The 115,343-nt window shown below is 72.4% G+C and carries 88 protein-coding genes and 1 riboswitch (1 of these 89 running past the window's edge); of the genes, 36 read left to right on the top strand and 52 right to left on the bottom strand.

The features are described from left to right. On the top strand, nucleotides 1-255 hold the 3' end of the coding sequence (locus V6U90_RS08695) for a bifunctional 3-(3-hydroxy-phenyl)propionate/3-hydroxycinnamic acid hydroxylase (RefSeq protein WP_334433085.1). 1,395 nt of this gene lie to the left of the window's left edge; the window shows 255 of its 1,650 coding nt (coding positions 1,396-1,650); its start codon lies off the left edge, out of view; it ends in the stop codon at nucleotides 253-255. Between the two features lie 44 nt (nucleotides 256-299). Here the strand turns inward: V6U90_RS08695 and V6U90_RS08690 are convergent, their stop codons facing one another. Genes V6U90_RS08690 through V6U90_RS08665 form a run of 6 tightly spaced genes read right to left on the bottom strand, consistent with a single transcriptional unit; the run spans nucleotide 300 to nucleotide 6,201 of the window. Then, nucleotides 300-1,877 (bottom strand): hypothetical protein, encoded by a 1,578-nt coding sequence (locus V6U90_RS08690; RefSeq protein WP_334433083.1) that lies wholly within the window; start codon nucleotides 1,875-1,877, stop codon nucleotides 300-302. After that, complete coding sequence (locus V6U90_RS08685) at nucleotides 1,877-2,176, bottom strand: YciI family protein (protein ID WP_334433081.1); 300 nt, start codon at nucleotides 2,174-2,176, stop codon at nucleotides 1,877-1,879. Before V6U90_RS08685 ends, V6U90_RS08690 begins: the two co-directional genes overlap by 1 nt. Beyond that, a complete protein-coding gene (locus V6U90_RS08680; RefSeq protein ID WP_334433079.1) occupies nucleotides 2,173-3,495 on the bottom strand; it encodes a hypothetical protein in 1,323 nt (440 codons plus the stop codon). Before V6U90_RS08680 ends, V6U90_RS08685 begins: the two co-directional genes overlap by 4 nt. Before the next feature lie 39 nt (nucleotides 3,496-3,534). Beyond that, complete coding sequence (locus V6U90_RS08675; protein ID WP_334433076.1) at nucleotides 3,535-4,296, bottom strand: SDR family NAD(P)-dependent oxidoreductase; 762 nt, start codon at nucleotides 4,294-4,296, stop codon at nucleotides 3,535-3,537. After that, the gene (locus V6U90_RS08670; RefSeq protein ID WP_334433074.1) at nucleotides 4,293-5,273 is read right to left on the bottom strand and encodes an alpha-ketoacid dehydrogenase subunit beta; all 981 of its coding nucleotides are present in this window, start codon (nucleotides 5,271-5,273) and stop codon (nucleotides 4,293-4,295) included. Before V6U90_RS08670 ends, V6U90_RS08675 begins: the two co-directional genes overlap by 4 nt. Beyond that, complete coding sequence (locus V6U90_RS08665) at nucleotides 5,266-6,201, bottom strand: thiamine pyrophosphate-dependent dehydrogenase E1 component subunit alpha (protein WP_334433136.1); 936 nt, start codon at nucleotides 6,199-6,201, stop codon at nucleotides 5,266-5,268. Before V6U90_RS08665 ends, V6U90_RS08670 begins: the two co-directional genes overlap by 8 nt. A gap of 130 nt (nucleotides 6,202-6,331) precedes the next feature. Here V6U90_RS08665 and V6U90_RS08660 point away from each other — a divergent pair, with 130 nt between their 5' ends. Beyond that, nucleotides 6,332-7,462 (top strand): mandelate racemase/muconate lactonizing enzyme family protein, encoded by a 1,131-nt coding sequence (locus V6U90_RS08660; RefSeq protein WP_334433072.1) that lies wholly within the window; start codon nucleotides 6,332-6,334, stop codon nucleotides 7,460-7,462. Nucleotides 7,463-7,524: 62 nt separating this feature from the next. Here V6U90_RS08660 and V6U90_RS08655 read toward each other — a convergent pair whose 3' ends face one another. Genes V6U90_RS08655 through V6U90_RS08630 form a run of 6 tightly spaced genes read right to left on the bottom strand, consistent with a single transcriptional unit; the run spans nucleotide 7,525 to nucleotide 13,277 of the window. Then, nucleotides 7,525-7,899 (bottom strand): L-rhamnose mutarotase, encoded by a 375-nt coding sequence (locus tag V6U90_RS08655; protein WP_334433070.1) that lies wholly within the window; start codon nucleotides 7,897-7,899, stop codon nucleotides 7,525-7,527. Continuing rightward, complete coding sequence (locus V6U90_RS08650) at nucleotides 7,896-8,729, bottom strand: carbohydrate ABC transporter permease (RefSeq protein WP_334433067.1); 834 nt, start codon at nucleotides 8,727-8,729, stop codon at nucleotides 7,896-7,898. Before V6U90_RS08650 ends, V6U90_RS08655 begins: the two co-directional genes overlap by 4 nt. Next, the gene (locus V6U90_RS08645; protein ID WP_334433065.1) at nucleotides 8,726-9,685 is read right to left on the bottom strand and encodes a carbohydrate ABC transporter permease; all 960 of its coding nucleotides are present in this window, start codon (nucleotides 9,683-9,685) and stop codon (nucleotides 8,726-8,728) included. The genes V6U90_RS08650 and V6U90_RS08645 overlap by 4 nt, the downstream gene beginning before the upstream one ends. A gap of 59 nt (nucleotides 9,686-9,744) precedes the next feature. Further along, entirely contained in the window at nucleotides 9,745-11,040 is a 1,296-nt protein-coding gene (locus tag V6U90_RS08640; RefSeq protein WP_334433062.1) for an ABC transporter substrate-binding protein, read from the bottom strand. 15 nt (nucleotides 11,041-11,055) lie between these two features. Next, on the bottom strand, nucleotides 11,056-12,057 hold the full coding sequence (locus tag V6U90_RS08635; protein ID WP_334433060.1) for a Gfo/Idh/MocA family protein: 1,002 nt from the start codon (nucleotides 12,055-12,057) through the stop codon (nucleotides 11,056-11,058). Continuing rightward, a complete protein-coding gene (locus V6U90_RS08630; RefSeq protein WP_334433058.1) occupies nucleotides 12,054-13,277 on the bottom strand; it encodes a M20 metallopeptidase family protein in 1,224 nt (407 codons plus the stop codon). The genes V6U90_RS08635 and V6U90_RS08630 overlap by 4 nt, the downstream gene beginning before the upstream one ends. A 111-nt stretch (nucleotides 13,278-13,388) precedes the next feature. Between V6U90_RS08630 and V6U90_RS08625 the strand changes: the two genes are divergently transcribed. The 4 genes from V6U90_RS08625 (at nucleotide 13,389) to V6U90_RS08610 (ending at nucleotide 17,107) form a co-directional block, all read left to right on the top strand. Beyond that, complete coding sequence (locus V6U90_RS08625; RefSeq protein WP_334433056.1) at nucleotides 13,389-14,261, top strand: amidohydrolase family protein; 873 nt, start codon at nucleotides 13,389-13,391, stop codon at nucleotides 14,259-14,261. Nucleotides 14,262-14,316: 55 nt separating this feature from the next. Further along, nucleotides 14,317-14,429, top strand: a riboswitch (SAM riboswitch). A 262-nt stretch (nucleotides 14,430-14,691) separates the two neighbouring features. Beyond that, entirely contained in the window at nucleotides 14,692-15,546 is an 855-nt protein-coding gene (locus tag V6U90_RS08620; protein ID WP_334433053.1) for an ABC transporter substrate-binding protein, read from the top strand. 41 nt (nucleotides 15,547-15,587) lie between these two features. Next, nucleotides 15,588-16,367 (top strand): amino acid ABC transporter permease, encoded by a 780-nt coding sequence (locus tag V6U90_RS08615; protein WP_334433051.1) that lies wholly within the window; start codon nucleotides 15,588-15,590, stop codon nucleotides 16,365-16,367. Between the two features lie 2 nt (nucleotides 16,368-16,369). Beyond that, a complete protein-coding gene (locus V6U90_RS08610) occupies nucleotides 16,370-17,107 on the top strand; it encodes an amino acid ABC transporter ATP-binding protein (RefSeq protein WP_334433134.1) in 738 nt (245 codons plus the stop codon). A gap of 18 nt (nucleotides 17,108-17,125) precedes the next feature. Here V6U90_RS08610 and V6U90_RS08605 read toward each other — a convergent pair whose 3' ends face one another. Together V6U90_RS08605 and V6U90_RS08600 are read right to left on the bottom strand one after the other, a co-directional pair. Then, nucleotides 17,126-17,566, bottom strand: a complete 441-nt coding sequence (locus V6U90_RS08605; RefSeq protein ID WP_334433049.1) for a DUF4395 domain-containing protein — start codon at nucleotides 17,564-17,566, stop codon at nucleotides 17,126-17,128. A gap of 153 nt (nucleotides 17,567-17,719) precedes the next feature. After that, on the bottom strand, nucleotides 17,720-18,181 hold the full coding sequence (locus V6U90_RS08600) for a TlpA family protein disulfide reductase (protein ID WP_334433047.1): 462 nt from the start codon (nucleotides 18,179-18,181) through the stop codon (nucleotides 17,720-17,722). Between the two features lie 318 nt (nucleotides 18,182-18,499). Between V6U90_RS08600 and V6U90_RS08595 the strand changes: the two genes are divergently transcribed. After that, complete coding sequence (locus V6U90_RS08595) at nucleotides 18,500-19,366, top strand: S1 family peptidase (RefSeq protein ID WP_334433044.1); 867 nt, start codon at nucleotides 18,500-18,502, stop codon at nucleotides 19,364-19,366. 200 nt (nucleotides 19,367-19,566) lie between these two features. Here the strand turns inward: V6U90_RS08595 and V6U90_RS08590 are convergent, their stop codons facing one another. Both V6U90_RS08590 and V6U90_RS08585 read right to left on the bottom strand, forming a co-directional pair. Next, nucleotides 19,567-20,205 (bottom strand): response regulator transcription factor, encoded by a 639-nt coding sequence (locus V6U90_RS08590; RefSeq protein WP_334433041.1) that lies wholly within the window; start codon nucleotides 20,203-20,205, stop codon nucleotides 19,567-19,569. Next, a complete protein-coding gene (locus tag V6U90_RS08585) occupies nucleotides 20,198-21,484 on the bottom strand; it encodes a sensor histidine kinase (protein WP_334433040.1) in 1,287 nt (428 codons plus the stop codon). The genes V6U90_RS08590 and V6U90_RS08585 overlap by 8 nt, the downstream gene beginning before the upstream one ends. A 223-nt stretch (nucleotides 21,485-21,707) precedes the next feature. Between V6U90_RS08585 and V6U90_RS08580 the strand changes: the two genes are divergently transcribed. The 3 genes from V6U90_RS08580 (at nucleotide 21,708) to V6U90_RS08570 (ending at nucleotide 24,476) form a co-directional block, all read left to right on the top strand. Beyond that, nucleotides 21,708-22,793, top strand: a complete 1,086-nt coding sequence (locus tag V6U90_RS08580; protein ID WP_334433038.1) for an ABC transporter permease — start codon at nucleotides 21,708-21,710, stop codon at nucleotides 22,791-22,793. Beyond that, on the top strand, nucleotides 22,790-23,470 hold the full coding sequence (locus V6U90_RS08575) for an ABC transporter ATP-binding protein (protein WP_334433036.1): 681 nt from the start codon (nucleotides 22,790-22,792) through the stop codon (nucleotides 23,468-23,470). The genes V6U90_RS08580 and V6U90_RS08575 overlap by 4 nt, the downstream gene beginning before the upstream one ends. Before the next feature lie 412 nt (nucleotides 23,471-23,882). Then, on the top strand, nucleotides 23,883-24,476 hold the full coding sequence (locus tag V6U90_RS08570; RefSeq protein ID WP_334433033.1) for a hypothetical protein: 594 nt from the start codon (nucleotides 23,883-23,885) through the stop codon (nucleotides 24,474-24,476). A 140-nt stretch (nucleotides 24,477-24,616) separates the two neighbouring features. Here the strand turns inward: V6U90_RS08570 and V6U90_RS08565 are convergent, their stop codons facing one another. The 9 genes from V6U90_RS08565 to V6U90_RS08525 all read right to left on the bottom strand — a co-directional run bounded on the left by V6U90_RS08565 (nucleotide 24,617) and on the right by V6U90_RS08525 (nucleotide 36,420). Next, nucleotides 24,617-26,140: a methionine--tRNA ligase gene (locus V6U90_RS08565; RefSeq protein WP_334433030.1), complete on the bottom strand. Its 1,524-nt coding sequence runs from the start codon at nucleotides 26,138-26,140 to the stop codon at nucleotides 24,617-24,619. Nucleotides 26,141-26,653: 513 nt separating this feature from the next. After that, a complete protein-coding gene (locus V6U90_RS08560; protein WP_334433027.1) occupies nucleotides 26,654-27,343 on the bottom strand; it encodes a hypothetical protein in 690 nt (229 codons plus the stop codon). 153 nt (nucleotides 27,344-27,496) lie between these two features. Continuing rightward, a complete protein-coding gene (locus tag V6U90_RS08555) occupies nucleotides 27,497-29,758 on the bottom strand; it encodes a glycosyl hydrolase family 95 catalytic domain-containing protein (protein WP_334433024.1) in 2,262 nt (753 codons plus the stop codon). 45 nt (nucleotides 29,759-29,803) lie between these two features. Continuing rightward, nucleotides 29,804-30,076: a hypothetical protein gene (locus tag V6U90_RS08550; RefSeq protein ID WP_334433022.1), complete on the bottom strand. Its 273-nt coding sequence runs from the start codon at nucleotides 30,074-30,076 to the stop codon at nucleotides 29,804-29,806. Between the two features lie 592 nt (nucleotides 30,077-30,668). After that, nucleotides 30,669-32,135: an aldehyde dehydrogenase family protein gene (locus V6U90_RS08545; RefSeq protein ID WP_334433020.1), complete on the bottom strand. Its 1,467-nt coding sequence runs from the start codon at nucleotides 32,133-32,135 to the stop codon at nucleotides 30,669-30,671. After that, complete coding sequence (locus tag V6U90_RS08540) at nucleotides 32,132-33,679, bottom strand: GMC family oxidoreductase (protein ID WP_334433018.1); 1,548 nt, start codon at nucleotides 33,677-33,679, stop codon at nucleotides 32,132-32,134. The genes V6U90_RS08545 and V6U90_RS08540 overlap by 4 nt, the downstream gene beginning before the upstream one ends. Before the next feature lie 91 nt (nucleotides 33,680-33,770). Beyond that, the gene (locus tag V6U90_RS08535) at nucleotides 33,771-34,985 is read right to left on the bottom strand and encodes a beta-ketoacyl-[acyl-carrier-protein] synthase family protein (RefSeq protein ID WP_334433016.1); all 1,215 of its coding nucleotides are present in this window, start codon (nucleotides 34,983-34,985) and stop codon (nucleotides 33,771-33,773) included. Then, the gene (locus tag V6U90_RS08530; RefSeq protein ID WP_334433013.1) at nucleotides 34,982-35,224 is read right to left on the bottom strand and encodes an acyl carrier protein; all 243 of its coding nucleotides are present in this window, start codon (nucleotides 35,222-35,224) and stop codon (nucleotides 34,982-34,984) included. Before V6U90_RS08530 ends, V6U90_RS08535 begins: the two co-directional genes overlap by 4 nt. A gap of 26 nt (nucleotides 35,225-35,250) precedes the next feature. Next, a complete protein-coding gene (locus V6U90_RS08525) occupies nucleotides 35,251-36,420 on the bottom strand; it encodes a beta-ketoacyl-ACP synthase III (protein WP_442933551.1) in 1,170 nt (389 codons plus the stop codon). Nucleotides 36,421-36,591: 171 nt separating this feature from the next. Here V6U90_RS08525 and V6U90_RS08520 point away from each other — a divergent pair, with 171 nt between their 5' ends. The 6 genes from V6U90_RS08520 to V6U90_RS08495 are packed head-to-tail and all read left to right on the top strand — an operon-like array spanning nucleotide 36,592 to nucleotide 54,361. After that, nucleotides 36,592-37,482, top strand: a complete 891-nt coding sequence (locus V6U90_RS08520) for a DUF5829 family protein (RefSeq protein ID WP_334433008.1) — start codon at nucleotides 36,592-36,594, stop codon at nucleotides 37,480-37,482. A gap of 17 nt (nucleotides 37,483-37,499) precedes the next feature. Then, on the top strand, nucleotides 37,500-42,653 hold the full coding sequence (locus tag V6U90_RS08515; protein ID WP_334433005.1) for an amino acid adenylation domain-containing protein: 5,154 nt from the start codon (nucleotides 37,500-37,502) through the stop codon (nucleotides 42,651-42,653). Continuing rightward, complete coding sequence (locus V6U90_RS08510) at nucleotides 42,650-47,152, top strand: MupA/Atu3671 family FMN-dependent luciferase-like monooxygenase (RefSeq protein ID WP_334433003.1); 4,503 nt, start codon at nucleotides 42,650-42,652, stop codon at nucleotides 47,150-47,152. Before V6U90_RS08515 ends, V6U90_RS08510 begins: the two co-directional genes overlap by 4 nt. A gap of 6 nt (nucleotides 47,153-47,158) precedes the next feature. Continuing rightward, complete coding sequence (locus V6U90_RS08505) at nucleotides 47,159-51,487, top strand: type I polyketide synthase (protein ID WP_334433000.1); 4,329 nt, start codon at nucleotides 47,159-47,161, stop codon at nucleotides 51,485-51,487. Beyond that, nucleotides 51,484-52,716 carry a metal-dependent hydrolase family protein gene (locus tag V6U90_RS08500; protein WP_334432998.1) on the top strand — a complete coding sequence of 411 codons (1,233 nt, stop codon included), beginning with the start codon at nucleotides 51,484-51,486 and terminating at the stop codon, nucleotides 52,714-52,716. The genes V6U90_RS08505 and V6U90_RS08500 overlap by 4 nt, the downstream gene beginning before the upstream one ends. Nucleotides 52,717-52,741: 25 nt before the next feature. Continuing rightward, nucleotides 52,742-54,361: an acyl-CoA carboxylase subunit beta gene (locus V6U90_RS08495; RefSeq protein ID WP_334432995.1), complete on the top strand. Its 1,620-nt coding sequence runs from the start codon at nucleotides 52,742-52,744 to the stop codon at nucleotides 54,359-54,361. An 89-nt stretch (nucleotides 54,362-54,450) separates the two neighbouring features. Here V6U90_RS08495 and V6U90_RS08490 read toward each other — a convergent pair whose 3' ends face one another. Further along, nucleotides 54,451-57,288, bottom strand: a complete 2,838-nt coding sequence (locus V6U90_RS08490) for a helix-turn-helix transcriptional regulator (protein WP_334432993.1) — start codon at nucleotides 57,286-57,288, stop codon at nucleotides 54,451-54,453. A 284-nt stretch (nucleotides 57,289-57,572) separates the two neighbouring features. Here V6U90_RS08490 and V6U90_RS08485 point away from each other — a divergent pair, with 284 nt between their 5' ends. The 5 genes from V6U90_RS08485 (at nucleotide 57,573) to V6U90_RS08465 (ending at nucleotide 64,740) form a co-directional block, all read left to right on the top strand. After that, nucleotides 57,573-58,655: a ferritin-like domain-containing protein gene (locus tag V6U90_RS08485; protein ID WP_334432990.1), complete on the top strand. Its 1,083-nt coding sequence runs from the start codon at nucleotides 57,573-57,575 to the stop codon at nucleotides 58,653-58,655. Between the two features lie 36 nt (nucleotides 58,656-58,691). Next, the gene (locus V6U90_RS08480; RefSeq protein WP_334432988.1) at nucleotides 58,692-60,254 is read left to right on the top strand and encodes an AMP-binding protein; all 1,563 of its coding nucleotides are present in this window, start codon (nucleotides 58,692-58,694) and stop codon (nucleotides 60,252-60,254) included. A gap of 2 nt (nucleotides 60,255-60,256) precedes the next feature. After that, the gene (locus V6U90_RS08475; RefSeq protein WP_334432986.1) at nucleotides 60,257-61,519 is read left to right on the top strand and encodes an MFS transporter; all 1,263 of its coding nucleotides are present in this window, start codon (nucleotides 60,257-60,259) and stop codon (nucleotides 61,517-61,519) included. 160 nt (nucleotides 61,520-61,679) lie between these two features. Beyond that, the gene (locus V6U90_RS08470) at nucleotides 61,680-62,636 is read left to right on the top strand and encodes a GNAT family N-acetyltransferase (RefSeq protein WP_334432983.1); all 957 of its coding nucleotides are present in this window, start codon (nucleotides 61,680-61,682) and stop codon (nucleotides 62,634-62,636) included. Between the two features lie 334 nt (nucleotides 62,637-62,970). Beyond that, on the top strand, nucleotides 62,971-64,740 hold the full coding sequence (locus V6U90_RS08465) for an AfsR/SARP family transcriptional regulator (RefSeq protein WP_334432980.1): 1,770 nt from the start codon (nucleotides 62,971-62,973) through the stop codon (nucleotides 64,738-64,740). Between the two features lie 11 nt (nucleotides 64,741-64,751). Here V6U90_RS08465 and V6U90_RS08460 read toward each other — a convergent pair whose 3' ends face one another. From V6U90_RS08460 to V6U90_RS08425, 8 genes are read right to left on the bottom strand one after another with little or no spacing between them, the layout of a single operon-like run. Further along, nucleotides 64,752-65,492: a response regulator transcription factor gene (locus tag V6U90_RS08460; RefSeq protein ID WP_334432978.1), complete on the bottom strand. Its 741-nt coding sequence runs from the start codon at nucleotides 65,490-65,492 to the stop codon at nucleotides 64,752-64,754. Nucleotide 65,493: 1 nt separating this feature from the next. Then, nucleotides 65,494-66,762, bottom strand: a complete 1,269-nt coding sequence (locus tag V6U90_RS08455) for an ATP-grasp domain-containing protein (protein WP_334432976.1) — start codon at nucleotides 66,760-66,762, stop codon at nucleotides 65,494-65,496. Then, on the bottom strand, nucleotides 66,762-68,336 hold the full coding sequence (locus tag V6U90_RS08450) for a condensation domain-containing protein (RefSeq protein WP_334432973.1): 1,575 nt from the start codon (nucleotides 68,334-68,336) through the stop codon (nucleotides 66,762-66,764). Before V6U90_RS08450 ends, V6U90_RS08455 begins: the two co-directional genes overlap by 1 nt. Beyond that, a complete protein-coding gene (locus V6U90_RS08445; protein WP_334432971.1) occupies nucleotides 68,333-69,586 on the bottom strand; it encodes a cytochrome P450 in 1,254 nt (417 codons plus the stop codon). The genes V6U90_RS08450 and V6U90_RS08445 overlap by 4 nt, the downstream gene beginning before the upstream one ends. Next, entirely contained in the window at nucleotides 69,583-71,328 is a 1,746-nt protein-coding gene (locus V6U90_RS08440; RefSeq protein ID WP_334432969.1) for a non-ribosomal peptide synthetase, read from the bottom strand. Before V6U90_RS08440 ends, V6U90_RS08445 begins: the two co-directional genes overlap by 4 nt. Continuing rightward, on the bottom strand, nucleotides 71,325-72,062 hold the full coding sequence (locus V6U90_RS08435; protein ID WP_334432967.1) for a thioesterase II family protein: 738 nt from the start codon (nucleotides 72,060-72,062) through the stop codon (nucleotides 71,325-71,327). Before V6U90_RS08435 ends, V6U90_RS08440 begins: the two co-directional genes overlap by 4 nt. Next, nucleotides 72,059-72,268, bottom strand: coding sequence for an MbtH family protein (locus tag V6U90_RS08430; protein WP_334432964.1), 210 nt, complete (start codon nucleotides 72,266-72,268; stop codon nucleotides 72,059-72,061). The genes V6U90_RS08435 and V6U90_RS08430 overlap by 4 nt, the downstream gene beginning before the upstream one ends. Then, nucleotides 72,265-73,080, bottom strand: coding sequence for a thioesterase II family protein (locus tag V6U90_RS08425; protein WP_334432961.1), 816 nt, complete (start codon nucleotides 73,078-73,080; stop codon nucleotides 72,265-72,267). The genes V6U90_RS08430 and V6U90_RS08425 overlap by 4 nt, the downstream gene beginning before the upstream one ends. A 391-nt stretch (nucleotides 73,081-73,471) precedes the next feature. Here V6U90_RS08425 and V6U90_RS08420 point away from each other — a divergent pair, with 391 nt between their 5' ends. Together V6U90_RS08420 and V6U90_RS08415 are read left to right on the top strand one after the other, a co-directional pair. Beyond that, on the top strand, nucleotides 73,472-76,672 hold the full coding sequence (locus tag V6U90_RS08420) for an amino acid adenylation domain-containing protein (protein ID WP_334432958.1): 3,201 nt from the start codon (nucleotides 73,472-73,474) through the stop codon (nucleotides 76,670-76,672). Nucleotides 76,673-76,887: 215 nt separating this feature from the next. Further along, complete coding sequence (locus V6U90_RS08415; RefSeq protein WP_334432955.1) at nucleotides 76,888-78,477, top strand: glycoside hydrolase family 64 protein; 1,590 nt, start codon at nucleotides 76,888-76,890, stop codon at nucleotides 78,475-78,477. Here the strand turns inward: V6U90_RS08415 and V6U90_RS33910 are convergent. Continuing rightward, nucleotides 78,392-78,781, bottom strand: a complete 390-nt coding sequence (locus V6U90_RS33910; RefSeq protein WP_442933550.1) for a hypothetical protein — start codon at nucleotides 78,779-78,781, stop codon at nucleotides 78,392-78,394. The two genes, V6U90_RS08415 and V6U90_RS33910, sit on opposite strands and share 86 nt — an antisense overlap. Before the next feature lie 47 nt (nucleotides 78,782-78,828). Here V6U90_RS33910 and V6U90_RS08410 point away from each other — a divergent pair, with 47 nt between their 5' ends. From V6U90_RS08410 to V6U90_RS08380, 7 genes are all read left to right on the top strand, one after another. Next, entirely contained in the window at nucleotides 78,829-79,164 is a 336-nt protein-coding gene (locus tag V6U90_RS08410; RefSeq protein WP_334432952.1) for a GntR family transcriptional regulator, read from the top strand. A 241-nt stretch (nucleotides 79,165-79,405) separates the two neighbouring features. Then, nucleotides 79,406-81,352 carry a dynamin family protein gene (locus tag V6U90_RS08405; RefSeq protein ID WP_334432950.1) on the top strand — a complete coding sequence of 649 codons (1,947 nt, stop codon included), beginning with the start codon at nucleotides 79,406-79,408 and terminating at the stop codon, nucleotides 81,350-81,352. Continuing rightward, a complete protein-coding gene (locus V6U90_RS08400) occupies nucleotides 81,349-82,092 on the top strand; it encodes a hypothetical protein (RefSeq protein WP_334432948.1) in 744 nt (247 codons plus the stop codon). Before V6U90_RS08405 ends, V6U90_RS08400 begins: the two co-directional genes overlap by 4 nt. Beyond that, complete coding sequence (locus V6U90_RS08395) at nucleotides 82,085-82,648, top strand: hypothetical protein (RefSeq protein ID WP_334432946.1); 564 nt, start codon at nucleotides 82,085-82,087, stop codon at nucleotides 82,646-82,648. Before V6U90_RS08400 ends, V6U90_RS08395 begins: the two co-directional genes overlap by 8 nt. After that, the gene (locus V6U90_RS08390; RefSeq protein WP_334432943.1) at nucleotides 82,645-84,195 is read left to right on the top strand and encodes a dynamin family protein; all 1,551 of its coding nucleotides are present in this window, start codon (nucleotides 82,645-82,647) and stop codon (nucleotides 84,193-84,195) included. The genes V6U90_RS08395 and V6U90_RS08390 overlap by 4 nt, the downstream gene beginning before the upstream one ends. Continuing rightward, nucleotides 84,192-86,510: an Hsp70 family protein gene (locus tag V6U90_RS08385; protein WP_334432941.1), complete on the top strand. Its 2,319-nt coding sequence runs from the start codon at nucleotides 84,192-84,194 to the stop codon at nucleotides 86,508-86,510. The genes V6U90_RS08390 and V6U90_RS08385 overlap by 4 nt, the downstream gene beginning before the upstream one ends. 88 nt (nucleotides 86,511-86,598) lie before the next feature. Next, nucleotides 86,599-86,952, top strand: a complete 354-nt coding sequence (locus tag V6U90_RS08380) for a hypothetical protein (protein ID WP_334432939.1) — start codon at nucleotides 86,599-86,601, stop codon at nucleotides 86,950-86,952. Between the two features lie 124 nt (nucleotides 86,953-87,076). Here V6U90_RS08380 and V6U90_RS08375 read toward each other — a convergent pair whose 3' ends face one another. The 16 genes from V6U90_RS08375 to V6U90_RS08300 all read right to left on the bottom strand — a co-directional run bounded on the left by V6U90_RS08375 (nucleotide 87,077) and on the right by V6U90_RS08300 (nucleotide 105,790). After that, complete coding sequence (locus V6U90_RS08375) at nucleotides 87,077-88,210, bottom strand: acyl-CoA dehydrogenase family protein (RefSeq protein WP_334432937.1); 1,134 nt, start codon at nucleotides 88,208-88,210, stop codon at nucleotides 87,077-87,079. A gap of 7 nt (nucleotides 88,211-88,217) precedes the next feature. After that, nucleotides 88,218-89,186 carry an amidohydrolase family protein gene (locus V6U90_RS08370; protein ID WP_334432934.1) on the bottom strand — a complete coding sequence of 323 codons (969 nt, stop codon included), beginning with the start codon at nucleotides 89,184-89,186 and terminating at the stop codon, nucleotides 88,218-88,220. An 18-nt stretch (nucleotides 89,187-89,204) separates the two neighbouring features. Next, complete coding sequence (locus V6U90_RS08365) at nucleotides 89,205-90,245, bottom strand: aldo/keto reductase (protein WP_334432932.1); 1,041 nt, start codon at nucleotides 90,243-90,245, stop codon at nucleotides 89,205-89,207. 11 nt (nucleotides 90,246-90,256) lie between these two features. After that, entirely contained in the window at nucleotides 90,257-91,492 is a 1,236-nt protein-coding gene (locus V6U90_RS08360; RefSeq protein ID WP_334432929.1) for an acyl-CoA dehydrogenase family protein, read from the bottom strand. 30 nt (nucleotides 91,493-91,522) lie between these two features. Beyond that, on the bottom strand, nucleotides 91,523-92,584 hold the full coding sequence (locus V6U90_RS08355; RefSeq protein ID WP_334432926.1) for an LLM class flavin-dependent oxidoreductase: 1,062 nt from the start codon (nucleotides 92,582-92,584) through the stop codon (nucleotides 91,523-91,525). Continuing rightward, entirely contained in the window at nucleotides 92,577-92,723 is a 147-nt protein-coding gene (locus V6U90_RS08350; RefSeq protein ID WP_334432924.1) for a hypothetical protein, read from the bottom strand. Before V6U90_RS08350 ends, V6U90_RS08355 begins: the two co-directional genes overlap by 8 nt. A 26-nt stretch (nucleotides 92,724-92,749) precedes the next feature. Continuing rightward, on the bottom strand, nucleotides 92,750-93,973 hold the full coding sequence (locus tag V6U90_RS08345) for an acyl-CoA dehydrogenase family protein (protein ID WP_334432922.1): 1,224 nt from the start codon (nucleotides 93,971-93,973) through the stop codon (nucleotides 92,750-92,752). Then, nucleotides 93,970-95,301 (bottom strand): LLM class flavin-dependent oxidoreductase, encoded by a 1,332-nt coding sequence (locus V6U90_RS08340; RefSeq protein WP_334432919.1) that lies wholly within the window; start codon nucleotides 95,299-95,301, stop codon nucleotides 93,970-93,972. The genes V6U90_RS08345 and V6U90_RS08340 overlap by 4 nt, the downstream gene beginning before the upstream one ends. Next, complete coding sequence (locus V6U90_RS08335) at nucleotides 95,298-96,551, bottom strand: hypothetical protein (protein WP_334432916.1); 1,254 nt, start codon at nucleotides 96,549-96,551, stop codon at nucleotides 95,298-95,300. Before V6U90_RS08335 ends, V6U90_RS08340 begins: the two co-directional genes overlap by 4 nt. Continuing rightward, on the bottom strand, nucleotides 96,551-98,257 hold the full coding sequence (locus V6U90_RS08330) for an ABC transporter ATP-binding protein (protein ID WP_334432913.1): 1,707 nt from the start codon (nucleotides 98,255-98,257) through the stop codon (nucleotides 96,551-96,553). The genes V6U90_RS08335 and V6U90_RS08330 overlap by 1 nt, the downstream gene beginning before the upstream one ends. Before the next feature lie 121 nt (nucleotides 98,258-98,378). Further along, a complete protein-coding gene (locus tag V6U90_RS08325) occupies nucleotides 98,379-99,311 on the bottom strand; it encodes an ABC transporter permease (RefSeq protein WP_334432910.1) in 933 nt (310 codons plus the stop codon). Next, nucleotides 99,308-100,285 carry an ABC transporter permease gene (locus V6U90_RS08320; RefSeq protein WP_334432908.1) on the bottom strand — a complete coding sequence of 326 codons (978 nt, stop codon included), beginning with the start codon at nucleotides 100,283-100,285 and terminating at the stop codon, nucleotides 99,308-99,310. The genes V6U90_RS08325 and V6U90_RS08320 overlap by 4 nt, the downstream gene beginning before the upstream one ends. A 94-nt stretch (nucleotides 100,286-100,379) precedes the next feature. After that, nucleotides 100,380-101,993: an ABC transporter substrate-binding protein gene (locus V6U90_RS08315; RefSeq protein WP_334432906.1), complete on the bottom strand. Its 1,614-nt coding sequence runs from the start codon at nucleotides 101,991-101,993 to the stop codon at nucleotides 100,380-100,382. A 92-nt stretch (nucleotides 101,994-102,085) separates the two neighbouring features. Continuing rightward, nucleotides 102,086-103,147 (bottom strand): ABC transporter substrate-binding protein, encoded by a 1,062-nt coding sequence (locus tag V6U90_RS08310; RefSeq protein WP_334432903.1) that lies wholly within the window; start codon nucleotides 103,145-103,147, stop codon nucleotides 102,086-102,088. A 699-nt stretch (nucleotides 103,148-103,846) separates the two neighbouring features. Beyond that, entirely contained in the window at nucleotides 103,847-104,377 is a 531-nt protein-coding gene (locus V6U90_RS08305; protein WP_334432901.1) for a DinB family protein, read from the bottom strand. Between the two features lie 102 nt (nucleotides 104,378-104,479). Then, nucleotides 104,480-105,790, bottom strand: coding sequence for a COG1470 family protein (locus tag V6U90_RS08300; RefSeq protein WP_334432898.1), 1,311 nt, complete (start codon nucleotides 105,788-105,790; stop codon nucleotides 104,480-104,482). A 156-nt stretch (nucleotides 105,791-105,946) separates the two neighbouring features. On the opposite strand from V6U90_RS08300, the gene V6U90_RS08295 reads away from it, so the two are divergent. The 4 genes from V6U90_RS08295 (at nucleotide 105,947) to V6U90_RS08280 (ending at nucleotide 113,051) form a co-directional block, all read left to right on the top strand. Continuing rightward, entirely contained in the window at nucleotides 105,947-106,570 is a 624-nt protein-coding gene (locus V6U90_RS08295) for a response regulator transcription factor (protein ID WP_334432895.1), read from the top strand. A 94-nt stretch (nucleotides 106,571-106,664) separates the two neighbouring features. Beyond that, nucleotides 106,665-110,384 carry a VWA domain-containing protein gene (locus V6U90_RS08290; protein ID WP_334432892.1) on the top strand — a complete coding sequence of 1,240 codons (3,720 nt, stop codon included), beginning with the start codon at nucleotides 106,665-106,667 and terminating at the stop codon, nucleotides 110,382-110,384. Nucleotides 110,385-110,388: 4 nt separating this feature from the next. Further along, nucleotides 110,389-111,018 carry a DUF4255 domain-containing protein gene (locus V6U90_RS08285; protein WP_334432889.1) on the top strand — a complete coding sequence of 210 codons (630 nt, stop codon included), beginning with the start codon at nucleotides 110,389-110,391 and terminating at the stop codon, nucleotides 111,016-111,018. 2 nt (nucleotides 111,019-111,020) lie between these two features. Beyond that, nucleotides 111,021-113,051 (top strand): ATP-binding protein, encoded by a 2,031-nt coding sequence (locus V6U90_RS08280; RefSeq protein WP_334433132.1) that lies wholly within the window; start codon nucleotides 111,021-111,023, stop codon nucleotides 113,049-113,051. 67 nt (nucleotides 113,052-113,118) lie between these two features. On the opposite strand, the gene V6U90_RS08275 is transcribed toward V6U90_RS08280, so the two are convergent. Beyond that, complete coding sequence (locus V6U90_RS08275; RefSeq protein WP_334432886.1) at nucleotides 113,119-113,478, bottom strand: hypothetical protein; 360 nt, start codon at nucleotides 113,476-113,478, stop codon at nucleotides 113,119-113,121. A 731-nt stretch (nucleotides 113,479-114,209) separates the two neighbouring features. Here V6U90_RS08275 and V6U90_RS08270 point away from each other — a divergent pair. Both V6U90_RS08270 and V6U90_RS08265 read left to right on the top strand, forming a co-directional pair. Further along, a complete protein-coding gene (locus V6U90_RS08270) occupies nucleotides 114,210-114,980 on the top strand; it encodes an eCIS core domain-containing protein (protein ID WP_334432883.1) in 771 nt (256 codons plus the stop codon). Between the two features lie 135 nt (nucleotides 114,981-115,115). Beyond that, on the top strand, nucleotides 115,116-115,343 hold a 228-nt coding region (locus tag V6U90_RS08265), incomplete at its 3' end, for a PfkB family carbohydrate kinase (RefSeq protein WP_334432880.1).

Here is a 115,343-nt window from a genome sequence, read left to right as displayed (position 1 = left end):
GTGCGGTTCGTCGGCGTCCATCCGGCCGGTACCCCGACGGAGAGCCTGCCGACGGCGACGGCAACGGGGCACGACCGGATGGAGCACGTCGACATCGTCGACGTCGACGGGGTGATCACCGCCTGGCTGCGGCGGCACCGCGTCGACCGGGTGGTCCTGCGGCCGGACCGGTTCGTGTTCGCCACCGGGCAGTCGCAGACCACGGAGCGCTTCGCCCGGGACCTCACGGCCGTCCTGCGGGGCGACCGCCCGTGAGGCGGCTGCCACCCGGCCGGGTCAGCGGAGGGGCCCGGCCGGCGTCAGGCGGCGGAGTGGGCGTGCCGGGCCGCGCGTTCGGCCAGCCACAACCACCGGCGCTGCACCTCACCGCTGGTGGCAGCGACCATGGCCAGCGCGTCCGACCGGACCGCGGCCAGCGCCGCCGCCTCCGCCGACGGGTCGTCCAGCACGGCCGCGCCGTCGCGGAACGCCTCGGCCTCGGCCGCGCCGCCGAAGCGTGGGGCCACCTCGTCGCGCCAGAAGTCCGCCCAGGCCAGTTCCGGGTTCCAGGTGAAACGCGCGTACGCCAGGTAGCTGATCTCGTTGGTCGGGTGGTACGCCGACGCCTCGGCGAAGATCGTCAGCCCGCGCATCCCCGCGCCACCGGCCCGGGTGGCCATGTCGGCGTACAGCTCGGGCACCCAGGAGTGCCGCTGCCGGTTCCACTGTGAACCGGCGTGGGTACGCAGGACGTTCGTGCTGTGCGGGAGCGCCTCGACGTGCCCGGCGGTGAGCCGGTCCCGGTTGTCGGACCAGAAACCACGGTTGACGCAGTACTGGTAGGCCACGTCGTCGGGCAGGTCGGCCAACGGCTTCTGCGCGTCCAGGTCGAAGATGTTGTCCCAGTACACCTCGACCAGGTGGCGCAGCGGTACGCCCGCCGGTCCGTTGCGCCGGGCGGTCTCCAGCAGCGTCGGGTAGACCGACCGCATGGCCTCGTACGACCACGAGGTGCGCTCGCCGCCGGTCCGGGAGGTGCACCGGGCGCACGCGCAGCTGCCGTAGTCGCCGGTCTCGAAGTTGATCCCGCCGACGGGCAGCGTGTCCAGCAGCCAGTCGATGGCGTCCCGGTGCCAGGCGAGGTTGTCCGGCTGCGAGGGGCAGGCCGCCATCATGTACTCGCTGGCCGGGAAGTGCAGGTCGCCGAACTCGTCGATGTCGAAGCCCACCTTCTGCGGCAGTTCGGCCGCCAGGTCGGGGCGGCTGCGCAGCCAGGTGGCGAGGTTGTAGCGGTGCCGGCCGTCGAAGTAGATGCCGCCGTAGGCGTTGACCCCGATGCCGGCGATGATGCGTACGCCCCGGGCGTTGGCGTACTCGCACAGCTCCCGGGCCGCCGCCACGCCGCCGTGGGCGTCGCGCAGCAGCCCGTACACCACGATGCCGCCGATCCGCTCACGACTACAGAAGTCGACCAGTCGCCGGTAGTCGGCGCCGAACGCCTCCGCCGACTTGGCGTACGGGTTGAGCGCCCCGATCTCCTGCTGACCGAGCTGGCGCAGGTCCCAGTTGGTGGAGTGGTCCCAGGTCCACAGGGTACGCAGCGGCAGGCCGGGTGATCCGGTCCGGACGCCCACCGGCAGGCCGGCCGGGGTGGCCAGGGCGAGCAGCTCCCGAGCGGCGTGGATCAGGCCGGCGAAGGGATCACCGGTGAGCCTGATTTCGCCCTGCTCGGGGATCTCGATGCGGTAGCCGCCCTCGGGCAGCGCCGGGTCGACGTCGAGGCCGACCGGTACCCCGTCGGGCGTCTCACCCCAGGCCCCACCGAGCAGTTGCGCGGCGTAGGGCGCGGACGCGGCGCCCCGCACCCGGATTCCGGTGAGCTGGCGGTACGGCGACATCATGACCTCCCGAGGGGTTGCGGGATGGCGGCCAGGTAGTCGACCACCTCGATGGCCGTCCACACCCCGTGCCGCCAGTAGGGATCCTGTTCACAGAGGGCGCGGGCGGCACCGGCGTCGGCGGCCCGCAGGACGAGGACGGATGCGGTGAGGTCGGCGCGGGCCCCGGCCAGCAGGGCGGTACCGGTGGCGAGCAGGCTCTCGACGTGGGCGAGGTGCGCCTGACGGTGGGGTCCGCGCCGGTCGGCGGCGTCGGCGGCGAAGGTGGCGGTGACCAGGAAGGTCGGCTCGAACCTCACGCGCCACCCCCGATCGCCTCGAACAACCGCTGCATCGCCACCCGGTAGACCGTCTGGGGCCGGCCCGCGCCGGTGCTGACGTGCACGCCGACCTCCTCGGCGTAGCCGGCGGCGCGCAGGGACTTGAGCAGCCGGCGCGCCGAGCGGGCCTCCACCCCGTACGCGTCGGCCAGACCCCGCGCGGTGACCTCGTTGGGGTCCATCTGGTGCAGCGCCTCCAGCAGCCGGCGGGTGGACAACGGCCCCAACCGCAGTTGCTCGGAGATCCGCAGGACCCCGGGGGCGGTCTCGCGGAGCCGTTGCTTGACCGGGCTCTCCCGGCTGGAGTAGATCTCCCCGTCGGGGAAGACCACGTGGGTGTCGCCGCTGCCGCGGCCGAGCGCCAGGGCCTTGCGGGCGTTGTCCTCGGCGGCGGCGATGGTGGTGCCGGCACCGAAGCCGACGGTGTGCTCGACGTCGACGCCGCGCATGGTGAGCAGGGAGGCGTGCCCGGCGCGGTGCCGGGCGATGGCGCTCTCCACGGTCCCCCGGGTGGTGGTGATCAGCAGCACCCGGTCGTTGATCGTGCTCAGCCGTCCCCGCATCCGTTCGGCGTGCTCCAGCAGCGCCTCCCGCAGCCGCAGCCGTTCCCGTTCCACCTGGTACGGATCGTTGCCCCGGTTGGCCGGCTCGGTCAGCTCGATCATCATCACCGCGATCTGGGTGGCCCGGGACTGCCGGATCTCGGCGGCGAGCCAGGCCCGGCGCAGGGCGTCGCGGACCGAGGCGCGGGTGTGCTCGACACGCCAGACCGGCACCCCGCTGTCCCGCAGGTCCCGGTGGACCGCGCCGAGGCAGGTCAGGCAGGCCTCGACGGCGCCGGAGGCGTACCGCTCCCGGTGGAAGGCGGTGATCTCGTCGAGTCCGGAGAAGAGCAGGCCGGAGGAGTCTGCGATGGGCAGGATCTCGGTCGGCGGGGTCAGCTCGATGTCGTGGTAGGTCTCCCGGATGACATCGGCCTCGATGGTGTCCACGCTGACCGTGGGCAGCCGCCCGCCGGTGGCCAGCAGCATCCGCGACAGGGTCCGGTAGAGGTCGATGCCGGCGTGCGGCATGTAGTCGATCTCGGCGCGCAACCCGCCGGCGGCGGACACGAAGGCGTACGGGATGCGTCCGGTGAACAGCAGCACCTGGCACAGTTCGTCGAGTTCGCGGGCCAGTTCGGGGGCCTGCTCGGGTCGGGTGTACGCACGCGCGGTGAGTTCCGCCGCGCGCCCCTCGCCCGCCGCGACCTCCTGCACGAGCCGGATCGAGTCCTCCGGACCGATGATGCCGATCACCTTGCTGCCTCCACGTCGTCGCCGCCTCGGGTGGGCTGCTCAGCCGGTGTGGACGGTGCCCACGACACCGTCACTGACCGGTGAGGCCAGCAGGACCAGCGCGGAGGCCACGTCCTCCGGACGGCCCAGCGCGGCTTCGATCTCCGCGACCCGGCCGACGTCGGTCCCGTTGGCCCGCGCCTCGTCCAGCGACCGCCGCATCAGCGGCGTGTCGATGTCGCCCGGACAGAGCGCGTGCACCCGGATCCCCTGTGGACGCAGTTGTCGGGCCAGCGTCAGCGCCAGGCCGTGCAGTCCTCCCTTACTCGCGCCGTAGGGTACCGAGCCGGATCCGGTCAGCACGCCCGCCTTCGATCCGACGAGCACGAGGACCCCCGGGCCCGGGGTGAGGTGCCGGGTGGCGTGCTTGGCGACGAGGAACGGGCCGGTCAGGTTGACGGCGATCACCTGCGCCCAGAGGTCGGCGTCGACCTCCCGGACGTCGAGTCCCTGCCCGCGCATGACACCCGCGACGTGCAGCACGGCGTCGATCCCGCCCAGGTCGACGGCGGCGCCGTCGAGGGCGGCGGCGACCTGGTCCTCGACGGTCACGTCGACCCGGTGGGCATAGGCGACCGCCCCACCGGCCCGGACCTGTTCGGCGGCCCGGGCCGCGCCGTCGCCGTCGGCGTCCAGCACGGCGACCGCCGCGCCGGCCCGGGCGGCGGCCCGGACGGTGGCCAGCCCGATGCCGGAGGCGCCGCCGACGACGACCACCCGCCGACCGGCCAGCAGACCGGCCGGCGGGATGTCGCCGGTCACCGACCGACCGTCCGGCGCACCGCCGCCACCACGTCGGCGGCCTCGGGTACCACGGCGGCCTGCAGGGCCGGGGCGGCCGGCATCGGCACGTCCGGGGCGGCCACCCGGGCGACCGGGGCGCGCAGGTCGGCGAAGCACTCGGCGGCGGCCCGGGCGGCGATCTCCGCGCCGAATCCGCCGGTCAGGTTGGCCTCGTGGGCGACGACCAGCCGGCCCGTGCGGGCCACCGAGGCGGCGACGGTGTCGAAGTCCAGCGGGTTGAGCCAGCGCAGGTCGATGACCTCGGCCGCGATGCCCTCCTCGGCGAGCTGACCGGCAGCGTCCAGGGCCGCGGAGACCATGCGCGACCAGGCGACGACGGTCACGTCGGTGCCGGGGCGGACCACGCGGGCGCCGCCGACCGGCTCGACCGGCGCGTCGGTGCGCACCGGCCCACGGGTGGGGTAGAGCATCCGGGCCTCGGCGATCAGCACCGGGTCGTCGCTGACCACGGCGCTGCGCAGCATCTGGTACGCGTCGTCGGGGGTCGCCGGCAGCCCCACCCGCAGGCCCGGGGTGTGTGCGAAGTACGCCTCGGGCGAGTGCGAGTGCTGGGCGCAGGCGCCGGGCGAGTAGCCCTGCTGCATCCGGACCACCAGCGGGGCCCGCCACCGGCCGTTGCTGGCGTACCGGATGGTGGAGATCTGGTTGACGAACTGGTCCATCGCCACGAACGAGAAGTCGGCGTACATGATCTCGGCGATCGGCCGCAGCCCGGTCATCGCCGCCCCGAGGGCCATGCCGAGGAAGCCGCTCTCGGAGATCGGGGTGTCGAAGATGCGGGTGGAGCCGAACCGCTTGTGCAGTCCCTTGGTGGCGCCGAACGGTCCGCCGGGCAGGGCGACGTCCTCACCGAAGTAGACGGTGTCCTCCCGGGTGTCCAGGGCCCAGGTGAGCGCGGCGTTGACGGCCTGGATGTAGCGCAGGGACTCAGACATGGACGTGCTCCTTGACGGTCGCCGGGTCCGGGAAGGGCACCGCGCGGGCGGCGGTGACGGCGGCCTCGACCTCGGCGGCCACCTCGGCGTCGATGGCGTCGAGTTGCTCGGCGAGCGCAGCGTCGGCGGCCCGGCGGATCCGGACCAGCGGCTCGCGCTCGCGGGCGGCGGCGATCTCCCCCGCCGGCCGGTAGTGCTGAGCGTCGCCGCTGTAGTGGCCGACCAGCCGTTCGGTCATCGCCTCCACGATGGACGGGCCGGATCCCTCGCGGGCCCGGGCGACCGCCTCGCCGACCGCCTCGGCGACGGCGTCGGGGTCGTTGCCGTCGACGACCCGACCGGGGACGCCGTAGCCGGCGGCCCGCTCGGTGAGCTGACGCACCCGCACCATGTCCTCGATGCGGGACATCTCGGAGTAGACGTTGTTCTCCACGACCAGCACCAGCGGCAGGTCGAGCACCGCGGCGAGGTTGATCGCCTCGTGGACGTTGCCCTGGTTCATCGCGCCGTCGCCGATGCTGACCACGGAGACCGCGCCGCTTCCGGTGCGCTGGGCGGTCAGTGCGGCGCCGGCGGCGACCGGTACGCCCGCGCCGACGATGGAGTTCTCGCCGACGAACCAGCGGGCCGGGTCGGACAGGTACGGCGAGGCGGCGCGACCGCCGCAGAGGGCAGAGTCACGTCCCATCATCTCGGCGAACAACCCGACCAGGTCCACGCCCCGGGAGAGCGCCCAGCCGTGGCCGCGGTAGGTCGCGGTCACGTAGTCGCCGTCGCGCAGCGCGCGGCAGGCCCCGACCGGGATCGCCTCCTGGCCGTTGCACAGGTGGATCGAACCCGGAATCTCACCGTCGTCCTTCAGGGCGGTCAACCGCTCCTCGAACCGGCGGATCCGGGCCATGAGCCGATAGTCGTCCGGCAGCCCCATCACACCCCCAGTGGTAGTTAGAGCCTTATTCCGGCTCGTTCGACAGGAAGCCTAGACCAGCGGTGGAGTGCTATGGAAGAGTGCGATAGCAAGTTTCTGGCCGTTATTAGTCTCTAATTTGGGGGCAGGTATGGAGATCACCGCCGTCGAGTCGGTGGTGCTGGGCGACGCGCACTTCGTCCAGGTGCACACATCGGACGGGCTGGTCGGCGTCGGACAGTCCGCCTGCTGGGGCTACCCCGCCGCGGTGCACGCCGTGGTCGAGGCGTTCCGTCCCCACCTGCTCGGCGCCGACCCGGACCGGATCGAGCACCACTGGCACCACCTCTACCGGATGGGCCCGTTCCGGGGCTCGGTGCTCTCCGCAGCCGTCTCCGCCGTGGACATCGCCCTGTGGGACCTGCTCGGCAAGCGCCTCGGGGTCCCGGTCTGGCAACTGCTGGGCGGCCGGGTCAGGAACCGGATCCGGTTGCACCTGCTGCTGCCCGGCACCGGAGCGGAGGCGCTGGCGTCGCAGGCCGCCGCAGCCGTCGCGGACGGCTTCACGGCGGTCAAGTTCGACCCGCTGCCGGCCGACTACGCCGACCTGTCGCTGGCCCGGCTGGTCGCCACCACCGAGGCCACCACCGCCGCGGTCCGCGACACCGTCGGACCGGACGTGGACCTGCTCCTCGAACTGCACCGCAAGCTCACCCCGTTGCAGGCCGAGGCGGTCGTACCCGCCCTGGCCCGGCACCTGCCGCTGCTGGTCGAGGACCCGATCCAGATCGACAGTGTCAGCAGCCAGTCCGAGATCGTCCGCCGGGCGCTCGGCGTACCGATGGCCAACGGGGAACGCCTGCACACCATCTGGGAATTCAAGGAACTGCTGGCCCAGGGCGGCGCCCAGTACGTCCGCCCCGACCTGGGGCTGGCCGGCGGCATCAGTCACGCCCGCAAGATCGCTGCACTGGCCGAGGCGTACCACGCCGCCGTGGTCAGCCACAACTGTCTCGGCCCGCTGCTGACCATGGCGGCGGTGCACCTGGACACGGCCATCCCCAACTTCGTGGTGCAGGAGTACTCCCCGCTGGACGACCAGCTCGCCGACGGGCCGGCGCGGGCCTGCGTGCGACGGGAGGGCGGCTTCCTGCCGGTACCCGAGGAACCCGGCCTGGGAGTCACTCTGGACCTCACCGACGCCCGGCCCCTGGACCTGACCGGGCGTCCGCTGACCCGCATTCCGCTGCGCGCGGACGGTTCGGTCGCCTACGCGGTCTAGGCCGGCAGCCCGGTGGCCCGGCGGGTGTTCCCGCCGGGCCACCGTCGTATCGGCCGGCACGGTCAGTCCCCGGGCGGCCGGCCGGGGTGGTGGAAGACCGGGTACGCCCACAGTGGTTCGCCGTCGGCGTCGGCGATCTCGGCGAACAGGTGGGTCAGCGACCGGGTCCAGCGGGCCTGCACGGCTGAGCCGCCGGTGACCCGGCGGGCGTGCGGGTAGCCGGCGCGGGTGCGCAGCACGCAGATCAGCAGCAGACCGTGCCGGTAGATGTGGTAGTCGTAGATCCCCGCCTCGTCGAGCAACGCCGACATCTCGGGCCAGATCGCGGCGTGCCGCCGCTCGTACTCCTCCTCGGCGCCGGGGTGCAGCCGGTACAGGTGACACAGCTGCACCCCGGGCCCGGCCGCGCCGGGGTCGGTATCCGTCCGCGCGCTCACTTGCCGGAACCGGCCAGCGCACCGGAGACGAGCTGGCGCTGGAACACCAGGTAGATGATCAGCACCGGCAGCAGGGCGACGATCAGGCCGGCGCTGACCAGCGGCACCGACACGTCGTACTGGCCGCTGAGCAGGGAGACCCCGACCATCAGCGTCTTGCTGTCCGAACCGCCCATGATGACCAGGGGCAGCAGCAGGTCGTTCCACATCCAGACGAAGTTGAAGATGGCCAGCGCCGCCAGTGCCGGGGAGGCGATCGGGACCAGCAGTCGGAACAGGATGGTGAAGTGGCCCGCGCCGTCGACCCGGGCCGCCTCGATCAGCTCGTCCGGCACCTGCTGGAAGTAGCCAGCCAGCTGGTAGGTGCCCAGCGGCAGGCCGAACGCCGCGTACGCCAGGATCAGCCCCTGGTACTCCCCGGACATGCCCAGGTCCAGCACCGTCTGGTACAGCGGGTAGATGATCGCCTGGCTGGGAATGGTCAGCGTGACGATGATCAGCAGGAAGACCAGTTTGCCGCCACGGAACCGCAGCTTGGTCACCGCGTAGGCGACCAGCAGCGCGGCCAGCACCGACAGCACCAGCCCGCCCACGGTGGTGATCAGGGAGTTCAGCAGCAGGCGGGGCATGTTCATCCGGCGGAACGCCTCAAGGTAGTTGTCCAGGGTGACCCCACCGGGCAGGCCCAGCGGGTCCTGCGCGAAGCCCGCCTGCGTCTTCAGCGAGCTGACCACGGTGAACAGCAACGGGTAGACCGCCGCGACCGCGACGACGACCAGCGCGAAGGTCAACAGGTAACGCCCGAGCTGGGCGGTGGCACGCTGGTTCATCGCGGCTTCCGGGTCCCCTCTGTGAACATGTGCCGCACGCTGAAGATCGACAGCACGGCGACGAAGACGAACAGGGCGATGCCGATGGCCGAGCCGTACCCCCGGTCCAGGAACTGGAAGGTGGTCAGGAAGACCAGGTACTCGGGCAGCATGGTGGCGTCCCCCGGGCCGCCCTGCGTCAGCGCGTAGATCAGCGGGAACAGCCAGATCAGTACGCCCGAGGCGCACAGCACGCTCCAGTAGGCGACGGTCGGCCGCAGCATCGGCACGACCACCGAGAACAGCCGCCGCCAGAAGCCCGCCCCGTCGAGGTAGGCCGCCTCCAGGGTCTCCTCGGGGATGGTGGCCAGACCCGCGAGGTAGGTCATCACGCCCAGGCCGAAGAAGCTCCACAGGGCGACCGCCACGAGCGAGAACAGGGCGGTGTACCGGCCGTTGAGCCACTCGATCGCCAGCGGTTCCAGCCCGACCGTGCGCAGCAGGGCGTTGATCGGCCCGTCCGGGGCGAGGATCTGCCGGAACATGATGCCGACGACGATCGGCGCGACGGTGTACGGGATGAAGTAGACGGCCCGGAAGAACTTCCAGCCGGGGGCACGCTGGTGGATGAGCACGGCCAGCACCAGGGGCAGCACCACCCAGACCGGCAGGGTCGCCACCACCAGCAGTGCGTTACGGAAACTGGCGAGCACCACCGGGTCGTCGAGCATCCGGACGTAGTTGTCCGCGCCGGCGAACGTGCTGCCGCCGAACCCGCTGGACGATTCGAGGCTGGTGGCCACGCCCCGGCCCAGCGGTACCAGCTTGAACGCTACGGCCAGGGCGAGCGCCGGCAGCACCAGCGCGGCACCCAGCCACCACTCCCGGCTCCGCCCGGGCCGGGACGGACGGCGTACGGGCTCAGGTGGGCGGTCCGCGACCACCGGCTCCGGTACCGGCGTGGTGGAGATCGTCATCGGGGGGTCCTCTCCAGGGGCTGGCCGGGTGGGGCGGCGGACCGCCCCACCCGGTGCGACTACTTGTTCTGCTTCTTCGTCGGGCTGCGCTCCAGCGCCTGCTGCATCTGGTCGGCCCACTTGTCGACGGTGAGCTGGCCGAGGGTCACCTGCTGCCAGCCACGGGCCAGGGCGTCGGCCTCCGGACCGGAGAGCATCACCCCGGCGTGCAGGGTCGGCTCCGCCACCAACTGCTGGATCTTCTGGAAGGCCGGCGAGGAGGGCAGCAGCGCCTTGTCGACGTTCTTGTTCAGCGGCTGGCCCTTGGCGTGCTTGACCCACAGCTCACCGTTCTCCTTGCCGGCGAGCCAGCTGATGAAGGTCAGGCCGGCGTCCTTCTTCTCGCTCCACTGGGTCACCCCGTAGACCGCGCCCTCGATGCCGGAGAACTTCTGCGCCAGCGGAGCACCCGGGTTGGCCGCCGGCCAGCGGGTCACGCCGAGCTTGTCGTCGCCGAGGGCCTTGCCGAACGCCTCCCAGTTCACCGCGTCGGAGATGATCGTCCCGGCGAAGGCGGCGTCGCCGCGCTGGAAGATGTCCGCGCCGTCGGGCAGCATGGTGATCGACGGGGCGTTCTTGTTCGCCCAGCCCTTGGTGGTGATCTCGGCCAGCTTCTCCAGCACCGCCACCAGCTTCGGGTCCTTCCAGGACAGCGTGCCCGCCAGCAGGCCCCGGATGTCGTCCTCGCTGAGGTAGCTGCGGGCGATCTCGGGGAAGTCCCAGTAGGCCGGGAAGGTGCCGGACAGGCCCAGGGCCAGACAGGTCTTGCCGGTCTTGCCGACCGCGTCGCAGGCCGCGCCGAACTCCTCCCAGGTCGTCGGGGGCCGCTCCGGGTCCAGCCCGGCGGCGGTCAGCACGGCCTTGTTGTAGTAGAGGACGTTGCCCTGGTAGGAGAAGGGCACGCCGTAGCAGGGCTTGCTGGTGTCGAACCCTTCGCAGGCGCCGCTGTAGGTGACCAGGTCCTTGTTGATCTCCGCTGCCCGCTCGCCCAACGGCACGTACGCGCTGCGCCGGTCGAACAGCTCCAGCCCGGCGTTGTTCGCCATCACGTCCGGACCGGACTGGGAGGTGATGTACGGGCCCTGCACCTCGGGGTACTTGTCGAACGGCACGGACTGCAGGTCCAGCTTGATGTCCGGGTGGCTGCCCTCGAAGCTGGTCTTGACCTGCTTCCAGTACTCGGCGCCACCCGGCTCCCAGGTCAGCACCTTCAGGGTGACCGGGCCGCCTGCGTCGTCGTCACCTCCGCACCCGGTCAGCAGCGCGGCGGCGGCCACACCGGCGGCGAAGAGGCCGGCCAATCTACGTCGGTTCATCGGCAGAAGCTCCTGTCAGCAAGGGGGATCGGGGATTCGGCGTACGGCACCGTCGGCGGTGGCGCTGTCGGCCATGGCGGCGGCGACCCGGACCACGTGCAGTCCGTCGGCGAGCGGGACGACCGGGGACGACTCGGTGCCGTCCACCATGCGGAGGAAGTGCCGGAGTTCGGCGGCGAGCGCGCCACCGCCGTCCGGCGGGGAGAGCAGCCAGTCCGGTGCCTCGGTCCGCTCGGCCTGGACGAGCAGGGTGGGGTACCCGAGGTCGACGTGGCCGACACCGTCGGTGCCGTACACCTCGACCAGGTCCGAGGTGTGGTTGGGGGTGTGTTCGGGCAGGAGGTAGCTGTTGCGGATCGACGACACGACATCGTTGGCGTGCCGAAGCTCCGCCCACACCAGGACCGGTGTCACCGATCCCGGTCGGGTCCGGGCCGCCGCGCGTACCTCGACCACGGGCGACTGCGCGTACCACAGCGCCAGGTCGATGTCGTGCACCGCGGTCAGCAGGGCGGGATGTTCGTCGGGGAAGAGCCGGGTCAGGGTCCGGGGGCGGTCCCGTCGTGAGGAGACCGCCAGCACCTGCCCCAGGTGGCCGTCCCGGACCGCGTCGTACAACGCCCGGTGGGCGGGGCTGTGCCGCAGGATGTGCCCCGGGTGGCAGAGCACCCCGTGCGCCTCGGCGGCGGCGACGATGGCGGTGGCGTCGGCGACCGTCGCGGCCAGCGGTTTCTCCACCAGGACGGGGATCCCGGCGGTGATCAGCGCGACGGCGACCGCGCGGTGCGCGGGGCCGGGTACGCACACCGAGGCGGCGTCCGGCGGGGCCGTCGCGAGCAGGTCGGCGACGGTGTCGAAGGTGCGCGGGACGTCGTACCGGGCGGCGACCCGGTCCCGGGTGTCCCTGTCGGGGTCGACCAGCGCGTCCACCCGGATCCCCAGGGACCGGTACGCCGCGACGTGCCGGACGCCGAATGCGCCGGTCCCGATCACCGCCACCCGTGGTCCGGTGCTCATGCGTCCACCGCCCCGGCACGTACCGGCCGGGCGGCCACGTCGTGCCCGGGGTCGGCCGTCAGCGCGCCGTCGAGCACGGCCCGGGTGAGCCGCTCCAGGGCGACCACCCCGGCGGGGAGGCACCGTTCGTCGACGTCGAACTCGCCGGAGTGCAGCGAGGCACCGCCCCGTTCCCCGACGACGCCCAGCTTGACGTAGAGGCTCGGCCCGAGCGCACCGAGCAGGGCGAAGTCGTCCGTGGTCAGGGGTGGTACCGGCAGGTCGACGACCTTGACCAGTCCGGGTAGTTCGGCGTGTGCGAGGGCGACCAGTTCGGGGGAGTTGTGCACTGCGGGCATCTCGTTGGCCCAGGTGAAACGTACGCCGAGGTCGAGGGCGGCGGCCTGCTGGCGGATGACGCGTTCGATCACCGTCTTGAGTCGCTCCCGGACGGTGGGGTCGAGGGTGCGCAGCGTGCCCGTCGCCTCCGCGTGGTCGGCGACCTGGCTCTGGCTGGCCCCGCCGGAGATGGTGCCGATGTTGAAGGCGACCAGTTCGTGGGGGTTGCGGGCGCGGGCGACGGCGGCGTGCAGGGTGGTGACGATGGCGGTCAGGCCGAGGATGGCATCGCGGCCCAACGCCGGGGTCGCGGCGTGCGCGGCCCGTCCGAGCACCTCGACCCGGAACGCGTCCTTCGCGGCCATCGCCGCGCTCCGGTCGATACCCAGGGCGCCGGCCGGCAGGTCGGGCCAGCAGTGCAGGCCGAGCACCGCGTCGAACCGGCGGTCGCGGAGGGCGTCGTCGGCCAGCACCGCAGCGGCACCGGAGTCGGCGCCGAACGGGATCTCCTCGGCCGGCTGGAACAGCACGGTCACCGAGCCCCGGGCCGGTGGGTCGGCGGCGATCCGGGCGGCGACGCCGTAGGCGACGGTCATGTGCACGTCGTGCCCGCAGGCATGGCAGACGCCCGGAATGCGGGACGCGTACGGCTCCTGCTTGGCATCCTGGACGGGATAGGCGTCCATATCGGCCCGAAGAAGGACAGCGGGCCCCGGAGCAGCTCCATCGATCTCCAGGAGCAGCCCGGTGCCGGCAATTCCGGTCCGGATCCGCCCGAGCGGACCCAACAGCCCGGCGAGGACGGCCGCCGTCTGGTTCTCGGTGAACCGCAGCTCGGGGTGTTGATGGAGCTGGCGTCGCAGCCGCACCAGCTCGTCAACGTCGTCGCCTGCCAGCGTCACGCGGTTCACCCCTCGTTCGCGCCGTGTAATCCGGACCTAATTGAGACAAGAACCTAAATCAGGGGTCCCGCCACGTCAATGGCCAGGGCAGATTTGGGTTAGGGTCCGACCATGCGACGCGCTGACGCCCACCTGCACCTGTTCGCCGCCGGCTACCCCGGCAGGTACGGCCGCTCCCCCGCCGGCGGCGACGAACTCGCCGTCTACCAGGGGATACGTCGCGCGCACGGGATCAGCCGGGCGCTGGTGATCGGCTACGAGGGCGAGGCACAGTTCGCAGGGAACAACGACCACGTCGCCCGTCTCGCCGCAGCACACGACTGGATCGCGCCCGTCGCCTACGTCCCACCAGGTGGACCGGAAGGGGGAACCGGAACCTTCTGGTCGGCCGGCTTCGTCGGCATCGCCGCGTACCTGCCGGACCCGGCGGCGGCCGACCGCTTCGCCGGCTGGGTGACCCGTGAGGCGACCGCACTGAACCGGGTCGCGGCCCTGATCAGCCTCAACGCCACCCCTGCGGCGACCGCGCACCTCGGGCCGGCCCTGACCGCGCTGGACGGGTGCACAGTGCTGTTCAGCCACCTCGGGTTGCCCGGCGCGCAACCCGTCGTGCCCACCCGGGAGGCCGCCGCCGGGATCCTCACGCCGCTGACCAACCTGGCCGGACTGCCCCACGTCGGGGTCAAGATCTCCGGGCTGTACGCGGTCAGCGAGCCCTCCGACGACTTCCCGCACCACGCGGCCCGACCGTTCGTGGATCTCCTGCTCGCCCGGTTCGGCGCACGGCGCCTGTACTGGGGGTCCGACTTCGCACCCGCCCTCGACCACGTGTCGTTCGCGCAGACCCTGCACCCGGTCGGCCTCGACGGACTCGCCGACGACGAACGCGACGACATCCTCGGCGGCAACCTCCTGCGTGCCCTGGACCGGCACACCGCCGCAGGGTGGCGACGCCCGACGGCGCCGCCGGGAAGGGCCGGGTGAGGGTGGTCATAACGGCTGGACGACGCACCGGGACAGGCTGCTAGCCTCGTCGGCAGGTCATGAGCGCCAGCGTCAAGCCCCGGCTCGCTGGCCGGCAACCCTCGTCCACGTAGGGGTGCCCCGGGTGAAGACCAGGCACCGGAGCAGCCTCCGGTGCAAGCGTGGCCTGGTTTCCCAGGTCATCACCGACCGAGGAGAACCATGCCTTCCCGTAGCTGCGCCCCACCGGCCCGCCCCGCGATCCCGCCGGCCCTGACCCGGCGCCGCCACGTCGACATGATGCGGATCTGCAGCGCCGTGTGTCGCCCCGGCAACGCCGGCTAGCCGCGGCCACTCCCCTTCCAGGAACCACCCCAGCGGTACGCCCACCGGGCGCACCGTCGGCGACGCACGCCCGTGCCCGCCACCCGAACCTCTCCCGGAGACACCTGTGCGATTCCTTCCTGCCCTGACCCGGGCCGCCGCCCTCGGCGTCGCCACCATCCTCGGCGTCGCCACCCTCACCGCCTGCGCCGACGACACCTCCCGCCCGGCCGACAACCCGTACGGCCTGCTCCAGCCGGGCGTGCTGCGCGCCGGCACACTGACCGACGCGCCACCGAACGTCTACCTCAAGAACGGCACGTTCACCGGCTTCGACAACGACCTGCTCACCGCAGTCGCCGCGAAGGCCGGCCTGAAGGTGGAGTTCGTGGGCACCGACTTCTCCGCCCTGCTCTCCCAGGTCAACAACCGCAAGTTCGACGTCGGCAGCTCCTCGATCACCATCACCGAGGCACGCAAGAAGACCGTCGACTTCGGCAACGGCTACGACTTCGGCTACTTCGGCCTCGACGTACCCGCCGGCTCGCCGATCACCAGCTTCGACCAGCTCGCCGGCAAGCGGGTCGTGGTCGTGCAGGGCACCGTCCAGGACGACTACGCCACCGGCAAGGGCCTCGACCCGGTCCGGGTACCCGACTACAACGGCGCGATCAACCAGCTCAAGGCCGGTACCGCCGACGCCTGGATCGCCCCGGCCGAGATCGGCGAGAAGTCCGCTGCGGAGAGCAGCGGCAAGATCACCGTGGCGGCGAAGCAGCTCAGCCCGGCCCCGACGGCGTACGCCTTCGCCAAGGGCAACGACAAGCTACGTGAGGCGCTCAACAAGGCTCTCGACGAGGTGATCGCCGACGGCACCTGGAGCCGCCTGCAGGCCCAGTACTACCCGGGACGTCCCATCCCGGCCGACTTCAGGCCCGGCAGCGGCACGGTACCGGTGCCGGCCGCGCCGGCCTCCTCCTGAGTACGGACGACGAGCGAGCGGGGCGGTAGGAGAGAGCACTGATGGATCCGTTGAGCACCCTGTGGGAGACCTTCTTCGACTGGGACTCCATGCGCGCGGCGCTGCCCGAGATGCTGACCGTCGGGTTGCCGAACACGCTGATCCTGGCGGTCTCCGCCGCCCTGCTCGGCTCGGTGCTGGGCATGCTGCTGGCCATCGCCGGCATCTCGCGTACCCGGTGGTTGCGCTGGCCGGCCCGGGTCTACACGGACGTGTTCCGGGGCCTGCCGGCGGCCGCGACCATCCTGCTGATCGGCGTCGGCCTGGCACCGCTGGGCATGCAGGTCTGGGGGCCCAACCCGTACCCCCTGGGCATCCTGGCGCTGTCGCTGATCGCCGCCGCCTACATCGGTGAGATCTTCCGCTCCGGCATCCAGTCGGTGGAGGCCGCCCAGTTGGAGGGCGCCCGGGCGCTCGGCTTCTCCTGGGGCGAGGCGATGCGCCTGGTGATCATCCCGCAGGGCATCCGCCGGGTGCTGCCGGCCTGGGTGAACCAGCTGATCGCCCTGATCAAGGACTCCAGCCTGGTCTACTTCCTCGGCCTGGTGGCCAGCCAGCGGGAACTGTTCCGGATCGGCCAGGACTACGCGGCGACCACCGGCAACGAGTCCGCCCTGCTGCTGGCCGGACTGTTCTACCTGACCCTGACCGTGCCGCTGACCCACGTCGTCAACTGGATCGACCGGCGGCTGCGGCACGGCCGTCCGGCCACCGCGCCGGTCGGGGACTCCGACGACCTGGACCCGGTACTGCCCGACCCGAGGGGAGGAACCCCACGTTGACCATCGACACGAGGACCCCGGTCAGCCTCAGCGTCCGCGACGTGCACCTGTCCTTCGGGGCGAACCGGGTGCTGCGCGGCGTGGACCTGGACGTGGCACGCGGAGCGACCGCCTGCGTGATCGGCCCGTCCGGGTCGGGCAAGTCGACCCTGCTACGCACCATCAACCGGCTCATCGAGCCGGACCGCGGCGACGTACTGCTCGACGGGCGCAGCGTGCTGCGCGACGACCCGGACGCCCTGCGGCAGCGGGTCGGCATGGTCTTCCAGCAGTTCAACCTCTTCCCGCACATGAGCGTCCTGCGCAACATCACGCTCGCGCTGCGGCGGCTCCGCAAGCTCGGCGAGGACGAGGCCGTGGCCGTCGCCCGGACCCACCTTGAGCTGGTGGGGCTGTCCGCGAAGGCCGACGCCCGGCCGGCGCACCTGTCCGGCGGCCAGCAGCAGCGGGTCGCGATCGCCCGCGCACTGGCCCTGCAACCCCAGGTGATGCTCTTCGACGAGGCGACCTCGGCGCTCGACCCCGAACTGGTCAAGGGGGTCCTGAAGCTGATGGCGGAGTTGTCCGCCGGGGGCATGACGATGGTGGTGGTCACCCACGAGATGGGCTTCGCCCGGGAGGTGGCCGACACCGTCGCCTTCATGGACCACGGCGTGGTGATCGAGGTCGGCGCACCCGGGGCGATCTTCGAACAGGCCCGGCACCCCCGGCTGCGCCGGTTCCTGTCCCAGGTGCTGTAGTCCCCGGCGGTGCCGGCGTCAGGACGAGCCGGCCGGCACCCGGGCCACCATCGGCCGGCCGACCAGCCGGCGCACGGCGAGGTACCCCGCACAGCCGAGGCAGACGTCGAAGGCCGCGTTGAGGAACGCCGCGGCGAGCGCCGCACCGGTGGCGGCCAGGAACAGCGCCGGCACGCCGGCGAGCTGACCGGCCACCGCGACCACCGTGAAGACCAGGCCGACGACCTGCGCGAACCGTACCGGGGCGGCGGGTTCGAGCTCCGTGGGCGGATCGAGTCGGGGCGCGACGAGGGCACGGTAGAGCAGGCCGTACGGGCCGAGACGGGGATACGCCGCAGTGCCGGCGAAGACCACCGCCTGGACGACCAGCGGCAGAACGGATCCGGTGATCAACGCGGCGGCGAGGACGACGGTGGTGACGGTCGCGGCGAACCGCGGCGCGCGGGGGTCGAGCAGCATGAGGGGTTCCGTTCAGGGGTACCGGCCGGAACCCGGGCACGCGGGACCGGCGGGAAGGATGGCCAGGGGATCAGACGGAGCGGGCCGGTCGACAGAGGCTCGCCGACAGCCGGCCGTGGTCCACGGCCCGTCGGCGGGTCAACGCGACGCCGATCATGACGGGGCCCCGACGAGCAGTGGCCGGATCGCGGCGATCAGGTCGTCCCGACCGGGTACCCCCGACGCGCGCTGGACGACCCGTCCCCCGGCGTCCACCACCAGGACCGTTGGCGTGCGCCAGATGTCGAGTTCCCGGACCGCGTCGAGGTGCTGCTCGACGTCGACCTCCACCAGGTGGACGCCCTCGATGTGGCCCTCGATCTCCCCGAGGACGCGGCGGGTGGTACGGCAGGGGGCGCAGAACGGGGACGAGAACTGCACCAGGTTGACCGCACCGGCGCGTACCCCGAGCGTGGCGAGCACCGACGACGGCGCCGCCGCACCAACGGCGGCGGTGGGTGTGCCGGGCACGGGGCGGATCCGGCCGTCCCGACGGCGCCGCCACAGGCCGAGAACGGTGGCGAGCGCGAGGACGCCCAGGACCACCGCGAGCCCGGTCAGAGGGGAGTGCCGCACCGCTCCAGCCTGCCACAACACCAGGTGATCGACCTCCACCGTCCGGAGGACAGGACAGCGGACCTGCGATCCACAGTGGCCGCCTCGATTCGGCAACCCCCAGTCCGGGCGGAGGCCGGACCACCGGCCCGGGGTCCTCGCGCCGACCACCGACCCCGGCTGATCCGCGTCCCGCAGGCCCTTGCACGGCTATTGATCTCAATGGATACTCACTGCCACGACGACCGTCAGGATCACGCTCCGACCGGCTCCGACGCGCCGCCGCCCGACCACAACCTGCGGGCCCCAGCACGGGAACCACCGCTCCGAGGAGGATCAGTGAGGATCACCAAGACCACCGGCCGGATCGGCCAACTGCTCGCCGCCACCATCGGCCTGGTCACCGCCGGCGCGCTCACCCTGCCCACGTCCGCGTCAGCCGCCCCGGCGACCTTCGACGCCACCCAGCTCGCCCAGGTCAGCAGCGCGGTCGAGCAGTCCGGGGTCGACGGCATCGCCTGGCACGTCGACGCGGCCACCGGGCGGGTGGTCGTGACGGCCGACGACACCGTCTCCCGCGCCGACCTCGCGAAGCTCACCAAGAGCGCCGGCAGCAAGGCCGGTGCCATCCGCGTCGAGCGGACGACCGGAGAGTTCCGCGCGCTGCTCGGCGCCGGTGAAGCCATCTACGGCGGCGGCTACCGCTGCTCCCTCGGCTTCAACGTGGTCAAGGGCGGCACCTACTACTTCCTCACCGCCGGCCACTGCGGTGACGTCGTCAACACCTGGTACAGCGACTCCGGGCTGCGGACCGTGATCGGCCCGACCACCGGCTCCAGCTTCCCGGGCAACGACTACGCCCTGGTGCGCTACGACAACGCCTCGCTCAGCCACCCGGGCGGCTTCACCGCCGCCAACGCCTTCGTCGGCGAGTCGGTCAAGCGCAGCGGGTCGACCACCGGTACCCACAGCGGCACGGTGACCGCGCTCAACGTCACGGTCCGCTACTCCGGCGGCGGCACCGTCCGCGGCATGATCCAGACCAACGTGTGCGCCGAGCCGGGCGACTCCGGCGGCGCCCTCTACGACGGCACCAAGGCCCTCGGCCTGACCTCCGGCGGCAGCGGCAACTGCCGCACCGGCGGCACGACGTTCTACCAGCCGGTCACCGAGGCGGCCAGCGCGTACGGCGTGACCGTCTACTGATCCACCCGGTGGGCCCGGCCGGCAGGACACCCCTGCGGCCGGGCCCACCGTCGGGTGTCCGGCGGCACGCTGTCGAGCGGGTACTGCGCCCGATCGACCTGGCCTGCACCTGATCCGCGAGTCGGACGGCCGCTCGGCAGGTGGTCCGGGCCGGCCGGGTGGCATGGGCTTCCCGTCGGCGGTGGACGCCAGGTGACCGCTCAGCGGCGGATGAGGCCCTGCCTCCTCGCGGCGGCGACGGCCGCGGTGCGGTTGTCCACGCCGAGCTTGGCGTAGATGTGCACGAGGTGGGACTTGACGGTGGCCTGGCTGAGGAACAGTGCCCGGCTGATCTGCTGGTTGGACAGGCCGTCGGCGACGAGCTGGAGCACCTCGGTCTCGCGGCGGCTGAGAGCGGCCTCCGGGGTACGCATCCGGCCCATCAGCCGCTGGGCCACGGCCGGAGCGAGGGCCGACTGGCCGGCTGCCGCGGTACGCACGGCGGCGGCGAGGTCTTCGGGGTTGGCGTCCTTGAGCAGGTAGCCGGTGGCGCCGGCCTCGATGGCGGCCAGGATGTCGGCGTCGGTGTCGTAGGTGGTCAGGATGAGCACGCGCGGCGCGTCGGGCCGGTCGGTGATCGCCGCGGTGGCCTGGGCGCCGTGGCTACCCGACCCGAACTGCAGGTCCATCAGCACCACGTCGGGTGCCAGTTCCCCGGCAAGCTGGACCGCCTCCTGCGCGGTGGACGCCTCCCCGACCACCTCGAATCCGGGTTCGGCGTCGAGAACGGCCCGCAGGCCGGACCGCACGATGGGATGGTCGTCGGCCAGCAGGAGACGGATGACATCACGGTCAGCCATGGTCTGGGGCACCGTTTCGGGTGTCGGCGGCGTACTGGTCGGCGGAGAACGGGAAGGACACAGCCAGGGCGGCGCCCTGCCCGGGGGCGGACTCGACGGTGAGGGAACCACCGAGTTCGGCGGCCCGGGTACGCATCGCGGTCAGGCCGAAGCCGCCGTCCCCGTGCGGGATGGCGGTGGTCGGGTCGAAGCCGACGCCATCGTCGACGATGTCCAGGGCGACGCGGTCGGGCATGTAGGTGACGGTCAGGTCGGCGCGGCCGGCACGGGCATGGCGGACGGTGTTGGCCAGGGCGGACTGTGCGATGCGCAGCAGCGCCACCTCGTGTGGGGTGGGTAGCGGGACGGGGCTGCCGTCGATGTGCAGGCGGGTGGGCAGCCCGGAGCGTTGGGTGGTCGTGGTGCACAGCCGTTGCAGGGCGGCGGGCAGGGTACCGCCGGCCAGCCCGGGCGGTACCAGGGCACGGACGAAGCGGCGTGCCTCGGCCAGGTTGTCCTGGGCGGTGCTGCGGGCCTGGTCCACGTAGCCGGCTGCCGTCCCGGGCCGCTCCGGCAGGCTGCGCGCCGCCGCGCTCAGCAGTAGTTGGATGCTGGACAGTCCCTGCGCCAGGGTGTCGTGGATCTCCCGGGCGAGGCGCTCGCGTTCGGCCAGCACACCCCGGGCGTGTTCGGCGGCGGCCAGGTCGCTGCGGGTGGCCTCAAGCTGCTCGATGAGGCGACGCCGCTGCTCGTTCTCGCGGTACAGGGCCTGGTAGCCGAGCACGACGGTCACGGCCACCGCCGCGCCGAGGGTCGGTCCGATCAGCGCCGCAGGGGTGAAGCGGTGCGCGTGCCAGCTGTAGCCCGCGATGGCGGCGGCGGTCGTGACGGCCACGCCCGCCAGCCCCCAGCGCGGTGGCAGCAGGTGCATCTGCAGGAAGAACAGCGGGAAGGCCAACCACACGCCGTCCGGGGTCGATCCGAGCAGCAGCAGCCAGGCCAGCCCGACGGCCAGGAGCCACCGCCCGGCCGCCGCCCGGGACCGACGTGGCCGGCCGGTGACGACACCGGCGGAGTAGACCAGCGCGAACACCGCCGCGCTGACCGGCACCGCCACCGGATGCGCCGCAGGGTCGCGCTCCGACAGCGCCCGCACGGCGGCCACCGTGAGCAGCACCACCACCAGGCTGTGCAGCAGTACCGGCAGCAGCCGCGCCGGTGAGCGCAGCGCACGGCCGGTGGGCCTGCCGGCCAGGGGCGCGGCGGCCGGCGCGGGTGGCGGGGTCGCTGAGGTGTTCACCAGCCCTCCACCCTACGAGCCGCAGCGCGCCGGGGCCCCGGTCCCGGCGTCAACCAAAAGGTTGACTTCGTGGTCAGCACCTCGACCCCGGCAGGCCCAGCAACGGAGCGATGCCCCCGGCCCGGTGAGCGGCCAGCCTTGGTACCGGAACGCCAACTCGAGCCGGCCCGGCCGAGGTCAGCGTCCGTGCCGCTCTGCCCCGTCGAGGAAGGTGCCGCCCGTCGTGTTCGTGGCCTGGAGAGACCTACGTTTCGCCCGGGGGCGCTTCGCCCTGATGGGTACCGTCGTGCTGCTGATGACCCTGCTGGTCACGCTGCTGTCCGGCCTGACCGCCGGGCTGGGCCGGGAGAGCACCTCGGCGATCACCGGCCTGCCCGCCGACCACCTGGTCTTCTCCGCCCCCGCCGGCCAGGAGCCGTCCTTCACCGAGTCCACCGTCAGCGAACCGCTGTGGCGGGAATGGGCCCGGGTACCCGGTGTCACCGCGACCGCGCCGCTGGGGATCACCACGACCAGGGCCACCGCCGGGCAGCGCAGCGCGGCACTGTCGGTCTTCGGGATTGCCCCCGGTTCGTTCCTGGACCCCGCCGCCGGACACCTCGCCGACGGCCGGGTGGTGCTCTCCACGGGCGCCGCCGAGGCCCTGGATGTGCGGCGTGGGCAGTCCCTGACCCTGGCCGGGCACCCGGTGCAGGTAGCCGTCGTCTCCGGTGACGCCTCCTACAGCCACACCCCGGTGGTGTGGGCCAGCCTGGCCGACCTTCGTCGGCTGGCGCCCGGCGCCGACAGCGGCACCGCCGACCGGACGGCCACCGTCCTCGCTCTGCGCACCACCGGCGACGCCGACCTGGCCGCCGCCGACGAGCGGCTGGGCACCACCACGGTCACCCGGTCGCAGGCGCTGTCCGCGATCGGCTCCTACACCTCGGAGAACGGCTCCCTTCAGTTGATGCGCGGCATGCTCTTCGCCATCTCGGCCCTGGTCATCGGCGCGTTCTTCACGGTCTGGACCATCCAGCGCAGCGGCGACATCGCGGTACTCAAGGCGTTGGGAGCCACCACCGGCTACCTGCTGCGCGACGCCCTCGGGCAGGCCGTTGTCCTGCTCGTGGCCGGTACCGGGCTCGGCGCGGCGATCGCCGTCGGCCTGGGATCCGTCGCCGCGTCGACGGTGCCGTTCGTGCTCGATGCCACTTCCGTCCTGCTGCCCGCCGCGGTGATGGTCGTCCTCGGTGCCGTCGGTGCCGCCCTGTCCGTCCGCCGCATCACCTCCGTCGACCCGCTGACCGCCCTGGGAAGTGCCCGTTGAGCCTGCACCTGACCGACATCGTGTTGACCTACCCCGACGGCGACGGTCGTTTGACCGCCCTCGACCAGGTCGACCTCCACGTCCCCGCCGGCACCACCACCGCCGTGGTCGGGCCCTCCGGCTCCGGCAAGTCCAGCCTGCTGGCCGTGGCCGCCACCCTCATCACCCCGGACGCCGGCCGCGTCGTCATCGACGGCGTCGACACCACGGGGCTCCACCCGAAGCAGCTCACCGCGCTGCGCCGCGAGCGCATCGGGATCGTCTTCCAGCAGCCCAACCTCATCGCCTCGCTCACCGCCACCGAGCAGCTGCAGGTCATGGCCCACCTCGACGGCCGCTCCGGCCGTGACGCCCGGCACCGGGCCCGCCGCCTGCTCGACACCGTCGACCTGTCCGCCCGGGCCGACCGCCGGCCGCACCAACTGTCCGGCGGTGAGCGCCAACGGGTCAATATCGCCCGTGCCCTCATGAACGACCCCGCCGTGCTGCTCGTCGACGAACCCACCAGCGCCCTGGACCACGAACGTGGGGCGGCCGTCATCGACCTGCTCACCGGCCTGACCACCGAACGCGGGATCGCCACCGTGATCGTCACCCACGACACCAACCACCTGAACCGCACCGACCGGATGGTCGAGGTCGTCGACGGCCGCCTGCGCCTCGGTACCCCCGCCTGAGCCGGTTGGGCAGCTCGATCAGCTCGGTCACCCGCAACCGGACATCCGGCCCCGAACCGCCCTGGACCACCTGCTGAGGGGTACCGCACTTCATCGAGAGCTGGGCGGTGTGCGCCTCAACGTGTCGGATGTCCGGTTCGCCGGCCGGTCGGGACCGGTCCGGCCGGAATGACGGCGGGTCCCGGGGCGTTGGAACCTGGTACGACCGGATGACAGTCCGCCCCTCCCCCGGGGCGGCGTACGGGGCCGACGGAATGCCGGCCCGCCACCGGTCGTTATACCTACCCGACGCGCACACCGCAGTCGGATGCGTCATCCCCCTTCTCGATCCTCTTCTCGATTCCCCGAGCGCCCGTCGAGGTGCCCACGCCCCGTCCCCCGGGGCGTCAACCCCCCGAATGGAGCTTCGACCATGAACATCATCCTGCGTAAGAGCCTGCTCGCCGTGACCGGTCTGGCCTTCGCCGGCGGGATCGCCGCCGGCCCCGTCGACGCGATGCTCAGCAACCCGACCACGGACACCCCGGCCGCCGTACAGGCCGACCGCACCACCGACCGGCCTGCCCGGGACGCCCTGATCCCGAACGGCACCATGGGTGAGCAGGCCCGCATCACTCTGGACGACGAGCAGAAGGCCAACGTCAAGGCCATCGTCGACGCCACCAAGAAGGCGGGTATGGACGAGCGCGCCGCCGTGGTCGCCACCGCCACCGCCCTCCAGGAGTCCAAGCTGGAGAACCTGGGTCACCTCGGTGACCGTAACGACCACGACTCGCAGGGCCTGTTCCAGCAGCGGCCCTCCAGCGGCTGGGGCTCGGTCGAGCAGATCACCGACCCCGAGTACTCCACCACCGCATTCCTCAAGGGCCTGAAGAATGTCGACGGCTGGCGTGACATGCCCCTGACCTACGCCGCCCAGGCCGTCCAGGTCTCGGCCTTCCCCGAGGCGTACGCCCAGTGGGAGACCCAGGCCGCCGACCTCGTCGCCGAGCACTGGACCAGCTGACCCGCAACCCATACCGACACCTGGCCGGGCCCCGAACGGGGTCCGGCCAGGTGACTTTTGCCGGCCCGGCGGTGACCGCTTCAGCACCAACTCACCGCCACGGCGACGGGAACCGCCACGGCGACGGCGACGGCTGCGTCCTACTCCTCGCCCGGCTGTTCCAAGCGCGGGAAGGCTGGCTGCGGCCGGTCGACGCGGTCTCCGGACAGCAGTTGGTCGCGCAGCCGTTGTACGCCAGTGGGCAGGAACGGCTGAAGCTCGACAGCTAACACCCGGCACGCGCCCACCAGGCTCGCCAGGACCGAATCGAGCCGGGTGGCGGCCGATTCGTCACCGGCATGCTCCGCGCGCGCGAGTTCCCATGGGCGTTCGGCCTCCACGAGCCGGTTGCCCTCGTCGACCACCGACCACAGGGCGTTGGTTGCGGCTCGGAAGTCGAAGTCGCGCAGCGCGTGGTCGATGCGGTCGGCAAGCTCGGTGTACGCCTTGGCCAGGCGGGCAACTTCACCGGTCGGCGTCGCCTCGGGCACCTGCCCGTCCCGGTACTTGTGCACCAGGGTCAGGGTGCGGTTGACGAGATTGCCGAGCCCGTTGGCCAGGTCACCGTTGGCTCGGTGTACCAACCGTTTCACGGTGAAGTCGGTGTCACCGACACGCGCCACGTCACGGAGAAGCCACCAGCGCACGGCATCCACGCCGTACCGGTCGACCAGATCCGTCGGGTCGACGGCGTTGCCGGCGCTCTTGGACAGCTTCGCTCCGTCCACGGTCAGGTAGTCGTGGACGAGTACGGCGGTGGGCAGTGGCAGGCCGGTCGACAGCAGCATCGCCAGCCAGTACACGGCGTGGAAGCGGACGATGCCCTTGCCGATGACGTGAATCCGCTCAGCCGAGCCCGCCCACCACCGCTGGTAGTCGGGGTCGTCGACGCCGTAGCCGAGCGCGGTGACGTAGTTGGTGAGCGCGTCCCACCAGACGTAGACCACCTGGTCCGGGTCGTCGGGCACCGGAATGCCCCAGCCACCGGCACGCGCGGCCGGACGCGAGACGCTGAAGTCGGCCAGGCCGGCGCGCACGAAGGCGAGCACCTCGTTGCGCCGGGCGGCTGGTTCGATGCGCACCTGGCCGGCCTCGAGAATGTCCAGCAGCCGGTCGGTGTAGCGGGACAGGCGGAAGAACCAGTTCTCTTCGGCGACGGGTTCGGGCGCCACCAGGTGCTCCGGACAAAGCCCGTCGACCAGCTCTGCCTCCGGATAGAACTGCTCGCAGCCGGCGCAATACCGGCCCTCGTAGCGCCGCCGGTAGAAATCGCCGGCGGCGGCGCACTCCCGCCACAGCCGCGCCACCCCCGTAACGTGGCGCACATCAACGCTGGTGCGGATGAAGTCGTCGAATGACAACGCCAGCGGGTCGCGCAGGGCAGCGAACCGGGCGGCGTTGGCGTCGACGAAGGTACGCACGTCCACCCCTGCGGCGCGGGCGGCGGTGACGTTCTTGAGCGAGTTGTCATCGGTCCCGGTCAGGAACCGTACGGGCTGCCCGCGCAGCCGGCGATGGCGCGCGAGCACGTCAGCCTGCACCAGCTCCAACGCGTGCCCGAGGTGCGGCGCGGCGTTGACATAGGGGATGGCGGTCGTGATGTAGAAACGCTCGTCAGTGGTCATCGTCTCCCCGTTCGTTCGCCCTGGCATGAGCGGGAGACGATGCAGCAGGCCCCGCGAGACAGAGCCTGGACGGTGCTGGTGTTGCTACCGCACGCCGAGGAGCCCCGAGCAGGGGCCCATCATTCGCTCGCGGTGCGGCTGCATGTACCACATGGTGCCAGAAACGCCGTCCCATCGTAGTCGTCCATGACCCGGTCGCCGGCCCGGCCTGCCGGCAAGGCGGCCAGAACTCCGCACACCCCGGCCACGGTCAGGGTGCGGCCGACGGCCGCTTCGCGGACGGGATGTCGACCATGCTCAACCACGGCGCCCTGCTGACCCTGCTGGCCGAACCCGGCACCACCACCGAGCTGGCCCACCGCCTGGCCGTCACGTGTGACACCCGTCCGGACCGCAGAGCTGCGGTAGGCGCACCAGCGTCGCGTAGCGCCGGTCCCGGTCGGCACCCTTCCCGTAACGAGCGGTGCCGTTGCCCGGCAACGGTTTTTACCGGCCTGCCCGGCGACGGACGGCTCAGCGGCCCTGCTCCAGCAGGTCGGCGACGGCGACCAACGGGTCGAGCAGCGGCCGGACCAGGCCGGGGTCGGTCAGCCGACCATTCCGGTAGGTGATCAACCGGGTCCCGCGCACGCTCCACGCCGGTGCCGCTCCGGTCACGTGGGCGGCGACCAGAGCCGGCCCGACCAGTGCCCGCTCCCCCGGCGAGTCGGCCACCAGCCGCCACTGCCGGTCGAACGCCTCGTTTCCGAGCGCGTGCGAGTAACTGCCCGACAGCGCCTTGCCCAGCTTGGAGAGCAGGCCACGCGGTACCACCGCGAGCCTCGGAAAGGGGTGGCGCAGCAGCACCGAGCAGACGACGTACGAGTGGGTGTGCGAAGTGGTCTGCGAACTGCCGTTCGCGTCGGTCGTGGTACTTGACTCGGTGTACGCGTACTCGGCCACCTCGACGGGGCGACCGTGCAGGACACCGGTCATCGCGAACCGTACGCCCCGCCGGCTACGGCCCGGCACCCGGTCGGTCCAGTCCACCTGGGGCCGCTCGACGTACGCCCAGCCGTAGCGGGCAGCCCAGTGCCGCCACCGGTCCCGCCGCTCACGCTCCTCCTTGCGGGCCTGCACCATAAGGATGACCATCCCCGCAACGGCGAGCGCCACCAGTACCGTGCAACCGGCTCCGCAGATCAGCAACATCACGGCATCCATGCGCGGCAGCATATTCATCCCCTGCACCCCGGGGATTCCGCTGGAGCGGCTGCGGGCGCAGACCGGGGCCACCACCGCCGACCCGCAACGGGCCATGTGGACCACTGGCAGGTGGCTGACGGCCTGGCGGACTGACCGCGCTGCGGACCCTGGTCAGATCGCCGGTGCAGGCCCGGGGTCACCGTCCGGTCGGGGCAGGGTCAGCCCGGCGGCCACCCCGGCGGCCAGGTCGACGGTCGCGTCGCCGTACGGGCTGCGCACGCCCACCCGCTGGTCGACCGCCGAGACGAACCGTACCCGCAGACCGTCGGCGTCCCAGGTGAGCTCCTCGACGGCCACGCCGCCCCGGCAGGTCACCCCACGGACGGTGCCCCGGCCCAGGCCGGCCGGCACGGCGGGCAGCAGCCACAGCAGGCCGGGCCGGGAGTGCACGAGCGCCTCGATGAGTACCCCGGGCAGGGTGTGCGCCGCGTCGGCGTTGTAGATCTCCAGATCCGGATTGTGCGCGCTCATCAGCGACCGGAAGAACATGTCGTTGCCGATGATCTTGAGCAGGTTCGCGCCGACCAGGTCGGCGTCGCGCAGCCGGGCCGCGACCAGCGCCCGGTGCAGGCTGCCGTGCGCGGACAGGTTCTCGTCGCCGCGCAGCACCAGGGCGCGGTGCGCGGCCGCCGCCAGTTCGGGCGTGTCGTCGGGGTTGATCTCGTCCAGCGGCCAGACCGGATAGAGGTGACTCACATGCCGGTGCTCCTCGTCGGTGTGGTACCCCGGCCAGACCCACTCCGCCAGCGCGCCCCGCTCGTCGACCCGGTACGCCGGCAGCCGCTCGCGCAGCCCGGCCCACCGGTCGACGCCGGTCGCCTCGGCGGCGGTGGCCAGCGCGTGCCGGGCGGCGGCGATGTCCATCGTCGCGTTCACCGCCAGGTAGACCGGCCGACCGTCCCCGTCCAGCGGGCCGGTCTCAACCGAGAACGACGGGACCACGACCACCGTGCCGGTTTCGTCGGTGACGGTGAGGAAGTCCTCGAAGAAGACCGCCGCCTCCGCCAGCCAGCCGGCCACCTCACCCAGTGGCTCCCCGGTGACCAGGTGGTGTTCCCAGAGCGGGTACAGCAGCCAGTCCGCACCGGCGAGCCAGGCCGCCCACGGCCAGTCGGCGTTGAAGTGGAACAGGTGCCCGTGTTCGCCGTCGGTGCGGCCCGGTGCCAGCAGACCCCGCGTGCCGTAGACCGCCTGCGCGTTGCGTCGCCAGTCGTCGATCTGGTCCCGGATCAGCGCTGCGTGGGCCGCCGTCACCTCGGGCAGGGCGCCGATGTTGGCCCCGGCAAGCTGGAGGTTGAGGTTGGCGTCGGTGGTGAAGTCACCGGCCCACGCCGCACCCCACGAGCCGAGCCACAGGCCGGTCAGCCGGGGCGGCAGGACCCCGCTGGCACTGATCATCAGGTACCGGCCGGAGTGGAACAGCCGTTCCAGCAGCGCCGGCAGGAGCCGGCTGCGGTCGGCGTTCTGCCGGGCGATCAGCTCGCCGACCGGCAGGTCCCGGTCCCCGGTGGGTACCCCGAGGTCCAGGCTGACCCGCCGGTACATCGGCGTGTGCAGCGCGGTGTGCCGGGCCAGCAGCGCGGCATAGTCCGGACCGGACCCGTCGACAAGGCGCTGCTCCAGCTCCCCGGTCCGCCAGGACGCGTCGTCCCGCCGGTGGAGCACGGTGGTCAGCAGGGCCGGCCCGCGTACCGCCACCCGGTCCCCGACGATCTCCGCCGCCCCCTGCACGAGGGTCAGCCCCTCGAAGCCGTACGCACCGTCGCCCTCCGACGGGTAGTACCCCCGGATCCGCAGGAAGACCCGGTCACCCCGGCGGTACGCGCTGGTTTCGTAGCGCACGTCGTCGGGGCGGCCGGGCAGGTCGCCGGTGAGTCCGACGACGAAGCCGGTCATCTCGACGTGGGTCACCACGACCGCGTCGGCACGCGAGACGAACGCGCGTCGGCGCCCGGCATCCCACTCGACGACGACCTCGCCGGTGGTGAAGTCGGTGCTGCGCCGGTACTCCGCCGGGTCGCCTGCGCAATGGTTCCCGGTCGCGTCGATGGTCATCGCGTACCCGGGGTGGAACGACTGGGTCCAGCGCAGCTCCCGCCCGTCGGCGAGCAGCGCGCTGGCCTCGGCCCGCCGGCCGGCGAGGATGAGTTCCCGGATCTCGGGCAACCGGTCGGCAAGCTGGGGTGGCCGGGCGTGGCGGGTGCCGTTGGGCAGCACGAAGCGGTGATGGTTGAACACGATCCGCTCGGCGTACGCCGCACCGGACACCATGATCCCGTACTCACCGTTGCCGGACAGGAACGCGTCCTCCCACCGGGTCGCCGGGGCGGTGTCCCAGATGCGGTGGGCCGCGCCCGGCATCGCTTCCGTCATCGGCGGCACTCCTTCGGGTCGACGGCTTCGGGTCGACGGCGTTGTTCACCGCGTGCCGATCAGGTGCAGTAGAGCCGCGCCGACGAGGATTCCGCGTCCAATATGTCGTGCTCTGCTCCATCGGGTGAGCAGCCAGCCCAACGTCGCCGTGACGGGAAGAAGTAGACAGGCGGCGCTCGCGTGATAGAAGACCCATTCAGCAGGCGAATCTCTGCCAACCCAGAGCGCGTCGGCGACGGCCAGATTCACTCCAGTGTGCGCTCCGATCGTCACGAGGGCCGCCGCGGTCGATTGCATGATCTTCATCCTGCTGCTCACGTCGTACTCCTGCTTGGAACGGAACGCTCTGCGGCTCGTACTCTGTCAGGTGAACTTGGCCGACCGGGCGCGGGAGGGCGAGACTTCAGCACCGCGCGCCAGTACGACCGGCTCGATGACGGGGTCGGGGCTGCTCCGGGTCACGCCTGGTTCTACGGCCGGGACGACATGTCGGCGTCCGGCGCGGACCACGTCGTGATCACCAGGACGGTTCCTCCTGGGCCTGGTCGGCTCTCCCGCGCTGGGTCTCCGCTGACCGACGCGGCCGGGCGGCCCCCCGCCCGAGCCCGGATCGGCGACGCCCTGTCTTGATCCACTCCGTTTCCAGGGAACCGGGCTATCGGGCCGGGGCGGACACCCCGGCTACCCGGAAGACGAGTGGATCACCCGGGTGGTCGAGGTCGGTCAGGGCCGGAGACAGGGGCCGGGCAGGCAGCGACAGGGAGCAGGGCGGGAGATGGAGGCCGGGCCGGAGGCGGTGTCGCGTTCCGGCGGAGCAGCCGGCCTGCTAGCAAAGACGGTGCAGCTCGACAGGCGGCGAGTCGCTGGCCCGCCGCAACCGGCCCGCCCCGCCGCACGGGCGGACGCCGGGTCAGGGCGTGTGCACCCAGACCCCCTTGATCTCGGTGTACGCCTCGATCGCCGCCGCACCCATCTCACGGCCCAGGCCGCTGGCCTTGAACCCGCCCCACGGGGCGGCCGGATCCGGCTGCGGCGGCATGTTGACGAAGACCGCACCGGCGCGGATCGCCCCGGCGAGCCGGTGTGCGGTGGCCAGATCCCGGGTCCACACGGCAGCGGAGAGGCCGTAGTCGGTGTCGTTGGCCCGGTCGACGAGTTCCGCCGGGTCGTCGTAGGGCAGGACGCACAGCACGGGCCCGAAGATCTCGGCGCGGGCGATGGTCATGTCGTCGCGTACCCCGCTGAACACGGTCGGCTGGTAGAAGAAGCCGTCGGCGAGCCGGTCGTCGGTGACCCGCCCTCCCCCGGTGACCAGGTGGGCGCCCTCGGCGGTGCCGGTACGCACGAGGTCGTCCACCCGCCGCAGGTGCTCGGCCGAGACGAGCGGACCGAGCTGGCTGTCCGGGGCCAGGCCGGGTCCGAGCCGGACCGCGCCGGCCATCCGGGCGAGCGTGTCGGCGAACTCCTCGGCCCGCGCCCGCTGCACGTACAGCCTGGTGTAGGCGGTGCAGGCCTGGCCACTGTTGACCAGCCCGCCACGCAGGCAACCGGCGGCTGCGGCGTCGAGGTCGGCGTCCCCGGCGACGATCACCGGCGCTTTGCCACCGAGCTCCAGCGTCACCCGCTTGAGCTGTTCACCGCAGACCCGCCCGACCTCCCGGCCGACGGCGGTCGAACCGGTGAACGACACCTTGTCCACCCCGGGATGGGCGACCAGGCTGCGGCCGGTGTCCGGTCCGCCGGTGACGAGGTTGACCACGCCGGCCGGTACGCCGGCCTGCCGGCACAGCTCCACCAGGTACGCCGCGGTGAGCGGGGTCTGCTCGGCCGGCTTGAGCACCACGGTGTTGCCGCAGGCCAGCGCCGGGGCGAGTTTCCAGACCGCGATCAACAGCGGGAAGTTCCACGGCACGATCAGGGCGCAGACCCCCACCGGTTCGCGGCGGGTGTAGTGCAGGGTGTCCGGGTAGGACACCGGCACGGTGGCGCCCTCGATCCTGGTGCACCAGCCGGCGAAGTAGCGCAGGTGCTCGGCTGCGGCGGTCACGCAACCCCGGGCCGCGCGTAACGGCTGGCCCTGGTCGCGGGTCTCCAGGTCGGCCAGGGTGTCCGCGTGTTCGTCGAGCAGATCCGCGACGCGCCACAGCAGTCGGGCCCGCGCGGCGGCGGTCATCCGCGCCCAGGCGGGAGCGGTGAGCGCGGCGCGGGCTGCCGCCACCGCCGCGTCGACGTCGGCCGGGCCGGCCTCGGCGTACCGGGCCAGTGGCTGCCCGGTCGCCGGGTCCAGGGAGATGCCCTGCCCACCCTGGGCCGCGTCCACCCAGTCGCCGTCGATGAACAGCCTGGTCACCTGGTCGGTCGCCACAGCGGGGGTCACGGTTGCTCCTGTCGGATGTGGGCGGCGGCAACGAAGTCGGCGGCCAGTTCACCGATGAGGATCGCCGGGGCGTTGGTGTTGGCGGTGGTCACCGCCGGCATGATCGACGCGTCGGCGACGCGGAGTCCCTGCACGCCGTGCACCCGCAGCCGGGCGTCGACCACCGCCTGGTCGTCGGCACCCATCCGGCAGGTACCGACCTGGTGGTGGAAGGTTCCGGCGGTGGCGCGTACGTAGGCGCGCAGCTCGTCGCGGGTACGGACCTGCGGGCCCGGGTAGACCTCCCGCGCACCCCACTCGCCGGCCAGGGCCGAGGCGGCCCCCATCTCCCGGCACAGGATCACCGCGTCGACGAGCGCCTCGACGTCCTGCGCGCAGGCCAGCGTCGCCGGGTCGATGTCGAGCCCGGCGTGCGGGTCGGCGCCCCCGAGGCGGATGTGTCCCCTGCTCACCGGGCGGACCAGACCGGCCTGGAGGGTGAACCCGTCGGGTGGGCCGGCCATCCCCGGCTGGTACATCGGGACCGGGAAGTGCAGCGCCTGGACATCGGGTACCGGCAGGCCGGGGCGGGTACGCCAGAACAAATGGCTCTGCATCGGCGACAGGTCCGGGGACCGTCCGACCGGTCGGCTGGTACCGAAGATGACCGGGGCGAGCAGGTGGTCGTGCAGGTTGTGGCCCACGCCGGGCAGGTCCACCCGGACGTCGATGCCGTGCCGGCGCAGGTCGGTGGCATCGCCGATGCCGGAGAGCATCAGCAGGCGGGGGGACTCGATGGTGCCGGCGGAGACGATCACCTCGACATCGGCGTGGGTGGTGGTGGTACGCCCGTCGCGTTCCCACTCCACGCCGGTGCAGCGGTCGCCGGTGAACAGCAGCCGGCGGGCGTGGGCCCGGGTGACGATGGTGAGCCCCGGGTGGTCGGCGATCGGGCGTAGGTACCCAACCGCGGCGCTCTGCCGCCGGCCGTCGCGGATGGTCAACTGGGTGTGGGACACCCCGTCGAGTTCGCCGGAGTTGTAGTCCGGGTTGACCGCGACACCGATCTCCTGTGCCGCCTTGATGCAGGACTCGAAGATCGGGTCCGGGCGGTACTGGGACATGACGTGGATGGGCCCGCCGGTGCCGCGCAGCGCGGACTCCCCGGCGTCGAGGTCCTCCATCCGCCGGTGGACCGGCACCACGTCCGCCCACGACCAGCCGTCGTTGCCGAGGTAGGCCCAGTGGTCGTAGTCGGCGGCGGCGCCGCGCGCCCAGATCATGCCGTTGAGCGCGCTGGACCCACCGAGGACCCGCCCGCGTGGCCAGTGCAGGCGCCGGTGACCGGCGTGCGGTTGCGCCACGGTGTGGTACGCCCAGTCCTCCTCGGCGAACCAGAGGTAGGCCAGGCGGCCGGGCGTACCGATGTCGGGGTTGGTGTCCGCACCGCCGGCCTCCAGCACGACCACGCGCAGTCCACTGTCGACCAAGCGGCGTGCCAGGGCACAGCCGGCGGATCCGGCGCCGACGACGATCACGTCGGCGCCGGCAGGTGTCGCTGCCACGTGTGTTGCCCCCTTCCGCCCGCCGATGTGCCGGCGCGGGCGACGTGTGGTGTCACCGCCCGGCGTCGTGTCCGCGCGGGCGACGGTGGTGTCAGGCGGCGGCCAGCACCAGGACGGCGTTCTGGCCGCCGAAGCCGAACGAGTTGCTCAGGGCCACCTCGATGCGCTGCTCCCGGGGCGCCTTGGTGACCACGTCCAGGTCGATCGCGCTGTCCTGTTCGTTGAGGTTCGCGGTAGGCGGCACCAGGCCGTGCTGCAACGCCAGCACGGTCAGGGCTGCTTCGATCCCACCGGCGGCACCGAGGGCGTGGCCGAGGGAACCCTTGCTCGCGGTCACCACCGGCGACGGGCCGAGCAGGCGGCTGAGCACCCGCGCCTCGGCCAGGTCACCGGCGGGGGTGCCGGTGGCGTGCGCGTTGACGTGATCCACGTCGGCCGGTACGAGACCGGCTCCGCTCAGCGCCGCCTGCACGGCCCGCTGGACACCACGGCCCTCGGGGTCGGGGGCGGTGGGGTGGTGCGCGTCGGCGCTGGCGCCGAAACCGAGCAGCCGGGCCCGCACCCGGGCGCCCCGGGCGGCGGCGTCCTCGGCGCGTTCCAGGACCAGCAGGCCGCACCCCTCCCCGAGGACGAAGCCGTCCCGACCGGCGTCGAACGGCCGGGACGCGGTCGGATCGGCGCGCCGCGACAGTGCCCCCATCTGCGCGAAACCGGCGACGACGAGGGGGGTGACGCCGGCCTCGGTGCCACCGGCCACCACCACGTCGCAGGTCCGGCTGCGCAGTAGGTCGTGGGCCAGACCGATGGCGGTGCTGCCGGAGGCGCAGGCCGTGGCGGTGACCAGGTTGGGCCCACCCGCGCGCAGGTCCATGCCGACCTGACCGGCGGCCATGTTGGACAGCATCATCGGCAGCAGCAGCGCGGAGACCGCCTGCGGACCCTCGGCGGCGAGGACGGCGTGCTGGGCACCCGTGGTGGACACCCCCCACATGCCGACGCCGATCACCACGCCGACCCGGGCACCGTCCCAGGTCGCCGAGTCGAGACCGGCGTCGGCCACCGCCTCCCGGGCCGCCACCAGCGCGAACTGCACGAGACGGTCGTACTGCCAGTGGCGGCGGCCGACGGCGGCGCGCGGGTTGAAGTCGGGTACCCGGCAGGAGAGGTCGACGGGTATGCCGGCCAGGTCGGGGTCGTGGGTTGCGGTGGAGGTCCCGGCGCAGACCGTCTGCCAGGTCTGTGCCACGCCGATCCCGCCCGGGGTGACCAGCCCCAGGCCGGTGATGGCGGTCTCCATCCCAGTCACGCCGCGCGGGCCAACGAGGCTTCGATGACGCCGGCCAGCGCGGCGATGGTGGTACGCGGCGTGGTGTCCTCGTCAGCGATCTTGACGTTGAACTCCTTCTGCAGGACCAGGGCCAGCTCCACCATGAACAGCGAGTCCAGTTCCAGTTCCTCGAAGGTCACGTCCGGGCCGATCTCGTCCGGTTCCACCTCGAAGCGGGTGGTGAGGATCTCCACCACCTGCCGGTAGACGTCGGTCATGTCAAACGCTCCTCGTGGTTCGTCGGTCACCGCGTGGCCGGGCCGGTGCCCGGCGGCTCGGGCATCGGGTGGTGCGGCACCGGGGCGGGGTCCGTCCCGGCGGTGGTCGGGTCCGTTCCGGCGGCGGGTCCCGTCGGGTCGCCCGGCCGTTCGGTCGGCCGTAGCTGCGGCCAGACGAGGACGGTCGATCCCCAGGTCAGCCCCCCACCGAAGGCGGTGAGCAGGACCCGGTCGCCGGGGGTGACCACGCCGGTGGCGTCGGCGTCGGCGAGGGCCAGCGGGATCGAGGCGGCGCCGGTGTTGCCGACCCGGTCGATGTTTGCCACGATCCGTTTCCGGGCCAGGTCGAGTTCGTCGGCGAGGGCGTTGAGGATGCGGATGTTGGCCTGGTGGCTGACGACCCGGTCGACGTCGTCGAGCTGCCAGCCGACGCGCCGCACGACGGTGCGGGACGAGGCGGCCATCCGTTCGACCGCGTTGCGGAACACCTCGCGTCCGTCCATGGTGAAGTAGAAGTCGGCCGGGTCGGTCGGGCGACCGGACAACCGCTGCCGGGCCCCACCGGCGGCCACCTGGATCAGGTCGCTTCCCCCTCCGTCGCTGCCGAGGTCGAAGGGGCCGAGTGCGCCGGGCTCGTCGCGCCCGCCAGCGCGCAGCACGACCGCCCCCGCCCCGTCGGCCAGGACCACGGCGGTGGTGCGGTCAGCCGGGTTGGTCACGCTGGAGAGCGCGTCGGCGCCGATGACCAGGACCCGGTCGGCGAGTTCGGCGGCGATCAGGCCGGCCGCGGTGGCCAGGGAGTAGACGAAGCCGCTGCAGACCGCACCCAGGTCGTAGGCGGTCACCCCGGTCAGGCCCAGCCGGGAGGCGACCTCGGGTGCGGTCGCCGGGCAGGACCGGTCCGGCGTCATGGTGGCCACCACGACGGCGTCGACGCCAGGCGTCCCGGCGGAGACCAGCGCCCGCCGGGCGGCCTCGACCGCCAGGTCCGAGGTGGACGTACCGGGATCGACGAGGTGGCGTTGCACGATGCCGGTGCGGGACCGGATCCACTCGTCCGAGGTGTCCAGTCCGGCGGAGAGGTCCGCGTTGGTGACCACGCGCGGCGGCACCCAGCCGCCCACCCCGGCGAGCACTGCCGACCGGGTCGTCACGGTACCCACCGAATGGGTAGATTCATATTGAATCCCTTGCATCTCTTTGAGTGCGAACCAGTAACCAGTTAACACTGCGGCACCCGCACCGCGCCCCCCTAGGTTCTGCCCGTTGGGGTTTCCCCCAGTACTCCGACGCACGGCAGCGAAATTAGGCTGACCACGCCTGCAACCCGGGGTGGAACGCCCGGAAAACGGCGAGAGGAAATCAACGTGCCATTCGCGCAGACGCATTCGCGCGCCATCCCAACCCCGTTGCTGGACCACGTTGTGGTACTGCTCGACGGAGCCGCCTTCCGCGATATATACGCCTGCGACATGCTGCGTGAACAATTTGCCCGAGTGAAACCGAAAAACGTCACCAGCTCGGTCGCCGGGCAGTACTCGGCGCTCGGGGTCGCTGGCGAGAACACCCTGCTGGAGCTGTTCGACGGCGCGCTGCCCGGCCCGCGCCGCCTCACCGGTGGGCTGGTCTTCTCCTTCGAGCACCCCGGTTCGGTGCAGCGCGCCCGGGAGGTGCTCGACACCGGCCCCGGCGGCCACTACGAGCTGGTCCACCGCAACGCCGCCGACACCGGCGAATCCCGCCCCTGGTACCACATGCTGCGTACCGACCTCGGCGAGGACAGCCCGCTGCTGATGTTCCTCAACGAGGTCACCCCCGAGTACTTCGACTCGCTGTCCGCCCGCCGAGGACCCAACGGGGAACTGCTGCGCAGCGGCTACCTCGACGCGGCCTTCGGCACCGGGACCCGCGACCGCCGGTGGCTGCGCGACATCACCGCGGTCACCCTGCGGGTACGACCGCAGCGGGCGGCCCGGATGGCCGATGCGCTCACCGCACTGGGCTACCGGGCCACGACCACCCCGCCCGACCCCACCGGCGACCCTGCCTCCGGCACCGGACCGACGTACCGGATCACCGGCCCGGGCGTCGACATCACCCTCATCGGCTCGGCCACCGCGCCCGAGGGGGTCCTCGACATCACCACCGACCTGCACGAGGCACCACAACAGCACCAGGAGTTCGTCTTCGGCGACACCTCGCGTCTGGTCCTGCAGCCGGACGGCACCGCCCACTGGACGTTCACCCCACCGGCCTGATGAGGATAGGTACGTCGATGCCCGGCGAATCCGTGCTGTTCCACGAGGCGGTCCTCGCACACGCCGCCCGTACCCCCGACGCGGTCGCGGTGGAGTCCACCGACCGGTCGCTGAGCTACGCCGACCTGGTCGCACGCGCCCACCGCGTGGCGGTCCACCTACGCCGCCACGGCGTCGGACCGGACGTACCGGTCGGGATCGCCCTGGACCGCTCGACCGAATCCGTCGTCGCGGTGCTCGGCATCCTGCTGGCCGGCGGCGCGTGGGTACCCCTGGACCCGTCCTACCCCGCCGAGCGGCTGTCCTACATGCTCACCGACTCCGGCGTGGACCTGGTCGTCGCCGAGGCGCACACCATGGACCGGCTGCCGTCCGGGCGGGTACGCCGCATCGATCCGGCCGAGGCCGCCGCAGAGTCCGGGCCGGTACCCGACCCGCTGCCGCAGCCTCCGACCGGCCGGCACCTCGCCTACGTGATCTACACCTCGGGCTCTACCGGGCGCCCCAAGGGTGCCCTACTCAGCCACGGCGGCCTGGCCAACCTCATCCGCGCCCAGGCCGACGCCTTCGGTGTAGGCCCCGGTGACCGGGTCCTCCAGTTCGCCCCGTCCAGCTTCGACGCCTCGGTGTTCGAGACCGCCATGGCGCTGGCGACGGGCGCCACCCTGGTCCTGGCGGACCGGGCCGCCATCGCCCCCGGTCCGGACCTGTTCGCCACCCTGCGTACCCGGCGGATCAGTCACCTGACGCTGCCCCCGTCGGTGCTGGCCACCCTGCCCGACGAACCCCTGCCCGACCTGGCGATGCTGGTCTGCGCCGGTGAGGCGCTCCCGGCGGCGCTGGTGCAGCGCTGGGCCCCCGGCCGGCGCATGTTCAACGCCTACGGCCCCACCGAGGCCACCGTCTGGGCCACCCTGGCGCAGGTACACCCCGACGGCCGGCGGCCGTCCATCGGCGTACCGGTCACCGGCGTCCACGTCGCCGTGGTCGACCCGCACGGCCGGCCGGTACCCGACGGCGAGATCGGCGAGCTGGTCATCGGCGGAGCCGGCGTCGCCCGGGGCTACCACGCCCGGCCGTCACTGACCGCCGAGCGGTTCATCCCCGACCCGGACGGCCCGCCCGGCGCACGCCGCTACCGCAGCGGCGACCAGGTACGCCGCCGCCCCGACGGGACGCTCGACTACCTCGGGCGCATCGACCACCAGATCAAACTGCGGGGGCACCGGGTCGAACCGGACGAGGTGGCCGCCGTACTGGCCGAGCATCCCGCCGTCACCGACGCGGTGGTGGTCGCCCGGGGCTCCGGCGACGCCACCCGACTGGTCGGCTACGCCGCCAGCGACCACGACCCGGCCGGGCTGCGCGCCTTCCTCGCCGACCGGCTGCCCGCCTACCTGGTACCCGACGTGGTGGTCACCCTCGACGCGCTGCCGCTGACCGTCAGCGGCAAGATCGACCGGTCCGCCCTGCCCGAGCCCGACCGGGCCAGCGCCGGCCTCACCGCCACCGTCACCGCCCCGCGCACCGGCACCGAGCAGCTCCTCGCCGGGTTCGTCGCCGACCTGCTCGGCCACACCAGCACCGGACCAGATGCCGCGCCGCCCACCGGCTCGCCGGCCGGTCACCGCCTCGGGGTGCACGACGACATCTTCGCCCTCGGCGCCAACTCGCTGATGGCCGGCCGGCTCGCCGCACGGGTCCGCGCCGAAACCGGCCGCGAGCTGCCGGTCGGGGTCATCTACCGGTCCCCCACCGTCGCCGCCATGGCCGCCGCGCTCGACGATGCCGACGACACCGACCGGGCACCCGCCCCACCGCCACTGACCCCGGCCGATCCCGACGCGGTCGTGCCGCTGTCCCTGCCGCAGGAACGGATCTGGTTCCTCGACCAGCTCGACCCCGGCAACCGGGCGTACCACGCCCAGGCCACCATCCGGCTGCGCGGGCCGCTCGACCCGGCGGCGCTGGAGGCCGCGCTCAACGAGATCGTCCGCCGCCACGACGTCTTCCGCACCGGTTTCGTCGCCGGCCCGCACGGCCCCGAGCAGCGCACCGCAGCCCACTGCGCCATCGACCTCCCGCTGGTCGACCTGTCCATGCTGGACGAACCGGAGCGTAGCCGGCGGGCCGAGCAGACCGTAGCCGGATACCTGCGCGAACCGTTCGACCTGGCCAGCCCACCGCTGGCCCGGTGGGCGCTGATCCGCCACGCCGACAACGACCACACCCTGGTCCACGTCGAGCACCATCTGGTCCACGACGGCTGGTCCTTCGCCGTCTTCATCGACGAACTCACCAGCCTCTACGGCAGTTACGCCGCCGGCCGGGACTCGGACCTGCCGGCACCGGCCTGCCGCTACCGCGACTTCACGCTCTGGCAGCGCGGCTGGATACAGGGCGCGGCCCTCGACCGTCACCTGGCGCACTGGACCCGGGAACTGGCCGGCGCACCGCACGAGCTCGCCCTGCCCCTGGACCGGCCCCGCCCGCTGACCCAGAGCTTCACCGGCGCGGCGCTGCGCATCGAGCTGCCCGGCGAGCTGTGTCAGCGGCTGCGCGCGTACAGCCGCCGGCACGGGGTCACCCTCTACGCCACCATGCTCGCCGGCTTCGCCACCCTGCTCGGCCGGTACGCCCGCCAGGACGACATGATCATCGGCAGCGGCGTGGCCAACCGCCGACTCGCCGAGACCGAACGCATGATCGGCATGGTCGTCAACACCCTGCCGCTGCGGGTCGACCTGTCCGGCCGCCCCGGCTTCACCGAACTGGTCCGCCGGGTGCACACCCGCGCCGCAACCGCGTACGAGTGGGCCGACGTACCCCTGGACCGGCTCGTGGAGGCCCTCGAACCGGTCCGCGACCCGGCGCGCAACCCGCTGTTCCAGACCATGTTCAGCTTCCACGACTCCCCCATGCCGCAGCTGGCCTTCGCCGGGCTGACCGGCAGCGTCCTGGAACGGCACAACGGCACCGCCAAGACCGACCTGAACATCGTGGTCCTGCCGCGCGCCGAACAGCACGCCGGGCACGGCCACCGCGACGACGCCGCCCCGATCACCCTGATCTGGGAGTACGCCACCGCCCTGTTCGACTCCTCGACCATGCGGCGGATGACCGCGCACTACACCAGGCTGCTCGACGCGGCGATGACCGACCCCGACCAGCCGGTCAGCCGGCTGCCGCTGCTCAGCGCCGAGGAGCAGACCCGGATCGTCCACACGTACAACCGCACCGCCGCCGCCTTCCCCGCCGACCGCACCGTGCCCGACCTGTTCGCCGAGCAGGTGGCCCGGCGACCGCACGCCCCCGCCGTCGAGTACGACGGGCAGACCCTCAGCTACGCCGAACTCGACGCCCGCGCCAACCGGCTGGCCCGGCTGCTGCGCCACCGGGGCGTCGGCTGCGACACCCCGGTCGGTGTCCTGTTCGAACGCGGCAGCGACCTGATCACCGCATTCCTGGCCGTGCTCAAGGCCGGCGGCGCCTACGTCCCCCTCGACCCCGGCTACCCCGGTGAACGGCTGCGCTGGCTGCTGGACGACTCCGGGGCCCGGCTCGTGGTCACCCGCGCCGACCTGGCCGGTCTGCTGCCCGCCGGTGACGTGGACGTGGACGTGGTCACCGTCGACGATCCGCAGGTCGGCCCCACGGACCTGCCCGACGGCGCCCCGGAGCCCGCCGCCCGCCCGGACAGCGCCGCCTACGTCCTCTACACCTCCGGCTCCACCGGACGACCCAAGGGGGTGGTCGTCGCCCACCGCGCGATCCTGCGCCTGGTCTGTGGTACCGACTTCGTGCGGTTCGGGCCGCACGAACGCATCGCCCAGGTCGCCGACGCGTCCTTCGACGCGATCACCTTCGAGGTGTGGGGCGCCCTGCTGCACGGCGGCACCGTCTGCGTCATCCCCCGCGACACCGTCCTGAGTCCGGGCCACCTGGGCGAGCAGCTGCGCCAGCTCGCGGTGACCAGCATGTTCCTCACCTCGGCCCTGTTCAACGAGGTGATGGCGCACCGACCGGACAGCTTCGCCACCATGACCAACCTGCTCGTCGGCGGCGACGCGCTCAACCCGGTCCGGATCCGCCAGCTGCTGCGCAGTCCGCACGCCCCGGCCCGGCTGCTCAACGGCTACGGCCCCACCGAGACCACCACCTTCGCGGTGGTGCACCACATCACCGACCTGCCCGACGAGGCCACCTCGGTACCCATCGGCCGCCCCATCGCCAACACCACCGCGTACGTACTCGACGACGAACTGCGTCCGGTGCCCGAGGGCGTACCCGGTCAGCTCTACCTCGGCGGTCCCGGGGTCGCCCGGGGCTACGCCGGCCGGCCCGGACTGACCGCGCAGCGGTTCGTCCCCGATCCCTTCACCGCCGACGGCTCCCGCCTCTACGACACCGGCGACGTGGTGCGCTGGCGCAGCGGTGGGGTCCTGGAGTTCCTCGGCCGGATCGACAACCAGGTCAAGATCTCCGGCTTCCGGATCGAACCGGGCGAGGTGGAGAACACCCTGCTCGACCATCCGGCCGTGGCCGGCACGGCCGTCGTCGTCGACGACACCCCCGCCGGTCGGCGCCTGGTCGCCTACGTCGTGCCCGCCGCCGGCCGGCCCGAACCGACCGCCACGGAGCTGCGCGCCTGGCTCGCCGAGCGGCTGCCGCCCTACCTGGTGCCCGCCGCGTACGTGTCACTGGTGGCCCTGCCCCTCACCGAACACGGCAAACTCGACCGGGCGGCCCTGCCGGCCGCCGAGGCCGAACGCCCTGACCTGCAGGTCGCCTTCCGTCCACCGCAGACCGACACCGAACGGGCCGTCGCCGCGATCTGCGCCGACCTGATCGGGCTCGAACAGGTCGGCCTCGACGACGACTTCTTCGCCCTCGGGGGGCACTCCCTGCTCGCCATGCGGCTGGTGGCCCGGGTCAACGAGACGTTCGGCGCCGACGTGGCACTGGCCCGCTTCCTGCGTACCCCCACCGTCGCCTGCCTGGTCGCCGCCCTCGACACCGGCACGCCCACCGGGGAGCCGGCCGGGCCGGGCGGCATCGCATCCGGTAGCTGGCAGCAGATGGAGCACCTGTTGCAGCACATCGACCAGCTCACCCCCGAGCAGGTCGACCAACTGCTGCACGACTTCGCGGACAACGAGGCGGATCGATGAGTGACACCGGCACCGACGCCCGGCGGGCCCTGCTGGCCCAGCACCTGGCCCAGCGGCTGGCCCAGCGCAGCCACCCGCTGTCCTACCCGCAGCAGCGGCTGTGGTTCCTCGACCAGCTCAACCCGGACAACCCGGTCTACAACATCCCGCTGGGCTACCGCATCCGGGGCCCGCTCGACGTCGCCGCCCTGCAACGCGCCCTGACCACGGTGGTGCAGCGGCACGAGGCGCTGCGTACCGTGTTCCGCGCCGTGGACGGCCAACCCCGACAGGTCATCCTGCCGGCGGCCGAGGCACCCCTGACCGTACGCGACGTCGCCGGTGCCGCCGACGCGGCGGCCCTGGCCGAGGCGGAGGCGCGTACCCGGTTCGACCTGGTCAACGGGCCGGTGCTGCGGGCCACCCTGCTGCGGCTGGGCCCGGAGGAGCACTGGCTGTGCCTCACCGTGCACCACATCGTCTGTGACGGCTGGTCGCTGGCCATCCTGGAGCAGGAGCTGAGCGCCGCGTACGCCGGTCAGCAGCTTTCCGACCTGCCCGTGCAGTACGCCGACTTCGCCGAATGGCAGAACGAACACCTCACCGGTGCCACCCTCGACCGGCTCGTCGGCCACTGGCGGGACCGGCTCGCCGACGTACCGCTGCTGGCCAGCCTGCCCACCGACCGGCCCCGCCCGCCGACGCAGACCTACCGGGGCGCGCACCTGGACCTGCGTCTCGACCCCGATGTCACCGGGCAGGTGACCGCGCTGGCCCGGCAGGCCGCCGCGACCCCCTTCGCGGTGCTGCTGGCCGCCTTCGCCGTCGTCGTACAGGCCCACACCGGTACGCCGCAGGTCGTCGTCGGTTCGCCGGTGGCCGGGCGGCAGCGCGCCGAGATCCAGCCGCTGATCGGCTTCTTCGCCAACACCCTGGTGCAGCGCATCGACCTCACCGGTGCCCCGACCTTCCGGCAGCTGGTCGAGCGGACCCGCGACGAGACCCGCGACGCCCTGGCCCACCAGGACCTGCCGTTCGAAAAGCTCGTCGAGGAGCTGCACCCGAGCCGGGACCTGGCCCACAACCCGCTGTTCCAGGTGCTGTTCAGCTACCACGACACCGACGCCGCAGGGCTGGCCCTGCCCGGCTGCACGGTCACCCCGGTCCCCGGCGACACCGCCACCGCCAAGTTCGACCTCACCCTGTCCCTCACCCGGCGCGGGCCGGACCTGACCGGCCGCCTGGAGTACAGCAGCGACCTGTTCGACCCCGACAGCGCCGAACGGATGGCCGCCCGCTTCCGTCAGGTCCTCACCTCGGCCCTGGCCCGCCCGGACACCCCGGTCGGCCAGCTGGACGTACTCACCCCGGACGAGCGCCACCAGCTGCTCACCGAGTGGACCGCCACCGGCGTCGACCGCCACAGCGACGTGCTCGTCCACGACCTCATCGCCGCGCAGACCCGGCGCACCCCCGACCGGGTCGCCGTACGGGACGCCGGGCCCGGCGTCCGGCCCGGGCTGACCTACCGCGAACTCGACGAGCGGGCCGAACGCTTCGCCGCCACGTTGCGCGGCCACGGCGTCGGCGCGGACGTGCCGGTCGGTGTCCTGCTGCACCGTGGCACCGACCTGGTGGTGACCCTGCTGGCCATCCTCAAGGCCGGCGGGGCGTACCTGCCGCTGGATCCCGCCCTGCCGGCCGACCGGCTCACCTTCATGGTCACCGACTCCGGTACCCGGGTCGTGGTCACCACCGACCACCTCGCCGGCCGCCTGGGCGGTCTGCCGGTCACCACCGTCGCCCCCGGCACACCGCCGGCCGACCCGGCCCCCACCGGGACGGCGGCCCTGCCATCGCCCACGGCGTCACCCACGGCGTCGGTGTCGGCCGGCCGGCCGTCGCACGCCGACGACCTGGCCTACGTCATCTACACCTCCGGCTCCACCGGCCGGCCCAAGGGCGTGCTGGTCACCCACCGCAACGTGGGTACCTTCTTCGCCGGGATGGACCGCGAGTTCGGCCCGGACGCCGACGGTGACCGGGACACGTTCCAGCCGAAGGGTGACCGGGACACGTCCCAGCCGGAAGGTGACGGTGACGCGGCCGGGCCGACCTGGCTGGCGGTGACCAGTGCCTCCTTCGACATCTCCGTGCTGGAACTGCTGTGGACCCTCACCCGTGGCTTCGAGGTCGTGATCCGGGGCGACGAACCCACCTCCGGCGCCGCGACCGCCACCGGTGCCCCGGTACCCGCCGAGGTGCAGACCCGGCCGATGGACTTCAGCCTGTTCTACTTCGGCGGTGACCGGGGCGGCGCCGCCGACGACCGGTACCGGCTGCTGGTCGAGGGGGCCCGCTTCGCCGACCGGCACGGCTTCACCGCCGTGTGGACCCCGGAACGGCACTTCCACGACTTCGGTGGGCTCTACCCGAACCCGTCGGTCACCGCCGCCGCCATCGCCACCATCACCGACCGGGTGCAGATCCGGGCCGGCAGTGTCGTCGTACCGCTGCACGACCCGCTGCGCGTCGCCGAGGAGTGGGCCGTGGTGGACAACCTCTCCGGCGGGCGGATCGGCATGTCGGTCGCCTCCGGATGGCAGCCCAACGACTTCGTCCTCGCGCCGGAGCGGTACGCCGACCGGAAGAAACTGATGCTGGAGGGCATCGACGAGGTGCGCCGGCTGTGGCGAGGCGAGGCGGTCAGCCGCCCGCGTCCCGGTGGCGACCAGGTCAGCGTGCGCGTGTACCCGCCACCGGTGCAGCCCGAGCTGCCCGTCTGGGTCACCAGCGCACGCAGCCCCGACACCTTCCGGATGGCCGGTGAGATCGGCGCCGGGCTGCTCACGCACCTGCTCGGGCACTCCGTCGAACAACTCGGCGAAAAGATCGACATCTACCGCCGGGCCTGGCGCGAGGCCGGTCACGCCGGTTCCGGTCACGTCACCCTGATGCTGCACACCTTCCTCGGCACCGACGCCGAGCAGGTACGCGAGCTGGTACGCGAGCCGCTGTGCGGGTACCTGAAGAGCTCCTTCGACCTGCTCTCCGGTCTCGGCGCGGTGTCCGGGAGCAGCAGCGACTTCCACAACCTGCCCGAGGAGGAACTCGACGCGCTGGTCCGGCAGGCCTTCGACCGGTTCTTCGACACCGCCGCCCTGCTGGGCACCCCCGAGGCCGCCGCCGATCTGGTGGACCGGCTCAAGGCGATCGAGGTGGACGAGGTCGCCTGCCTGATCGACTTCGGCGTCGACCACGACCACGTCCTGGCCGCCCTGCCGCACCTGCGTACCGCCCGGGACATCAGCGAGGAGCGCCGCCGGGTGGCGCTGGCCGACGAGCCCGTCGCCACGCAACTGCGCCGCCACCGCGTCACCCACCTGCAGTGCACCCCGTCGCTGGCCGGTGTGCTGGCCGAGGACCCCGCCACCCGCGAGGCGCTGCGTGACCTGCGCCGGCTGCTCGTCGGCGGGGAGGCGCTGCCCGCCGCACTCGGCGCCGACCTCGCCGACCTGGTGGGCGGCGACGTGCACAACATGTACGGCCCCACCGAGGCGACCGTCTGGGCGAGCACCCACCGGGTCACCAGCGACCAGCCGGCCGGCGCCACCGTGCCGCTCGGCCACCCGCTGGCCGACGTCCGCGCCTACGTCGTCGACGCGGACCTGCGCCCCACCCCGGTCAACGTGCCAGGTGAGCTGCTGCTCGGTGGCCCCGGCGTCGCCCGTGGCTACCACGGCCGCCCGGCCCTGACCGCGGAACGCTTCATCCCCGACCCGTTCGCCGCCGACGGCTCCCGCCTGTACCGCACCGGTGACCTGGCCCGCTGGCGCCCCGACGGCACGCTGGAGTTCCTCGGCCGGCTGGACCACCAGGTGAAGATCCACGGCCACCGCATCGAACTCGGCGAGATCGAGAGTGTGCTGGCCGCACAGCCCGGCGTCCGCGCCGCCGCGGTGGTGGTACGGGGCACGGGCGCGCATCGCAGCCTGGCCGCGTACTACAGCCCGGCCCGGACCGGTGACCCGGCGCCCACCCCGGCGGCACTGCGGGCCGCCCTGGCCCGCGCACTGCCCGACTACATGGTGCCGGCCACCATCACCGTCCTCGACGACCTGCCGCTGACCCCGAACGGCAAGATCGACCGTAACCGGCTGCCCGACCCGCACACCGCCGAGCCCGCCCGCTACCTGGCACCCCGGACCGACATCGAGCAGACCATCGCCGAGGTGTGGGCGCAACTACTCGGCCGCGACCGGGTCGGTCTCGACGACAACTTCTTCGAACTCGGCGGCAACTCGCTGCTGGCGGTACAGGCCCGGGCCCGGCTGCTGGCCCGAGACGTCACCGGGGTGTCCCTGGTGGACCTGTTCCGCTACCCGTCGGTACGTACGCTCGCCGCCGCCTGCTCCACCACGGGCGACCGCCCCGACGCGCTGGCCGGGACCCGCCAGGCCGCCGGACGACGCGCCGCCGCCCTGTCCGCCGCCGGCCCGCGCCGCGGACGAAGGAGCTGACCGACCGTGACCGCGCACCTGAACAGCACCGGAACCACCCCGGACGCCGATCCGACCGACGGGGTCGAACCGATCGCGATCATCGGCATGGCCTGCCGGGTACCCGGCGCCGACAGCGTCGACGGGTTCTGGGCCAACATGCTCGACGGCGTCACCTCGATCACCCGGTTCACCCCCGAGGAGCTACGCGCGGCCGGCGTGGACCCGCACCTGCTCGCCGACCCCGAGTACGTCCCGGCCGGCGCGGTGATCGACGACGCCGACCACTTCGACGCGGAGTTCTTCGGCTACAACGCCGCCGAGGCCGAGACGATGGACCCGCAGCAGCGGGTCTTCTGCGAGACCGCCTGGGCCGCTCTGGAGGACAGCGGCCACACCCCGGACCGCACCGACGGCGCCGTCGGCGTGTTCGCCGGCATGTTCATGAACAAGTACCTGACGGCCAACCTCGCCACCAACCCCCGCTTCCAGCGTTCGGCGATGGCACCCCTGGCCCGCATCTTCAACGACAAGGACTTTTTGGCCACCCGGGTGGCGTACCTGCTCGACCTGGACGGCCCGGCGCTGACCGTACAGACCGCCTGCTCGACCTCGCTGGTCGCCACCCACCTGGCCTGCCAGTCCCTGCTGACCTACGAGTCGGATCTGGCGCTGGCCGGCGGGGTGGCGATCAACCTGCCGCTGAAGGCCGGCTACTCGCACGCCTACGGCGGGGTGTTCAGCCCCGACGGGCAGTGCCGGCCGTTCGACGCCGACGCGGGCGGGACCGTACCCGGCAACGGCGCCGTGGCCCTGGTGCTGCGCCGACTCTCCGACGCGCTGGCCGACCGGGATCACATCTACGCGGTGATCCGGGCCAGCGCGGTCAACAACGACGGCGCGGTCAAGGCCGGTTTCACCGCACCGAGCGTCGACGGGCAGTCCCGCGTCATCACCGCCGCGCACGCCCTGGCGGCGGTCTCCCCGGGCAGCATCGGCTACCTGGAGGCACACGGCACCGCCACCCAGGTGGGCGACCCGATCGAGGTTGCCGCGCTCACCCAGGCATTCCGCGCCGGTACCGCCCGGCAGGGCTTCTGCGCCCTCGGCTCGGTCAAGGCCAACATCGGCCACCTCGACGCCGCTGCCGGCGCCGCCGGTCTGATGCGGGCCGCCCTCGCCGTCCAGCATGGACAGATCCCACCGACGGTCAACTTCCGGTCGCCCAACCCCGGCCTGGACCTGGACTCCTCACCGTTCTTCGTGCCCACCCGCGCCGCCGCCTGGCCGGCCGGCACCGGACCACGCCGCGCCGGGGTGAGCGCCTTCGGCGTCGGCGGCACCAACGCCCACGTGGTCCTGGAACAGCCACCGCCCGTCCCCGACCCGGCCGCCCCGGCGCCCGCCGGCTGGCAGCTGGTACCGCTGTCGGCGCGCAGTCGCACCGCCGTCGACGCCGCCACCCGCCGGCTGGCCGACCACCTGGAGGCCCACCCCGACCTCGACCTGGCCGACGTGGCCTTCACCCTCCAGGACGGCCGGCGCAGCTTCCCGGTACGCCGCTTCGCCGCCTGCGCCGACCTGCCCGACCTGGTGGCCGTGCTGCGCGGGGAGGATCCGCACCGGTTGGTCACCCGCACCCCCCCCGACACCGGTCACCGGGCGGTGTTCATGTTCCCCGGCGGCGGCAACCAGCACCGCGACATGGGCGCCGACCTCTACCGCAGTCAGCCGGTGTTCCGGGCGGAGATCGACCGCTGCGCGGCGCTGCTGCGCGACCGGCTCGGCGTCGACCTCACCGCGCTGCTGTTCCCCGCCGACGGTGCCGGGTCGAAGCGGGGACGCGCGCTCGGCCGCGCCGAGGGACCCGGGGTGGTCACCGCACTGTTCGCCGTGGAGTACGCGCTGGCGAAACTGTGGATGTCCTGGGGCGTGGAACCGGTCGCCATGCTCGGTCACAGCCTCGGCGAGTACGTCGCCGCGTGCCTGTCCGGCGTGTTCACCCTCGGCGACGCGCTCGCCATCACCTACACCCGTGGTGAGCTGTTCGCCCGGCTGGCCCCGGGCCGGATGCTCGCCGTACCGCTGCCCGAGACACAGGTCGCGGAGCTGCTCGACGAGCGGCTGTCGATCGCGGCGGTGAACGCGCCGGAGCTCACCGTCGTCGCCGGCCCGGACGACGACATCGCCGCCCTCGACCGGCTGCTGACCGACCGGGGCGTGGACTGCGGGCGGATCAACGTGCCGGTGGCGAGCCACTCCTGGCTGGTAGAGCCGGTGCTCGACGAGTTCACCGCCCGGGTCAAGGACTGCGACCTGCGCCCACCGCGCACCCCGTTCGTGTCCTGCGTCACCGGCACCTGGATCCGCCCCGAGGAGGCAACCGACCCGCACTACTGGGCGCGGCACCTGCGCCAGCCCGTACGCTTCGCCGACGCGGTGCGTACCGTCCTGGCCGCACCCGACCGGGTGCTGCTGGAGGTCGGGCCCGGGCGGGCCCTGACCGCGCTGGTACCCGCACAGCGGCTCGCCCCCACCCCGACCGCGGTCGCCTCGCTGGGTCACCCCCGCGACCGGCTGCCGGACACCGCGCACCTGATGGCCGCAGTGGGTCGGCTCTGGCAGGCCGGCGTCACCGTGGACTGGCCGGCGCTGCACACCGCACGTCCCGCCCGGCGGGTCAGCCTGCCCGGCTACCCGTTCCAGCGTCGCCGCTACTGGGTCGAGCCGGGCGTGACGGCCACCGTGCCCGACCCCGGACCGGCCGACACCCCCGGCACCGTCGACCCAGCACCCGGCACCGCCGACCCGGCCCCCGGCACCGCCGACCTGGCCGACGCGCCGGACGACGGCTACCTCGGCCCCCGCACCGAGCGGGAACGCCAGGTCGCCCAGGTGTGGTGCGACCTGCTCGGCGTGGACCGGATCAGCGTCACCGACGACCTGTTCGACTGCGGCGCGCACTCCCTGATGATCACGCAGGCCGCCCGGGAGCTGCGCCGCCTCGGCGCACCCCAGCTCACCGCCCGCGACGTCCTGGCCAGCCCCACCGTCGCCGGACTGGCCGCCCTGATCGAGGCCACCGTGTCCGGGCGACCGCTGATCGAGGTGCAGGGCAACGGCCCCGACCTGACCGCCGAGGTCGTCCTCGACCCGGCGGTCACCCCCGACGCGGACGCGCCGGCCCGCACCGGACCCCCCGGGGTGGTCCTGCTCACCGGTGCCACCGGATTCGTCGGCGCCTTCCTCTGCGCCGAACTGGCCCGGCAGACCAGCGCCGAGATCGTCTGCCTGGTCCGGGCCGCCAACCCCGACGAAGGAACCGAACGCCTGCACGCCGCCCTGACGTCGTACGGTCTGCCGCTGCCACCCGCGCACCGGCTGCGCGTCATCCCCGCCGACCTGGCCAGACCCCGACTGGGCCTGGCACCGGCCGATTTCGACGCGCTCGCCGACGAGGTCGACGCGATCTACCACTGCGGCGCCTGGGTCAACTTCGTCCGCCCCTACCGATCGCTGAAGGCCACCAACGTCCGGGGCACCGAGGAGGTGCTGCGGCTGGCCACCCGGGGCCGGCCCACCCCGGTGCACCACATCTCCACCCTGGCCGTACTCGCCGGAGCCGTCGCCAACGGCGCCGGACAGGTCCACGAGGACGACCCCCTGCCGCCACCGGTGGGCCACGACACCGCCTACAGCCAGAGCAAGTGGGTCGCCGAGGGTCTCATCGACATCGCCCGGGAACGCGGCGTACCCGTCTCGGTCTACCGGGCCGGCGCCGTGCTCGGTGACAGCCGCACCGGCGCGACCAACCGGGAGGACTACGTCACCAAGGTCATCCAGGGCTGCGTCGACCTCGCTCTGGCCCCCACCCGCCGGTACGCCTTCGCCGCCGCCAGCGTCGACTACGTCGCGCGCACCGTGGTCGCCCTGTCCCTGCGCCCGGAGACCCTCGGCGGCACCTTCCACACGGTCAACCCCGACCCGCTGGACTGGAACGACATCTTCACCCACCTGCGGACCTGCGGCTACCGGGTACCCAGCGTCGACTGGCAGCGGTGGCGCCACCAGCTCACCGCGCAGATCGAGGCCGACGAGACGTCGAACACCCTCGCCCCGCTGATGGCCATGCTCGGCGACACCCCCGACCGGGACATGCCCCGGATGCGCTGCGACAACGTGTGGGCGGCACTGCCGGCCGACCTGGCCCGGCCACCAGAGCTGGACGCCGCGTTGTTCGCGCGGATGCTCGGCTTCCTCGCCCGGGGCGGGGCCCTGCCCGCACCGCCGGACGCCGATCCGGACCGCCCCGACCCGACCCCACCCGACACCACCCGGAAGGACACGCCCGCATGACCATGCTGTTGACCGGTGCGACGCTCATCGACGGGCTCGGCGGCGACCCGGTGACCGGCCGGGCCGTACGCGTCGAAGCCGACCGGATCACGCAGGTGGGGACCCGGGTCCCGGCCGACGGTGCCGACCTGGTCGACCTGAGCGGGCTGACCCTGCTGCCGGGGCTGATCGACGCGCACACCCACGTGGGCTACTCCAGCGACGTACGCGCCATGGTCAACGGGGAGCTGTCGGTGGCCGAGCGGGCCGCCGACATCTTCCGCAACCTCCGCGAGACCCTGGCCGCCGGGTTCACCACGATCCGGGACTGCGGCGGCCTCGACCTCGGGGTGCTGCGTACGGTGCAACGGGGGCTGGTACCCGGCCCCCGCATCTGGGCCGCCGCCGTCGCGCTGTCCCAGACCGGCGGTCACGGCCGGCTGAGTTCACCGCTGGCACCGGCGGGCCCGTCGCCCATCTCGGTACGCGGCCTGACCGGGATGACCCCCAACGCCGACGGCGTCGAGGAGGTCCGCCGGGCCGCCCGCGAGTGCTTCCGCCAGGGCGCGTCGTTCCTGAAGATGGCCGTCACCGGCGGGGTCATCTCGGTGTCCGACTCGTTGGAGGACACCCAGTACACCGTCGAGGAGATCGCGGTCGCCGTCGCCGAGGCCCACGCCCGCAACACCTACGTCACCGTGCACGCCCACAACGGTGCCGGTATCCGCAACGCCGTCCAGGCGGGCGTGGGCTGCGTCGAGCACGGCACCGGCATCGACGAGGCGACCGCCGCGATGATGGCCGCCCACGGCGTACACCTGGTGCCCACCCTGGCCATCGCCGAGATGATGCGCACCGACTTCGAGCGGCAGGGACTCGCCCCCGGCATCCGGGACCGGGTCGGCGACACCGCCCAGCGCATGGTCGACGCCCTGCTGCTGGCCCGGGAAGCCGGCGTGCTGGTCGGTTCCGGCTCCGACCTGATCGGCCCGGAGCAGAACCGGCGCGGGCTGGAACTCGTGCTCAAGGCCCGCGTCCTGGGCCCGATGGCGGCGATCGTCTCGGCCACCTCGGTCAATGCCCGGATCATGCGGGTCGCCGACCGTATCGGGTCGGTCGAGGTGGGCAAGCTCGCCGACCTCGTCGCCGTGGACTTCGACCCGCTGGCCGAGCCGCACCTGTTCGACGACCCGGACCGGGTCGTCCTCGTCGTCCGCAACGGCGAGATCGTCAAGGACACCCGCAAATGACCGCGCCGCGTACGGACGCCCGCCGATGACCGCCGTCATGGAACCGGACCGGGCCAACGGCCGCCCCGACGGCACCATCACCGACCTGCACACCCCGACCACCGCGGAGAAGCTGGCCGAGCTGCGCCGCCGGCGCGCCGAGGCCGACCAGCCCGGCTCACCCCGGGCGGCCCGCCGGCTGGCCGCCCGGGGCCGAATGACCGCACGGGAGCGGATCCTGGCGCTGCTCGACCCCGGCTCGTTCGTGGAGACCGACCGGCTGGCCCGCCGGGAGATCGAGGGGTACGCCGGGCCGCAGCCACCCGGCGACGGTGTCATCACCGGCTACGGCACCGTCGACGGTCGTCAGGTGTGCGTCTACGCGCACGACGCGACCCATCGGGGTGGCAGCGCGGGGGCGGTCTTCGGCGCCAAGGTCTGCAAGATACTCGACCACGCCATGCGCGTCGGCTGCCCGGTGATCGGCATCAACGACTCCAGCGGCGCCCGGGTGGAGGAGGGAGTGCTGGCCCTGGCCGCGTACGGCGAGGTCGCCCGGCGCATGGTCACCGCCTCCGGGGTGATCCCGCAGATCTCCCTCATCATGGGTGTCTGTGCCGGTGGCGCCGTCTACACCCCGGCGTTCACCGACTTCGTGGTCATGGTGGAGAACACCTCGCACATGTTCGTCACCGGCCCGGACGTCATCCGCGCGGTGACCGGCGAGCGGGTGGGCCTGGAGGCCCTCGGCGGCGCCACGGTGCACGCCACCCGCAGCGGGAACGCCCACTACGCCGCGGCCAGCGAGGCCGAGGCCATCGACTACGTCCGGGACCTGCTGTCCTACCTGCCGGCCAACAACCTCGACCCGGCCCCGGTCTGGCCACCGGTGTCCCCACTGGATCCCACCGACGCCGACCGGGAACTCGACACGCTGGTACCCGACCGGGCCACCACCCCGTTCGACATGCACGAGGTGATCAGGCGAATCGTCGACGACGGCGACCTGCTGACGGTGCACCCCAACTTCGCCCCCAACATCATCTGCGGCTTCGCCCGCGTCGACGGCGCCCCCATGGGCGTGGTCGCCAACCAGCCGCTGCATCTGGCCGGCGCCATCGACATCGACGCCGCCGAGAAGGCCGCACGGTTCGTCCGCTTCTGCGACTCGTTCAACATCCCCGTGCTCACCCTCGTCGACGTGCCCGGTTACCTGCCCGGTACCGCCCAGGAGCACCAGGGCATCATCCGCAGGGGTGCGAAACTCGCGTTCGCCTACATCGAGGCGACGATCCCGAAGATCACCATCGTGGTACGGCGGGCCTTCGGTGGCGGGTACGCGGTGATGGGATCCCGGGAACTCGGCGCCGACCTCTGCTTCGCCTGGCCGACCGCGCAGATCGGGGTGATGGGCGCGACGGGCGGGGTCGCCCTGCTGCACCACCGCACCCTCGCTGAGGCCGACGACCCGGCGCTGACCCGCCAGACCCTCATCCACGAGTACGAGGAGCAGTTGCTCACCCCCTACCGGGCGGCCGAGCACGGCTGTGTCGACGACCTGATCCTGCCGTCGGAGACCCGGCCCACGGTCGTCCGCGCCCTGCGTGCCCTGAGCAACAAGCGGGTCATCCTGCCGGCCCGCAAGCACGGCAACATCCCGCTGTGATCCGTCGTGGCGCAGGTCGCCCGGCGGCGCACGGCACGCCGGTCGGGCGGGGCGGGCGAGCCGCCACCACCCGACAGTGAAGCGCGTCCTCAGGTCGCCGCCACCTCCCCGGCCGGCACCGCCGCATCGACCGGGTGCCCGGTGGCACCGATGAGACGGGCGACCGCAGCCCGGGAGGACACCCCGAGCTTGGCGAAGATGTTCGCCAGATGCATCTCCACCGTCTTTTCGGTCACGAACAGCTCCTGCGCCACCCGCCGGTTCGTCAGCCCCTGGCTGACCAGGGCGGCGACCTGCCGCTCCCGCCGGGTGAGCCGGTCCAGGCCCACCACGTCGGCGGACTCGTCCGGCCGGGTACGGCGTGATGCGCGCGCCGCCAGCCGGCGCCGCTCCAGCACGGCCTGCCGGGCCAGCCGGTGCGCACCACACGCCTCGAACGCGGCCTGGACCGCCTTGACCTCCCGGTAGCTGTCGTTGACCAGTCCCAGTGCGGCCAACGGTCCGACGCTGACCATGCGCGCCCGGGCGGCGTCCACCACCATGCCGGCGGAGGCCAGTTCCCGGGCCGCCACCTGCGCGGCGGCCACCGCCCGTGCCGGGTGCTCGGCGGCCAGCACGTGCGCCCGGGCGAGCAGCGCCAGACCGGTGTGACCCGGCAGGTCGAACACGGCGGCAACCGCGGCGGCCCGGTCGGCCCAATGCGCCGCCCGTTCGGCCCGGCCGGCGGCCAGCTCCGCCCGGGTCATCGCTTCACACCAGCTGATTTGCGAGCACAGGTCGGACGCCGGCAGCCGGTCGCTGTCGCCCGGGCACGCCCGGGTCAGGTATCCGGCCGGGTCACTGCCGGCCAGACCGATCTCCACCTGCAGCCGACGGACCAGCAGCGCGTACGGTCCATCCGACAGCACCGGCAGGGCGTCGACCTCCGGTGGGCCCTCGGCGGACCCGACCTGGCTGTCGATCCAGGCCTGTAGGGTGCGGGCCACGGCGATCTCCCGCTCGCCGCCCACCACGGTGGCCACCTCCACCGCCTGCTGCACGCACTCCTGTGCCTGCGGCAGTCTGCCCCGGGCCTGCAACGCGACCACCAGGGCGGCCTGGAGGCGGGCCAGGAGCAGCAGGTGCCCGCTGTGCCGGGCGGCGGCGACCGCCCGGTCGAGGTGGCGTACCGCGTCGTCGAAACGCTCGTGCAGGATCTCCGCCTCGATCACCCAGGCGGCGGCCCGCAGGCTGCGGACGAACTCGCCGTCGAGCATCGCGTCCAGCAGGTTGACCGCCTGATCGAGCCGGCGACGCGCGGGGGGCATGTCCAGCGCGGCGGTGTCCGCCACCGCCAGCAGCGCGAGCGTGGTGGCCTCCGCCGGGCGTACCCCGTGTTGTTGGGCCGCGGTGTACGCCACGGCGGCCAGGTCGCGGGCGGCGTCGGCGTGACCGGCGGCCAGCTCCAGACAGGCCAGTTCAAAGGCGAGCATGGCCCGTCCGATGCTCTGCGTGGCGGGCAGTGCGGCCAGTTCCGCCCGGGCGAGCGCACCCGCCTCGGCCCGTCGGGACAGCGCCAGCTCCACCATGACGCAGAGGGACACCGCGTGCGCCCGGCGGGTGGTCGGTCGGCGTTGCAGCAGTCTGAGCGCCTCGTGCAGGGTGTTGCGGCTGCCCGCCAGATCCCCGGTGACCGCGGCGAGCTGGGCCAGCCGGACCAGCAGCACCACGCGCCGCCGGTCGTGGTCGGGCTGGTGCGGCAGCAGCCGCAGGGCCACCCGCAGCCAGTGCACCGCGATGACCGGGGCGTGGGTCTGCACCACCAAGGCAGCCCGGTGCAGCACCGCCACCGCAGCCAGGTCGCCGGGACGGGCGCTTCGGGCCACGTGCGGGGCGAGCGCCTGCGGCGGGGCGCCGCGCTGGTACAGCGCGGCCACGGCCCGGCCGTGCGCGGCCAGTTGCCAGCCCGGGCTGACCGCGTCGTGGACCGCCCGCCACACCACGGAGTGCCGGAAGCCGATCAGCCGGTCACCGGCGACCGGGCGGACCAGGTCCAGACCGGCCAGTTCGTCCAGCGCCCGGTGCACCTCGATGTCGCTGCACTGGCCGATCTGGGCCACCAGGGCCGGCTCGAACACCTCGCCCGCCACCGCCGCCGCGTCGAGGACCGTACGCGCCAGCGGCGAGGCGGCCTCCAGCTCCCCGACCAGCCTCATCCGCAACGCGACGGGCAACTCGCCGATGACCACCGACGCGGTGTCGTACAACCCGGTGGCGGCGGCGGCCAGGGCATGCAGGTGCAACGGATTGCCGCCGCTGTGCCGGTAGAGGGCCCACCGCCACGGTCCACCGCACTGGCTACCGAGCAGCGTCTGCGCGTCCTGCTCGGTGACCGGCCCGAGTGGTATCTCGCGCACCCGTTCGTCTCCGGGCGCGCCGACCAGTGCCGTGTGCAGCCGTACCGGTGCCTGGCGGGGCCGGTAGGCGAGGACGACCAGCAGCGGCATCGGCGACGGGGAGCGCACCAGTTGGGCAAGCAGTGCGACGGTCGCCTCATCGGCCCAGTGCATGTCGTCGACCAGGACGACGAGCCGGTTGGCGTCCGCGTCGCCCGCCCGGTTGACGAGGTCACGTACCAGGTGGATGGAAGCATTGCTGTCCGCGGGTGCGTCGCCCGGATCGACCTGCCCGGTGTTGCAGCGGGCGCCGTCGACCAGCGCGTCGAGCAGTGGGGCCAGGGGTGGTGACCGGTGCCCACGGGTGGCCGAGCCCGACAGGACGCGGGCGCCCCGGCGACGAGCGACCTCGCCGAACTCGCTGAGCAGCCGGGTCTTCCCGATACCGGGATCGCCGGTCACCGCCACGACCCGGACTCCCGCTCGACCTGTCGCCTCCAGGGCCCCCCGCAGGACCGTCATCTCGGTGTCACGTCCCACGAACGGGGTCATCAGCACCACTCTCCCGACGCACGCCCGCAACGTCCGTCCTGTCGCCGCTGAACCCTGGCACCCGTCATATCAGATCGACTCCCATCTTCTGATGCCCGGTCCGATCCGCAATAGACATTAGCAGGATTGTGATTGGAAACTGTGAGTAAGTTTTCGCCGCAAAAGCCGCACCCTGCGCAGGGTCCCGACCCGAGGATCGCGGCAACCCTAGGGAACTCCCCAGTGCCCGACAAACGTCCCTGAATTCATAATCAACCGTAGCTATTTATGAGGTGGAGGCATCATTGAGCACCCGGCTGTACGCCCTGCCTGTCGACCAGACGGGCTGGCACATCAAGGCAGGGAACACGACCGTTTTTGACTGGGACTACGACGAGGGCCGGGACAAACTGCTCACTCTCTACGAGAAGGGCAAGGAGCGGCAGTGGAACGCGGCGGAGCGACTCGACTGGTCCATCGAGATAGATCACGACGATCCGATGGGCATACCGGAGGAATCGGTCGCCATCTACGGGTCACGTACCTGGCAGTCACTTAACAGAAGAGAAAAAGCCAACGTACGGCTGCACATGAACTCGTGGCAGTTCTCCCAGTTCCTCCACGGTGAACAGGGCGCCCTCATCTGCTCTGCCAAGATCGTCCAGACCGTACCGGACATCGACTCCAAGTTCTACGCCGCCACCCAGGTGGTGGACGAGGCCCGTCACGTCGAGGTGTACTCCCGCTACCTCCGGGACAAGATCGGGTTCGCCTACCCCATCAACCCGTACTTCAAGAGCCTGCTCAACGACATCATCTCCGACTCCCGCTGGGACATGACCTACCTCGGTATGCAGGTTCTCATCGAAGGACTCGCGCTGGCCGCGTTCGGTCAGATCCGCGACTACTCCAAGGAACCACTCGCCCAGGCCCTCAACGCCTACGTGATGCAGGACGAGGCACGTCACGTGGCCTTCGGTCGGCTGGCCCTGCGCGACTACTACCCCGAGCTGACCCAGGCCGAGCGCGACGAACGTGAGGAGTTCTGCATCGAGGCCTGCCACATGCTCCAGCAACGCTTCGTCGGCGAGGAGGTCTGGACCGCACTCGACCTCGACGCCGCCGAGTGCATGGCCTTCATGCGCGACTCCGAGCACTACCAGTACTTCCGATCCAAGCTGTTCTCCCGGATCGTGCCCACGCTCAAGGACATCGGCCTGTTCGGCCCGAAACTGCAGCGGGCCTTCGCCGACATGGGCGTACTGAGCTACCAGGACGCCAACCTCGACCGGCTGATGGCCGAGGACGAGACCGTCGCCGACGAGGTCGACAAGCTGCGCCGGGAGCAGGTCGCGCAGGCCATCCGGCTCGGCTCCGAGCCGTCCTGACCCCACACCGAGCGTCCGGCCCGAGGAGATCGCCCCGTGCACACCCCAACCGCTGCATCCATCAACTACGTCCCGCAGGCGTTGGCGCTGTTCGAGAAGTACGGTCCGGCAGAGGCGATCGTGTACTCCGACCGCCGACTGACCTACACCGACCTGCGGGACGGCATCCAGCACCTGGCCGAGGCCCTGCGTGGGCAGGGGATACGTGCGGGCCGTGCGGTGGCGGTGGTCGCCAACAACCACCCGGACGTGGTCATGTTGCACTTCGCCCTGCACCTGCTGGGCTGCCGGTCCGTCTGGGTGGCCCACGCACCCGTGGAGCACCAGCTGGACTTCCTCCGCCAGGCCCGCCCGGACGCCCTGGTGTACGACCCCCGCACCCACGCCGAGGCCGGCGTCGAACTGGCCCGCCAGGCCGAGTCCCCGGCCGTGTTCAGCCTCGGCCCCGGCACCCTGGGCACCGACCTGTGGCAGGCACCCCGGGTGGCACTGGAACCGGCCGACACCATGGGCGAACCCTCCTCCCTGTTCCAGACCAGCGGCACGACCGGACGGCCCAAACTCGTCCACCACCGCAACCTGCTGTTCCAGACGATTCTGGAACTCGCCGCCCGGTGGGCGGGCGAGGGCCGCCCGACCCGCCACCTCTACTACGGCGTCTTCTGGCACGTCAGCTCGCAACTGGGCGTCATGGGCATGCTGTTCACCGGTGGGACGCAGGTGATGTGCGACTCCTTCGACGTCACGCAGTTCTTCACCCTCATCGAGCAGGAACGCATCACGAGCACCAACGGCGCCTCACCCCGCCTGTACGAGATGCTGGACTGCCCGCTGCTCGGCCGGACCGACCTGAGCAGTCTGGAGATGATCAGCGTGGGCGGTTCGACCGTCGCCCCCGCCCGGCTGACCCAGGCACTCGACCGCTTCGGACCCATCGTGCGCGTCGCCTACGGGATGAGCGAGGCGCCCCTGATCACCGAACTCAACGGCGACGAACACGACCCGAGCCGGCCCCACCTGTTGCGCTCCTGCGGACGTGCCTACGGTGACATGCGCATCGCCATCCGGGACGACGCCGGCAGGGACCTGCCGCCCGGGCAGCACGGTCAGGTGTGGATCTCCGGTTCGCTGGTCATGGCCGGGTACTGGGGACAGCCGGAGCTGACCGCCAGAACACTGGTCGACGGCTGGCTGCGCACCGGGGACACCGGATACCTCGACGAGGACGGCTACCTCTATCTGGTGGGGCGCGAGCAGGACCGCATCATCACCGGTCCCGGCGCCACCAACGTCTACCCCGGGCCGATCGAGGACGTCCTGACCGCCCACCCCGACGTCCACGACGCGGCCGTCATCGCCGTACCGGACGACGCCTATGGTGAGGCGGTGTACGCCTTCGTCGTGCCCGTACCGGGCGCCACGGTCACCCCCGAACAGCTCCGCGACCTGGTCACCGAGCGGCTCAACACCATCTGGACCCCCCGTGAGGTGGAGTTCGTCGACGCACTGCCCATGATCGGCTACGGGAAGGTCGACAAGCGCAAACTGCGTGACCGCCATCTCGCCCGTACCGGCACGGCAGTCGGTCCACGGGAGTGACGGTGCCCACCCGGTCCCGGGTCGCCCTCGTCGGGCTGCTCACCGCCGGGACGATCTCCGACACCGGCACCCGGGTGTCCACGGTGACCCTGCCCTGGCTGGTCCTGGTCAGCACCGGCAGCCCCACCCGGATGGGCCTGGTCGCCGCCGCCGAGATGCTGCCCTATGTACTGATCAGCGCACTGGGCCCACCCCTGGTGGACCGACTGGGCGCCCGCCGGGTTTCCATCACGGCCGATCTGGCCAGCGCCGCCGGCATGCTGGTGCTGGCCGCCACCTACCACCTCGGGTTCACCACACTGCTCGCCCAGGTTGCTCTCATCGGCGTCCTACGTGGTCTCGGCGACAACGCCAAACGGGCGATGGCGCATCCCACCATCGCCGCGTCGGGCGTCTCCATGGCGCGGGTCAGCGCCATCGACGACGGCCTGCACCGGCTGAGCATCCTCGTCGGCGCACCGGCAGCCGGCGTGATCATCGCCTGGTTCGGCATCACCCAGGCTATCCTGATCGACGCGGCGACCTTCGCCGTGGCCGCCGCCGTCGTGACGGCGCTGATCCCGGCGTCCATCGGACGGCCCACCCACACCGCCGCCGCCGCGGAGCGGGAACCGTACCTGAAGGCGCTGGGCATCGGACTGCGCCACCTGCGTTCCGACCAGGTCGCCGTCGGGATCTTCGCCATGATGTTCGTCATCAACCTGTTCAACCAGGCCAGCGTCGCCGTCTACATCCCAGTCTGGGTCGACCAGGTGGTCGACAACCCGGCCGCGCTCGGCGCGATAAGCGGCGCGCTCGCCCTCGGCGCGGTCGTCGGCAACATCGGCTTCGCCATCGCCGCCAACCGCCTGCCCCGCTACCTCACCTTCACGATCGGATTCCTCGTCGGCGGGGCGCCCCGCTTCCTGGCCATGGCGTTCAGCCACGACCTGCTGGTGGTGGTCGCCATCACCTTCGTCTCCGGCATCGCACTGGCCTCCGTCAACCCGATCATCGCCGCCACCATCCTGGAACGCACCCCGCCACCGTTGCAGGCCCGGATGTTCGGACTGGCCACCGCGGTTTCCTGGGCCAGCATCCCGATCGGCGGCGTACTCGGCGGCTGGGCCGCATCCGCACTCGGGCTGACCCCCGCGATCGCCCTGACCGGACTGCTGTACCTGCTGGTGGCGCTCACCCTGGTGCTGCGCCCCGCCCGGTGGCGCCGCCTGGACGAACCGCCGCCCACCATGGCCACCACCACCGCCGACCCGGCCCGGACGTGAACACCACCGCGGCAACCGGGCCGCTACCGTTCCCGTTGCCCCCGGCCGTGCCGCCCGGCACGGCCCACGTTGACAGACCAGTCGATGTCCCGACACCCTCGACAGTTCCACATCCCCGGTCCCCACGCGGCCGGTCAGCACTGCGGAAGGCGCCAACGACATGCACGTTCGAGACGACTACGGGCTCACCATCGCCGAAGCGGACGCGCACCAGGCACTCGCCGCACACCGCGCCGGCGACCTACCCCCGGTTGCCCTCATCCGGGTTCCCGACCCACCCCGCGACACCTGGGCGGACCTCGCCCGGGCCGGGTTCATCCGCAAGCCGATCTGGCTGAGCTGGCGGGCACCCACCCCGCGCTCGGTCGACGACTACGCCGCCCGACTCGCCCGCAAGGCCCGCCAGGACCTGCGCCGGGCCATCGACCGGGCGGCCAGCGCCAACGTGCACGTCGAGGTGCACCAGACGCTCAGCACCGACCAACTCGACCCGTTCCTCACCCTGTACGAGAACCGGGTCAACGGGATGCGCTTCGGCTTCTCGTTCGCCAGCTCACTGCGCGACGGCATGATCGACAACCCGAGGACCTTCGGCGTGTTCGCCTACGACAACGGTGAACTGGTCGGCGGCTGCCTGTGCCGGGAGTTCCCGGAGGACAACTCGGTGTGGCTGCTCTTCTCCGCCGTCGAGGCCCGCTGGCGGGAACACAGCCTCGCCCGGGTGATCTACCTGCACGCCTTCGAGGAGACCCGCAGGCGTGGCTATCCCGAGGTGACCATGGGCAACGACCCCAACCTCTACGGACACGTCGCCAAGCCCGGCCTGTTCCTGTTCAAGACCCGCCTCGGCTTCGAACCCGTACCCGCCAAACCCATCGGCCGGGCCCCGGCAGGCGACTGCGCCGACCTGCTGCTCTCGGTCGACGCGCTGACCACACCCGTGGTCATGCTGGGCCATGCCGACGAGGACTCCCACCACGACGCCAGCACGCCACGACTGACCGCCCACGTCTTCGGCGCCGGGCCGGAGATCGACATCAACCGGTACACCACCCGCACCGTCGGCACGGCCGGCCGCGTCGACCTGCCGGCGCCGGTGGCCCGTACCACCGCCTGACCCCTGCGTCGCAGTCCTGCTCCACCGCCGTACCCACCAGAAGAACCGACGGTACCAACCGGTGGTCGCCGACGCGCCACCGCCCGACCGGCCACTGGGGGACGTGACCTGCAGGGGGAACCAGAGCCGCACAGCCACCGATTGTGAGGGCGGAAATGGTCTGTTCGCTCGGCTGCGCCTGCTCGTCCGCCGAGGCGACGCAGGCGACTCGTCGTTGGATCCGGATGTCTCCATGAACACGGACCTCATTCAGGAAAGATCCATGATTCAGGGAAGATCCATGCCCGACAACCAGCCTGATTCAGCAGCGCCAAGGATCTCCGTCCTGGGGCCGTTGCGCGTCGAACACCTCGGTGGCACCGTACAACTCGGGCCGAAGGTCTCCAGCCTTCTCTCGGCGTTGGTGCTCCACGCCGGCAGACCGGTCAATGCGGGCCAGCTCGTCGAGCTGCTGTGGGGTACGTCCGCCTCTGCGGCAGCCGAAACCACTCTCCGCAGCCACGTCTCACATCTGCGCCGGAAGCTCGGATTCCCGCACGGCCAGGACGCCCCGATGACCACCGTGCGGACCGTGGGCACGCCTGCCAGCAGGGGCTATCTACTGGAGCTGGCGCGGGACAGCGTCGACGCGCAGGTCTTCGAGAGCGCGGTGGTCGAGGGTAACCGGCTGCTCCGGACCGGCGGTACCGCGGAGGCGCGGCAGGCGGCGAAGCTGCTCCGGGACGGACTGGCGCTGTGGCGCGGTACCGCCTTCGCGGACATCGCCCACTGGTGGGGTGCCACGGCCGAGATCAAACGCCTGGACGCACTGCGTCGCTCCGCGATGCAGCTCCGCGCCGAGGCGCTCGTCGAGATCGGCAGCTACGTGGAGGCCACGGGCGAACTCGCCGGCATGATCGCCGTCGACCCGTACAACGAGAAGGTACGGCGCCTGCTGGCGCTGGCGCTCTATGCCGACCAGCGGGTGGACGAGGCGGCGGAGGTCTGCCGGGAGGGGCTGACCCTGTTGGCCTGTCGTGGCCTCGACGCACCCGACCTTCATGATCTCCAGCGGAGGATCCTGCGACGCACGGTCGCCATCGGGGTGGGCCCGTCGGTCCCGCGTCTTCTGCCACCGGCGCCACCGATCTTCGTCGGTCGGACCGCCGAACTGGAGACGGCTACCCGGCTGCTGTGCGGCACCGACGGTCGCCCGGAGACGCTCATCCTCAGCGGTCCGGCGGGCATCGGCAAGAGCACCTTCGCCATCCACCTGGCACACCAGGTGGCGACGCAGCTTCCGGGCGGGCAACTCTACGTCGACCTGCGCGGGTTCAACGCCGTCTGCCCACCGCTGTCCGTCCCGGAGGTCGTCCGGACCGTTCTGCTGGCCCTGGGCGTGTCGCCGGAGCGTCTGCCCGTCAGCGTGGACGGCCAGTTGGCGTTGTACCGCAACCTGCTCGTCGATCGTCGGATGCTGATCGTGTTCGACAACGCGGCGGACGCCCAGCAGGTGCGGCCGCTGCTGCCCGCGCCGGCGGGCTGCCCCGTCATCGTGACCAGCCGCAGCAGGCTCACGAGTCTGGTGGCGACCGGGGCCGCCCTACCGCTCTCCCTCGGCCCGTTGTCCGATGTCGAGGCGCGGGAGCTGCTCGTACGGCGACTGGGCATCGACCGGACCGCCGCCGAGCCGGCGGCGATGACCGAGCTGGTCGACTACTGCGACGGCAACCCGTTGACCCTGGCGGTGACCGCCGCGCAGGCGGCCAACTTTCCGGGTCTCCGGCTGGAGCAGTTGGCTGCCGAACTGCGGGCGCCCGAGACCCGACTCGATGCGCTGTCCACGGTGGATGCCACCGTCGACGTGCGCAGCACGTTCTCGGCGTCGTACCGCATGCTCAGCGACGGTGCCGCGAGACTCTTCCGGCAACTGGCCCCGAACGTGGAATCGGAATTCACGGTCCACTCGGTGACGAGTCTGCTCAGCACGAGTTCCCGCCGGACGCGCCGGCATCTCGGTGAACTGGCCGACGTACACCTCGTCGCCCAGCCCGGGCCGGGACTGTACCTGCTGCCGGATCTGGTTCGCGCGTACGGCATCGAACTCACCCACGGCTACGACTAGCCCGCACGCGATCAACTCGCGGCGGCATCCGGGGTCCAGTACGTCGCGGGCGCCGGGGCGCCCAGGGCATCACGCACCATGAGAACAGCCTCCAGGCGGTTGCGGGCATCGAGCTTGGCCAGGGCGTGCGAGACGTGACTCTTGACGGTGGCGCTCGAAACCCCGCAGAGCTCCGCCGTCTCGGCGGTGGTGAGACCCTCGCCGAGCAGGCAGAGCACCTCGCGCTCGCGAGCGGTCAGCTTCTGCACGGCGTCCTGGGACCGTCGGTCCACCGCAGCCGGGTTGACGTAGAAGTTCAGCAGGGCCGTGGAGAGTACCCGGTTCCTGCCGGCGACCGCCTGCACGCTGCCGGCCACCCCGCTGAGGTCGGGCTCCTTCACCAGGCAGCCGGCGGCACCGGCCGACATCGCGGCATCGAGACTGCGCCGGGACCAGTCCAGGCACAGGAGAATGACCGGAATCCGCCGGGCGGCCAGGTGACGGATCGCGCCGATCATCAGGTCTCCGTGGCTCGATCCGATGACCGCCACGTCGACGCGCCGCAGTGGCCAGTCCACCAACGGTCGGTGGCTGTCCACCTCAGCCACGACGTCGAGCTGACTGTTGCCGTTCAGCACGTCGTGCAGCAGCTGACGCCAGACCGGATCGTGGTCCGCGACCAGGACACGGGTCCGCAGTTGGGCACGGGTTTCGCCAGCATCGGGCTGCCACTGCGACCGGAGCTGGCGCGTCGTAGCCTGGATGAACGTCAACTCAGGACCCCCGTTGCAGGTCGGCTGCGCTCAGTCGGCGTACCCCGTTGCCGAACCGGAACTCGTAACAGATCCGGCGCTGTGCCTCGTCGAGCAGCGCGGCCAGGTCGGCGTGCCGGTCACAGTGCCCCCAGAGCAGGTCGAGATGCCGGGTCATCACGTCGGCCTCGAGGACGTCACCCACCCGCGCGTACGCCCGGAAACCGTCGATGCCGTCGATGCGGCGGACCTCAGCCGCGCCGGTGATCGACAGGAGTTCGCAGGACTCGACCGGGGCCAACGTGTTGTGCTGGAAGTGGACCTTGCCCGGCTGGTCGACCGGGGGTACGGCCCCCTGCTGGCCGAGCGCCAGCTGCCCGGCGAGGCGGACCATGTCGAAGCCGGCGGCGTGCCGGGCCAGGTCGTTGATGTGGCCGCCCAGGCGACCGTTCACCTCGATGATCCGTGGCCCGCGCTCCGTCAGCTTGATCTCGGTGTGGGTCAGACCGGGGCCCAGGTCGAGCGCGGTGAGGGCACGCGTGGCGAGATCGAGGATCTCCTGTCGCTCAGCGTCGGTGACCGCCGCCGGCCAGAACTGCCCCGTCTCCCGGAACGGCGGCGCCAGCGGGAGTTTCCCGGTGACGGCGAGATGCCGCAGCCCCTGCGGCCCGTGGCAGCTCTCCACTGACACGTAGTCACCGTACGGTCCGCCCGGACGGCCCACGAGCAGCTCCTCCACCAGGACGGTGGACGCCCGGCCGGCCGGCAGGAGCGGGGCGAGTACCCGGTGCGCCACCGCGTCGTCGGTGATCACGTACGTGTTCCGGCTGCCCTGGCCGTAGACGGGTTTGACCACGGCGGGCAGGCCGACGTGGTCCCGGGCAGCGGCCCATTCGTCGATCGAGGAGATCGGGCGGCTTCGCACGTCGTCGACGCCGTGGAGCCGTAACCGCTCGCGTTGCTGCACCTTGTTGGTCAGCAGCCCGGTCGTGGCGATCGGGTGGAAGGGCAGGTCGAGCGCATCGGCCAGCCACGCCGTGACCGGCAGCATCGGCTCGGAGAAGGTCAGCACCGCCGCCGGGTGAAGCCGACGCACCGCCGCCAGGTCCGTTTCGCGGTCGCCGGTCAACGGTACGACGTCTCCCAGCCGGCGCAGCACCTCCCCGGTCCGGCGGGTGTGCTCGCTGGGGTTGACCAGGAATACCACCGGGCCGAGTGCCCCCAGTCCGACGGCGATCTCCGCGGCTGACGCGGCACCGCGGTCGTACACGACGACGAGCGGGCCGGCCATCAGTCGGGCATCCCCGCCACCGCGTGCAGCGCACTGCGGTACAGCTCCAGGTACGTCATCGCCTGCGTCTTGTCGAACAGGTCGGGATCGTAGGCCACCGCGACGGCAGTACCGAAGTCACGCGAGTTGATCATAAAATCGACCATGAACGGGAAGCTGGTCTTGTCGAAGGCCCACCACGCGCCGGGCCTGATCGCGGTCAACTGCCCCAACCGGTCGTACACGTGGAAGTGGGTGAAGTTGAACGCCGAGTCGAACGGTGGCCGGCCCAGTCGTTGCTCGATCCTGGCCAGCGGGTACCGGCGGTGGCGCATCCCGCGCTGCTCGGCGGCGAGGGTGCTCCGGCACAGCTCCACCTGGTCGTCGGGCACGACCGGGATCCGGATGGGAACGGTGTTGAGGAACAACCCGACGAGCAGGTCCGCTCCGGCGGTCTCCGGCCGGCCGTTGACCGTCAGCCCGGTCACCACGTCGCGGTCGCGGCCGGTCCAGGTGCTCAGGGCCCGGACGTGACAGCCGAGAACCAGACTCTTCAGGGGAACGCCGATGGTTCCGGCGGCCGTTCTGAGGCCCTCCAGCAGGGTTTCCCCGACGTCGAAGGTGAGCATCTCCCGTGGGTCGGCCGCGCCGCCGAACCGCCCGCGGTCGAGCAGGAGCCCGGGGACGTCCGCCTCGGCGTGCCAGTAGTCGGCGGCCTCCGGGTTGTCGATCGCCTCCCGTTCCAGGCGTAGGAAGTCCCGCTGGCCGGATGCCGGCGGCAGCGGAAGGTCGGCCGGCCGGCCGGTGAGTTTCGCGTCGTACAGCGCGAGCAGCTCGTAGCAGAGTCGCGCGTAGCTCCAGCCGTCGAGGATCGCGTGGTGGATCGCGAGGGTGATGTGGAAACTGTCCTTGAGCGCCACCACGTGGCAGCGGAGGACCGGAGGGCGGCCCCAGTCGATGGCGTGCGACAGTTGCGTCTCGCGCCACCGGGCGACCGGTTCGGCCGTGGTGGCGTACTCGACGGTCAGCGGAGGGTCCACCGTGGACCACAGCAGTTGCGCGGGGACGCTGTAGCTGCCCAGGTCGAAGGAGGAGCGCAGGGCCTGATGGCGGTCGCACAGCTCGGCGAGCGCGGCCGTGAACAACGCCTCGTCGAACGGCCCGGTCACCTCGACACCGACGAGGTCCTGGTAGAGCCGGGGATCGCCCGACGCCTCGCTCAGGTAGATGAGCCCCACCTGCAGTGCCGAGGCGGGCCAGGCGTCGCGTACCCCCGCCGGCATCAGCGCCTGGTCGTAGGGATCCAGGAGACTGAACGGCTGGTAGTCCCGCACTCCGTCGTCACGTTCGTCGCGCCCATCGGGGCCGGGCGGCCCGTCGCGGCCGGCCACCGCCGCCACCAGCTCGCTGACCGTCGGAAAGAACAGCAGGTCGCGCAGTTCGATCGGAATACCCCGCGCGTTGGCGTCCGCGACGACCCGCAGGGCGATGAGCGAGTCCCCGCCGAGGGCGTAGAAGTCGTCATCGGGACCGACCGGCTGGTCGCCGAGGTGCTTCTGCCAGATCTCCACCATGGCCTGGGTCGTGTCGCTCACTCGCCGAACTCCCTCGGGGATGCCGTGCGTCGCCGGGTCAGCACGGGTAGATGTTTGATACCGGCGATGAAGTTCGATGCCAGGTGCTCGACCGGACCGTTGAGCTCGATCCGTTCGAACGCCCGGAACAACTCGGCGAAGAAGATGGCCAGCGTCATCCGCGCCAGCGGTGCGCCCAGGCAGTAGTGCGGGCCGAATCCGAAGGCGATGTGCCGGTTGTCCGGGCGGGTGATGTCGAACCGGTAGGGATCGGTGAAGACGTCCCCGTCCCGGTTGGCCGACCCGACCCAGACCGCGACCGCCTCACCCCGGCGCACCAGGCCGCCGCTGAGTTCCACGTCCTGGCGCGCGTGGCGCAGGAAGCTGTTGGCCGGCGAGGTCCACCGCAGGCCCTCCTCCACCAGGCCGGTCAGTGCCTCCGGTGCGGCGGCGTACTGCGCCGGATGGTCGATCAGGGCGAGGACGGTGCCGGTGACGGCGTGCGGCGTGGTGGCGTTCGCGCCGAGCAGCAGGCTGTAGCAGTTGTAGATGACCTCTTCGGTGGTCAACGGTTTGCCACCGGCCAACATGGTGGTCAGATGCCCGATCAGGTCGTTCCGGCGCGGGCACCGGTCGTCGCGGAGCTGTCCGGCGAAGTAGTCGAACAGGCCGTGGTGGGCGATGGCCAGCGTGGCAGCCGGATGGCGCACGCTCAGCCCGGGATCCTCCGGCGCGGCGGCCATCGCGGTCCACTGCGTCAGTCGGGCCCAGTCCGGTTCGGGGATTCCCATGAGCATCCCGGCGACCGCCATCGGCAACTGGGCGACGCGCTCGGCGAGGTCCCATTCCGTGCAGTCGAGCGCGGGACGCAGGACCCGGCGGACCGCCCGTACGACGTCCGGTTCGAGGTCGCGCACCGCCCTGGCGCTCAGCACGCGGTTGAGCGGGGTGCGTAGCTCGGTGTGCCGGGGCGGATCGGTCGACACCAACATCAGTCCGGCCGCCGAGTCACCGTGGCCCAACTGCTGCAGGAGACTACCCTGCTCCGAGGTGAACTCGCGGTGGTCGCCCAGCACCCGGCAGGCGTCCCGGTACCGGGTGACCGACAGGAAGGTCCGCCCGTCCGGCAGTTCCTGCCGGTGCAGCGGGTGCCGGGCCCGCATCTCAGCCCACACCGGGTGCGGATCACCGGTGGCGTAGAAGTCGGGGGCGAACAGGTCGACGTCCGCCACCGGCACGGTCAGGGGTTGGGCGCCGCTGGAGATCCTCACCGGGTCTCCTGCATCTGATGTGCCGCCTGCACGGTGCGGGCCAGTCCGGCCGGCGTCGGGTCGAGGTAGAACGACAGCGGAGACACCTCGACGCCGTGCCCCTGGCGGAGTTCCGCGAGGATCTGTACCCCGAGCAGCGAATGGCCGCCGAGTTCGAAGAAGTCGTCGTCGGCGCCGATGCCGTCGAGGCCCATGAGGTCCTCCCACAACTGGGTGATGGCCAGCTCCAGATCCGTACCTGGCTGCCGGTGGTCGGCGCTCACCTCGGGCCGGCTGTGGGATTCCCAGCCCGACAGGGCTGCCCGGTCGACCTTGCCGTTGGCCGTCAGCGGCAGCGCGTCCAACCTGGTCACCCGGGCGGGGATGGCGTACGACGGCAGCGCCGCGGCCAGCCGTCTGCGGAGGTCCAGCACGGATGCGGTCCCGGTGAGGAAGGCCGCGAGACGCCTGCCCCCGGACGGATCGTCCTGCACCACGACCGCCGCGCCCGTCACTCCCGGCACCCCGGCCGCCACCACCTCCACCTCGCCCGGTTCGACCCGGAATCCCCGGATCTTGACCTGCCGGTCCCGCCGGCCGACGAACTCCACCTGTTCCCCGGCACGCCGGACGAGGTCACCGGTGCGGTACATGCGGGAACCGGGGGTGGCAGCGAACGGGTCGGCCACGAATCGGGTGGCGGTGAGGGCGGGGTCGCCGAGGTACCCGTGGGCGATCCCCGTCCCGCCGACGTACAGCTCGCCGACCTGACCGTCGGCCACCGGCCGGAGCCGATCGTCCAGCACGTACGCCGTGGTGCCGCAGATCGGCTGTCCGATCGGGACGGTGCTGCCGGTGACCACGGAGTTCATCCGGTGGCAGGTACTGAAGGTGGTGTTCTCCGTCGGTCCGTACCCGTTGATCACAACGGTGTCGGGCAGCGCCGCCAGGGCACGGTTCACGTGCGGTACGGAGAGGACGTCCCCACCGGCCAGCAGGTGCCGCAGTCCGCGCAGGTTGTCCAGGCCGGTCTCGACCGCCCGGTGGAACAGGCCGGCGGTGAGCCAGAGCACCGTGGCGCGCTGCTCCGCGACATAGGCGCAGATCGCCTCCGGCGGGAGATCACCCGGCGGTGGGATGACGAGGCAGGCACCGTTGAGCAGCGGGGCCCACACCTCCAGTGTGGACGCGTCGAACGCCAGGGGCGCGTACTGGACGAACACGTCGTCGTGGCGGACCGGCAGGAAGCCGTTGTCCACCACCAGGCGGACGACGGCACGATGCGGTACACACACTCCCTTGGGGCGACCGGTGGATCCCGAGGTGTAGGCGAGGTAGGCAAGGTGGGCGGGGCCGACCGGGCGGGCAGCCGGCGGGGCGGACCCGTCGTCGACGGCGTCCTCCACCGTCAGGGCCCGGCAGCCCGCCGGGAGGTCCGCCAGCCCGGCGGACGTGGTGAGTACCAGGTCGACGGCCGCGTCGCGCAGGATGGCGTCGCGACGCTCCGGCGGGTAGCGCTCGTCGAGCGCAACGTATGCGGCGCCGGAACGGAGGATCGCCAGCAGGCCGACCACGGCCGCGGCGGAACGTGGCAGGTGCACTCCGACCACCGCCCCCGGTACCGTGCCCGCCTGCTGCAAGCGGCGGGCGAACCGGTCGACGCGCCGGTGCAGCTCCTCGTAGGTCAGCTCGCCGTCCCAGGCCCGTACCGCGGTCCGGGCGGAGTGCCGTGCGGCGATCTGCCGGAACAGCTCGTCAATCATCGCGGGGCACGCTCCTGTAGTTGCGCCGACAGCAGGGCGAGCAGCGGTTCGGGTGCGGTCAGGAACTCGTAGTGGCCCCCGGCGAGGACGTCGAACCGCACGTCGTCGCTGTAGTGCTCCCAGCCCCGCAGTTCGGCCTCGGTCACCTCGGGGTCGTCGGCCCAGTGCAGCACCGTGACGCTCATCGGGACCGGCGCCGGCTCGTCGAGTCGGTAGTAGCGGTTGGCCTCAAGGTCCTCGCGCAGTACCGCCATGCTGAGTGCCAGCATGGCGGGATCCGGCTGCCCGCCGCGCCGCACCGCGAGGGTGGCCAGTTCGTCGAGGAGTTCGGAGTCGTTGAGGGCCAGGAACCGGTCGTGCGGACAGTGGTGCGGCGCGACCTGGGCCGAGACCACGAGGCTGCGCGGTACCGGAAGCTGGTCGACGGGCAGGCGACGGGCCGTCTCGTACGCCGGTAGCGCACCGGCGCAGTGTCCGAAGAAGGCGAACGGTCGGTCGAGCAGCGGTAGTAGCTGTTCGGCCAGTACGTCCGCCAACTGCGCGTAGCTGCGGTAGTGCGGCTCGCGGACCCGGTTTTCCCGGCCGGGCAGCTGCACCAGGCACACCTCGATCCCGTCGATCCACCGGGGCCACCGGTTGAACATCGACGCGCCCATACCCGAGTACGGGAAGCAGAAGATGCGGCCGACCGATTCGTCGGACGGGTCGCGCAGCAGCCAGCGGTTGCGCTTCACGACCCGGACTCCCGCACCAGGCTGGCCGGTCGCAGGTCGGTCCAGTTGGCCTCGATGTAGTCCAGACAGACCTGCCTGGAGCTCTCCGGTACCACCACACTCCACCCCGCAGGGATCCCGGCGAACGCCGGCCACAACGAGTGCTGGTTCTCCTCGTTCCGGAGCACCAGGCAAGGACCGTCCGGATCGTCGAACGGATCTGTCATTTCTTCTCTCCCTGCGTCGGGCACATCGGTGCCGAGCCGGTCCCGCACAGCGGGGGCAACTGCTGCCTGATGAGATCGCCGAGATCCGCTGCCCGGTCGCGGTAGTAGAAATGGTCACCGGGCAGCAGGACGGTCGTTGCCGGCCCGACGGTCAGGTCCTCCCAGCCGCGCAGGTGCTCGGCCGTGATGTCGGGGTCGGAGTCGCCGCCGACGATCAACATCGGGCAGCGGAGCGGCTGCGGTGTCCCGACGTGCCGCGCGACCAGCAGCGTGTCGGAGCGGATCGCCTGGATCGCGAGGCGCAGCATCTCCGGGTTGTCGAGGAGCTCATCGGTGATGACGTTCTCCTGACGGAGGACGGCGATCCACTGCTCGACGCCACGCGATTCGATCTCGTCGGCGAACAGCGTCTTGAACGCCGTCGGCTGAGCCGAGGAGATCACCACCAGCTCGACGTGCCGGCCGGCGCGGGTGAGCCGGTGCGCCAGCTCGAAGCAGAGCAGTCCGCCCAGGCTGTGTCCGAGGAGCACCAGGTTGCCGACGGCGTACCGGTCGATCTCGGCCGCCATCTGGTCGGCGAGATCGTACAGGCTGACCGTGGGCGGCTCACCGATGCGGGGTCCACGCCCCGGGTACTGCAGGACGAGCGTCTCGTCGGCGGCAACCGCCACGTGCCGCAGCAACTCGTACACGGAGTAGGCGCTGCCGCCACCGTACGGCGCCACCACGACGGTACGCGCGGCACGGTGGCCGGGCTCGCCCGCACCGTTGCGGTACCGCCACAGCCCACGCGTTATCGGCTCCAGCGCCATGCGGCACACTCGCTTTCATCAATGAACCCCGGCCCAGTGAAGCACCCGGCTGTGGAACCGCCGTGGAATCGGTGTGGAAGGCCGGAGCCGGTTGCCGGTGACGGCTTTCCCCGCCGGGGCGTGCAGGTGCGCACCGGGTTTCTCGAGCCGTTGCAGGTATGACAGCAGGCGCGCACCCGCCCGGCAATCGCCTTCCGTCACCGGCCCTTCCACTTCCGTCGGACACCCTCCACCTTTGGTGGAGGCCGGCGGCGCGCCCTCCGTCATCGGTTGAAGACAGACCGCTCGATCAACGACATGCTCTGGGGAATTCGCCGGAACTCTGTTCTCCGGTGGGCGCGGCTGTGCCGTACCCCATCGGCACTGCCGGGCAGGGCCTCCATCGCCGCGAGTGAAGGATGAGCTTGTGACACCAACCCCATCGAGCCGTGGTGTCGGCGGCGGGGCCGACACCCTGCTGGCCGGCTTCGCCCACTCCGTGCGTTCTTATCCTGACCGGACGGCCGTCATGTCGGACGGTCAGGTTCTCACGTACGCCGAACTGGACGAGGCCGCTGAGACGGTTGCTGCGCAGATCCAGGCCCGGACCGTGGAGCCCGGATCCCGCATCGGTATCTTCCTGACCCGTTCCGCCGACCTGGTCGTGGCCGCGATCGCAGTGCTGAAGGCGGGTTGCTCGTACATACCGCTCGATCCGGTGAACCCGCCGGCCCGGCTGGAGCGCATCCTCGACGTGGCCGAACCCGCCCTGGTCATCACGACGAGCGACCTGGGCGGCAGCCTGCCACCGGACACCGCGGTGATCCGTCTGGACGACCCCCGGCCACCGAACCTGCGCTGCTCGGTGCCGTCGGTGGACTCCTCCGCCTGCGCGTACATCATCTTCACCTCCGGCACGACCGGCCAGCCGAAGGGGGTACGGATATCACACGGCAACGTCCTACATCTGTTCAATTCCACTGATTCCCTGTTCGCGTTCGACCAGCACGATGTGTGGTCGATGTTCCATTCCTTCGCGTTCGACGTCGCGGTCTGGGAAATGTGGGGGGCACTGCTCTACGGCGGGTGCGTGGTCGTCGTACCGGAACTCGTCGCCCAGGATCCGGCCGCGTTCCGGCGACTGCTGCGGGACCGGAGGGTGACGGTGCTGAGCCAGACACCGACCGCCTTCCAGCAGCTTGTCGCCGAGGAGCAGAAGCACGGCGACCGGTTGTCCGTGCGTCGGGTCGTGTTCGGCGGCGAGGCGCTCCGCTTCGCCGTCCTGGCACCGTGGATCGCAAAGTACGGCGACGAGGCAGTCGAGCTGATCAACATGTACGGCATCACCGAGACGACCGTGCACGCGTCGTACCGCCGGGTACGCGAGGTCGATCTGCACCAGGGTGCAAGCCTCATCGGGGTACCGCTGCCGCACTCCGCCCTGCTGCTGACCGACGACCAGCTCGATCCGGTACCGCCGGGCGAGGTGGGCGAGATCGTCGTCACCGGTCCGGGCGTCGGGCTCGGGTACCACGAACAGCCCGAGCTGACCCGCCAGCGGTTCGTCGAGCTGACCGGCGCCGACGGGCAGCCGGTCCGCGGTTACCGGTCGGGCGACCTCGCCCGGCTCCGGCCGGACGGCGACCTCGAGTACCTGGGCCGGGCCGACAACCAGGTCAAGATCCGCGGGTTCCGGATCGAACTCGGCGAGATCGAGGCAGCGCTCGTCCGGCTTCCGGCGGTGCACGCCGGCGCCGTGGCCGTCCGTGCCCTACCGACCGGGGAGCAGGCCCTCGTCGGATACGTCGTACCCGCCGGCGCGAGTGCACCGGACCAGCGGCAGCTCCACGAGGACCTGTCGCTCGCCCTGCCCGGGTACATGGTGCCGGCGGCCTTCGTGGTCCTGGACGCGCTGCCCCGCACCGTCAACGGGAAGCTCGACCGGGCGGCGCTGCCCGATCCGGTTCTCGCGGCCGGCGTCAGCCGCGCGCCGACGTCGCTGGTGGAGGAACTGCTCTGTCAGGTCTTCGCGCAGGTGCTCGGACGTTCCTCGGTGGATTCCGACGACAACTTCTTCGTCCTGGGGGGACATTCGCTCTCCGCCGTCCGCCTGACCAACCGGATCAGGGCGGTGCTCGGCCTGGAGGTGAGCATCCAGGAGCTGTTCGAGTCGCCCACCGTCGCCGGACTCACCGCGAAGCGTGCCGCCGCGACCGCCCGCCCCCCACTGACCCGACGTACCCACGGCGACGCGGCGCCGCTGTCGTACGCGCAGCAGCACCTCTGGTCCCTGCACGAGCAGCACGGCGCCACGCCAGCCCGTCAGGTGCCGTACGCGCTCCACCTGACCGGTCGGGTCGACGTGGCCGCGCTCGATGCCGCGCTCGCGGATGTCGTACGCCGACACGTCGGGCTCCGCACGGTGTTCCCGGAGCACGACGGGGCACCTGTCCCGCGAGTCGTCGACGCGGAGGCGATCCGACCGCTGGTGGTCGAACAGGTGGACGCGGAGAAACTGGCCGAGTCTGTCACGACCGTCGCCCGGGAACCCTTCGACCTGCGGCGGGACCCTGCCCTGCGGGCCAGGCTGTTCCTCCTGGCCGAGGACCGCTCGGTGCTGGTGCTCGTCCTGCACCGGATCGCCGCGGACGGATGGTCGTGGGATCCGCTGCTGCGCGATCTGGCCGAGGCGTACGGCGCCCGGCTCGCCGGTCGGGCGCCGCACTGGCAGCCGATGGCGGTGGAGTATGCCGACTACGCCAGGTGGCAGCGGGATCTGCTCGGCGATGCCGACGATCCGGACAGCGTCGCGGGGCGGCAGTTGGTCTTCTGGCGGGATCACCTGGGCGGTCTACCGGACGAGCTTGAGCTGCCGTTCGACCGGGAACGACCGGCCGACCCGCAGTTCCGCAGTGACCTGGTCCGGGTGGACACCGACGCCGACCTGCATGTCCGGCTGGCCGGGCTGGCCAGGGCGAGCGGTACCACCGTCACCATGGTGGTGAAGGCGGCGGTGGCCGCACTGCTCACCCGGTCCGGCGCGGGCAGCGACCTGCCGCTCGCGGTGACGGTCGCCGGTCGGGCCGAGGCTGCCCTGCAACCGCTCGTCGGGCTCTTCAGCAACACGCTGGTGACCCGGGTCGACACCGGCGGGGACCCGACCTTCGCGGAGCTGCTGGTCCGGGTACGGAGTACGGACCTGGCCGCGTACGAGCACCAGGATCTGCCCTTCGGCCGGTTGGTGGAGCTGCTCGACCCGGTGCGTGCGGCCGGCCGTCATCCGCTGGTCCAGGTCATGGTGGGCACTCCACCGGCGATCGTGTCCGACGTCGCCCTGCCCGGACTGGACGTGGCGGCAGAACCGATCAGCACCGGCACCACGGAGTTCGATCTGTCGTTCCGCTTCGAGGAGCGACGCGACGCGGACGGCCGGCCACAGGGGGTGCTCGGCTCCCTGGAGTACCGTGTCGACCTGTTCCGCCGGGAAACCGTGGAACGTCTCGCGGTGGGTCTGGGACGTCTGTTGGAGCAGGCGGTGTCCCACCCCGCTACGCGGCTGAGCCAGCTCGATGTCCTTGACGCCGGGGAACTCCAGCAGGTGCTGCCCGGTTGAACCCACCACGGTGATGACCCCGGCGGCCACCGACTCCCGGGCCCATGATGACCCCGGCGGCCACCGACTCCCGGGCCCATGACGAGCCGGCGAGCGCCGGGCACGCGGGAGACCCACCCGCAAAGACATCAGGGTCCATCTATTGACACATGTTGTTAACAGTCAGAAGCTGAGAGAGCGCTCTCTCTGACCGTATCCCCGCCCGAGGAGTTCCCGTGGGTATCCGAAGAAAGCTGCTGGCTGTCGTCTCCGCCCTGGTCGCCGCCGTTCCAGTGACCGCCGTCGCCTCCCCCGCCCAAGCCATCGGCCCTGCCCTGCTACCCGTCACGGTCACCAACAACACCGGTCGCGGCGAGGCGGTCCACCTGTACGTGATCGGCATCCAGCTCTCCACCAACCGCCTCGGCTACGTCAATCGGGCCGGCACGTTCATCCCGTGGACCGGTGGGCAGATCCCGCCGTCGCCCGCACCGGACGCGTCGATTCCGGGCCCCGGCAACGGTGGCAGCACGACGATCCAGTTCCCGCGCGGCTTCTCCGGCCGCGTCTACTTCTCGTTCGGCGAGAAGCTCAAGTTCTTCCTGACCCCGGACGGCCTGGTGCAACCCGCGCCGTGGTCCAGCGGCGACGCCAACCGCAACATCCTGTTCGACTGGAGCGAGTTCACCTACAACGACGCTGGACTGTGGCTGAACAGCTCGCAGGTCGACATGTTCGCGGTGCCGCACGCGGTCACCGTCACCGGCGCCAACGGCGTCACCAAACGTACCGGCGACGTCGTCAACAACGGCCGCAACGCCATCATCGACGGCATCCGGTCGCAGGCCGGCTGGGCGAACACGGCCTACACCCGGTCCGACGGGACCGTGCTGCGGGTGCTGGCGCCGGGCAAGGCGGCCGGTGCGGGCCTGTTCAGCACCAACTACCTGGATTCCTACATCGCCGCGGCATGGAACGCCTACACGACCAAGACGCTGACCGTGGTTCCCTTCGCCGACCAGCCCAACACCCGGTACTTCGGTCGGACCTCGGGCAACGTCATGACCTTCACCAACGGCGCCGGCCAGGTGGTCGCCTCCTTCAACCGGCCCTCGTCGGCGAGCGTCTGGGGCTGCGACGGCGACCTGCCCGCACCCAACGACCCGGTGATCGGCCCGATCTCCCGCACCCTCTGCGCGGCGCTCAACCGGGGCACGCTCGGCACCATCGACACGCAGCCCAGCACCAACGCCGCCGAGTTCTACCGCAACAACCCGACGAACCACTACGCCCGTGTCATCCACGCCAACATGACCGACGGCAAGGCGTACGCGTTCGCCTTCGACGACGTCGGTGCCTTCGAGTCGCTGGTGCACGACGGGGACCCACGCGCGGCCGGCCTGGTCCTGAGCCCGTTCGGCGCGGGCGGCGGACCCAGCAACGGTGCGGTGCCGGTGCTGAGCAACTGGAACAACAAGTGCATCGACGTACCGAGCTCCAACTTCGTCGACCGCGCGCAGCTACAGATGTGGGGCTGCAACGGCACCAACGCCCAGAAGTGGACGTTCACCGGCAACGCACTGCAGAGCCAGAACAACAAGTGCATGGACGTGGACGGAGGGGCAACCGGGAACGGCGCGGTGATCCAGCTCTACACGTGCAACGGCACCGGTGCACAGCAGTTCACGCTGAACGCGGCCGGCGACCTGGTCAACCTTCAGGCCAACAAGTGCGTGGACATCAAGGACTGGAACAGTGCCGACGGCGCAAAGCTCCAACTCTGGGACTGCGCGGGCACGGCGAACCAGAAATGGCGCAAGGGCTGACCTGATTCCAGGGTCGAGCTGCGGGGCGGGTCCGCGTACGTCGCGGGCCCGCCACACCCGTGGACCCAGCCGCGTCCGCGGTGGACCAGGTCGATGTTTCACCGTTGCGCATCCTCAGCAGGAGGTCGACGCCAGTCTCCGCGATCCGCCGGGTGTCCTGGACGATGGTCGCCTGGAACGGACCGGCAGGTGATCGGATCGCCGCGATCGCCTCCGTGGTCCCGTCGACCCCGACAATCACCGGCTCGACGCCATGACCGGCGGCCACGTACGCCTGCACCGCGTCCCCGGCACCCAGCGCCATCTCGTCGTTCCTGCAGAAGATCGCGTCCAGCGCCTCCCCGTGCCGACTTGAGCGACGCAACCGCGAAGTCGGCAAAACTGGCTGTGCCGGTCGGTCTGGGTGTCTCCCCCGATGACCACAAGGTTTGCGCGGACCTGGCCGACCGGTCCCTGTTCGGCCTGCTGGAGAACGAGTACGGGTTGAAGATCAGCACCGGTCGACGCACCTTCACCGCGACCGTGGCCTCGGGACGGGTCGCCACGGCGCTCGGGGTACCCGACGGGTTCCCGTTGCTGTACCTGGAGCAGATCACCTATCTCGACGACGGCCGTCCGATCGAGTACTCCGACGTGTGGATCCACAGCGACCGGATGCGGGTCACCTCCCTGCTCAGCCGCCGCTGAACCGGCCAGCCCGGTCGACCGGCGTCGGCCGGCGCGGTCACCTGCGGCGATACCGCCGGTGGGCCGACCCGCCGTCGGTACATCAGGTGCCCCTCGGGACCGGACCGCCAGCGCGGTGATCCGCATTCCGGTGGCGGGGACCCGACTCTCCTATTCAGACATTCGCTCGACCGGACCTACGATGGCGGCACGGCCGCTGGCTCCGGACGACGGGATCACCTTGGCACAGTCGACTGTCCGCATGACCGAGTACGTCCGGATCCGGACCGACATCCTGGACCTGCTGTCCGAACTGGCCGGGATCGCCCGCGCGTCGAACAGCCCCACCACCGCGACCGGCCTGGCCGCAGCCCGGGACCGGCTGCACGACGAGCGGTTGCGGGTGGTGTTCTGCGGCGAGTTCAAGAGCGGCAAGTCCAGCCTGGTCAACGCGCTGCTCGACGAGGTCGACGAACCCCACCTGGTGCCCGAGGCGGAGGAGATCGCCACCAGCACGACGATCGTCGTGTCGTACGCCGATCCGGAGGAGATCGTGGTGGCGGTACGCGACCCCGACGGCACCGCGGAGGCCATCGGCATCGGTCGGGACCAGATCCGCGACTTCGCCACCGAGCGGGGCAACCCGAACAACACCCGTGACGTGCTGCTGATCGAGGCGGGCACACCCATCGCCCTGCTGGAGTCCGGGCTGTCCCTGGTGGACACCCCCGGTCAGGGCGGCCCCCACCACTGGCACGACGCGGCGACCCGGGCGAGCCTGCCCGGTGCGGATGCGATCGTCTACGTCCTGGACGGCGAGCAGACCGTACTCGCCGGGCATCTGGACGCCATCCGGCCGGCGGCCGAGGCGGTCCGCTCGGCCTCCACCCCGGGGGCGCTGCTGTTCGCGCTCACCAAGGCCGATGTCGCCGACGTCGAGGAGGTGCTGCCGAACGCCCGCGCGAAGATCGTCGACGCGTTCCGCTGGCTGCCCGGGCAGGTGACGATCGTGCCCGTCTCGGCCCACCTGCACCGGGAGTTCCTGCGCAGCGGGGACCAGCTCGACCTGGCGACCGGGAACATCCCGGGCCTGCTGGGGGCGATCTGGTCGGCACTGGCGCACCGTGGGATCCCCCGGGTGCTGGGACCGGCCCTCGACGAGTTGGAGACCGGGGTGCGGGCGCTGATCGATCCGCTGGCGGAACAGGCGGCCGGGCTCGCCGACGGGAGCCGGGAACGGCTGGACCGGGCCCGTACCGAGGCGGTCGCCCGTCGACGGGAGCTGGACGACCTGCGGGACAAGGGCGCGACGTGGCGCAGGAAGCTCCGGCAGCGGCTAGCCGACGTGCAGAAGGAACTCCAGGCGTACGCGACGGAGCGGCTCGACGAGGTCTGGCACCGCTGCGACACCGAGTACCTGTACCAGGCGAAGTACCTCGACCGTCCCGAGATGCTGGTGGACCGGTTGAACGCGGACGCCGCCCAGGTGGTCGGGGAGGTGAACGTGAAGGCGGCCGTCGCCACCGCCGCCGTGCTGGAGGAGATCCGGATCGAGAGCGGGCTGAGCCTGACCACGCCCGCGATGACACCCGTCGCGCCGCCGAGCCGGCCGACCGACCCGGTGACCGGCCTGCTCGGGCAGGACCTACGGTCCAGCCCGTTCAAGCGCAAGGTCCGCGACGCGCTTTTCGGCATGGGTGTGGGCTCCAGCACCGGTCTGGTGGTGGGCAGCGTCGTCCCCGTTCTGGGTACCGCCGCCGGCATGGTCATCGGCAGCCTCGCCGGCGCCGTCGTCGGCTGGCGCAGTGGGGCCCGCGACGTCCGCAACGAGGACCTGCGGTACCGGCGGGAGAGCCTGACCAAGGAGCTGGCGCCGGTCCGCAAGGCGCAGAAGAAGCAGGTCGTCGACGGGACGAAGGACATCGTCGACGACCTCCGGGGCAAGGCGGAGGCGGAACTGGACCGCCGGATCGCCCAGCAGCGGGAGAGCACCGAACAGCGGATCAGCGGGGCGGAGTCGGCGCAGCGGCTCGAACGGGAGGCGGCCCGGGCCCGCCGGGCCGAGTTGCGGGCGTTCCTGGCGCCGCTGGAACGGCTCCGGGCCCGCATCGACGAGGTGACCCGCGCCGCCGGGGCGCTCCTGCCGGGCGCCCCGGGGCCGCAGGACGCCGCCGCCGACAACGACGACCTGTCCTGGGCGGAGGCATGAGCATGTACGACGACCCGACCTGGTACGCCGCCGACACCCTCGACCCGTCCGGCACCGACTCCACCGGCACCGGTGATCCCGACGATCCGGGCGGCACCGGTCCTGACAACGGGGATCCCGACGTCGACGCCGTCGACCAGGGCCCGGCCGACCCCGACCGGCCCGACCACCCGGCCGGGGCGGACGTGGTCGGCGACCCGGACACCTCGGCCGGGTACTGGCACCAGCAGGAGGACACCACCACCTGCGCGGTGGCCGCCCAGGAGTTCGTCCTCGACGAGACCACCGGCACCGACCGGACCGAGGCCGACCTCGTCCAGCTCGCCACCGAGCAGGGCTGGTACATCCCCGGTGGCGGTACCCCGATGAACGAGGTGGGGAACCTGCTGGAACACCACGGCGTCGCCGTCGACCGGCAGGACGGCGCCAACCTCGACGACCTGCGGTTCGCGCTGGCGGACAGGGACGGCGTGATCGTCGCCGTGGACTCCGACGAGATCTGGACCCCCGACCCCGCTGATCCGCTGGAGGGCTACCCCGGTGTACCCGGTCAGGGCGCCGACCACGCGGTGCAGGTCACCGGCCTGGACTACCGGAACCCCGACCACCCGATGGTCATCCTCAACGATCCCGGCCTGCCCGAGGGCGCCGGTATGCGGGTACCGATGGACGTGTTCTGGAACGCCTGGGAGGACTCCGGCCGGTTCATGGTCCGTTCGGCGGGCGGCCGACGTGACTGAGCAGTCGAGCACCCGCACCGGGCGGCTGATGCACGACGTGCGCCGTACCCCGACGTTCCGCCAACTCCTGCCGATGGAGTCGATGCTGGCCTGGCCGATCCCGCTGCGTCGAGGCGCCGCCGACGGTCCGGCCGGGGTGTACCTGCGACTGCCGGTCTTCGGTGGCGCTCGGGTGGCCGGTGGCGGCGTCGACATCCACCCGCCGTTCGCCACCCTCACGGTCTGCTGGGGCACCGGGCGGATCGTCGAGTACACCGACCTGCGGTTCACCCGGCCGTGGCCGGTACCGGCCGGGGCGCCCCCGGTCGGCCGGTTCCCCGGCGAGGCGCTGCGGGTCAGCATCGGCGAGTACCTGCGGCTGCGGGAACGTCTGCTACGACGCTACGACGAACTGCTGGACAACATGTCCCGGGGCAGGTCACTGCCGACGGCGACGGCACAGGAGTTCGGGTCGCTGCTGGCCCGGCTGATCGAGCCCGGGCTGGAGCCGTACCTGCGGATCCTGGGTCCGAAGTTCTTCGATCGGTTCCTCGGCCCGGCACCGGGCGGCCGGTGAGCGGGGAACCACCCCGCCGACGCGGGGCGGCGGCGCTCGCTGCGGCGGCCCACGCGGTGCACGAGCGGCCAGCGCTGCGCCGGTGGTACGACGCGCTGGAGGTGGGTCAGCGGCAGCTGGCCGAACCCCTGCGGGTGGCGGTGGTCGGCCGGGTCAGCGCCGGCAAGTCGACCCTGGTCAACGCGCTGCTCGGTGCCGACGTGGCGCCGACCGCGGTCAACGAGCTGACCGCGAACACCACCTGGTTCGTGCCCGGTGCGCAGCCCACCGTCATGGTGCACTTCCGCGACGGCCGGCCACCAGCGGTCCACTCCCCCGACCGGCTGGCCGACCTGGCCGGCGCCGCCCGCGACGACGAGGGCCAGCAGGGCCTGCTGGCGGCCGTCGACCGCATCGTCGTCACCCATCCCAGCCCGGCACTGCGCGCGTTCCACCTGGTCGACACGCCCGGCCTGGACTCGGTCGTCGCCCGGGACTCGCAGACCACCCTGCGGTTGCTGGACCGCAGCCGAAACGACCACGCGCACGCCGTGGTCATGGTGATCAGACACACCGGGCTGGCGGAAGGGCTGCGTACCCTGGTCACCGATCCGACGGACAACGCGGACGGGACCGGGCCGGTCACCACGGTCGGCGCGATGACCTGGGTGGAGAGCTTCTGGCCCCGGCACCCCGATCCGCTGGCCCGTGCCGCCGCGCACGCCGGGGAGCTGATGACCGGCCCGACCGCCGGGCGGACCCTGTTCACGCTGCGCCCGGTCGCGAGCCTGCTCGCCTGCGGCGCGGCCACCCTCACCGACGGGCAGTACGACGACCTGACCGCGCTCGCCCCGTTCGCCGGGGCGGACCCGCTGGAGCTGTCGCCACTGCGCCGGTTCCTGCGCAACCGGGCGGCGTTCGCGGGCAGCGACACCCTCCCGGTACCGGTACCGCCGCAGCGGCGGGCCACGTTGTGGCGCCGGCTCAGCCCGTACGGCATCGACCTGGCCTGCCGCGTGCTGCGCGAGCGCCACGCCGGCGACCTCCCGCAGCTACGCGACCTGCTCCTGGCACACAGCGGGATCGTCGGGTTCACCCGCCTGCTGACCGACCACTTCGGCCGCCGCGCCGACCTGGTGAAACTACGCGGCCTGCTGGACCAGATGTACCACCTGCGCGACGAACTGGCCGACACCCTCCACGAGGGGCGGGACCGCAGCGCGCTGCGGGACGCCACCCGGGCGCTGCTCCGTTACGACCTGGACGAACCGGGCTTCGACGAGCTGGGTGTGCTGCGCGACCTGCACGCCGGCCGGCTGGTACTCGGCGACGCCGATGCGACCGACGTGCGGCGGGTGACCGGCGAGTTCGGTACCGACCCGGCCGACCGGCTCGGTCTGCCCGCCGGTGCCGACCCTGCCCTGCTGGCGGCGACCGCCCTGTCCCGGTTCGGGCACTGGGCCGCACGGGCCGCCGCAACCGGGCGCACCGATGCCGAGCGACGCGCCGCGCAGGTGGTGCGGCGCGGGTACGAGCAACTGCTGGGCCAGCTCGTGGTGCAGCGGTGAACGACGCGACGCTCGCGGTCGACCTCGGCCCGGTCTCGACCGTCGCCGCGCTGGCCGTGAACGACGGGTGGGCCCGGCTGGTGCCCGAGCGCGACGGTGCCGGGTACCTCTGGCCCTCGACGGTGGCCTTCGACGGTGTCAACCTCACCGTCGGGTCGGCCGCGTCGCAGCGCCGGCACTCCGCTCCGGCGACCTACCGGGACGCCCTCACCGACGAGCTGGGCCGCAACGACCCGGTCTGGCTCGGCAACCACCCGTTCGACGCAACCGACCTGGTCGCCGCGCAGCTCGGCGCGGTGCGGGCGCGGGCCGTCGCGGTGCACGGTCGCGGCGTCGACCGGCTGGTGCTCACCGTCGCGGCGACGTACGTCGACGGCGACCCGCGCCGGGACCGGCTGGTCGCCGCCGGTGAGCGGGCCGGCTTCGCCGACGTGGAGCTGCTGGCCGCGCCGATCGCCGCGACCCTGGCCCCGGCGCTGGATCCCCGGCCCGACGCCGGCAGCGGATCGACGGTGCTGGTGTACGACCTGCGCCGCACCACGTTCCACGCCGCTCTGGTGCGGCATGACGACGGTGGGGGCCCGGTCGTCGTCGGCCGTCCCGTCTCCGTGCGGGTGTCGGCGGGCGGGCTCCAGGACCGGTTCACGGAGTCGCTCGCCCGGGCCCGGCTGGGTACCCCGTTCACCCGGATCGCCGACGCCGGGGATCTGGTGGCCCTCGCGGGTACCCAGGCGCCGGGCAGCCGAGACGACTACCTGCGGTGGGTGGCGGCAGCAGCCCGTTGCGCCCCGGGTCGCGACGTCGTCGCCGGTCTCGTCGCCGGTACGGTCAGCCGGTGCCGGGACCTGGTGGCCGCCGCCGGGCTCGCCGTCGACGACATCGCCGGGATCGTCCTGGCCGGTGGCAGCACCCGGATTCCGGCCGTCGCCGCCGAGGTGGCCCGGCAGTTCGGTCGGCCGGTACACCGCACGGTCGCACCGGAACTGGCGGTGGCCGTGGGCGCGGCGGCCTGGGCCGGTGGGGAGCACCGGTCCCGGTTGCCGGTGGCGGCCGAGGTCACCGGGGACGAGGTGCGGTTGGGCTGGGACCTGCCCGACGGGTACGCCGTCGTGGCCCGCTGGCTGGTCGGGCCCGGCACGCCGTACCGGCCCGGCGAGACGCTGCTGCGGGTGCGCGGCGCCGACGGCGCGCTGTGGGATCTGCGCGCGCCCCGGGCGGTCAGTGGGATCCTGGCGGCGCAGCACACCACGCCCGGTACCCCGATCCACGCCGACGACCGGCCCGCGACGGTCCGGGCCGTGCCGGTCCCGGCCGGGCCGGTGTACGCCACGGCACGTCACGACTACGCACCGGTGGGCGTCACGGTGTCGACCCGGCCGGCACCACCACCCCGGGTGGTGGCCCGCTACCCGCACGGTGACGGCGTGGTACAGGTGGCCTTCGACCCGACCGGCCGGTACCTCGCCACCGCCTGCCTCGACCACCACGCCCGCATCCACGACCTGACCAGCGGCGCTCTGATCCGGCAGGTCCGGCACGACGGGCGGGTACGGGCGGTCGCATTCAGCCCCGACGGGACACTGGTCGCCACCGGCTCGGCCGACGCCACCGTCCGCGTCCACGACACCGCCGACGGTCGGCTCCTCGCCTCCGTCCGGCATCCGCAACCGGTCCACCGGGTCGCCTTCTCCCCCGACGGGCAGCAGCTCGCCACCGCCGCCACCGACGACGTGGTCCGCGTCCTGTCCGTCGTCGACGGCGCCGAGCAGGCCCGGCTACCGCACTCCGCTCCCCTGTGGGACCTGGCGTTCCGCCCCCACGGCTGGCAGCTCGCCACCGGCTGCCTCGACGGGACCGTCCGGATCTGGGATCTCGCCTCGGGCAGCCACCGGTCGTTCGACGATCCGCAGCCGGTGCGCGGGGTGACGTACCACCCGGACGGGACGGGCCTGGCGGTCACCTCGTGGACCGACACCCCGTCGTTCGCCCTGCGGCTCTACGACGCCGACTCGGGACGGCTGCGGCGGGAGGTGTACCGGCGGGACCACGTCGGCGGTGTGGGGGCGGCGACGTTCAGCCCGGACGGGCGTCGGTTGGCCGCCGTCAGCGGTCGCCTCGGCGGGGTGCACCTGTTCGACGTCGGTCCGGGGCCCGACCCGGAGCCGGACCGGGTGCTGTGGCAGGGCCGGTACGCCTGGTGCGCGGCGTTCAGCCCGGACGGCCGGCACATTGCGGTCGCAGTGGGGGAACGCCGCACCGACCAGGGCGTCGTGCTGTGGCAACTCGGCGCCGCAAACCCACGTTCCCGCACGTGACCTGGCCAACGTCTGCCCGGGGAAGCGTTTTACCCGGACGGCCCGTGGTGAAGAGTAGGGGAAGTACCCACTAGCAGGAGGGCTGCTGATGTCCGAGAGCAGGAACGACCACCACCGCCGGCTGGCCGACCGTCCCGACGGGGTGACCGACCCGCTGCTGTGGGGACTCGCCCTCGATGTGGCCGACGCCCACGCCCCCGACGACGCAGGCGGCTGCCAGAACTTACTCTGCGCCGGCCAGTCCTGGCCGTGCACCGCGTGGAACAGCGCCCAGCGGGCCCTCCAGGTGGCCCAGGCCCCGCAGGGCCACCCCGGTCGGCGCGACGACCAGCCGGTGACCGACAGTGACTGGCGCGGCGGCCCGACCACCCGCCGGCTGCGTCCGGCCGCCCCGTCGCAGCAGTCCCGCCGGGAACAGGACCCGACCGCCTCAGCCGCGTGAGCGGGTACCGCCCGTCACGGCCAGGTCCTGGTACGGGCCGGGCCGGTGGCGGGCCGGCACACCGCGCGGGCCGGGGACGGCACCACCGACGGGGTGACACCTCCCCGGCCCGCTGCCGACCCGGTCAGGCCAGGCCGGCGAGGTGCTCGAAGTGCTCGGCGCGCATCGCCTCCGACAGCCCGCGTACCTGGAGGAAGAGCGCAGCCCGTGCCCACACCTGCACCGGATCTCCGGTGAGCAGGCCGGCACCACCGCGCGCCACGACCGCCGCGTTGGTCGCCCGCACGGCCAGGTGGACACTGCGGGCCCGCCAGTACAGCGGGCTGCGACCCGGTGCCGAGTCGTCCGCCGCGCTGTCCGGTCCGTCGGCCAGCGTGCGGATCAACGCGATCTCGTCGGCCAGCGCGTGCAGCCCCGGACTGTCCGGGTAACGGCCCAGCGCGAACCCGACCGCGGCCCGGGCCAGACCGACCGCACCCGGGTAGCTCCGAGCCCCCGTCGTGCCGTCGGCGGCCGACCACTCGGCGACGTCGACCACCTCCACCACCCGGGTGTCCGGCACGACCAGCCCGGCGAACTCCAGCGCCACGGTCCGCGCGCCGTTGATGGCGGCCATCGCCAGCGGCCGGGACCGGACGGCCGTCCCCGGGTCGCCGTCGCCCCCACCGACCACCGACCGGGGTACGTCCACGACGGCGAAGACGATCCGGTGCCGCTCCTCGTCGATCGCGCCGACCAGGACCAGGTCGACCAGCCCGGCCCCGGAGAACCACGGCGCGGTGCCGGCGAACCGCCAACCGCCCGGCACCCGGGTCGCGGTGACGGTACGCCGACGCGGCCAGGTCCGGACGTGGCCGAACGCGGCACCGCCGTACCGCTCGCCCCGGGCCAGCGCCGGCAACAACGCCAGCAGTTCCGGTTTGCCGGACCGCAGGATCGAACCCACCGGGGTGGCGTGCTGCGAGACGATCAGGTGGGTGGCCGGGCAGGCCCCGGCGAGCAGGTCGAATGCCTCGGTCGCCACCTCCTCCGGGACCGGCTGTCCGCCGTGTTCGGCGGGCACCGCCAGCCCGAACAGGCCGACGTCGGCCAGGGCGGCCAGGTGCCCGGCGGGTACCGCCGAGGCGTCGACGGCCGGGGCGGCCGGGGCGATGGTCGTCCCGACCACCCCGGCGAGCCGGTCCAGTACCGAGTGCACCGGCACCGGCCCGAACCGGGTCCGGGCCCGGTCGATGACGGCCGGCTGGTCGCTGCTCATCCGCTGGTCACCCGGCGGCGGCCGGCACGGCGGCCGGACGCCGTTGCAGCAGCTTCGCCGCGTTGCCACCCCGGATCAGCGCCTGGTCGGCTGAAGAGAGCCCGGCGCCGTCGAGGGCATTGGCCACCCGCTGCGGGTCCGCGTCGACCTGGTGCGGGAAGTCGCTGCCGAGCAGCACCCGGTCCGCCCCGAGCACCGAGACCAGGAACGCGACGTTCTGCGGGTCGAAACCCATGGTGTCGAAGGAGACCTCCCAGCGTCCGTCGGCGGCGGCCAGTCCGCCCCGGGCCCGCCACACGCCGGCGATCCCCAGCGCCCCGATGCCCAGCGTGGTGAAGACGATCCGCAGGCCCGGGATGCTGTCCAGCAGGCCCCGGTGGATCAGCGAGAGCAGCGCCACCCCGTTGGCCAGCCCCCGGCCGTACGACGAGCCGAGCTGGCCAGCCTGTGCGATCAACGCCGGGGTCAGGCTGGTGCCGGTGGGGTGGACGAACACCGGCACACCGAGCCGTGCCGCCTCGGCGAGGGTCGGCACGGTCTCCGGGGCACCGAGGAAGGTGTCCGCCCGGGCCGAGTCGACCACGATGCCGGACAGGCCGAGCTCCTCGACGGCGCGCCGGGTCTCGGCTGCCGCCCGCTCCCCGTCGAAGGCGTCGATGGTGGCCAGCCCGAGCAGCCTGCCAGGATGGTCGCGGACCCCGCCGGCCAGGTGGTCGTTGAGTTCGGCGATCTCCGCCGGCCGGGTCGGGGCGGTGTCGTAGTCGGTGAACCGGGAGGCGGCCGGGAGGCTGAGCACCCGGGTGTCGACGCCGACCGAGTCGGCCACCTCGACGATCCGGGAGAAGCTGTGCAGGATCTCGTCGTGCCGGAGCTGGTCCCGGCGGCGTTCCTCGGACACCCAGGACGGTGGCGGGACGAAGGCCTGGTCCGGATGCCGGTAGTGGGCGTGGATGTCGATCACGGGCTGGTGGGACATGGGGTGCTCCTGGAGGTGTCAGTTCGGCCGGCTACGGCGGCGGACGGTGGGGTCGGTCAACGACGGTGGCTGGTAGCCGGCGTCGGCGGGGTTGAGGGTCACGCCCGGCGGGACGATGGCGTCGATCCGGTCGAGGAGGTCGTCGTCGAGTTCGACCTTCACCGCGCCGAGATAGCTGGTCAGGTGCTCCAGCGTGCGCGGCCCGATGATCACCGAGCTGACCGCCGGGTGGTGCAGTACGAAGGCCAGCGACAGGTGGATCAGCGACAGGCCGGCCTCGTCGGCCAGTCCGGTCAGCGCGTCGGCCGCTGCCCGTTTGAGCTGGTTGGCTGCCAGCTCCGGATCGTGCCGGGCCGGCTGCCGGCCGGTCCGCCGGGACGGGCCGGGGTCGGCCTGGTCGCGCCGGTAACGCCCGGAGAGCCAACCACCGGCCAGCGGACTCCACGGCAGTACCCCGAGGCCGTAGCGCTGCGCCAACGGCAGCACCGCCCGTTCCGCGCCCCGGGCCAGGATCGAGTACGGCGGCTGCTCGGTCACCGGCCGTTCCCGGTTGCGCCGCTGCGCGGTCCACTGCGCCTCGACGATCTCGTGCGGTTCGAAGGTGGACGTCCCGACGTACCGGATCTTGCCCTGGTGCACCAGGTCGGACAGGGCGCCGAGAGTGTCGTCCAGGTCGGTGTCCGGCTCCGGCCGGTGCACCTGGTACAGGTCGATGTGGTCGGTGCCGAGCCGGCGCAGGCTGTCCTCCACCGCCCGGTGGATCCAACGCCGCGAGTTGCCCCGGTGGTTGATCCCGTCGCCGATGGCGCCGTGGAACTTGGTGGCCAGCACCACGTCGTCGCGGCGGCCACCGGCCAGCGCTCTACCAACGATGGTCTCGGACTCGCCCTGCGAGTACACGTCGGCGGTGTCGATGACGTTGATCCCGGCGTCCAGGGCGGCGTGGATGATCCGCACGCTGTCGTCGTGGTCCGGGTTGCCGTTGGCCCCGAAGTTCATCGCACCGAGGGTCAGCGGACTGACCCGGACCCCGGTGCGCCCGAGTGGGCGGTAACTCATTCCGTCTCCTCCTAGAACAGACCGGTGGTCGGCGGTTCGGCCCCGGTGAGCAGGTGCGCGCCGACCACGCCGGCCTTGTAGTAGCGGGGGTTGTGGTTGGCCACCGTGCGCGCGTTGCGCCAGTGCCGGTCGAAGTTGTGTTCCCGGGCCGTGGCCGACCCGCCGCCCACGTCGAACAGCAGTTCCGCGCTCTTCAGCGCCGACTCGACGGCGAGGAACTGGGCCCGGGCGACGTCCAGTGACGCGGCGGTGAGCGGCCCGGCCGGTTCCTCGGCGGCCAGCGCACGGTCGATGGAGTCCGCCGCGTGGAGTACGGCCGCCTCGGCGGCGAACGCCCGTGCGGACATCTCCCCCACCGCGTGCTGGATGTACGGGTCGTCCACCGACCGGGTCGCCGAACTGTGTTTGATCGGCCGGGACCGTTCCCGGGCGAACCACACCGCGTCGGCCACCGCGTTGCGCGCGATGCCTGCCTCGACCGCCGCGAGGAACAACTGCTGGAAGGCGGTGACGTGGCTGCGCGGCTCGTCCGGCCCGGTGACCGGACGGGCCCGGGTCTCCTCCTCGGTCTCCACCCGGACCCCGTCGAAGGTGGTGGTGCCGCTCGCGGTGAGCCGCTGCCCCATGCCGTCCCAGTCGTCGAGCAGCGTGATCCCGGCCCGGTCGGTCGGGATCACGGCCGTGACCCGCTCGCCCACCTCGTCCACCGCCGAGACGCTGACCCAGTCGGAGAAGAGCGTGCCGGTGCAGTAGTACTTGCTGCCGTCGATCCGGTAGCCGTCGCCGTCGCGGCGGATCCGGGTCCGGATCACCCCGTTCGGCGCGCCGATCTCCCCGTTGGCCAGGCCGAACAGGTCACCGGCGAGCACCCGCGGGAACCAGCGGTGCCGCTCCTGTTCGTCCGGCGAACGCAGCAGGCCCTCCACGAACCCGAAGTGCGGGCGCACCGACTGGGCGACGTTGGAGTCTGCGGCGGCCAGGTCGAGAACGAATCCCATCACCTGGCGGATCGACGCGCCCGGGCCGCCGTAGGCGGTTGGCACCCGGAAGGTACCGAGCCGCGCCGCCGCCAGGTCCCGCACCAACCGGTACGGCAGCTCGCGCTCCCGTTCCCGCTGCGCCGCACCGGGCGCCACCGTCCGCAGGTACGTCTCGGCACGGGCGGTCAACCCGGCCACGTCGACGCGGTCGTCCGACGCCCCGACGACGTCGCTCTCCCCGCTGATGACACCGGTCACCACTGTCATTTGTCCCATCTCCTTGTGATCCCGGTTCGACTAACGGAACAGCGGGATGACGCCCTCGCCGAAGCGGTACGCCTCCTCCAGCAACGGGGCGCCGGACACGATGAAGTGCCGCACCCCGACCGAGCGGTACTCCTCGATCCGCTCGGCGACCTCCTCGTGACTGCCGACCAGGGCGGTGCTGCCGCCCCCACCACCGACCAGCCCCAGACCGGACCAGATCGTCGGGTACGGTCGCAGCCGGTCCGGGTCGAGCACCCCCGGGTTGAGCGACTGCACCCGGCGCTGCCCGATCGACGCCCGCCGGGCGAGTTCCCGTTGCCGGCGTTCCACCTGCTCCGGGGTCAGCCGCGCCAGGATCCGCCCGGTCTCCGCCCAGGCGTCCTCCGACCGGTCCCGGGAGATCACCTGGATCCGGATGCCGAACTCGACGGTGCGCCCGTGCCGGGCGGCCAGCTCACCGATCCGCTCGACATGCTCGCCGGCCATCGGCGGGGTCTCCCCGTACATCAGCTGCACGTCGGCGTGCCGGGCACCGACCTCGGCCGCCTCCTCCGACAGCCCACCGAAGAAGATGGTCGGCGGTCGGGTCACCGGTGCCGGCCGGCCACCCCCGGCGACCCGGTACCAGTCACCGGCGAAGTCGTACCGCTCGCCGCGCAGCTCGGCGCGGAGCACGCGGAGGAACTCGTCGGTACGCCGGTACCGGTCCTGCTTGGAGACCTCGTCGCCGTACGCCTGCTGCTCGGGGCCTTCGCTGCCGGTGACGATGTTGACGTCCAGCCGGCCGGCGAAGAGCTGCTGGAAGGTGTCGATCATCTGCGCGGTGAGGGTGGGCAGGGTGTAGCCGGCCCGGAACGCCACGATGAACCGGATCGACTCGGTGGCCTCGGCGGCCAGCGCGGCCGTCAACCAGGTGTCCCGGCTGGCGTGCGACGTGGCCAGCAGCAGCGAGGCGAAACCGTTGCGTTCGGCGGCCCGGGTCACGTCGCGCAGGTAGTCCGGGTCGGCCGGGCGGGCACCCGGGTCACCGCCGTAGTACCGCTGGTCGGCGTACATCGGCAGGAACCAGTGGAAGACCGGCTGCTCACCCATGCCGGACCACCCCCGCCAGCACTTCCGGGGCCGGCAGGCCGAACAGCCGGCGCGCGTTGCCCCCGGCGACGTCCCACCACGGTGGACGGTAGTGGGTGTGGAGGTCGACGAGGTCGATGTCGTCGGAGGTGCTGGTCATGATCTCTCGCAGGGCTCGGGCGGCGGTCACAGCGGAGCGTCGCCGGTGGATTCGAGCAGCCACGCCACGAACGGTGGCGGGGTGTCGTTGAGGTGGTGGTCGCCGACGTAGTGCCGCCGCCACCGGACCGGGTCGTGCAGGGAGTGGGTCCGGGCGTTGCGCCAGTACCGGTCGATGCCGGGATCGGCGGCGAGCAGGGCACCGTCGGCGAACCCGGTCAGTCCGTCGGCGGCCAGCGGCCCCAGGTCGTACGCCAGGCACTTGGCCTCGTCGACGGCGATCCCGACGGCGAGGGCGCCCGCGTCGGTGGCCGTGCCGGCGGCGACCACCTCGTCGATCAGGTCGGCGGCCCGGCCGATCAGCGCGGCGGTGGCGTGGATGTCCAGCACCAGGTCCTCCCGCCAGGCCCGGAACCGGTGTCCGTCCGGCCCGGCGAGCACCGCCGGGGCGATCCGGTCGGCGGTGGCCAGGGCCCCCTCGGCTATCCCGAGCTGGATCGCCGCGTGGGTGAGCTGGCTGCGCGAGTACCGGAACGCGCTGGCCGCCCTCGGCCGGCCGGTCCCGCCGAAAACGTGCCGGGCGTCGACCCACACGTCGGTCAGCTCGGCGCTGCCGCTGACCGTGGCCCGCTGGCCAAAGGCGTCCCAGTCGGTGCGGATGACCAGGCCGGGGGCGCCCTGCCGGACGAAAGCGGTGGCGATCCAGCCGTCCGGGTGGGCGGCGCTGACCGGCACCCAGTCGGCGGTCAGCGCACCGGTGCAGAAGGATTTGACCCCGGTGATCCGGTAACCGTCCCCGTCCGGCACCAGGGTGGTCCTCGGCGCGGTCCGGCCGCCCTTGCCGCGCTCGTGGCCGGCGTTGCCGAACCGGGCACCGGCGAGCGCGGCCCGGAAGAAGAACGCGGCCCGCCCGTCGTCCTCGTTCTCCAGCCCGAACAGCGCCCCGAAGTGGTTCTGCGGGACCTGGGCCAGCGCCGCGTCGGCGGCAGCGAGGATGGCGAAGACCCGGGTCAGGGTGTGCTCACCCAGCCCTGGCCCACCGAACCGGGTCGGCACGGTCAGACCGAGCAGGCCGGAACGGCCGAGCAGCGCCAACTCCCGGTACGGCACGGCACGGTCCGCGTCGCGCAGCGGGCCGAGTTCCCGCCACCGCGTGGCGAGCCGGTGCGCGGCGGCGACCGCCTCGGCGTGGCTGCGGGGTGTCCGGCCGGGTACGACGTCGGGCAGCTCCACCGACGGGCTCAGGGTCACCGCACCCACCCCGCCGGGTAGCTGCTGGCCGGCCGGGCCAGACCCAGATGGTCGCGCAGGGTCGTCCCGGTGTACTCCTTGCGGAACAGGCCGCGCCGTTGCAGCTCGGGCACCACATGGTCGACGAAGTCGGTGAGCCCGCCCGGGTAGACGTCGCACTGGAGGTTGAAGCCGTCCGCGCCGCGCTGCACGAACCACTCCTCGATGGTGTCGGCGATCTGCTCGGGTGCGCCGACCACGACCCGGTGCGCGATGACCCCCTGGTGGATGATCTCCCGCAGGGTCAGCCCGTCCGCGCTGAGCAGGGCCCGGGCCGCGTCGTCGAAACCCTGGGAGCCGTACGTGTCGCCGGTCGCGCGGAGCAGCCCGGCCGGGAACGGCCGGTCCAGGTGCAGGTCGGCCGGGTCGAACCCGAACCGGGCGGCGAATCCGGCGAGCAGCTGGTCGTCGTCGACGAGTTCGTTGAGTTCCCGCTGCCGGCGACGGGCCTCGGCCTCGGTGCTCCCGACGATCGGGTTCAGGCCGGGCAGCACGCGGATGGTGTCCGGATCACGGCCGTGGGCCCGGGCCCGGGACTTGATGTCGGCGTAGTACGCCTGTGCCGAGCCGAGCAGGTGCTGCGGGCTGAACACCGCGTCGGCGTACCGGGCCGCAAGGTCCCGCCCGGTGTCCGAACCGCCGGCCTGCACCAGGACCGGCCGGCCCTGCGGCGAACGGGGAAGCTGCAGGGGTCCCCGGACCGCGTGGTACGCCCCCCGGTGGTCGACCCGGTGGATCCGGTCGGTACGGGCGAAAACCCGGGTCTGCGGGTCACCGACGAACGCCCCGTCCTCCCAGCTGTCCCAGAGCCGGTTCGCCACCTCCACCGTCTCGGCGGCGCGGGCGTACCGCTCGGCGCGGGTCGGCAGGTCGGTCAGGCCGTGGTTCTCGGCGGCCCCCGGGTCACGGGTGGTCACCACGTTCCAGCCGACCCGCCCCCCGCTGGCGTGGTCGAGGGAGGAGAAGACCCGGGCGATGTGGTACGGGGTGTGGAAGGTGGTGGAGACGGTGGCGATGAAGCCGATCCGTTCGGTGGCCACCGCCATCGCGGCCACCAGCACCACCGGGTCGAGCGCGAACGACGGTCCGGTCGCCACATTGCCGCGCAGCAGCAGGCCGTCGGCGAGGAACACCGCGTCGAGCAGGCCCCGCTCCGCTTCCCGGGCCACCCGCTGGTAGTGCCCGATGTCGATCCATGCGCGGGGGTTGCCGCCCGGGGACCGCCAGGCGGCGGGGTGCGCCCCGGCGGGCAGGGCGTTGACGTTGAGATGCAGTTGGCGGTCGGTCATGTGTCCTGCTCGGGTCGCGGGTCCGGTGGGTGGTCGAGGGTGTCCAGGCCCCAGCGGGGTGGGTGGCGCAGGCTGTGGGTACGGAAGTCCCGCCAGTAGCGGTCCAGGGCGAACCGGCCGGACGTGCCGCTGGCACCGAGCACCCCGATGACCGAGGTGATCAGCGGGCCGATCCGCTGCCGGGCGTACCAGCGGGCCAGCACCACGGTGCGCGGTGGCGGTCCGCCCGGCGGCCCGTCGGCTGTGGCGACGGCGGCGAAGGCGTCCCGGGCGAGCAGCTGCAACGCGCGCTGCTGGGCGTACGCCTGTCCGAGCACGCCGATGGCGTGCGGGTCACGCGCCGCGCTGTCCACCCCGGACTCGTGCCACGGACGGGCGTGGTGGACCAGGAAGTCCCGGGCTGCGGCCAGGAACCCGTCGAGCAATCCCACCTCGACCGCGATCCGCAACGCCTCGTCGAAGACCGGCCAGGCCGGTTGCCCGGTCAGCGGTCGGATCCGGCGGGCCGGCACCGGCAGCCCGGTGAGTCGGAGTTCGGCGGTCGGCGCGGCCCGCAGGCCGAAGGTCGGCGGTTCGGGCCCGACGATGACACCGACCGGCTCGGATCCGGCAGGGCCGCTACCGGCTGGCCGGGACCCGGTCGGCGCGGCGGGCCCGGTGACGATGCCGTCGGCATCGACGTCGAGCAGGACGACCACGTCGTGACCGTCGACCCGCAGGCCGGAGAGGACCACGTACCGGGCCATGATCGCCGGCGGTTCCAGCCGCCAGGTTCCGGTCAGCACCAGCCCGACGGGGCCGCTGGTCACCGGCGCCACCGGCGCCGCCGGGATGGCCAGCGCGACCGGGCCGGTGCCGTTGAGCGATCCGTCGGCCAGCGCGACCGGGCCGGTGCCGGCGACGGATCCGTCGGCCAGCGCCCGGGCCCGGTAGGCTCCGGCGACCAGGTGGGCGACTCCGGCGTCCACCCGGGCCAGGTCCCGGACCCGCCGGACGGCCCGCAGCCGGGCGGCCGGGGTGTCCAGCGGTGTACCGCCGGACAGCTCGGCCCGGTCGAGCAGGGCGTGGACGGCCGGGTCGAGGTCACCGTCGCGGTCCCGTTGCGCCGCCCCGGCGGCCAGCGTCGCCACCAGCCCGGCGCTCCCGTCCCGGTCGGCGTGCAGGAGGTCGGCGCTCTCGGCCGGGTCGGTGGGCAGGAGGTCGGCGCTCTCGGCCGGGTCGGTGGGCAGGACGTCGGCTGCCGGGGCCATCAGGCAGCCCGCCCGACGGTTCCGCGCCCGCCGAACCCCTGACCGGGGATCGCCGTGAGCAGTGTCCGGGTGTACCCGTGTCCGGGACGGTGGAAGACCTGGTCTGCCGGCCCGATCTCGACCAGTCGGCCGGCGCGCATCACCCCGACCCGGTCGGCGACCTGGCGGATGACGGCCAGGTCGTGCGAGATGAACAGCAGGCTCAGTCCCAGTTCGGCCTGGAGTTCGGCGAGCAGGTCGAGGATCTGGGCCTGGATGGACACGTCCAGCGCCGAGACCGGTTCGTCGCAGACCAGCAGTTCCGGCGACGGGGCCAGGGCCCGGGCGATGGCCACCCGCTGCCGTTGCCCGCCGGAGAGTTCGGCGGGACGCCGCTCGGCGAGGTCACCGGGCAGGCCGACCTGATCGAGCAGTTCCCGGACCCGTCGGCGTCGGGCGGGCCGGTCGCCGATGCCGAAGCCCGCCAGCGGCTCGGCGACGATCTGCCGGACGGTGAGCCGGGGATTCAACGAGCCGTACGGGTTCTGGTAGATGAGCTGCGCCCGGGCCCGCAGGCCGCGCAGCCCGCGCCGGTCGAGGTCCGCGATGTCGGTGCCGTCGTAGGCGATCCGTCCGGCGGTGGGCGGGGTGAGCCGCAGGATCAGCCGGGCCAGGGTCGACTTGCCGGAGCCGGACTCCCCCACCAGCCCGAGGGTCTCGCCCCGGCCGATGGTCAGCGAGACGTCGTCGACCGCCCGGAACCAGCCCCGGTTGCGGTCGGCGTGCGGGACCCGGAACTCCTTGGTCACCCCGTCCACCCGGACCAGGTCGCCTCCGGTCGGCGGCACCGTCGGCGCGCTCTGCCCGCCTGGTTCGGTCGGCCCGGCCGGCCGGCGGCTCCGGCGCCGCCCGGCCGCCAGGCTGGGTGCGCTGGCCAGCAGCATCCTGGTGTACGGGTGGCGGGGCCCGCCGCGCACGGCGTCGGGGGTGCCGGACTCGACGATCCGGCCGTGCCGCAGGACGACGATCCGGTCGGCCCGGTCGGCGGCGACCGCGAGGTCATGGGTGATGACGAGCACGGCGATCCCGCCCGAACGGGCCAGCGCGGACAGGTCGTCGAGGATGACCTTCTGCACGGTGACGTCGAGCGCGGTGGTCGGTTCGTCGGCGATGAGCAACCGGGGCGCGCCGGCCAGGGCGGCGGCGATCAGCGCCCGCTGGCGCATGCCCCCGGACAGTTCGTGCGGGAACTGCCTGACCCGGGCCGCCGGTTCCGGCAGTCCGACCCGGTCGAGCAGGTCCACCGCCCGACGGGCGGCCTCGGCGCGCGACGCCGACCGGTGGATCCGGATCGACTCGGTGACCTGCTCACCGACGCGGTGCAGCGGGTTGAGGCTGGACATCGGATCCTGCGGGATGAAGCCCAGCGAACGGCCCCGGACCCGGTTGAACCGGCGCTCCGGCAGCCGCGCCAGGTCCAGCCCGTCGAATCCGATGCGACCAGTGACGATCCGCCCGGCCGAGGGCAGGGCGCCCAGCACCGCGTGCGCGATGGTGCTCTTGCCCGAGCCGGACTCGCCGACCAGTGCGACGATCTCGCCGGTACGCACCGACAGGTCGGCCCGCTCGACGGCGCGCACCCGGCGTCCCCCGACGAGGTACTCCACGGTCAGGTCTTCGATCGTCAGCAGGTCCGGTGCTCCGTCCTGCGGTGCGGCGGGGGTCATCGCGCGGCCTTCCGGTCTGGTCTCGGGGTTCGGGGGACGGTGTCGCGCGCCGGCCGGCGGGTCGGCGGCAGCGGCGGGTGGTCGTGGGTGGTGGTGCCCGGCGGCGCCTCGGTGACCGGCATCAGAACGCGCTCACCTGGTGACGGTTGACCGACCGGGCGATCCGGTTGGCCGACAGGACGGTGGCGGCGATGACGAAGCCGGGGATGCTCGCCATCCACCAGGCGGCGGCGAGATAGTCCCGACCACCGGCGACCAGGCTGCCCCACTCGGGTGCCGGTGGTGGCGCGCCGAAGCCGAGGAAGCTGAGCGCGGAGACGCTCAGCAGCGCCAGGCCGAGTTCGAGGGTGGCCAGCACCAGCACCGGACCGGCGGTGTTGGGCAGGATGTGCCGGGCAAGCAGCCGCAGCCGGCCGATCCCGGCGAAGGTGGCCGCCTCGACGAAGGCGCTGCCCTTGATCCGGAGCACCTCGGCCCGCATCACCCGGGCGAAGGACGCCACGTTGCCGATGCCCACCGCGATGGCGATGTTGACCGTCCCGAACCCGAGGGCGGTGATGAAGGCCAGCGAGATCAGCAGCGCGGGTACCGCGAGCAGCACGTCGACCACGCGCATCAGCACGTCGTCCACCCAGCCACCGAGATAGCCGGCGAGCAGCCCGAGAACCGACCCGACGACCAGTCCGACCAGGACGGCGATGATCACCGCCTGGACCGATTCGGCGGTGCCGTACACCACCCGGGTGAACAGGTCCCGGCCGAGGTTGTCGGTGCCGAAGGGGAACGTACCGCTCGGTGCGGTAAGCCTCGGCCCCGCCGGGCGCAGCGGATCGTGGTCGGTGAACAGCCCGGGTGCCACGGCGGCGAGGCCGACCAGGGCGAGCACGGTCCAGGCGAGGAGCAGTCCGGGCTGGCGGGCCAGCCGGCCGAGCCGGGCCGGCATGGACCGGGTCCGGCGGGACGGTTGGGACCGGCCCCCGGCTCCGGCGGCCGTCGCCGGGTCGCCGGGGTGCACCGGTTCGAGGTGCGGCACGATCTGCTCGGTCAGGCTCATGTCGCCACCCCGGCGCGCAGCAGGCCAGCACCGCGCGTCGTACGTAGCTGGATCCTCGGGTCGATCACCGGGTAGAGCAGGTCGACCAGCAGGTTGACGCCGACGAAGACAACGGCGGCGAAGACCACCGCCACCAGCACCACCGGCGTGTCCTGAAAGTTGACCGCCCGGACCGTGATCGCCCCCACGCCGGACCGGGAGAAGACCGTCTCCATGATCACCGAGCCGCCGATCAGGTGCCCTGCGGTCATGCCGAGTGCGGTGACCACCGGCAGGACCGAGTTGCGCAGCGCGTGCCGTAGCAGCACCCGGCTCCGGGACGCGCCCCGCGCCCGGGCGGTCTCGATGTACGGGGCGTGCAGCGTGGCCTCCAGGCTGCGGGACAGGATCTGCGCGGACATCGCCGCGGTGGGTACGGCCAGCACGAGTGCCGGTAGGACGAGGCTGCGCACGCCGTCGTTGCCGATGGCCGGGAGCAGTTGCCACCGGAACGAGACGACCTGGATCAGCAGCAGGCCGATCCAGAAGGTCGGGATCGACACCCCGACGGCCGGCAGGGCGAGCAGCGCCTGTCGCAGGAACCGCCAGCGGGTCCAGGCCGCCAGCAGCGCCCACCCGGTGCCGGCGACCAGGCCCAGCAGCAGCGCCGATCCGGCGAGCTTGAGCGTCTCCGGGATCGCCTCGACGTACATCGACAGCGCGGGCGCGCCGGTCTGCGTCGAGGTGCCGAAGTCGCCCCGCAGGGCGTGCAGCAGCGCCGTGGCGTACTGCCCGACAACCGGCTGGTCGAGTCCGAGGTCGGCGCGGACCCGGACCAGTTCGGCCGGGCTGAGGGTGGCCCCGTCGCCACCCACCCCGGCCTTGCTCAACGCGGCGTCCCCCGGCAGCACGTAGAGCAGGAAGAAGGTCGCCGTGAAGGTCGCCCAGAGCACCAGCAGCGCGTGCCCGAGACGCCTGACCGCGTACGTGATCACCGTGTCGCCTCTCTTTCTTCTGGGGTGGGGCCGGCTCCCGGCCCGGCGGGGGTACTGCGGGGTACCGGACGTGCGGTACCCCGCGGTACCGCGGTCAACTGGTGAACTGCGCGTCGTAGAGGATCAGCGAGCTGTCGTCGAACTCGACGCCGGTCAGCTTCCTGCCGGCGCCCCAGAGGTTGACCATGTCGAAGACCGGGATCTGGTACGCCCGCTCGACGAGCACCCGCTGGATCTCGTCGAGCACCTTGCGCCGCTCGGCCGGGTCACCGATGGCGACCTGCTTCTGCAGCAGCGCTTCGAGGTCGTTACCCGGGGTCAGCCGCGACTTGTTGAGCGTCCTGGTGGAGAAGAGGATCCGCAGCACGTCACCGTCGACGAGGGCGCCGCTCCACCGGTGTACGTCGTAGTCGCCGGCCACCAGCGCGGTGTCGAACTCCCCGGTGGACAGCGGCCGGAGCGTGAAGTCGATGCCGACCTCACGGACCTGCTGCTGGATCACCTCCAGGAAGGTCTGGTTGTCCGGGTTGCCGACGAACGAGGCGGTGATCTGCAGGCGCTTGCCGTTCCGGCTGCGAATGCCGTCCCCGCCGACCTGCCAGCCGGCCTGGTCCAGCAGCTTCCGGGACTGCTCGGGGTCGTACCTCAGCGCCTCCGGCTGGGCCAGGTGGAACGGGTTGGCCGCGGTGAGTGAGCCGGTGGCCGGGAGGGTGTAGCCGTTGTGCGCGGTCTCCACCAGCTTCTTCCGGTCGATCGCGTGGGTCAGCGCGACCCGGACCGCCTCCTCGTTGAGGACCGGCCGGGAGGTGTTGACCTCCAGGGATACCGCTGGGACCCGGTTGACCGCCTTGAGCAACTGCTGGCCGGCCTTCTCCAGGACCGGGCCGTCCTGCCAGGAGATGGACTGGGCCAGATCGAGCTGGCCGCTGCTGATCGCCCCGGTGCGCACCCCCGCCTCGGGCACGATCCGGAAGACCACCTTGTCGAAGGCTGCGGCGCCGGTGCGCTTACGGGCCTTCGACGGCCAGGTGTAGTCCGTTCGGCGTTCCAGGGTGGTCTGCTCGTTGTAGACCGCCTCCTTGACCACGAAGGGCCCGGAGCCGATGACGCCCTCGCTGCACCGCTGCTCGGGTGTCCTGGCCACCGAGGCCGGCGCGAGGATGCCGAGCTGCCAGGACGAGGTCGCCTGGAGGAACGCCGCGTTGGGCTTGTCGAACTCGATCTTTGCGGTGAACTTCTCCGGCGTGGTGATCGCCTTGATGCCCTGCACGAACGCCGCGCCGGTGGCCGCCTTGATCCCGGCCAGCGCCTCGAAGTTGGCCTTGACCACGCTGGCGTCGAAGACCGACCCGTCGCTGAACGTGACGTCGTCACGGAGCTTGAAAGTGTACGTCGAGGCGTCCGGGCTGACCTCCCAGGACGTGGCGAGCCACGGCTCGATCCTGGTCAGGTCGGTGCCGTTGCGCTCGGTGAGCGAGTCGACGATCTGCCGGCCGATGGTGCCGCCGTAGCCGTAGTTGTCCTGCTGCGGGTCCTTGCACTCGGTCTCCTTGGCCAGACCGACGGTCAGGGTGCCGCCCTCCCCCGCAGCCTCGGCAGCCGGCTCCCCGGCGGTGCCGCAACCTGCGGTGACGGTCAGGGCGGTCACCACGGCGGCGAGGCCGGCCAACCGGTGCCAGGTGGTGCGGTGTCGTGTTCGGCCAGTCATGGTGGTTCGTCGTCTCCTTGCAGTGGGATGCCGCGTCGACGGCGGAGTGCGGAGGTGGTTTCAGGCGGAGGTGGTTTCAGGCGGAGGTGGTTTCAGGCCGCAGGGCCGACACCGGCGCCGGCCAGGGACTCGGTGGCGAGCCGGAGTGGCTCCGGGGCGGCCCAGGCGTACAGGTCGAAGTCCCGGTCGATGAAGCCGTGCCGGAGCAGGAAGTTCTTCTGCTGGTCGTAGCGGTCCAGCAGGTCCGCGTCGAGCCGCGGCCGCAGATCGCCCCGGCCGGCGCCCGCCCCGTAGACCGCCTCGACCGAGGCGATCTGGGCACCGGTCTGGGCGGCGATGGCGGCGACGAACTCCGCCCGGTTGTGCGCGGCGTGGTCGGCCGCCCGGATCAGCCGGGCGAGGTAGGCCACCACCAGGTCGGGCTGCGTGTCCAGGGTGGACTGATCCACGGTGATCGCCCTCGGGGTACCCAGGTTGACCCGGTACCGGCGGTCGCCGGCCCGGTCCAGGTCGATGGCGACCACCAGGCCGAGCCGGGCGGCGTACTCGGCGGCGGCGGGTCCGACCAGGTACGCGGCGTCGGCCCGGCCGTCGGCCACCGCGTCCACCGCAGGCTGGGCCGGGAGCAGCCGCTGCCGCCGCCAGAAGTCCCGCAGGTCACCCGCACCGGAGTCGACCTCGACCAGGTGTACGTCGTCGAGGGTCAGTCCGGCCAGCGCGAGTGCCCCGGTGAAGCCGTGCATCGCGACCGGCCGGGCGAGTTGCGGTTCCCGGCGACGCGCGGCGGGCACCGCCACCCGACGTCCACGGAGGTCACCTGGGCCAGCAATGCCGGCGTCGGTCCGGGTGACGATCGCCTGTCCCTCCTCGATCCAGGTCAGGCCGATCAGCCGGGTACGGGCGCCCCGGGCCCGGGTCCACAGCGGAGGGATGTTGCCCCCCTCCCGGAACAGGGCGGTGTCGTGTACCTGGTGGTGGTGCTCGGCCTGCTCCGGGTCGAGGTCACGCAGCGGGGTGAACGCGCCGCCGGTCACGGGCGCCAGACCGGCGAGCAGGCCGGCCCGCTCGGCGGTCGCGGTGGCGGTCGGGATCCGGCAGCTGGTGTAGCGCACCACCGGTCCGGCGGTAGGGGTGACGTGCGGCGCGACGGTCATGACGACTCCTCGGGGTACGCGACGACCGGCGCGCGTGGGCGCACCCTGACGGTCGCGGGCGGACGTTGCGGGTGAACAGGTGCCAGCGGACCGGCCGCCAGGGCCGGTCGGGCAGGATGGGCACCCCGATCGATCGATGGCGATTAGCGGGGTGGGTCAGCGCGGGGACGGCGGGAGACCGGAATGCGACCGGACGACACCGGCTGCCTGTCGGCGCCTGGTGGCCCGTCGACCGCCCGGGTCGGGCCGCCGGTTGTCTCTACGGGATCAGCGACTGGCTAACGACACAGGCCGCTGGCGACGCGCAGGAGGTCGACCACGCGCCGCTCGGTCAGGATCAAGCCGGGCTGCATAGCCCAATATTCCTATCGGGTTAGTAGGAGTTACAAGCCCCTGCCCAGCAGGTGGGACCAGGCACGGGAGGCCAGCCCGATCGATGAATCGATACCGGTGCGCAACAACTGTCGGTCGCCCGCGACGCAGGGCGACAGCCCAACGACGGGCCGTCGCGCAACCGGCGACATCCGTCGCCACCATGCCGGCCATATCGGTCATTGCCGACCCCGCGGGTCAACCGATGGGACCGGCGCGCCGCGCACACCCGTGCGCCGCAGACCGGTCCGCCCACGTGACCGGCGTCATAGCGGCACCCCGCCGTCGGAGGGACACCCTCCGGCACGCGAAACGACAGGACCCGGGTCAGGTCGGCGGGTGCGCCGCCCGCAGCAGCCGGAGCTGACCGATCTCCGCCACGTTCTTCATCAACTCGGCGTTGACCCAACCAGCCAGGTGGGCGACGGTGTGCCCGGAACCGTCCGGCCAGGGGAACGACACGGCACCGTCGAGGTCGGCATCGGTGAGCCGATCAAGCCGGTCCCGCCACCGGGTGTTCAGGTCACGTAACCAGATCAGCGCCGGCTCACCGGCACCGGGCCAGTCGACGTCGGTGTGCGGACGCACCGGCCGCCCCCGAAGCTGATCGATGGCGTTGGTCCACCACCAGCCGATATGCCAGACCAGCCAGCAGATCGTGGGTACCGGAACCGGGTCCGGCTCGGTCTCCGCCCAGTCCGGTACCCACCGGCCGTCGGGCCCCCGGCGCACCGTCCAACAGCGCGCGGCGGGCTCCCAGTGGAAGTCCGCCGGCTCCAGTCGCTCAAGGTGGTACTCGAACAGCGCCCACGTCAGATCGAACTGCCACCGAATGAGCACCCCGGCAGGTACGGACATCCGGGCAGCATCGCACCGGGCGGGCACCCGGTCGACCGGATAACCGCCACCCGAGGCGGCTGGGAAGCCAGAGTGGCCGGGTCAGGGAGCCCGCCCGGCGCGTCAGGGGGCCCGGGTGGGCGCGCTGCGGGTGTACCCGTTGAGCAGGGCGAAGTCCCGGCACTGGCCGCCGCCGCCACCGGCGCCGTCCAGCGCGGTGCCCGCCCGACGACAGGTGGTCCGCAGGCTGACCACCTCACCGTCGTCGATCACGATCGGGGACACCATGTGGTAGTCCAGGTCCCGGAAGTTGCCCAGCGCCACGGTCAGCACGGTCGTACCGTCGACCACCAGCTCCAGCCGCCCCTCGTCACCCTGCGGGTTCTGCAGGAAGATGTCGGTCAGCACGAAGGTCCGCCCGTCGGGCACCGTGTACTGGTCGGTGCGGGTGGCGCCGCCCCCGGCGGTGACCGACAGTCGACGGCTGAACGGCTCCCCGCCGGGTGGGATGCCGGGCACCAGGCTGTCCGGGGCCGGCGAGGAAGCCGACGGACGCGGGGACAGCGTGGCCCCCACCGCCTCGACCGCCTGCTGGGCCTTGCTGTCCGCCTCCTGGGCCTTGCTGTCGGCCGCGCTGGCCTGCTGGGCCACCGGGGCCACCTGCGCCTGGGCCGCCTCCTCGGCCAGGGACCTCACCTTCGGTTTCAGCAGCGCGTACCACAGCCCGACACCGATCAGCGCCAGCACCAGCAGCGCCGCCACCACCCGACCCAATCCCTGCGGGAACACCGGCTCCTGCACGGTCGCCGCGTCCAGGGTGGCCGGGGGTACGTCCTCCGAGGTCACCGCGACCCGGAAGGGCAGCGTCACCGGGTGACCACGCCAGCGCAGGCCACGGGTACGCACCCGAACCCGGACGAACGCGTTCCCGCCGGGGGCGACCGTGAGCTGCGCCGGACGGGTCGTCACGCGCAGCCGGTTGTCCGGATCGCTACCGGTCAGGGTCAGCCCCAGCGGCTGGTTGCCCAGGTTGGCCACGGACAGCTCGTGCCGGCCACCCCACCTCCCCCGGGAGGTACGGGGCAGGATCTCCGGTGCGATCTCGGCGAACGGCAGCACCCGTACGGTCGCCTCGGGCACCACCTGGGCATCCGGGTTCTCCGTCGGCGTGACCCGCACCGCGAACGGACGCTCACCGGCCACCACCTGCGCGGAGCGGGGCGGGTGGAAGTACACCGTGACCGACTCGGTCGAGCCGGGGAAGACCGAGACGGTGGGCGGCTGCACACTCGCCCAGCCGGCCGGCTCACCGAGCACCTCGATCACGTACGACTCGACGATCGGGCCGGCATTGCGGATCTCCAGCCGGCAGCTCGCCTCGCCGCCCGGGCTGACCTCGACGAGGTCGGTGTCCAGGTTCGCGTCGGTGGTCATGGCCGCGACTCTAGGGGCGGCCGGGCCGTTTCAATCCGCCATCGAGGAAGACCTTGGGGCAGCCCGTGAGGGCCGTTAAGTCCACGTTGACTGCACGATTGGTGGCGGGGGCGATACTCGGCGCAATCCGTCATCCGACCGCACCTGGGGGTGCTCATGCGGCGCGTACCCGTCCATCTGTCCTCCACCGACGTCATCTCCCGGGCCGGCGTGGTCAGCCAACTGCGCCCCCGCCCGGAGGTGCTCCTGCTCGACGAGACCGAGGCCGACCAGGCCCAGGTGGCGATGGTCGTCACCGACAGCATCGACGAACCGACCCTACGGACCCTGCGCGCGCTACGCAGCCGGGCCACCGCCGCCCTGGTGCTCGTGGTGACCCAGGTGGACGATGCCGGCCTGGTCGCCGCCGTCGAACACGGGGTCGCCGGGATCGTCCGCCGCTCGGAGGCCAGCGCGGACCGGCTGGTCGCGGTGATCCGCGCCGCCGCCGCCGGGGAGGGCGCCGTCCCGGCGGACCTGCTGGGCCGGCTGCTGCAACAGGTCGGGACCCTGCAACGGGAGGTTCTCGGGCCGCGCGGGCTGACCTTCTCCGGGCTGGCCGACCGGGAGGTCGAGGTGCTCCGGCTGGTCGCCGACGGTTTCGACACCGCCGAAATCGCCACGAAGCTCTCCTACTCCCAACGGACGATCAAGAACATCCTGCACGACGTGACCAGCCGGCTGCACCTGCGCAACCGCTGCCACGCCGTGGCGTACGCGCTGCGCAACGGCCTGATCTGACCGGTGCTGCCCGTTCGGGCAGTCCGCGCTGCCCGCAGACCGGCACCGACTGGCGCTACCCGACCCCGCCGGGCTCGCCACGGTGGTGACAGGCGTGACCACGGGAGGTGTCGTGCGCTGGGGCAACCGTCGGTGGATCGTGATGGTGCTCGGGCTGGTGGCCGGGCCGGCCCTGGCCGCACCCGAACCACCCGGCCCGGTGCCGCCGGCCCCGGCCCCGCCGGCCGCCGAGACCGGGGCCGGCTACCGGCTGGGCTACCGCAGCGACGAACGCGCCACCCTGGTGGTCAGCGCCGCCACCACCGGCGTACCGGCACCACTGCTCACCACCGACGAACGCAGCGACGCCGACCGGGACGTCGACGCGCGCGCCGGCCGGCTGGTCTGGATCGGACACCGGGCCGGTACCGCCGGCACCGACCTGGGTGGGGCGCTCTACCTGCGCCGGCCCGGCACCACACCGCTGCGGCTGGTCGGCGGACCCGGCACCGTCGACCATCCGGCACTGTCCCCCGACGGCCGCCGGGTCGCATTCACCAGCGACCGGGGCGGCAACCCCGACATCTGGCTGGTCGCGACCGACGGATCCGGGCTGCGCCGGCTCACCGACCATCCGGCCGGGGACAGTTGGCCGACGTGGTCGCCCGACGGCACCCGGATCGCGTTCAGCAGCACCCGCGACGACCCGGCCGGGGACATCCACCTGGTACCCGCCACCGGCGGCACACCGGTACGGGTGACCGACGGCCCGGCCGCCGACGGGCAACCCGCCTGGTCCCCCGACGGCCGGCAGCTCGCCTTCACCACCACCCGCTTCGCGCCGGCCGCCGATCCGACGGCCCGGACCGTGGCGACCGTGGCCGTCGGCGGTGGCCCGGTGACCCGCGCGGTGCCCGGGCCCGGAAACGCCAGCGAGCCGGCCTGGTCCCCCGACGGCACCCGGATCGCCTTCACCGCCGCCCGCGACGACCGGTCCGGCGATGTCCACGTCATCCGGGCCGGCCGGGTCACCCCGGTCGCCACCGGCCCGCTGGCCGAGCACGGACCGGCCTGGTCCCCCGACGGCGACCTGCTCTGGACGGCCACCGAACGGACCGCCTCGACCGACGTGTGGACCGCCGACGCCACCGGTGCGGACCGCCGCGACCACACCGCCCGCCCGGGACTGTCCGAGACCACACCGGCCTTCAGCCCGGACGGCACCCGGCTGGCCTACAGCGCCGAGCAGTCCGGGACCGGTACCCGCATCGTCGTCGCCGACGCGACCGGCGCCAACCCGCAGACCCTCGCCCCGCCCGGCACCGTGGCTGGTGACCGGGACACCGACCCCAGTTGGTCGCCGGCCGGGGACGCGATCGCGTTCACCCGGTACCCCGCCGACCCCGCCCAGCCGTCCCGGGTCCTGGTCGTCGCGGTCGCCGACGCGCGGCTGCTCACCACGGTCGACATGCCCTCATATCTCAGCGGTCGGGACGCCGAGCCGACCTGGTCCCCGGACGGCCGGCAGCTCGCCTTCGCCCGCCAGGCCAGCCCTCGGCAGAGCGACCTGACGGTACCGAAAGTGGACCGGCCGGCATATCCCGGCACCACGTTCACCGTGGAGCAGTCGGTGCGCACGCCGGAGATCCCGCCCCGCCCGGACATCCTCTTCCTGGTCGACGACACCGCCTCCATGTCCCAGCCAGGCGAAGGCGGCGAGAGCGTGATCGGCCAGCTCAAGGCCCGACTGCCCGAGGTGATCCAGACGGTACGGACGAGTCAGCCGGACGCCCGGTTCGGCCTGGCCACGTTCAGCGGCCGACTCAGCGAAGGTGGCGACTACGACCCGGACATGTACCGGCTCCGCCAACCGGTGACCGACGACGACGCCGCGATCGCCCGCGCCGTCGGTGCACTCACCGCGACCAGCCAATACGGCGAGGAGAACTGGTTCTACGCGCTCCAGCAGATCGCCGCCGGGAACGGGGTCGGGTTCCGTCCTGACGGCAGCCGGATCGTCGTCCTGATCAGCGACACCAACAGCCGGGACAAGACCGCACCCGACGGTACCCCGATCACTTCGAGCGACCTCCGGGACGACCTGGTCGATGCGAAGATCACTCTGATCGGGGTACCGATCGTCAGCGTGGCCGGGGAGAACGGCCTGGACAGTGACAGGGTCGCGAGCTGGCTCGCCACCGAGACCGGCGGACGGCTCGCCGCCGACAGCACGCCGGCCCAGATGATCGACGCGATCAGCAAGGCCATCCGGGAACTGACCATCACCGTCCACCCGCGCGCGACCTGCGAGGACGGCCTGTCGGTCGCCTTCTTCCCCGATCCCGCCAAGGTGCACGCCGGCACACCGGCCCGGTTCACCGAAACCGTCTCGGTCGCGCCCGGGGCGGTCCCCGGCAGCGTGCTGCGCTGCACGCTGCGCTTCGACCTCGACCCGCCGGAGGCCGGCGCGGACACCGTACAGGAGTTGATCGTCCGGGTCGCCTATCCCGGCGGGCCGCTGGTCCGGGTCGACGACATGCGGGTACCACCGGACGGACCGGACGGGACGCGGGTGCGCTACCGGGCGATGGCGGTGGACTCCGACAACCAGCCGCTGCCGGTACGCTGCGAACCCGCCCCCGGTGCCCTGTTCCCGATCGGGCAGACCGTGGTGACCTGCACGGCCACCGACCGCGACGGGCGGACCGGCTCCGACACGGCGCTGATCGTGGTGGCCGACCCGCAGGCCGCCGGCAGCCGGATCTGGCTTGCCCGCCTCGACGGGAGCATCGCCGGCACGCTGACCGTCACCGACCAGCGGGACCTGAGCGCCCGGGTGGGTAACGGCTGTCCGGGTCGCGCCACCGACCGGTCACCGGCCTGGGCACCGGACGGGTCGGCGCTCGCCTTCGCCGACAGCAGCCAACCGGCGGACCTGTGCGTGGTGGCCCCCGACGGCTCCGGGGCCCGGCACCCGCTCGCCCCAACGGACCGGGCCGGTCGGTCGGTGGCCGACCCGGCCTGGTCCCCGGACAGCCGGCTGGTCGCGGTGACGCTGCAACGGTCGGAGGAACCGCGGGACATCGTCGTGCTGCCCGCAGCGGGCGGTACCCCGGTGACCGTGATCCGGGCCGTCGGCGCGGAACCGGCCTTCCAGCGGCTGCCCGTGCCGGACCTGAGCCTGGCCGTCTCGGTCGGCGGCCAGCCGGGCTACATCGGCGGCGATCCGGTACCGGTCACCTTCACCGTGCGCAACGACACCCCGCTGCCGGCGGACAACGTCTGGTTGGAGGTCACCGCACCCGATCCGCTGCTCCCGGCGGTCAGCGCCGACCCGCGCTGCGGGACCAGTCGCCGGCTCTGCCTGCTCGGCACGCTCGGCCCGGCCGGGCAGCAGGTCGTCACCGTCGTACTGCCCGCCCGGGCGGCGGTCACCGGGACCGTCAGTGGCCGGGTCACCGCGACCGTCCGGCAGGTCCCGGCGACCCGGACCGCGCAGGCACCGGTACGGGTCCTCGCCCCGACGGTGACCCTCGACCCGGCGATCGGCCCGCCGGGGTTCGTGACCACCGCCGTCGGCACCGGTTTCCCGCCCGGGTCGCAGGTACGGCTGCGCTGGGCACCCGGGATCACCACCACCCCGGACACGGTGACCGTCGGCGCCGACGGGACCTTCCGCACCCCGATGCTGATCCTGCGCAAGGACACGCTGGGGCTGCGGGAACTGACCGCCACCCGGGTCTCCGGTGCGACCTTCGCACCGGTACGCGCCACCGCACCGTTCCTGGTGGTGCCACGCGGGCTCGCCCCACCGGTGTTCGGCGGCCGGGGGTGAACCGGTGATCCACGAGATCGACGACGCGCTGCGCCGGTTGGTCCGCGACGACGCCCTCGCCGGGTCCGGGGTGGAGATCGTGCTGGAGGCCCCGACGAAGGAGTGGGCCGCCCGGCGCAACGCCCCCACCATCAACATCTACCTGTACGACATCCGGGAGGACCTGCGCCGCCGCTCCCGTGGCCTGGTCAACGAGTACGACGAGCGCGGCAACGTCGCCCGCCGGGTCGCCCCGCCCCGCTACATCAAACTGTCCTACCTGGTCACCGCGTGGACCCAGCGGCCGGAGGACGAGCACCGGCTGCTCTCCGCGCTGCTGTTGTGCTTCCTGCGACTCGACGCCCTGCCACCGGCGGTGCTGACCGGCTCGGTGGCCACGCTCGGCATGCCGGTACCACTGACCGTGGCGTTGCCGCCGCCGGAGGACCGCGCGTTCGCCGACGTGTGGACCGCCCTCGGCGGCGAACTGAAGCCCTCCCTGGACCTGGTGGTCAGTACCCCGGTGGACAGCGGCCGGGTGGTCCCGGCCGGGCCACCCGCGCAGGAGGGCCTGGCCGTCGAGGTTGCCGACCGCACCGACGGCACGGCCACCGGGGACCGGGTCGGGCACCGCCGGGCCCGTACCGGCGGTTGACCGTGGTCGACGGGGCACCGGCGCTGCTGCGCCGCCTGCAACAGGTGGAGCGGGCGGTACGCGCCGCCGTGGCGCAGCGAAGGGAGAGCGACCCGCAGCCCGACGACCCGTTCCGGGGGCTGTACCTCTCCGACGAGGCGGTGGACGCGGCACTGGCCGCCACCCGGGAGCCGTTCACCCCCTGGCCCGGGTCCTCCTTTTCCCCCGATGCCGGCGACCCCACCGGCATGGACCGGCTGGCCGGACTGGCCCGGGCGGCCGGGCTGACCCCGCTGGACGAGGCGCTGCTGCTGGTGGCCCTCGCCCCCGACGTGGACAGCCGGTTCGAGCAGTTCTACGGCTACCTCAACGACGACGTCACCCGACGGCGCCCGTCGATCGGCCTGGCGCTGCGGCTCTGCGGGCTGCCCGAGGCCGCCGCCCCGGCCCGGCTCCGGCTCGCCACCGGGGCACCCCTGATCGACCTGGCGCTGCTGCGGATCGACTCCCCCGACCGGCCGGTACTCAGCCGGGGACTGTGGGTACCCGACCGGGTCGGCGGTTGGCTCCTCGGCGCCGGGGCACCCGAACCGCTGCTGGTCGGGCTCGCCGAGCCGGTCGAGGCGTACGGGCCACCGCCACCCGGTACGACAGCCCTCGGCGGCGCCCTGGAGCGGGCCGGTGCGCGCCTGGCGTACCTGCGGGAACAACCCGGCGGCAGCGCCCCGGCCCTCGCCGCGGCCGCCCTGCACGGCGCCGGGTGGGGCGCGCTCGCCGTCGACCTGCCCCGGCTGGCCGCCGATCCCCAGCCGGCGGAGCTGTCCACCGTCCTGGTCCGGGAGGCGGTCCTGTCCGGCGCGGGGCTGGTGGTCGGGCCGGTGCACGGCGGTGAACCCTGGCCGGTCTGGTCCCGGCTGACCGGCGGCCGGGTACCGGTGCTGGCCTACGGGACCCAGCCCTGGGATCCGGCATGGACGGCGGTGCCGCCGGTCCAGGTGGATGTCGCGCCGCTGACCGGGCCGCAGCGGGCCGAGGTGTGGCGGGCGGCGCTGCCCGACCGGCTCGCCGACGGACTGGACCCGGCCGCCGCGACCGCCCAGTTCGTCCTCGGCGCCCCGGCGATCCGCCGGGCCGCCACGGTGGCCGCCCAGCTCGCCGCCGCCGCCGGTGAACCGGTCGGCGAGACCCACCTGCGAACGGGTGCGCGTACCCAGAACGCCGCCGGCCTGGAACGGCTGGCCCGGCGGATCGTCCCCGAGGTCGGCTGGGACGACCTGGTGCTGCCCGGGCCGACGCGGTCGTTGCTGCACGAGTTGGCCGGGCGGGCCCGGCACCGGGACCGGGTGCTGCGCGAGTGGCGGATGCGCCCCGGCGGCGGGCGCGGGCACGGGGTGACCGCGCTGTTCGCCGGGGACTCCGGCACCGGCAAGACGATGTCCGCCGAGGTGGTGGCGGGCAGCCTCGGGCTGGACCTCTACACGGTCAACCTGGCCACGGTGGTCGACAAGTACGTCGGCGAGACCGAGAAGAACCTGGAGAGGATCTTCGGTGAGGCGGCCGGGGTCAACGGGGTGCTGCTCTTCGACGAGGCCGACGCGATCTTCGGCAAGCGCTCCGAGGTGCGCGACGCGCACGACCGGTACGCCAACATCGAGAGCGCGTACCTGCTGCAACGGATGGAGACGTTCGACGGGCTGGCGGTACTGGCCACCAACCTGCGGGCCAACCTGGACGAGGCGTTCACCCGCCGGCTGGACGTGGTAGTCGACTTCCCGATCCCGGACGAGGCGGCCCGCCGGGCGCTGTGGGACCGCTGCCTCGGGGAACGGGTACCCCGCGCGGCGGACGTGGACCTGGACTTCCTGGCGGAGTCGTTCGAGCTGGCCGGTGGGCACATCCGGTCGGCGGCGGTGACCGCCGGCTACCTGGCCGCCGGAGCGGACCGGCCGGTGGGCATGGCCGAGCTGATCGGCGCGGTCGGCCGGGAGTACCGCAAACTCGGCCGGCTGACCCTGGCCAGCGAGTTCGGCCCTTACCTGGGGCTGGCCGGGTGAGCGCGCCGACGCGGGACCGGGTGAGCGCGCCGTCCCGGGTGCAGGCGACCGTAGCCGGCTACGCGACTCACTCCCAGACGGTGACCCGGACGGTGAGCTGCTTCTCGACCGCCCTGGTCACCACCAGCAGCGCATAGCGCCCGGCCGACGTGACCACGCAGATTCCCCGCCCCTCCAGCAACCGCTCCCCGACCGGACGAGCGGACGGCTCTCCGTACCGGGCCCGCACACAGTCGGCGCGCTGCCACGGGCCGGTACCCGGCAGCGCCGCCGCGAATCGCGGATCCTCGCGGCTGACCAGGGCGTCGTTGCTGGCGTCGGGCCACCACGAGGCGTACCCGATGTCGCGGCTGGGCCCCCAGTCGTCCTTGGTCGGGTTCCAGTCGGCGGCCGTCGAGTCCAGGTCGTACGCCGTGTAGTCGGCCATAACCAGCGTTCCGCTCCGCCGAACCTGCGCCTCAGTCGCCGGGTCGACCGGCGGCGGGGGCGGTGGTGCCGGTTTGGCCGTCCGGGACGGCTTCGGGGAGGCCCCGGACGGGGGCGCGGCCGGATCACGGGCCGGCTCGCTGGCCGGCTGCGATCCGCCCGGCGACGGACCCTCCAGCAAGGGCTCACCTGGCGACGGGCTGCCCGACGCCCCGGTTTCCGGGCCCCCGGTGGACGCCGAAGGCTGCGCCGACGCGGAGGCGCTCGGAGCGGGCTTGGCCCAGGTGTGGACCAGTTTCACGCCCTGCGTCCACACGGCACCGATGACGAGCGGGACGACCGCCGAGATGACTGCCGTCTTGACCTGCCAGCCCTGCCACCACCTCCGCCGACCGGGCTCGGAGGTGCGCGGGCGCCGTCGCTGCGGTAGGGGACTCCGCCCCGATCGACGCAGGACCATGAGTTCTCCCGTCCATACCAGACAGTCGCCGCGTGGGCCACCGATGGTAGGCGCGTGCGACAAGCGCGGTCGAGCCCGCGACCGCATCGAAACCGCTGGCTGGCTGGCGCCCGGACCGTCCCGCTGAGTCCGGCGGAGTTGCCCGTACGGGCAACTCGGGCTGCCCCCATGGCGGCGCCAGCTCGCCTTGTTGCCGGGCGGCCGGCACGAGACGGTCGACTCGGGAGACCCGGCCGTCATCGCGTCGGGTCACCTCAGCGAGGAGGCTCGACATGCGCGGACACCGTGAATTCGACTCCGAAGCGGCGGTACGCCCCGCCGGTGACCGGCCGTCCGGCCCCGAACACGACACCGACCATCTCATGTACTCCGCCGCCACCGCCGGCCGCCCCGATGTCCTCGGTGCGTCCGGGCTGCTCGGACTGCAACGGGCGGTCGGTAACCAGGCCCTCGGTAAGCTGCTGGAACCGGAAACCTCCCCGGTGCACGACGTGGTCAACTCCGGGGGCGGGTCACCGCTGACGCCCGAGGTCCGCACCGACATGGAGGCCCGCTTCGGCGGGCAGGACTTCGGTGACGTGCGGGTACACACCGATGGCGCGGCGCACGAGTCGGCGAAGTCGGTCAACGCACAGGCGTACACCGTCGGGTCGAACATCGTCTTCCAGCGCGACAGCTACGACCCGGCGTCGCCGACCGGGCAGCACATGCTCGCCCACGAGCTGACCCACGTGGTGCAGCAGCGCAGCGGGCCGGTGGACGGCACCGATCACGGCGGCGGGGTGAAGGTCAGCGACCCGTCCGACCGCTTCGAACGGGAGGCGGTCGCCAACGCCGACCGGCTGATGTCCGCCCCGGCCGCGCCCACGCCTTCGTCTGCTGCCCCGGGCGCTCCCGTGCAGCGGGCGGCCGAGCACGACGGGCACGACCACCCGCCGGTGCAGCGCGCCGAGGAGATGTCCGAGGAGGACGAGTCGGCGCAGACCTATATACAGCGGCAAGAAACGGGCGAAGAGGAGGAAGAGGAGCCCGCACCGCAGTAGTCGCATGCGGGCGAGCTGACTTCCAGGCCCGTGACCAGCGACGCAGCCAACGCAGGGTCGTTGGGCACGGAGAGCTGCGGTGACGGGTCGGCGACCGGGAGGTGTGAGGTGAAGGCACCCGCCGAGGATCGAGGCGTGGAGCGGGCACCAGCCCACCGCGCCCCGCGCCCGCCGGTCCAGGCCGCCGTCGACCCGGAGCCGACCACCGGGGTACGCCAGACTCCCGCACGCCCGTTGAGCCCGGCGGCCGCCCAGCGGTTGCAGTCCGCCGCCGGCGGTGCCGCCAACACCGCGGTCAACCTAGCCGCGCTCGGCGGTCGCGCCGCGCTGGTCGCACCGATCGGCGCCGACGTCGCCGGCGAC

Source organism: Micromonospora sp. CPCC 206060 (genome assembly GCF_036906895.1).
Classification (GTDB): domain Bacteria; phylum Actinomycetota; class Actinomycetes; order Mycobacteriales; family Micromonosporaceae; genus Micromonospora.
Note: the sequence above shows the minus strand (reverse complement) of the source record. Positions and strands in the feature narration are given on the sequence as shown.

Bases quoted from the DNA above. Each gene is read 5' to 3' on its own strand.
- V6U90_RS08300 (WP_334432898.1), bottom strand. From the start codon at position 105,790: ATGACCACCGACGCGAACCTGGACACCGACCTCGTCGAGGTCAGCCCG.
- V6U90_RS08515 (WP_334433005.1), top strand. From the start codon at position 37,500: ATGCCCGGCGAATCCGTGCTGTTCCACGAGGCGGTCCTCGCACACGCC.
- V6U90_RS08670 (WP_334433074.1), bottom strand. From the start codon at position 5,273: ATGTCTGAGTCCCTGCGCTACATCCAGGCCGTCAACGCCGCGCTCACC.
- V6U90_RS08500 (WP_334432998.1), top strand. From the start codon at position 51,484: ATGACCATGCTGTTGACCGGTGCGACGCTCATCGACGGGCTCGGCGGC.
- V6U90_RS08380 (WP_334432939.1), top strand. From the start codon at position 86,599: ATGTCCGAGAGCAGGAACGACCACCACCGCCGGCTGGCCGACCGTCCC.
- V6U90_RS08555 (WP_334433024.1), bottom strand. From the start codon at position 29,758: ATGACGGAAGCGATGCCGGGCGCGGCCCACCGCATCTGGGACACCGCC.
- V6U90_RS08400 (WP_334432948.1), top strand. From the start codon at position 81,349: ATGAGCATGTACGACGACCCGACCTGGTACGCCGCCGACACCCTCGAC.
- V6U90_RS08665 (WP_334433136.1), bottom strand. From the start codon at position 6,201: ATGGGGCTGCCGGACGACTATCGGCTCATGGCCCGGATCCGCCGGTTC.
- V6U90_RS08430 (WP_334432964.1), bottom strand. From the start codon at position 72,268: ATGACAGATCCGTTCGACGATCCGGACGGTCCTTGCCTGGTGCTCCGG.
- V6U90_RS08370 (WP_334432934.1), bottom strand. From the start codon at position 89,186: ATGTCCCACCAGCCCGTGATCGACATCCACGCCCACTACCGGCATCCG.
- V6U90_RS08650 (WP_334433067.1), bottom strand. From the start codon at position 8,729: ATGAACCAGCGTGCCACCGCCCAGCTCGGGCGTTACCTGTTGACCTTC.
- V6U90_RS08490 (WP_334432993.1), bottom strand. From the start codon at position 57,288: ATGACCCCGTTCGTGGGACGTGACACCGAGATGACGGTCCTGCGGGGG.
- V6U90_RS08615 (WP_334433051.1), top strand. From the start codon at position 15,588: ATGGATCCGTTGAGCACCCTGTGGGAGACCTTCTTCGACTGGGACTCC.
- V6U90_RS08275 (WP_334432886.1), bottom strand. From the start codon at position 113,478: ATGGCCGACTACACGGCGTACGACCTGGACTCGACGGCCGCCGACTGG.
- V6U90_RS08355 (WP_334432926.1), bottom strand. From the start codon at position 92,584: ATGGGTGAGCAGCCGGTCTTCCACTGGTTCCTGCCGATGTACGCCGAC.
- V6U90_RS08570 (WP_334433033.1), top strand. From the start codon at position 23,883: ATGAACATCATCCTGCGTAAGAGCCTGCTCGCCGTGACCGGTCTGGCC.
- V6U90_RS08525 (WP_442933551.1), bottom strand. From the start codon at position 36,420: ATGCAAGGGATTCAATATGAATCTACCCATTCGGTGGGTACCGTGACG.
- V6U90_RS08310 (WP_334432903.1), bottom strand. From the start codon at position 103,147: ATGACCGTCGCGCCGCACGTCACCCCTACCGCCGGACCGGTGGTGCGC.
- V6U90_RS08605 (WP_334433049.1), bottom strand. From the start codon at position 17,566: ATGCTGCTCGACCCCCGCGCGCCGCGGTTCGCCGCGACCGTCACCACC.
- V6U90_RS08325 (WP_334432910.1), bottom strand. From the start codon at position 99,311: ATGAGCCTGACCGAGCAGATCGTGCCGCACCTCGAACCGGTGCACCCC.
- V6U90_RS08360 (WP_334432929.1), bottom strand. From the start codon at position 91,492: ATGACAGTGGTGACCGGTGTCATCAGCGGGGAGAGCGACGTCGTCGGG.
- V6U90_RS33910 (WP_442933550.1), bottom strand. From the start codon at position 78,781: ATGGCGCTGGGTGCCGGGGACGCGGTGCAGGCGTACGTGGCCGCCGGT.
- V6U90_RS08640 (WP_334433062.1), bottom strand. From the start codon at position 11,040: ATGAACCGACGTAGATTGGCCGGCCTCTTCGCCGCCGGTGTGGCCGCC.
- V6U90_RS08270 (WP_334432883.1), top strand. From the start codon at position 114,210: ATGCGCGGACACCGTGAATTCGACTCCGAAGCGGCGGTACGCCCCGCC.
- V6U90_RS08645 (WP_334433065.1), bottom strand. From the start codon at position 9,685: ATGACGATCTCCACCACGCCGGTACCGGAGCCGGTGGTCGCGGACCGC.
- V6U90_RS08405 (WP_334432950.1), top strand. From the start codon at position 79,406: ATGACCGAGTACGTCCGGATCCGGACCGACATCCTGGACCTGCTGTCC.
- V6U90_RS08660 (WP_334433072.1), top strand. From the start codon at position 6,332: ATGGAGATCACCGCCGTCGAGTCGGTGGTGCTGGGCGACGCGCACTTC.
- V6U90_RS08455 (WP_334432976.1), bottom strand. From the start codon at position 66,762: ATGGCCGGCCCGCTCGTCGTCGTGTACGACCGCGGTGCCGCGTCAGCC.
- V6U90_RS08425 (WP_334432961.1), bottom strand. From the start codon at position 73,080: ATGGCGCTGGAGCCGATAACGCGTGGGCTGTGGCGGTACCGCAACGGT.
- V6U90_RS08305 (WP_334432901.1), bottom strand. From the start codon at position 104,377: ATGTCCGTACCTGCCGGGGTGCTCATTCGGTGGCAGTTCGATCTGACG.
- V6U90_RS08350 (WP_334432924.1), bottom strand. From the start codon at position 92,723: ATGACCAGCACCTCCGACGACATCGACCTCGTCGACCTCCACACCCAC.
- V6U90_RS08375 (WP_334432937.1), bottom strand. From the start codon at position 88,210: ATGAGCAGCGACCAGCCGGCCGTCATCGACCGGGCCCGGACCCGGTTC.
- V6U90_RS08315 (WP_334432906.1), bottom strand. From the start codon at position 101,993: ATGACTGGCCGAACACGACACCGCACCACCTGGCACCGGTTGGCCGGC.
- V6U90_RS08560 (WP_334433027.1), bottom strand. From the start codon at position 27,343: ATGGATGCCGTGATGTTGCTGATCTGCGGAGCCGGTTGCACGGTACTG.
- V6U90_RS08590 (WP_334433041.1), bottom strand. From the start codon at position 20,205: ATGGCTGACCGTGATGTCATCCGTCTCCTGCTGGCCGACGACCATCCC.
- V6U90_RS08470 (WP_334432983.1), top strand. From the start codon at position 61,680: ATGCACGTTCGAGACGACTACGGGCTCACCATCGCCGAAGCGGACGCG.
- V6U90_RS08530 (WP_334433013.1), bottom strand. From the start codon at position 35,224: ATGACCGACGTCTACCGGCAGGTGGTGGAGATCCTCACCACCCGCTTC.
- V6U90_RS08295 (WP_334432895.1), top strand. From the start codon at position 105,947: ATGCGGCGCGTACCCGTCCATCTGTCCTCCACCGACGTCATCTCCCGG.
- V6U90_RS08565 (WP_334433030.1), bottom strand. From the start codon at position 26,140: ATGACCACTGACGAGCGTTTCTACATCACGACCGCCATCCCCTATGTC.
- V6U90_RS08335 (WP_334432916.1), bottom strand. From the start codon at position 96,551: ATGGCCCCGGCAGCCGACGTCCTGCCCACCGACCCGGCCGAGAGCGCC.
- V6U90_RS08625 (WP_334433056.1), top strand. From the start codon at position 13,389: ATGCGACGCGCTGACGCCCACCTGCACCTGTTCGCCGCCGGCTACCCC.
- V6U90_RS08635 (WP_334433060.1), bottom strand. From the start codon at position 12,057: ATGAGCACCGGACCACGGGTGGCGGTGATCGGGACCGGCGCATTCGGC.
- V6U90_RS08340 (WP_334432919.1), bottom strand. From the start codon at position 95,301: ATGACCGACCGCCAACTGCATCTCAACGTCAACGCCCTGCCCGCCGGG.
- V6U90_RS08690 (WP_334433083.1), bottom strand. From the start codon at position 1,877: ATGTCGCCGTACCGCCAGCTCACCGGAATCCGGGTGCGGGGCGCCGCG.
- V6U90_RS08440 (WP_334432969.1), bottom strand. From the start codon at position 71,328: ATGATTGACGAGCTGTTCCGGCAGATCGCCGCACGGCACTCCGCCCGG.
- V6U90_RS08330 (WP_334432913.1), bottom strand. From the start codon at position 98,257: ATGACCCCCGCCGCACCGCAGGACGGAGCACCGGACCTGCTGACGATC.
- V6U90_RS08510 (WP_334433003.1), top strand. From the start codon at position 42,650: ATGAGTGACACCGGCACCGACGCCCGGCGGGCCCTGCTGGCCCAGCAC.
- V6U90_RS08365 (WP_334432932.1), bottom strand. From the start codon at position 90,245: ATGAGTTACCGCCCACTCGGGCGCACCGGGGTCCGGGTCAGTCCGCTG.
- V6U90_RS08495 (WP_334432995.1), top strand. From the start codon at position 52,742: ATGACCGCCGTCATGGAACCGGACCGGGCCAACGGCCGCCCCGACGGC.